The organism is Paractinoplanes brasiliensis (assembly GCF_004362215.1).
Taxonomy (GTDB): Bacteria; Actinomycetota; Actinomycetes; order Mycobacteriales; family Micromonosporaceae; genus Actinoplanes; species Actinoplanes brasiliensis.
The window spans coordinates 3,558,953-3,672,964 of the sequence record NZ_SNWR01000001.1; the positions used below are offsets into that span (position 1 = coordinate 3,558,953).

106 protein-coding genes (2 of these 106 only partly in view) are annotated in these 114,012 nt (G+C 68.9%); 46 read left to right on the forward strand and 60 right to left on the reverse strand.

Features of this window, described 5'->3' with window-relative positions; all coding sequences use genetic code 11:
• From C8E87_RS15895 to C8E87_RS15905, 3 genes are all read left to right on the forward strand, one after another.
• Positions 1–1,092, forward strand: partial view of a transglycosylase domain-containing protein gene (locus tag C8E87_RS15895; protein ID WP_239080231.1) — the end only. The gene continues 1,329 nt to the left of window position 1, outside the view; 1,092 of the gene's 2,421 nt are visible here — the last part of the coding sequence; its start codon lies beyond the left edge, outside the window; the stop codon is at positions 1,090–1,092.
• An 89-nt stretch (positions 1,093–1,181) separates the two neighbouring features.
• Positions 1,182–2,717 (forward strand): glycosyltransferase family 87 protein, encoded by a 1,536-nt coding sequence (locus C8E87_RS15900; RefSeq protein ID WP_133873823.1) that lies wholly within the window; start codon positions 1,182–1,184, stop codon positions 2,715–2,717.
• Between the two features lie 43 nt (positions 2,718–2,760).
• The gene (locus C8E87_RS15905; RefSeq protein ID WP_133873824.1) at positions 2,761–3,267 is read left to right on the forward strand and encodes a hypothetical protein; all 507 of its coding nucleotides are present in this window, start codon (positions 2,761–2,763) and stop codon (positions 3,265–3,267) included.
• 12 nt (positions 3,268–3,279) lie between these two features.
• Here the strand turns inward: C8E87_RS15905 and C8E87_RS15910 are convergent, their stop codons facing one another.
• Together C8E87_RS15910 and C8E87_RS15915 are read right to left on the reverse strand one after the other, a co-directional pair.
• Positions 3,280–5,424: a hypothetical protein gene (locus C8E87_RS15910; protein ID WP_133876852.1), complete on the reverse strand. Its 2,145-nt coding sequence runs from the start codon at positions 5,422–5,424 to the stop codon at positions 3,280–3,282.
• A gap of 130 nt (positions 5,425–5,554) precedes the next feature.
• Entirely contained in the window at positions 5,555–6,331 is a 777-nt protein-coding gene (locus C8E87_RS15915) for a deoxyribonuclease IV (RefSeq protein ID WP_133873825.1), read from the reverse strand.
• A gap of 130 nt (positions 6,332–6,461) precedes the next feature.
• On the opposite strand from C8E87_RS15915, the gene C8E87_RS15920 reads away from it, so the two are divergent.
• From C8E87_RS15920 to rplI, 5 genes are all read left to right on the forward strand, one after another.
• Positions 6,462–7,445, forward strand: coding sequence for a hypothetical protein (locus C8E87_RS15920; RefSeq protein ID WP_133873826.1), 984 nt, complete (start codon positions 6,462–6,464; stop codon positions 7,443–7,445).
• 291 nt (positions 7,446–7,736) lie between these two features.
• Positions 7,737–8,027, forward strand: a complete 291-nt coding sequence (gene rpsF, locus C8E87_RS15925) for a 30S ribosomal protein S6 (protein WP_133873827.1) — start codon at positions 7,737–7,739, stop codon at positions 8,025–8,027.
• A gap of 65 nt (positions 8,028–8,092) precedes the next feature.
• Positions 8,093–8,647, forward strand: coding sequence for a single-stranded DNA-binding protein (locus C8E87_RS15930; protein ID WP_133873828.1), 555 nt, complete (start codon positions 8,093–8,095; stop codon positions 8,645–8,647).
• Positions 8,648–8,682: 35 nt separating this feature from the next.
• The gene (gene rpsR / locus C8E87_RS15935) at positions 8,683–8,922 is read left to right on the forward strand and encodes a 30S ribosomal protein S18 (RefSeq protein ID WP_007073789.1); all 240 of its coding nucleotides are present in this window, start codon (positions 8,683–8,685) and stop codon (positions 8,920–8,922) included.
• 14 nt (positions 8,923–8,936) lie between these two features.
• Positions 8,937–9,386, forward strand: a complete 450-nt coding sequence (gene rplI / locus C8E87_RS15940) for a 50S ribosomal protein L9 (protein ID WP_133873829.1) — start codon at positions 8,937–8,939, stop codon at positions 9,384–9,386.
• A 90-nt stretch (positions 9,387–9,476) separates the two neighbouring features.
• On the opposite strand, the gene C8E87_RS15945 is transcribed toward rplI, so the two are convergent.
• Entirely contained in the window at positions 9,477–13,292 is a 3,816-nt protein-coding gene (locus tag C8E87_RS15945) for a hypothetical protein (protein WP_133873830.1), read from the reverse strand.
• Positions 13,293–13,691: 399 nt separating this feature from the next.
• Between C8E87_RS15945 and dnaB the strand changes: the two genes are divergently transcribed.
• From dnaB to C8E87_RS15985, 8 genes are all read left to right on the forward strand, one after another.
• A complete protein-coding gene (gene dnaB / locus C8E87_RS15950; RefSeq protein ID WP_133873831.1) occupies positions 13,692–15,110 on the forward strand; it encodes a replicative DNA helicase in 1,419 nt (472 codons plus the stop codon).
• Between the two features lie 332 nt (positions 15,111–15,442).
• Positions 15,443–16,111 (forward strand): TnsA-like heteromeric transposase endonuclease subunit, encoded by a 669-nt coding sequence (locus C8E87_RS15955; protein ID WP_203720666.1) that lies wholly within the window; start codon positions 15,443–15,445, stop codon positions 16,109–16,111.
• Entirely contained in the window at positions 16,108–18,315 is a 2,208-nt protein-coding gene (locus C8E87_RS15960; protein ID WP_133873832.1) for a TnsB C-terminal domain-containing protein, read from the forward strand. The genes C8E87_RS15955 and C8E87_RS15960 overlap by 4 nt, the downstream gene beginning before the upstream one ends.
• A complete protein-coding gene (locus C8E87_RS15965; RefSeq protein WP_133873833.1) occupies positions 18,312–19,427 on the forward strand; it encodes a TniB family NTP-binding protein in 1,116 nt (371 codons plus the stop codon). The genes C8E87_RS15960 and C8E87_RS15965 overlap by 4 nt, the downstream gene beginning before the upstream one ends.
• Complete coding sequence (locus C8E87_RS15970; RefSeq protein ID WP_133873834.1) at positions 19,424–21,811, forward strand: TniQ family protein; 2,388 nt, start codon at positions 19,424–19,426, stop codon at positions 21,809–21,811. Before C8E87_RS15965 ends, C8E87_RS15970 begins: the two co-directional genes overlap by 4 nt.
• Positions 21,812–21,961: 150 nt before the next feature.
• Positions 21,962–23,278: a hypothetical protein gene (locus C8E87_RS15975; RefSeq protein ID WP_203720665.1), complete on the forward strand. Its 1,317-nt coding sequence runs from the start codon at positions 21,962–21,964 to the stop codon at positions 23,276–23,278.
• Positions 23,247–24,491 carry a DNA-binding response regulator gene (locus C8E87_RS15980; protein ID WP_133873835.1) on the forward strand — a complete coding sequence of 415 codons (1,245 nt, stop codon included), beginning with the start codon at positions 23,247–23,249 and terminating at the stop codon, positions 24,489–24,491. The genes C8E87_RS15975 and C8E87_RS15980 overlap by 32 nt, the downstream gene beginning before the upstream one ends.
• 130 nt (positions 24,492–24,621) lie before the next feature.
• A complete protein-coding gene (locus tag C8E87_RS15985; protein ID WP_133873836.1) occupies positions 24,622–24,936 on the forward strand; it encodes a hypothetical protein in 315 nt (104 codons plus the stop codon).
• A gap of 269 nt (positions 24,937–25,205) precedes the next feature.
• Here C8E87_RS15985 and C8E87_RS43715 read toward each other — a convergent pair whose 3' ends face one another.
• The gene (locus tag C8E87_RS43715; RefSeq protein WP_166661177.1) at positions 25,206–26,234 is read right to left on the reverse strand and encodes a hypothetical protein; all 1,029 of its coding nucleotides are present in this window, start codon (positions 26,232–26,234) and stop codon (positions 25,206–25,208) included.
• 260 nt (positions 26,235–26,494) lie between these two features.
• Here C8E87_RS43715 and C8E87_RS16000 point away from each other — a divergent pair, with 260 nt between their 5' ends.
• Positions 26,495–27,427: a hypothetical protein gene (locus tag C8E87_RS16000; RefSeq protein ID WP_133873839.1), complete on the forward strand. Its 933-nt coding sequence runs from the start codon at positions 26,495–26,497 to the stop codon at positions 27,425–27,427.
• 856 nt (positions 27,428–28,283) lie between these two features.
• A complete protein-coding gene (locus C8E87_RS16005) occupies positions 28,284–29,771 on the forward strand; it encodes a DUF8370 family protein (protein ID WP_133873840.1) in 1,488 nt (495 codons plus the stop codon).
• Positions 29,772–29,827: 56 nt separating this feature from the next.
• Here C8E87_RS16005 and C8E87_RS16010 read toward each other — a convergent pair whose 3' ends face one another.
• Complete coding sequence (locus C8E87_RS16010) at positions 29,828–30,175, reverse strand: hypothetical protein (RefSeq protein ID WP_133873841.1); 348 nt, start codon at positions 30,173–30,175, stop codon at positions 29,828–29,830.
• Positions 30,176–30,610: 435 nt separating this feature from the next.
• Here C8E87_RS16010 and C8E87_RS16015 point away from each other — a divergent pair, with 435 nt between their 5' ends.
• The 7 genes from C8E87_RS16015 to C8E87_RS16045 all read left to right on the forward strand — a co-directional run bounded on the left by C8E87_RS16015 (position 30,611) and on the right by C8E87_RS16045 (position 35,289).
• Positions 30,611–31,282, forward strand: coding sequence for a hypothetical protein (locus C8E87_RS16015; protein WP_133873842.1), 672 nt, complete (start codon positions 30,611–30,613; stop codon positions 31,280–31,282).
• A gap of 128 nt (positions 31,283–31,410) precedes the next feature.
• The gene (locus tag C8E87_RS16020; protein WP_133873843.1) at positions 31,411–32,088 is read left to right on the forward strand and encodes a hypothetical protein; all 678 of its coding nucleotides are present in this window, start codon (positions 31,411–31,413) and stop codon (positions 32,086–32,088) included.
• A 139-nt stretch (positions 32,089–32,227) separates the two neighbouring features.
• Positions 32,228–33,268: a PIN domain-containing protein gene (locus C8E87_RS16025; protein WP_133873844.1), complete on the forward strand. Its 1,041-nt coding sequence runs from the start codon at positions 32,228–32,230 to the stop codon at positions 33,266–33,268.
• Between the two features lie 301 nt (positions 33,269–33,569).
• Positions 33,570–33,893 (forward strand): hypothetical protein, encoded by a 324-nt coding sequence (locus C8E87_RS16030; protein ID WP_133873845.1) that lies wholly within the window; start codon positions 33,570–33,572, stop codon positions 33,891–33,893.
• Positions 33,893–34,228, forward strand: coding sequence for a WXG100 family type VII secretion target (locus C8E87_RS16035; protein WP_133873846.1), 336 nt, complete (start codon positions 33,893–33,895; stop codon positions 34,226–34,228). The genes C8E87_RS16030 and C8E87_RS16035 overlap by 1 nt, the downstream gene beginning before the upstream one ends.
• A gap of 1 nt (position 34,229) precedes the next feature.
• Positions 34,230–34,958, forward strand: coding sequence for a hypothetical protein (locus C8E87_RS16040; protein WP_133873847.1), 729 nt, complete (start codon positions 34,230–34,232; stop codon positions 34,956–34,958).
• Between the two features lies 1 nt (position 34,959).
• Entirely contained in the window at positions 34,960–35,289 is a 330-nt protein-coding gene (locus tag C8E87_RS16045) for a hypothetical protein (RefSeq protein ID WP_133873848.1), read from the forward strand.
• Positions 35,290–35,431: 142 nt separating this feature from the next.
• Here C8E87_RS16045 and C8E87_RS16050 read toward each other — a convergent pair whose 3' ends face one another.
• From C8E87_RS16050 to C8E87_RS16065, 4 genes are all read right to left on the reverse strand, one after another.
• Positions 35,432–39,211 (reverse strand): hypothetical protein, encoded by a 3,780-nt coding sequence (locus C8E87_RS16050; RefSeq protein ID WP_133873849.1) that lies wholly within the window; start codon positions 39,209–39,211, stop codon positions 35,432–35,434.
• Between the two features lie 204 nt (positions 39,212–39,415).
• Complete coding sequence (locus tag C8E87_RS16055; RefSeq protein ID WP_133873850.1) at positions 39,416–39,640, reverse strand: hypothetical protein; 225 nt, start codon at positions 39,638–39,640, stop codon at positions 39,416–39,418.
• Positions 39,641–39,692: 52 nt separating this feature from the next.
• The gene (locus C8E87_RS16060; protein ID WP_133873851.1) at positions 39,693–41,081 is read right to left on the reverse strand and encodes a hypothetical protein; all 1,389 of its coding nucleotides are present in this window, start codon (positions 41,079–41,081) and stop codon (positions 39,693–39,695) included.
• Complete coding sequence (locus C8E87_RS16065) at positions 41,078–41,893, reverse strand: hypothetical protein (RefSeq protein WP_133873852.1); 816 nt, start codon at positions 41,891–41,893, stop codon at positions 41,078–41,080. The genes C8E87_RS16060 and C8E87_RS16065 overlap by 4 nt, the downstream gene beginning before the upstream one ends.
• Positions 41,894–42,126: 233 nt before the next feature.
• Between C8E87_RS16065 and C8E87_RS16070 the strand changes: the two genes are divergently transcribed.
• The 3 genes from C8E87_RS16070 (at position 42,127) to C8E87_RS16080 (ending at position 44,498) form a co-directional block, all read left to right on the forward strand.
• Positions 42,127–42,441, forward strand: a complete 315-nt coding sequence (locus C8E87_RS16070) for a helix-turn-helix transcriptional regulator (RefSeq protein ID WP_203720664.1) — start codon at positions 42,127–42,129, stop codon at positions 42,439–42,441.
• A gap of 292 nt (positions 42,442–42,733) precedes the next feature.
• Positions 42,734–43,375, forward strand: coding sequence for a hypothetical protein (locus tag C8E87_RS16075; protein ID WP_133873853.1), 642 nt, complete (start codon positions 42,734–42,736; stop codon positions 43,373–43,375).
• Positions 43,353–44,498 carry a helix-turn-helix domain-containing protein gene (locus tag C8E87_RS16080; RefSeq protein ID WP_133873854.1) on the forward strand — a complete coding sequence of 382 codons (1,146 nt, stop codon included), beginning with the start codon at positions 43,353–43,355 and terminating at the stop codon, positions 44,496–44,498. The genes C8E87_RS16075 and C8E87_RS16080 overlap by 23 nt, the downstream gene beginning before the upstream one ends.
• Before the next feature lie 68 nt (positions 44,499–44,566).
• On the opposite strand, the gene C8E87_RS16085 is transcribed toward C8E87_RS16080, so the two are convergent.
• From C8E87_RS16085 to C8E87_RS16095, 3 genes are all read right to left on the reverse strand, one after another.
• On the reverse strand, positions 44,567–45,835 hold the full coding sequence (locus tag C8E87_RS16085) for a hypothetical protein (RefSeq protein ID WP_133873855.1): 1,269 nt from the start codon (positions 45,833–45,835) through the stop codon (positions 44,567–44,569).
• Positions 45,832–46,419, reverse strand: coding sequence for an RNA polymerase sigma factor (locus tag C8E87_RS16090; protein WP_133873856.1), 588 nt, complete (start codon positions 46,417–46,419; stop codon positions 45,832–45,834). Before C8E87_RS16090 ends, C8E87_RS16085 begins: the two co-directional genes overlap by 4 nt.
• Positions 46,420–46,552: 133 nt before the next feature.
• Positions 46,553–46,759: a hypothetical protein gene (locus C8E87_RS16095; RefSeq protein ID WP_133873857.1), complete on the reverse strand. Its 207-nt coding sequence runs from the start codon at positions 46,757–46,759 to the stop codon at positions 46,553–46,555.
• 354 nt (positions 46,760–47,113) lie between these two features.
• Here C8E87_RS16095 and C8E87_RS16100 point away from each other — a divergent pair, with 354 nt between their 5' ends.
• Entirely contained in the window at positions 47,114–48,091 is a 978-nt protein-coding gene (locus tag C8E87_RS16100; RefSeq protein WP_133873858.1) for a hypothetical protein, read from the forward strand.
• 332 nt (positions 48,092–48,423) lie between these two features.
• Here the strand turns inward: C8E87_RS16100 and C8E87_RS16105 are convergent, their stop codons facing one another.
• The 4 genes from C8E87_RS16105 to C8E87_RS16120 are packed head-to-tail and all read right to left on the reverse strand — an operon-like array spanning position 48,424 to position 53,560.
• A complete protein-coding gene (locus tag C8E87_RS16105; protein ID WP_133873859.1) occupies positions 48,424–48,753 on the reverse strand; it encodes a hypothetical protein in 330 nt (109 codons plus the stop codon).
• A complete protein-coding gene (locus tag C8E87_RS46360) occupies positions 48,746–52,828 on the reverse strand; it encodes a toxin glutamine deamidase domain-containing protein (protein WP_133873860.1) in 4,083 nt (1,360 codons plus the stop codon). The genes C8E87_RS16105 and C8E87_RS46360 overlap by 8 nt, the downstream gene beginning before the upstream one ends.
• Positions 52,825–53,142 carry a hypothetical protein gene (locus tag C8E87_RS16115; RefSeq protein WP_133873861.1) on the reverse strand — a complete coding sequence of 106 codons (318 nt, stop codon included), beginning with the start codon at positions 53,140–53,142 and terminating at the stop codon, positions 52,825–52,827. The genes C8E87_RS46360 and C8E87_RS16115 overlap by 4 nt, the downstream gene beginning before the upstream one ends.
• Positions 53,132–53,560 (reverse strand): YbaB/EbfC family nucleoid-associated protein, encoded by a 429-nt coding sequence (locus tag C8E87_RS16120; protein WP_239080229.1) that lies wholly within the window; start codon positions 53,558–53,560, stop codon positions 53,132–53,134. The genes C8E87_RS16115 and C8E87_RS16120 overlap by 11 nt, the downstream gene beginning before the upstream one ends.
• A gap of 106 nt (positions 53,561–53,666) precedes the next feature.
• Here C8E87_RS16120 and C8E87_RS16125 point away from each other — a divergent pair, with 106 nt between their 5' ends.
• Positions 53,667–54,863, forward strand: a complete 1,197-nt coding sequence (locus C8E87_RS16125) for an SUKH-3 domain-containing protein (protein ID WP_133873862.1) — start codon at positions 53,667–53,669, stop codon at positions 54,861–54,863.
• 93 nt (positions 54,864–54,956) lie between these two features.
• On the opposite strand, the gene C8E87_RS16130 is transcribed toward C8E87_RS16125, so the two are convergent.
• The 3 genes from C8E87_RS16130 to C8E87_RS16140 all read right to left on the reverse strand — a co-directional run bounded on the left by C8E87_RS16130 (position 54,957) and on the right by C8E87_RS16140 (position 59,903).
• Positions 54,957–55,358, reverse strand: coding sequence for a TFIIB-type zinc ribbon-containing protein (locus C8E87_RS16130; protein ID WP_438866066.1), 402 nt, complete (start codon positions 55,356–55,358; stop codon positions 54,957–54,959).
• A 1-nt stretch (position 55,359) separates the two neighbouring features.
• Positions 55,360–56,718: a glycosyltransferase 87 family protein gene (locus C8E87_RS16135; protein WP_438866177.1), complete on the reverse strand. Its 1,359-nt coding sequence runs from the start codon at positions 56,716–56,718 to the stop codon at positions 55,360–55,362.
• A 653-nt stretch (positions 56,719–57,371) separates the two neighbouring features.
• Positions 57,372–59,903: an EAL domain-containing protein gene (locus tag C8E87_RS16140; protein WP_133873863.1), complete on the reverse strand. Its 2,532-nt coding sequence runs from the start codon at positions 59,901–59,903 to the stop codon at positions 57,372–57,374.
• A 512-nt stretch (positions 59,904–60,415) separates the two neighbouring features.
• Between C8E87_RS16140 and moaC the strand changes: the two genes are divergently transcribed.
• The 4 genes from moaC to C8E87_RS16160 are packed head-to-tail and all read left to right on the forward strand — an operon-like array spanning position 60,416 to position 63,041.
• On the forward strand, positions 60,416–60,904 hold the full coding sequence (moaC, locus tag C8E87_RS16145) for a cyclic pyranopterin monophosphate synthase MoaC (protein ID WP_133873864.1): 489 nt from the start codon (positions 60,416–60,418) through the stop codon (positions 60,902–60,904).
• Positions 60,901–61,395 (forward strand): MogA/MoaB family molybdenum cofactor biosynthesis protein, encoded by a 495-nt coding sequence (locus tag C8E87_RS16150; protein WP_133873865.1) that lies wholly within the window; start codon positions 60,901–60,903, stop codon positions 61,393–61,395. The genes moaC and C8E87_RS16150 overlap by 4 nt, the downstream gene beginning before the upstream one ends.
• 9 nt (positions 61,396–61,404) lie before the next feature.
• Positions 61,405–62,622, forward strand: coding sequence for a molybdopterin molybdotransferase MoeA (locus C8E87_RS16155; RefSeq protein ID WP_133873866.1), 1,218 nt, complete (start codon positions 61,405–61,407; stop codon positions 62,620–62,622).
• Positions 62,619–63,041, forward strand: coding sequence for a molybdenum cofactor biosynthesis protein MoaE (locus C8E87_RS16160; RefSeq protein ID WP_133873867.1), 423 nt, complete (start codon positions 62,619–62,621; stop codon positions 63,039–63,041). The genes C8E87_RS16155 and C8E87_RS16160 overlap by 4 nt, the downstream gene beginning before the upstream one ends.
• Here the strand turns inward: C8E87_RS16160 and C8E87_RS16165 are convergent.
• From C8E87_RS16165 to C8E87_RS16180, 4 genes are all read right to left on the reverse strand, one after another.
• A complete protein-coding gene (locus tag C8E87_RS16165) occupies positions 63,028–64,320 on the reverse strand; it encodes a glycosyltransferase 87 family protein (RefSeq protein ID WP_239080241.1) in 1,293 nt (430 codons plus the stop codon). The two genes, C8E87_RS16160 and C8E87_RS16165, sit on opposite strands and share 14 nt — an antisense overlap.
• Positions 64,321–64,490: 170 nt before the next feature.
• The gene (locus C8E87_RS16170) at positions 64,491–65,033 is read right to left on the reverse strand and encodes a DoxX family protein (RefSeq protein WP_133873869.1); all 543 of its coding nucleotides are present in this window, start codon (positions 65,031–65,033) and stop codon (positions 64,491–64,493) included.
• 28 nt (positions 65,034–65,061) lie between these two features.
• Complete coding sequence (locus tag C8E87_RS16175) at positions 65,062–66,267, reverse strand: ATP-binding protein (RefSeq protein WP_133873870.1); 1,206 nt, start codon at positions 66,265–66,267, stop codon at positions 65,062–65,064.
• A 108-nt stretch (positions 66,268–66,375) separates the two neighbouring features.
• Positions 66,376–67,041: an LppU/SCO3897 family protein gene (locus C8E87_RS16180; protein ID WP_133873871.1), complete on the reverse strand. Its 666-nt coding sequence runs from the start codon at positions 67,039–67,041 to the stop codon at positions 66,376–66,378.
• Between the two features lie 134 nt (positions 67,042–67,175).
• Here C8E87_RS16180 and C8E87_RS16185 point away from each other — a divergent pair, with 134 nt between their 5' ends.
• A complete protein-coding gene (locus C8E87_RS16185) occupies positions 67,176–67,790 on the forward strand; it encodes a prepilin peptidase (RefSeq protein WP_239080228.1) in 615 nt (204 codons plus the stop codon).
• A 20-nt stretch (positions 67,791–67,810) separates the two neighbouring features.
• Here the strand turns inward: C8E87_RS16185 and C8E87_RS16190 are convergent, their stop codons facing one another.
• The 5 genes from C8E87_RS16190 to C8E87_RS16210 form a co-directional block, all read right to left on the reverse strand.
• A complete protein-coding gene (locus C8E87_RS16190) occupies positions 67,811–70,954 on the reverse strand; it encodes a UvrD-helicase domain-containing protein (protein ID WP_133873872.1) in 3,144 nt (1,047 codons plus the stop codon).
• Between the two features lie 67 nt (positions 70,955–71,021).
• A complete protein-coding gene (locus C8E87_RS16195; RefSeq protein ID WP_239080227.1) occupies positions 71,022–72,275 on the reverse strand; it encodes a metallophosphoesterase in 1,254 nt (417 codons plus the stop codon).
• A 905-nt stretch (positions 72,276–73,180) separates the two neighbouring features.
• Positions 73,181–73,516 carry a MoaD/ThiS family protein gene (locus tag C8E87_RS16200; RefSeq protein WP_133876861.1) on the reverse strand — a complete coding sequence of 112 codons (336 nt, stop codon included), beginning with the start codon at positions 73,514–73,516 and terminating at the stop codon, positions 73,181–73,183.
• A 540-nt stretch (positions 73,517–74,056) separates the two neighbouring features.
• On the reverse strand, positions 74,057–75,064 hold the full coding sequence (moaA, locus tag C8E87_RS16205; RefSeq protein WP_133873873.1) for a GTP 3',8-cyclase MoaA: 1,008 nt from the start codon (positions 75,062–75,064) through the stop codon (positions 74,057–74,059).
• 95 nt (positions 75,065–75,159) lie between these two features.
• Positions 75,160–76,053: a fructosamine kinase family protein gene (locus tag C8E87_RS16210; protein ID WP_133873874.1), complete on the reverse strand. Its 894-nt coding sequence runs from the start codon at positions 76,051–76,053 to the stop codon at positions 75,160–75,162.
• A gap of 56 nt (positions 76,054–76,109) precedes the next feature.
• Here C8E87_RS16210 and C8E87_RS16215 point away from each other — a divergent pair, with 56 nt between their 5' ends.
• The gene (locus C8E87_RS16215; protein ID WP_133873875.1) at positions 76,110–76,613 is read left to right on the forward strand and encodes a GNAT family N-acetyltransferase; all 504 of its coding nucleotides are present in this window, start codon (positions 76,110–76,112) and stop codon (positions 76,611–76,613) included.
• A 79-nt stretch (positions 76,614–76,692) separates the two neighbouring features.
• The gene (locus tag C8E87_RS16220) at positions 76,693–77,709 is read left to right on the forward strand and encodes a DUF4192 domain-containing protein (RefSeq protein WP_133873876.1); all 1,017 of its coding nucleotides are present in this window, start codon (positions 76,693–76,695) and stop codon (positions 77,707–77,709) included.
• Here C8E87_RS16220 and fdhD read toward each other — a convergent pair.
• A complete protein-coding gene (gene fdhD, locus C8E87_RS16225) occupies positions 77,670–78,542 on the reverse strand; it encodes a formate dehydrogenase accessory sulfurtransferase FdhD (RefSeq protein WP_133873877.1) in 873 nt (290 codons plus the stop codon). The two genes, C8E87_RS16220 and fdhD, sit on opposite strands and share 40 nt — an antisense overlap.
• Positions 78,543–78,656: 114 nt before the next feature.
• On the opposite strand from fdhD, the gene mobA reads away from it, so the two are divergent.
• Genes mobA through C8E87_RS16240 form a run of 3 tightly spaced genes read left to right on the forward strand, consistent with a single transcriptional unit; the run spans position 78,657 to position 80,683 of the window.
• Positions 78,657–79,256 carry a molybdenum cofactor guanylyltransferase gene (gene mobA, locus C8E87_RS16230; protein ID WP_239080225.1) on the forward strand — a complete coding sequence of 200 codons (600 nt, stop codon included), beginning with the start codon at positions 78,657–78,659 and terminating at the stop codon, positions 79,254–79,256.
• 5 nt (positions 79,257–79,261) lie between these two features.
• Positions 79,262–79,534, forward strand: coding sequence for a DUF6457 domain-containing protein (locus C8E87_RS16235; protein ID WP_133873878.1), 273 nt, complete (start codon positions 79,262–79,264; stop codon positions 79,532–79,534).
• 60 nt (positions 79,535–79,594) lie between these two features.
• Complete coding sequence (locus C8E87_RS16240; RefSeq protein WP_133873879.1) at positions 79,595–80,683, forward strand: T3SS (YopN, CesT) and YbjN peptide-binding chaperone 1; 1,089 nt, start codon at positions 79,595–79,597, stop codon at positions 80,681–80,683.
• 122 nt (positions 80,684–80,805) lie between these two features.
• Here the strand turns inward: C8E87_RS16240 and C8E87_RS16245 are convergent, their stop codons facing one another.
• Together C8E87_RS16245 and C8E87_RS16250 are read right to left on the reverse strand one after the other, a co-directional pair.
• Positions 80,806–82,641: a beta-propeller domain-containing protein gene (locus C8E87_RS16245; RefSeq protein WP_133873880.1), complete on the reverse strand. Its 1,836-nt coding sequence runs from the start codon at positions 82,639–82,641 to the stop codon at positions 80,806–80,808.
• Between the two features lie 154 nt (positions 82,642–82,795).
• Positions 82,796–83,254, reverse strand: a complete 459-nt coding sequence (locus tag C8E87_RS16250) for an Lrp/AsnC family transcriptional regulator (protein WP_133873881.1) — start codon at positions 83,252–83,254, stop codon at positions 82,796–82,798.
• A gap of 67 nt (positions 83,255–83,321) precedes the next feature.
• On the opposite strand from C8E87_RS16250, the gene ddaH reads away from it, so the two are divergent.
• Together ddaH and C8E87_RS16260 are read left to right on the forward strand one after the other, a co-directional pair.
• Positions 83,322–84,149, forward strand: a complete 828-nt coding sequence (gene ddaH, locus C8E87_RS16255; protein WP_438866067.1) for a dimethylargininase — start codon at positions 83,322–83,324, stop codon at positions 84,147–84,149.
• A 146-nt stretch (positions 84,150–84,295) separates the two neighbouring features.
• Positions 84,296–84,862, forward strand: coding sequence for a bacterial proteasome activator family protein (locus C8E87_RS16260; protein WP_133873882.1), 567 nt, complete (start codon positions 84,296–84,298; stop codon positions 84,860–84,862).
• Here the strand turns inward: C8E87_RS16260 and C8E87_RS16265 are convergent.
• The 4 genes from C8E87_RS16265 to C8E87_RS16280 form a co-directional block, all read right to left on the reverse strand.
• A complete protein-coding gene (locus tag C8E87_RS16265; RefSeq protein ID WP_133873883.1) occupies positions 84,859–85,659 on the reverse strand; it encodes an HAD family hydrolase in 801 nt (266 codons plus the stop codon). The genes C8E87_RS16260 and C8E87_RS16265 overlap by 4 nt on opposite strands.
• Entirely contained in the window at positions 85,659–86,471 is an 813-nt protein-coding gene (locus C8E87_RS16270) for a Cof-type HAD-IIB family hydrolase (protein ID WP_133873884.1), read from the reverse strand. Before C8E87_RS16270 ends, C8E87_RS16265 begins: the two co-directional genes overlap by 1 nt.
• A 108-nt stretch (positions 86,472–86,579) precedes the next feature.
• Positions 86,580–87,842 (reverse strand): serine--tRNA ligase, encoded by a 1,263-nt coding sequence (gene serS, locus C8E87_RS16275; protein ID WP_133873885.1) that lies wholly within the window; start codon positions 87,840–87,842, stop codon positions 86,580–86,582.
• A 121-nt stretch (positions 87,843–87,963) separates the two neighbouring features.
• A complete protein-coding gene (locus C8E87_RS16280) occupies positions 87,964–88,740 on the reverse strand; it encodes a hypothetical protein (protein ID WP_133873886.1) in 777 nt (258 codons plus the stop codon).
• Positions 88,741–88,805: 65 nt separating this feature from the next.
• On the opposite strand from C8E87_RS16280, the gene C8E87_RS16285 reads away from it, so the two are divergent.
• From C8E87_RS16285 to C8E87_RS16295, 3 genes are all read left to right on the forward strand, one after another.
• Entirely contained in the window at positions 88,806–89,234 is a 429-nt protein-coding gene (locus C8E87_RS16285; RefSeq protein WP_133873887.1) for an OsmC family protein, read from the forward strand.
• Positions 89,235–89,303: 69 nt separating this feature from the next.
• On the forward strand, positions 89,304–89,642 hold the full coding sequence (locus C8E87_RS16290) for a metallopeptidase family protein (protein ID WP_133876864.1): 339 nt from the start codon (positions 89,304–89,306) through the stop codon (positions 89,640–89,642).
• Between the two features lie 80 nt (positions 89,643–89,722).
• A complete protein-coding gene (locus C8E87_RS16295; RefSeq protein WP_133873888.1) occupies positions 89,723–90,460 on the forward strand; it encodes an AIM24 family protein in 738 nt (245 codons plus the stop codon).
• 79 nt (positions 90,461–90,539) lie between these two features.
• Here the strand turns inward: C8E87_RS16295 and pheA are convergent, their stop codons facing one another.
• The 5 genes from pheA to C8E87_RS16320 all read right to left on the reverse strand — a co-directional run bounded on the left by pheA (position 90,540) and on the right by C8E87_RS16320 (position 94,133).
• Positions 90,540–91,487 carry a prephenate dehydratase gene (gene pheA / locus C8E87_RS16300; protein ID WP_133873889.1) on the reverse strand — a complete coding sequence of 316 codons (948 nt, stop codon included), beginning with the start codon at positions 91,485–91,487 and terminating at the stop codon, positions 90,540–90,542.
• 114 nt (positions 91,488–91,601) lie between these two features.
• Positions 91,602–92,213 carry a hypothetical protein gene (locus C8E87_RS16305; RefSeq protein ID WP_133873890.1) on the reverse strand — a complete coding sequence of 204 codons (612 nt, stop codon included), beginning with the start codon at positions 92,211–92,213 and terminating at the stop codon, positions 91,602–91,604.
• A 40-nt stretch (positions 92,214–92,253) separates the two neighbouring features.
• Positions 92,254–92,643 (reverse strand): ACT domain-containing protein, encoded by a 390-nt coding sequence (locus tag C8E87_RS16310; RefSeq protein ID WP_133873891.1) that lies wholly within the window; start codon positions 92,641–92,643, stop codon positions 92,254–92,256.
• A gap of 177 nt (positions 92,644–92,820) precedes the next feature.
• Positions 92,821–93,282, reverse strand: coding sequence for a PAS domain-containing protein (locus tag C8E87_RS16315; protein WP_133876865.1), 462 nt, complete (start codon positions 93,280–93,282; stop codon positions 92,821–92,823).
• Positions 93,283–93,395: 113 nt separating this feature from the next.
• Positions 93,396–94,133, reverse strand: a complete 738-nt coding sequence (locus tag C8E87_RS16320; protein ID WP_133873892.1) for a hypothetical protein — start codon at positions 94,131–94,133, stop codon at positions 93,396–93,398.
• A gap of 312 nt (positions 94,134–94,445) precedes the next feature.
• On the opposite strand from C8E87_RS16320, the gene C8E87_RS16325 reads away from it, so the two are divergent.
• Positions 94,446–95,660 carry an arginine deiminase gene (locus C8E87_RS16325; RefSeq protein ID WP_133873893.1) on the forward strand — a complete coding sequence of 405 codons (1,215 nt, stop codon included), beginning with the start codon at positions 94,446–94,448 and terminating at the stop codon, positions 95,658–95,660.
• On the opposite strand, the gene C8E87_RS16330 is transcribed toward C8E87_RS16325, so the two are convergent.
• From C8E87_RS16330 to C8E87_RS16425, 20 genes are all read right to left on the reverse strand, one after another.
• Positions 95,631–96,374 carry a glycoside hydrolase family 16 protein gene (locus C8E87_RS16330; protein WP_133873894.1) on the reverse strand — a complete coding sequence of 248 codons (744 nt, stop codon included), beginning with the start codon at positions 96,372–96,374 and terminating at the stop codon, positions 95,631–95,633. The genes C8E87_RS16325 and C8E87_RS16330 overlap by 30 nt on opposite strands.
• 10 nt (positions 96,375–96,384) lie before the next feature.
• Positions 96,385–97,263, reverse strand: coding sequence for a DUF5926 family protein (locus C8E87_RS16335; RefSeq protein WP_133873895.1), 879 nt, complete (start codon positions 97,261–97,263; stop codon positions 96,385–96,387).
• 50 nt (positions 97,264–97,313) lie between these two features.
• Positions 97,314–98,507: a sensor histidine kinase gene (locus tag C8E87_RS16340; protein WP_133873896.1), complete on the reverse strand. Its 1,194-nt coding sequence runs from the start codon at positions 98,505–98,507 to the stop codon at positions 97,314–97,316.
• 46 nt (positions 98,508–98,553) lie between these two features.
• A complete protein-coding gene (locus C8E87_RS16345; protein WP_133873897.1) occupies positions 98,554–99,345 on the reverse strand; it encodes a glycerophosphodiester phosphodiesterase in 792 nt (263 codons plus the stop codon).
• Positions 99,342–99,677, reverse strand: a complete 336-nt coding sequence (locus tag C8E87_RS16350; protein ID WP_133873898.1) for a rhodanese-like domain-containing protein — start codon at positions 99,675–99,677, stop codon at positions 99,342–99,344. The genes C8E87_RS16345 and C8E87_RS16350 overlap by 4 nt, the downstream gene beginning before the upstream one ends.
• A 19-nt stretch (positions 99,678–99,696) precedes the next feature.
• The gene (locus C8E87_RS16355) at positions 99,697–100,926 is read right to left on the reverse strand and encodes an LCP family protein (protein ID WP_133873899.1); all 1,230 of its coding nucleotides are present in this window, start codon (positions 100,924–100,926) and stop codon (positions 99,697–99,699) included.
• A gap of 131 nt (positions 100,927–101,057) precedes the next feature.
• A complete protein-coding gene (locus C8E87_RS16360; protein ID WP_133873900.1) occupies positions 101,058–102,731 on the reverse strand; it encodes a monocarboxylic acid transporter in 1,674 nt (557 codons plus the stop codon).
• Positions 102,731–103,099: a DUF485 domain-containing protein gene (locus C8E87_RS16365; RefSeq protein WP_133873901.1), complete on the reverse strand. Its 369-nt coding sequence runs from the start codon at positions 103,097–103,099 to the stop codon at positions 102,731–102,733. The genes C8E87_RS16360 and C8E87_RS16365 overlap by 1 nt, the downstream gene beginning before the upstream one ends.
• A 127-nt stretch (positions 103,100–103,226) precedes the next feature.
• Entirely contained in the window at positions 103,227–103,742 is a 516-nt protein-coding gene (locus C8E87_RS16370; RefSeq protein WP_133873902.1) for a flavin reductase family protein, read from the reverse strand.
• Between the two features lie 16 nt (positions 103,743–103,758).
• Positions 103,759–105,294, reverse strand: a complete 1,536-nt coding sequence (locus C8E87_RS16375) for an ABC transporter permease (RefSeq protein WP_239080239.1) — start codon at positions 105,292–105,294, stop codon at positions 103,759–103,761.
• A gap of 47 nt (positions 105,295–105,341) precedes the next feature.
• Positions 105,342–106,121, reverse strand: a complete 780-nt coding sequence (locus C8E87_RS16380) for an ABC transporter ATP-binding protein (RefSeq protein ID WP_133873904.1) — start codon at positions 106,119–106,121, stop codon at positions 105,342–105,344.
• 42 nt (positions 106,122–106,163) lie between these two features.
• Complete coding sequence (locus C8E87_RS16385; protein WP_438866068.1) at positions 106,164–107,786, reverse strand: sodium/solute symporter; 1,623 nt, start codon at positions 107,784–107,786, stop codon at positions 106,164–106,166.
• Positions 107,786–108,202, reverse strand: coding sequence for a DUF485 domain-containing protein (locus tag C8E87_RS16390; RefSeq protein WP_133873906.1), 417 nt, complete (start codon positions 108,200–108,202; stop codon positions 107,786–107,788). Before C8E87_RS16390 ends, C8E87_RS16385 begins: the two co-directional genes overlap by 1 nt.
• 30 nt (positions 108,203–108,232) lie before the next feature.
• Complete coding sequence (locus tag C8E87_RS16395; RefSeq protein ID WP_239080223.1) at positions 108,233–109,660, reverse strand: DUF4153 domain-containing protein; 1,428 nt, start codon at positions 109,658–109,660, stop codon at positions 108,233–108,235.
• A gap of 327 nt (positions 109,661–109,987) precedes the next feature.
• Positions 109,988–111,022, reverse strand: coding sequence for a HAMP domain-containing sensor histidine kinase (locus C8E87_RS16400; protein ID WP_133876866.1), 1,035 nt, complete (start codon positions 111,020–111,022; stop codon positions 109,988–109,990).
• Between the two features lie 38 nt (positions 111,023–111,060).
• A complete protein-coding gene (locus C8E87_RS16405) occupies positions 111,061–111,747 on the reverse strand; it encodes a response regulator transcription factor (protein ID WP_133873908.1) in 687 nt (228 codons plus the stop codon).
• Between the two features lie 132 nt (positions 111,748–111,879).
• Positions 111,880–112,299, reverse strand: coding sequence for a PIN-like domain-containing protein (locus tag C8E87_RS16410; protein WP_133873909.1), 420 nt, complete (start codon positions 112,297–112,299; stop codon positions 111,880–111,882).
• Positions 112,289–112,966 (reverse strand): DUF433 domain-containing protein, encoded by a 678-nt coding sequence (locus tag C8E87_RS16415; RefSeq protein WP_133873910.1) that lies wholly within the window; start codon positions 112,964–112,966, stop codon positions 112,289–112,291. Before C8E87_RS16415 ends, C8E87_RS16410 begins: the two co-directional genes overlap by 11 nt.
• A gap of 122 nt (positions 112,967–113,088) precedes the next feature.
• A complete protein-coding gene (locus tag C8E87_RS16420; RefSeq protein ID WP_133873911.1) occupies positions 113,089–113,838 on the reverse strand; it encodes a LytR/AlgR family response regulator transcription factor in 750 nt (249 codons plus the stop codon).
• Positions 113,835–114,012, reverse strand: the final stretch of a protein-coding gene (locus C8E87_RS16425; protein WP_133876867.1) for a sensor histidine kinase. 1,028 nt of this gene lie beyond the right edge of the window; 178 of the gene's 1,206 nt are visible here — the last part of the coding sequence; its start codon lies beyond the right edge, outside the window — the gene reads right to left on this strand; it ends in the stop codon at positions 113,835–113,837. The genes C8E87_RS16420 and C8E87_RS16425 overlap by 4 nt, the downstream gene beginning before the upstream one ends.

Here is a 114,012-nt window from a genome sequence, read left to right on the forward strand (position 1 = left end):
CCCAACGGCACGAAGATCAGCAACGCCGGCGCGGACCCGGGAACCGTCTGTAAGGGCAAGATCAAGTTCTGCGACCTCGAGACGGCAACGATCAAGTCCTACAACTTCCCGTTCTACTGGATCGCCGACGCCATCGGCCGGGACAAGGTCATCGCGGCCGCCCGCGACGCCGGTCTGCGGCACATGTTCACCGACGACGGCAAGATGGTCGACCTCACCAAGACCGACAAGTCGACGTGGGAGAAGACGGGCTACTTCGACAACGAGGTCGCCTTCGGCCAGTACCGTGTCGTCCCGCTCGAACACGCCGAAGGTGTCGCCACGATCGTCGGCAACGGCGTGCACCACAAGGCGCACTTCATCAAGTCGGTGACCCGTCTCGACCCCGAGACCGGCAAGAAGACGATCGTCGGCAGCGAGAAGGTCGCCGGCAAGCCGGTGTTCGACCCCGACCAGATGTCGAACATGCAGTCGGTGCTGCGCGAGATCGTCCGCGTCGACGACCGTGACCTGCGCGGCGGCCAGCAAGGCATCGCCAAGTCCGGCACCTGGGAGTTCAAGGAGGGCAGTGGCGACACCTGGTTCGTCGGTGGCATGCCGCAGCTCGCCGCGACGGTCTGGGTCGGCGGCGCCAAGAACAAGGTCGAGCTGAAGGAGTCCAACGGCCGCGACATGTTCGGCGCCGGCACGCCGTCCAGGATCTGGAAGAAGTTCCTGGACGCCGTGATCAAGGCGAAGGACCTGCCGAACGAGGACTTCCCGAAGCGCGTCGAGACCGGTAACCCGGACAGCCCCTTCGCCAACGGCCAGGAACCGCCTCCGCCGCCGCAGAACGAGGACGACAACGACGGCGGGGACTGTGTCCTCGGCTTCATCGGCCCCGACTGCAACCAGAACAACGGTGGCAACAACGGCGGCGGCAACAACAACGGCGGCGGGGACAACAACGGCGGGAACAACGACAACGGCGGCGGCAACAACGACGGCGGCGGCAACGGGAACGACGACGGTGGCGGGGACGACGGCGGCGGCAACGAGAACGCCCCCGAGACACAACCGACGTTCGACCCCACGTTCCAGCCACAGAACTGACTCCGGCCCTGCGGGGTAGGTCCGATGGTTGGGATCTCCCCGCAGGGCGTTCCGGAGGCCGGGTGCGAAGTACGGCATGATGCCATGTCATGAGCACGCAACCGTCCGAGGACATCGACCGCCCTGACAAGCCGAGCGCGCCGGCGACGTCGGACGGCTTCGTGCGCGGCATCTCCGAGGCGATCGGGGGGCCGCTCGGGTCGCACGCGGTCAAGCCCGAGGCCCGGCGCGGACGGTTCTGGACGGCGACACGCATCATCCTCGCCCTGGCCTGCCTGACCCTCGCGTTCTCGTGGGTGCAGAAATCGCCCTGCCAGAGCGGCGACTGGCAGCAGAACGTGCAGTACACCCGGTTCTGCTACACCGACGTGCTGGCCCTCTACTACGCCGAGCATCTCAACGAGGGCGCGGTTCCGTACAAGGACTGGGCAGTCGAGTACCCGGTGGTGACCGGCTACTTCATGGGCGCCCTGGGGCTGCCGGTGCACGCGTACGGGCAGAACCACCCCGAGATCAACCAGGGCACGTGGTTCTACAACGCCAACGCGATCGTCCTGTCGGCCCTGGCCGTGGCGACCGCGGCGGTCATCCTGGCGTTGCGCCGGCGCAGGCCCTGGGACGCGGCGATCTTCGCGCTCTCGCCGATCATCTTCTTCACCGCCACGGTCAACTGGGACTTCCTGGCGATCGGGCTGGCGGCCGCCGGCCTCTACCTGTGGGCCAAGAAGCATCCAGCCTGGGCGGGGTTGTTCCTGGGGCTCGGCGGGGCGGCCAAACTGTGGCCGCTGTTCATCCTGGGGCCGTTGCTCGTGCTGGCCATGAGATCGAAAGCCCTGCGCTCGTGGACGGCCGCGGCGGCGACGGCGGCGGTGGCGTGGGCCGCCGTGAACTTCCCGGTCTTCTACCTCTATCACGAGAGCTGGCTGCGGTTCTTCCGGCTCAACAGCGAGCGGCCGATCGACTGGGGCACGCTCTGGTACATCGGCCGCTACCTCGACGGCAAGTGGAACTCGGGCACACCAGGCGATCAGGGCCCCTTCCAATGGCTGAGCGACCACATTCCCCAGCTCAACCTTCTCTCGTACGCCCTGTTCGGGCTGGCCTGCGCGGGAATCGGTCTGCTGGCCTGGCTGGCGCCCCGCCGCCCACGAGTTGCCCAGCTGTCGTTCCTGGTTGTGGCGGCGTTCCTGATCACCAGCAAGGTCTGGTCGCAGCAGTACGTCCTGTGGCTGCTCCCCCTGATCGTGCTCGCCCGCCCTCGCTGGGGCGCGATCATCGCCTGGACCGTGGCCGAGTTCGGCTACTTCACCGCGTTCTACGCCGAGCTGATGGGCGCGGGCGGCAAACCGGTCATCCCCGAGGGCACGTTCGTGCTGGCCTCAAGCCTGCGCCTGATCACCGTGGCGGTGCTGTGCGGCCTGGTGGTGCGCGAGATCTGGCGGCCCGAGCTCGACCCGGTCCGCGAGTCGTACGACGACGACCCCGACGGCGGCCCGCTCAACCGGCCCGACGCCGCGTGGATCGCCGGGCTGCGACGCGCGTTCGGAGTGGACCGCTCCCCCAAGGCCACGCCCGCCGACCTGCCACGGCCACCCAACGGTTCGGATCTTGCGCAAAGCCGATAGGAGCGGGTTCCAACACGTCGGCGGCCGGGTGCTGGTATCGCCCGTGGATGATCGCCTTCTTCGCCGGCTCCGGGTCGAACAGGCCCGGGCGCTCCTCCACGACGCCGACCCTCGTCACACGGTGATGCTGGCCTGCGACCTGATGGTGGCCGGGGTCAACGGCGACGCCGTGGTGGCGCTCGCGGCGGAGTCGGCCCGGACGCTGCCGGCGCCTGACGCGAGCCGGCACCTGGCGGCGGTCACGGCTGAACTCGGACTCGCAGAGCCGGACCTGGCGACGGCGGTGGAGCTGGTCGCGGCCGACACCTGCGAGCGGATCCTCGACCGGAGCATCCCCGCCGAAGCGGGAACCCACCAGCTCTACGTTGTGGGACACGAGGGCAGCCCGCTGGACGACCTGCTGCCGACGGTCGCCGCACTGGCCGAGCGTCTCGAGGACGACCTCGGTGGACGTGCCGACGAGGACCTGCGAATCCGGCTCAACGTGCTGGCTCGGACGATCCTGAACCGCGCACCCCAACCGACCCGGCGCCGTGGGCCGGCCGGGTGATGCCGGTTGTGGTCAGCGGAGGTGGAAGAGGACGGCGTCGTCGAGGTCTTCGCGGCGGATGTTGAGGGCGTCGACCGGGATGTCGCCGGCGCGTTCCCAAGGGGTGCCGGCCGACTGCGAGCGCAACAGCAGGACACGGTCGACGTTGAGGGAGCGGAGGTATTCGATGCTGGTGGCGTCGGGGAAGGTTTCGACGTTGCGGCGCAGCTCCGCCTGGCGGGCCGCGCCGAAGCCGCCTGAGCCGTTGAGCATCGGTTGGAAGCGGGTGGTCGACCACAGCATGACGGTCTGGTCGGTCAGGGCGGCCGTGGGCAGCACCAGCATCGGGCCGCTGACCGTGCGCATGGCTGCCGGCTGGGCGGGGACGACCGGGTGGGCCGTGGCGTTCCAGCCTTCGACCAGCACGAGCATCAGCGGCACGAAGGTCGCGAGCCGCAGCCACGGGCCGGGCCACGGCGGGATGCGCTGCTCGGAAAGGTGCTCGGCGCGACGGACGAACTCGGCCACGGCTCCGGCGGCCAGGATGGCCAGCAGCAGGGTGGCCCAGAGCATGAGCCGGCCGGGGATGCGCAGACCCAGCGAGGCGGGGAGGTGGCCGAAGACCGGAAGGTACGTCCAGCGGCCCTCGTAGAAGTTCGTGCCGAGGGTCATGACGATCGTCACGGCCAGGGCGAGGAGCAGCAGGAGCCGCTGCCGCAGCGTCCAGATCGAGAAAGCCAGGCCGGCGAGCGCGAGCGCGTAGAGGACGAATCCCGGCAACAGGCCCATCTCGGCAGGCCAGCCGAGCGACGAGCGCGGCACCTCGTGCGGTGCTCCCCAGATGCGGGACTCGGCGGGACCGATGAGCAGGCTGCGTAGCGGTGGGGAGAAGAAGGCGATCTCGGTGGCCGCGGGGCCGGAGTCGGGAACGCGGAAATACGGAATCGCGATCAGGCCGCTGACCCCGGCCAGGAGCAGCGGGCCGAACGTGTCGGTGAGCATCAGCCGCCACCCGAGAACCGGCCGCTCGGCGGGGCGGCGCAGGCGGCGGATCGGCACCCCGACCAGGAGCACGACCAGGATGAGGCCGAGCACGATCAGGAACGGGCCGCCCAGGGAGAACCCCAGGCTGACCTGCCAGACCGCGACCAGCCAGCCGGCCGCGGCCCACTTGGCGCTGCGGCGCTCGGGGCGCAGGCCGCGTCGCAGCGACCAGCCGTGTCCGCGGGCCAGCATGGCCAGGGCGAGCGGAATGCCGCCGGCCGAGATGATGTCGAGGTGACCCTCCTGCGCGAGCCGCCAGGGTGCGTACGCGATGGCCACGGCGGCCAGGGCGGACCCCGTACGGCCGGCGCCGAGCTGGCGGACCAGGGCGTAGCCGCCGATCGCGAGCAGGGCGTGGGCCAGGACGAAGAGCACGTTGTAGCGCAGGATGGCGGCCGACGGACCCTCGCCGATCATGCCGAACGGGGCGTAACCGAGCAGGCTGCTGCCGTACGCGAAGCTGTCGGTCAACGGGAAGAAGGCGTTGGACTGCCAGAGGCGCGCCGGGTCGGTGAGCAGGATGTGCCCGGCCCAGGCGACCTGCCAGGCCTGCCGGGACGGGTCCCAGACGTCCTGCGGCAACGTGTACATCGGATAGCGCAGCGTCGGCCAGGTCAGGGCGACGGCCAGGAGCACGCCGGCGTAGATCACGAAGGCGTATTCGTGGACGAGCGACCGGAAGAACCGGCGCAGGCCACGGCGGATCCGGCCGGGCGGGCGCTCGGAGGTGGCGGCGAACGCCTTCCACGGGTCGGGCGGGGTGCCGGGTGGGCGCTCGGACGGCAGCGGCTCGACGGGCTTCTTGACGGTCTTCAGTGGACCGTCGTCGGCCTTGGGCAGGTCGGCCTTCGTCTGAGCCGGCGCGGGCGTGGCTGATTTCTGACGCGCGGCTGGACCGGCCGGTTTCTGCGCCGAGGCCAGCGTGGCCGGCTTGTCAGCTGCGGTGTGCGTGGCCGCTTTGCCCGCTGCGGCGGGTGTTGCCGGTCTGTCAGCTGCGGTGGGTGTTGCCGGCTTGTGGGCTGCGGCGGGTGTGGACGGCGCCGGCGGCGCCGGGATGGCCGGTTTTGAGGTTGTGGCCGGCGTGGGTGGTTTGAGCGGCGCGGAGGGTGGGGGTGGCGTCGCCGGGCCCGCCATCGTGGGCGGCGGCGACGGGTGGGGCGTCGGCGCGGCGCCGCCGGGCACGGCTGGGCGTAGCGGCTCGAAGGGTGGGGCGGCGGGTTGTTTCGGCTGCTCGGCGGTCATCAGCGTCTCTCCGTGCGGCGCGTCAGCGTCCCGTTCGCTCCCGGAGGAGCGCGATGTCGGCGGTCTGTCCCTCGGCGCCACCCGGCGTCTCGACGACGGCCGGCGCGCCGGCGGCCCGGATCGCGGCCACGATCAGATCCGGGTCGATCTTGCCACTGCCGAGGTTGTCGTGCCTGTCCTGGCCGGAGTCGAACCCGCCCTTGGAATCGTTGGCGTGGATCAGATCGATGCGTCCCGTGATCGCCTTGACGCGGTCGACGATGCCGACGAGGTCTTCCCCACCGGCGTACGCATGGCAGGTGTCCAGGCAGAAGCCGGCGCCGAACGAGCCCACAGCGTCCCACAGGCGGGCCAGGTCGTCGAAGCGCCGGGCGCACGCGTTGTCTCCGCCGGCGGTGTTCTCGATCAGGATCGGCAACGGCAGGCCGCCGTCGTTCTCCGCGTACTCGAAAGCCTTGCGCCAGTTGTCGAAACCGGCGGCCAGGTCTGCGCCCTTGCCCACGTGGCCGCCGTGCACGATCAGGCCTTTCGCCCCCAGCTCGGCGGCGGCCTTGGCGTGCGCCACCAGCAGCTTGCGACTCGGGATGCGAATGCGGTTGTTGGGGGAGGCGACGTTCACGATGTAGGGCGCGTGAATGTAGACGTCCACCTCGGACGCGCGCAGCGCCTCGGCGTCCTCCCGCGGTTTGGGGCTTTTGTAACCCTGCGGGTCGGTCAGGAAGAACTGCACCGCCTCGGCGCCGCGGGCGGTGGCCTCCTCGAGCGGGGCGGCGGGATCGACGTGGGCTCCGATGCGCATGGGACGAGACTACGACGACCGTCCGACAGTTTCCGCCACGCGTCACCGCCACTTGCCGGGTCTCGTTAGCTCCATTGATCACGTTTGACCGATATTGGCCAGTTGGCCGGTGCGAAGTGGGAGATGGTGCATGTCACGGCAGGTCCGACAACGGGTGACGGCGATCGTGCTGGGCGGTCTCATCTTCGGCGCGCCGATGCTGGCGAACGGGACGGCCAGCGCGGACCCGGTGCCCGAGGGCGTGCGCCAGGTGACCTTCACGGGCGGCGGCATGTTCGGCATCGCTTGCCGCTCGCGGCCGAGCGTCGAGTCGATGACCGTGCCCGCGCAGAGCACGATCCGCGTCGTCAACGAGACCGGGCACGCCGCTGACCTGCTGCTCGGCGGCGAATCGAAGGGCACGCTGCCGGACGACGGCTCCACCGAGGTGATTTTCCGGCGGGGGACGACGTCGGTGACGGTCAAGCCGAGCTGCGCGATCGGCGACGAGGCGGAGCCGGTGATGATCACGGCCTCCCCGTCCGCCGCGGCGACGACCATGCCCGACCCGGCGCCGGCTGCCCCTTCGGACGACGCCAAGCCGATGTCGCTCGCGCCGAGCGGGCCCGGTGACTCTTCCGGCGTCCCGTCGGGATCCAAGGCCGCGGCCGTCGAGCGTCCCGACCGGGACAAGACCGCGACCACCCGTCCGAGCACCCGCAAGCCGGCGGTTCTGCGGCACAGCGCCGTGTCGCAGGCGGCCACCGCGGCGGCTCAGGCCATGCCGCACGGGGGTGCCGCTCCGGAGACCAAGACCAAGACCGGCGCCGGTACGCCGGACAGCGTGACCCCCGCGTTTGCCGGTATGCCGGTCGGGAATGAGAGGAAGCTGCTCCCTGGCGTGCCGCAACTGGATGTGGAGCCCGTGACGATCGACCCCGTACCGGTGGCGCCGCCTGCTCCGCCGGTCCAGATCGCCGCGGCGGAGCCCGTGTCCGCGCTCCAGCCGCTGCCCGAGGGCGGCAACCCCTTCGGCCTGCTGGCGCTGATCGCCGCCGTGTGTGTGGTGGGGGTAACAGTTGCCGCAATTCGGTCAATCGTGTCGCAACGTGCAAATCGGGCTAGATTGGCATAGTCTCTCGTCACAAGCTCCGCGGGGCGGCCGTCCAACCTCATCGGTGTGGTCGTTCCTCCCCAGGTCCCACCCAGCGAATGCGGATCGGGCGCCCCGCGGCTCCACGAAGTAAGGACCCTGCCGGACAGGCGGGGTCCTTCTTTTTGGCGCCACGAACGTCGCGGGTATGCTTGGTCGGTTCGCAGTGTGGCCGCCGTGGGTCAAGCTCCCACGGCTTTCTCATGCGGACGACACAAGACCTCCTGCCACGGAGAGACCGTGGCCGTCAAGCCCACAGGAGGTGAGAACGTCTTGCGTCATTACGAACTCATGGTGATCCTCGACCCTTCGCTCGAGGAACGCCTCGTCGGTCCGTCGCTCGATCAGTACCTGAACGTCATCAGGACCGCGGGTGGCTCGGTGGAGAAGCTCGACGTCTGGGGCCGTCGCCGGCTCTCGTTCGAGATCAACAAGAAGGCGGAAGGCATCTACGCGGTCGTCGACCTGCAGGCGACGCCCGAGGCCGTGGCCGAGCTGGACCGTCAGCTCCGGCTCAACGAGTCCATCCTGCGTACCAAGGTCATCCGGCCCGAGACCCGCTGACCCTCGTTTTTGTCAGGGGGTGATGAGAGCCTCCTACGAACGAGCGAAGCGGCGAGGAGAAGATCATGGCAGGAGAAACCGTTATCACGGTCGTCGGTAACCTCACCGACGATCCGGAGCTGCGCTTCACCCCTTCGGGTGCGGCGGTGGCCAAGTTCCGCATCGCGTCCACGCCGCGCACCATGGACCGGCAGTCGGGCGAGTGGAAAGACGGCGAGCCACTGTTCCTTGCGTGCAACATCTGGCGTGACGCCGCCGAGCACGTCGCCGAGTCGCTGCAGCGCGGCTCCCGGGTGATCGTGCAGGGCCGGTTGCGCCAGCGGTCTTACGAGACCCGCGAGGGAGAGAAGCGCACCGTCTACGAGCTCGAGGTCGACGAGATCGGTCCGTCGCTGCGGTACGCCACGGCGAAGGTGCAGCGTATGAACCGCTCCGGCGGTGGCGGGGGTGGCGGCTTCGGCGCCTCCGGTGGCGGCGGCGGCAACCGTCCGCAGCCCAGCAACGGTGGCGGCGGAGGCAACAACTTCGACGACCCGTGGGCGACGGCGGCTCCGGCCTCCAGCAGCGGCGGCCGCTCCGGCGGTGGCAACTCCTCGTTCGACGACGAGCCTCCCTTCTAACCCGTACGGGTTTACTGAGTTCAGGAGTAAGAGCAATGGCTAAGGCTGCGGCGCTTCGCAAGCCGAAGAAGAAGGTGAACCCGCTCGACAAGGACGGGATCACCTACATCGACTACAAGGACACCGCCCTGCTGCGGAAGTTCATCTCCGACCGGGGCAAGATCCGTGCCCGCCGTGTCACCGGGGTGACCTCGCAGCAGCAGCGGCAGATCGCCCGCGCGGTCAAGAACGCCCGCGAGATGGCGCTCCTGCCGTACACGGCGACGGCGCGCTGAGGGGGATCACCACTATGAAGATCATCCTCACCCAGGAGGTGTCGGGTCTCGGCACCCCCGGCGACATCGTCGAGGTCAAGAACGGCTACGGCCGCAACTACCTGCTGCCGCAGGGGTTCGCGATCCAGTGGACCAAGGGCGCCGAGAAGCAGGTCGCGGTCATCAAGCGGGCGCGCGACGCCCGTGAGATCCGTGACCTGGGCCAGGCCAACGAGGTCAAGGCCCAGCTCTCCAGCCTCAAGGTGACGCTGACGGCCCGCTCCGGCAGCGGCGGCCGACTGTTCGGCTCGATCACCCCGGCCGAGATCGTCGACGCGGTCAAGACCGCCGGCGGTCCGTCCCTCGACCGGCGCCGCCTCGAGCTGCCCGGCCACATCAAGACCACGGGCGCGTACAACGTCCAGGTCAAGCTCCACCCCGAGGTGACCGCGACGTTCCCGGTGAACGTCGTCGCCGCCAAGTAACACCCGCTCCGCACGACGGCGCGTCGCGATCCGAGGATCGTGGCGCGCCGTTCGTTTTTCTCAGGCCCGCGTTCGTTGTTGTCCGGCCCGTCAGCTGAGGCTGTTGCCGGTGATGGCCGAGGTCAGCACGGTGGCCAGCCCCCCGCCGACGACGGCAGCGGCCAGGCCGACGCTGATGGCCTTCCACGAGTGGCTGACAAAACGCAGGCCGATCGCCACGACGACGCTCAGCACCAGCGAGATCAGGAACTGCGGTGCGGCCTTGGCCAGCGTGGAGAACGCGTGGCCCTGAGCGCCGGCGCCGACGACCAGCATGTACGCGACGAACAAGACGACCGGGACGCCGTACCAGATCACGGTGTAACCGACCGCGGCGAGAGGGCCGCCGGACTCCTGTTCACCCTCCTCGTCGTCCGGGTCGAGCAGGTCGCTCTTCCGGCCGGTCGGATAGGCGCCGGTGACCGGGCGACGCTCATAGGCCCCGGACGGTCCGTTCCAGCTCGCGCCGCCCCGTGCCGCCGGCGTCGGTGAGACGTCCCGCGCGACCGGCGAGATCAGGGACGTCGACGTGGTGGATAAGTTTGATTGTCCCTGGACCGCGGCTGAGCCGCCGGACCGAAAGGGCACGTAATCCGCGGTGCCGAATCGTCGGGACTCGCCCTCGGCCAGATCGCTCTGATCGGCCAGGTCCCGTCGCCAATCCCCGCCGCCGCCCTCGCGGTAGACGGCGGAGCCACGGGCCCGTTCGCGTCGCTCCTCCAAAGCCCAGGAGGGCTGGTCGGGAGGCTCGTCACCGGCTGCGACGGGGTCGCGAAGCGTCCACGGCGCGACCTCGTCGGAACGCCCCGACCGGGGTCCGGGCTGCCATACCTCGGGGCTGACGGGCTCCGCGCCGTACGGCGAAGGATCGACGGCGCCGCGACGACCGGGGGAGCTGACCGGGGCCGACGACGACCAACTGCTGATCGGGCCACCGGGGACGCCACTGGCCGGGGCCGCCGGGTAAACCGTCGTCGCGTCATCGCCGTAGCCGGGCGCGCTGCGGGGGGCGCTCGGAAGAGCCGGGCGGCCACCGTACGGGGGTGCGGACGCGCTGCCGTAGGCGGTGCCGCTGCGCGGGGCGTTGGCGGGCTCGTCACGATAGCCCCGGCCGGCGGGCTGTTCCCCATAGCCACGGCCGGACGACGGCTCGTCATACCCGCGCCCGGTCGGCGGCTCCGCGTATCCACGGCCGGTTGGTGGTTCCTCGCCGCGGCCGGGCGGGAGTTCCCGGAAACCGCGTGGCGAGGGCTCCTGATAGACGCGACCGGTCGGCTCGTCGAAGCCGTTGCCCGTGGGCTCGCCGTAAGCACGACCGCCGGAACGGGACGCGCCGTAGCTGCCGCCCAGGGGCGGGTCATAACGGTCATCATCGCGTCCGCGGCCGGGGACTGAGCTGGTCGGCGTCGCGCCGTAGCCGGGTGCCGAGCCGTACGGGTCGCGGTTGGGGACGGAGCTCGACGGCGCTGTGCCGAAGTCGCGTGGTGAGCCGTACGGGTCGTTGTCCCGGGAACCGCGGCCGGGAACTGAGCTCGTCGGGGCTGCGCTGTAGCCGCGCGGGGCGTCGTACGGGTCGTCATCGCGTCCGCGGCCGGGGACGGAGCTGGTCGGCGTCGCGCCGTAGCCGGGTGCCGAGTCGTACGGGTCGCGGTTGGGAACGGAGCTTGACGGCGTCACGCCGTACGGGTTGGCGTCCTCAACACCACGGCCGGGGATCGCGCTGCGCGGGGCGGGCCCGGGCAGCGAGCTGGTGGGCGCCGGACCGTACGAAGTGCCGGAATACGGCGTCGCGCTGCGGGGCGCGGGCCCGGGCGGCAGCGGCGGCGGAGGCGTGTTGCGCCAGCCCCCGGTGGTCGGCTCCGGGCGAGGCTCGGGCTGCTCGGGGGCGGCGGGCGCGGCCGGAAGAGCGCGCGGACCCTCACCCATCGCCTCGCGGCGCTCGGCTTCGCGACGCCACGCCAGGATGCGCGGATCGTCCTCGGCGCGGCTCCACTGGCCTGTGTCAGGGTCACGGACCCAGCTGCTGGTGTCGGGTTCCGCCTCCCACGAGCCAGTCTGCTCGCGCCAGTCGGCGTTTCCGCCGCCGTAACGGGCACGGCCCTTCGGGGCCCCGGCCGGGCCACTGCGCGGTGCGGCGGCGGGGGCGCTGCGGGGGGCGATCGGGGGCGCGCTGCGGGGTGCGGCGGGGGCACTACGCGGAGCGATGGGGGGCGCGCTGCGGGGCTCGGCGGCCGGGGCACTGCGCGGAGCGGCCGGAGGGGCGCTGCGCTGGGCGGGCGGCGGGGCCGGCATCGGGACGGCGCTGAACGTGGCCGTCTCGTCCGACCCGGAACGGGCCCGGCGCGATGCCCGGGGCTCGGCTGCCGGAGGTGGATAGGCGGCGGCCGAGCTGGTCGGATAGCCCGAATCGGCGCCGGTCGAGTAGTCGGAGGCGGCACCCGTGGAGTAGCCCTGCGGGGCGCCGGTCGAATAGCCGGGACCGGTGTCGGCCGAGTAGGCGGTCGGGTAACCAGGGGAGCCGGCGGGGTAGCCGGGCTCGTCGTCGGCGTAACGGCGCGCGCGCTGGCGACGGCCGCTCGGAGCTTCGTCCTCGGAGGCGAACCGCGGGCGGGGGGCCTCGTCGTATCCGGTCGGCACAGCGCGGGCGGCCGACGTGTCGTCACGGCGTGGCGGGCGCGGCGGCGGCTCGTACGGCGTGGCGGGCGGCATTTCGTAGCCCGGCGCATCCCCGTACGGGGAAGGGGTTGTCCGCCGCTCGTCGTCGCGCCGGTTCACGTTGCGGGAGCCGAAGCCCGTGCCCGATCCCCAGCTCGCCGAGGCCGACGGTGGGGCGGGCGTGTCCCCGTACAGCTGAATGCTGCCGGTGTCGGTGTGTCGGGCCCAATTGCCCGTGTCCTCCCAGTTGTCCGGATCGGAGCGGTCGCCCGACCACCCCGTACCGCCGGAAGGAGCGGAACCCGGCTCAGGAGCGCGACGCCGCCCCACCGAGGGTGACTCACCGCCCGTGTCGCGTCGCCAGGCGGCCCGATCATCCTCGCGCACCAGGTGGCGGCCGTCGTCGCGCGGCTCCTCGGAGCGCAGCCAACTCGTGCCGGTGTCCTCGGGGGAGCGCGAACGCTGATCGGTCAGGTCGGTCCACGTCGCCGAGCCCTCGATCGCGTTACGTTGCCACGACGGACGCGAGTTCCACGACGGCTGCTGCTTGGGCTCGACCAGTTCCTGCCACGAAGGGGAGCTTTCCGCAGGCGTACGGGGGGAGGGTTGTTGCCATGAAGGCGTGGTGGTCTCGCCCGAGCGCTGCCGGCTGGGAGTGCCCGGCTCGTTCGCCGAGTCGGTGAACTGCTGCCAGGCCGGACGCGAATCGTCGCGTGAGTCGTCCGACCAGGCCGTGCTCGAGAGCGCGGGCTGAGCCATCGGGGTCTCGTCGGCAGGCGGATAAGAGCTGTTGCCGCCGGTCTGCCACGCCTCGGTGGTGGAACGCCAGACGTGGGTGCCGGTGGTCGAACGCCACTCGGTCGTCTGCCGCCAGCGAGCACCGGTCGCGCGCCACTCGGCCGTCTCGGTACGCCAGCCCACGCCGTCGGCCGGGAAGGTCGGGCGGCCCGTCTCGGCCACGTCCGACCAGCGGTTCGCCGGCTCGACGGCCTGATGCGGGTCGGATTCCGACTGCTGCGCCCACGCGTCGGCCCGGCGCTGCCAGTCGAGCGCCTCGGCGCTCGGCTGCAGGCTGCCGGTGTCCGTGAGCGACGACCATTTCGGCTCAGGGTCGGCGAAATCGGGTGAATCCGGGCTACGGGAGGAACGCGACTCGGCCGCTCGCCGCTCGCGCGACATGCGGGCACCGTAGTCCCACTCCCGTTGGTCCACCTGAAAAGCGTGCCTTCCGCGCGTCGGAACCGCAACGCCTCGGCGCGACGGCTTGCTCACGCCGGGCAGCTTTTCGCACTTGTGCAGGTCTTTTTCCCCCTCCACAGGCGGGAACTGCGAAATGCCTGCTCGGCAAGGCAGAACCTTAGCCGCCCCGGCGAGTTGTACACAGGCTGTGCACAGGGCTACCCACAGGATCGGGCGGGATGTCCACAGGTTGTCCCGAGGCTCGTCCACCGGTGCGGTTGGGCAGGTCGGGGGCCGGTTCGTAGAGTGGGTCGGCCGCGAGCGCGGGGCTTGATCGGGAGATTTTCCTGATCATGATCGGAGTCAGCCGAAAGTGTCATACCCGGGTTGTTTGATCTGGGGTGCGCGAACGGCGAGCTGAGGAGGTCCGGGGTGTCGATCACCGACGAGACGCGGCCGCCGGCCACACCGTCCGGAGGATCCGGTGGCGGGCCGGGCGGTGGCGCGCCCTCGGGTGGCGCCTTTGACAAGTCGCCGCCCCAAGACGTCGCGGCTGAGCAGGGCGTTCTCGGCGGCATGCTGCTCTCCAAGGACGCGATCGCCGACGTCGTGGAAATCCTCAAGACGCAGGACTTCTACCGTCCGGTCCACGCCACGATCTTCGACGTCATCCTCGACCTGTACGGGCGCGGGGAGCCCGCCGACGCGCTGACGGTGGCCGCCGCCCTGGCCGACTCGGGTGATCTGCAACGCATCGGCGGCGTGCCGTACCTGCACACCCTGATCGAGAGCGTGCCCACCGCCGCCAACGCCGCCTACTACGCCCGCATCGTCGGCGAACGGGCCATCCTGCGCCGCGTCGTCGAGGCCGGCACCAAGATCGTCCAGCTGGGTTACGGCGCCAACGGCAACGGCGGCCGTGATGTGGACGACATCGTCGACCTGGCCCAGCAGGCGATCTATGACGTCACCGAGAAACGGGTCAGCGAGGATTACGCCGCCCTCGGCGACATGCTGCAGCCCACACTCGACGAGATCGAGGCGGTGGGCGCGGCCGGCGGCGTGATGAGCGGCGTGCCGACCGGCTTTTCCGACCTTGACCGCCTGCTCAACGGCCTGCACCCCGGTCAGCTGATCATCGTGGCCGGTCGCCCCGGTCTCGGCAAGTCGACCGCCAGCATGGACTTCGCCCGCAACGCGGCCATCCGGCACAACTGCGCCAGCGCGATCTTCTCCCTGGAAATGAGCAAGATCGAGATGGTGATGCGACTGCTCTCGGCCGAGGCCCGCGTCCCGCTGCACGTGCTGCGTTCGGGCCAGCTCACCGACGACGACTGGAGCAAACTGGCCCGCCGCATGGGCGAGATCAGCGAAGCCCCGATCTTCGTCGACGACACCCCGAACATGAACCTCATGGAGATCCGGGCCAAGGCGCGCCGGCTCAAACAGCGCAACAACCTCAAGCTCCTGGTGATCGACTACCTCCAGCTGATGTCCTCGCCGAAACGCACCGAGAGCCGGCAGCAAGAGGTCTCCGAGCTGTCCCGTGGTCTCAAGCTGCTGGCCAAAGAGATCGAGTGCCCGGTGATCGGCGTCTCCCAGCTGAACCGTGGCCCCGAGCAGCGCACCGACAAGCGGCCCCAGCTGTCCGACCTGCGTGAGTCCGGCTCCATCGAGCAGGACGCCGACGTGGTCATCCTGCTGCACCGCGACGACTACTACGACAAGGAAAGCCCGCGGGCCGGCGAGGCCGATTTCATCGTGGCCAAACACCGGAACGGCCCCACCGACACGGTGACCGTGGCCGCCCAGCTGCACTTGTCCCGCTTCGTAGACATGGCCATCGTTTAGCGAGGTTGTAGGTTCTCACGAACCGTGCGACATTCTCAGACCTGATGCGACATGGATGCGACATGTCGCATCTTGGTGAGATTAGCAGGAATCCTGCTTATCCTCTTCCGATAGAAAAGCATTCGGGAGCTATGTCTCGTATGGCCTATATGGAGTAGGTGACTGATATGTGCGATACATCCATCGCTCAATAGGCTATAAGCGGATTCAGGTCTTAGCTGCCCAGTCACTTCGCGTGCTCGACTTGAGCGGTGGGAACTTCCGCCGGCGACGGCCTTCAAGGCGCGAGTGGTCGCTGCGCACTCGTTAGCCTTCGACGTGAAGATGGGAAAGTGGAGTCCGATCTTCCTTGGACTTCCGCTCCCGTTGAAGTGATGGCGTGTGCGGTGCCGTGGCGGGTGTTCCGGTGGTATCGAGGCCAGCGGCACTACTCCGGCTATTACTGGTCGAGTACCCAGAAACAGCACGTCACGTACGAGTCGCGGCTAGAACTGTCGCACCTGATTTCGGCCGATTTCGACCCGTCGGTGCAGGGGATAGTATCCCAGCCCTTCCTACTGGCTTTGCAGACTGACCCTGTACGAAGGCATGTACCGGACTACCTGCTGGTTACCAGCGGAAACCCGATCGTTATCGACGTGAAGCCTGCGCGGTACCTGGATCACCCCAAGATCGCTCCGACGTTGTCCTGGACGCGCGAAATCGTGGAAAGCCGGGGCTGGGAGTACCGCGTCTGCACCGAGCCACCGCCAGCCCGCATGGAAAACGTGCGTTTCCTGGCCGGATACCGGAGATCCTGGCTAATTCCCCAAGAACCTCTGGCGCGGCTGCGAAATGCGGATCTGAACGGGAGAACGCTCGGCGAAGCCTTCACGTGCCTGCCCGATCTCCCGGAACCCTACGTCCGAGCGGCCGTGCTTCACCTGCTCTGGACCGGCCACCTCGTCACTGACCTGGAGCAGCCGTTGGACTCCAGCCAGCAGATCTGGGAGCGGCGGTGACGGCCGCGGGTGTTCGGGTGGGTGTGGGTACCCGCGTCGCCTACGACGGTGAACTCCTTGAGGTGACCGAGGTCTTCAGCACCGTACACGGTGTCGAGGTCCTCCTTCTTGACGGCCGGCGTCGGCCACGCCGCATGGCGGTCCGTGACCTCCTTACTTCTGCTGCAGCCCGCATCCTGGCGCAAGACCCCGAATCAAGCGAGGACGACGGGGTTCCGGCCGCCACCTTGCTCGATCAACTGTCTGAATCCGAACGCAAGCAGGTTCGAGCCAAGGCTGCACATGTCCGGGAGGTGCTAACTGGCTACCGATCCGGCAGCGCTGAATTGGCATTGCCCGGCGAGCCTAGAGCCGGATATGAGGCCACGTCGGCCTTGGAAACCCGATACGCGACCAAATGCGCTGAACTGGGAATCCATCGAAGCACCATCATCCGTTGGGTCAGCGCGTACCGAGCCGGTGGCGAGGCCGCACTTGCGAGCGGCGTGAAGACGAAGAGAAAGGGAACTGACTACTCCACGTGGACCGAGATCGCTCTTGAAATCATGGCGGAGTACACCCCCGACTCTCCGCCGTCAAGGAAGATGGTCATCGCCAGGGCCGACGCACGTCTGAAAAGGCGCTACGGCGAAGACCGGCCGATGCCGAGTCGGGCCACCGGTTTCCGAATTTTGACAGAGCTTGAGGACCGGCTACCGACCTTCGACAAAGCCGCCAAACGCAATCGGGAGATCGCTGAACGACCCCGTGGGGTCTACGGCAAGCTGCGGCCGACTAGACCCGGCGAGTACGTCTTGATGGACACCACCAGGCTGGACGTGTTCGGGCTGGACCCGGTGACGCTGCAATGGTTGCAGGTCGAGCTGACGGTCGCCATGGACTGGTATACCCGGTGCATCGTCGGGCTAAGAGTCACCCCGGTCAGCACCAAGGCGATCGACGCCGCCGCCACTCTCTACCAGGTATTTCGCCCTAAGCCCGCCGGTGCCGGGTGGCCGGCGCACGCCGTGTGGCCGGATCACGGAATCCCCCGCTCCTTGCTGCTCGATCCGGAGGCCATCGATGGCCCGATGGCCTCCGGACGGGCGTCGCCAGCGTTGGCACCCGAGACCATCGTCGTGGACCACGGCAAGATTTATGTCTCCGACCATCTGACCAGCGTTTGTGCCCGATTCGGAATCTCAATTCAGCCGGCCCGGCTGCGCACAGGGCGCGACAAGGGGCCGGTGGAGCGCTTCTTTCGGACCATCCGTGAAGACCTCCTGCAACACCTGCCGGGGTACAAGGGCCCAGATCTTCACAAACGAGGTGAAAACCCGGAAGCAGACGCCTTCTTTTTCCTGAGCGAACTGGACGCCATCATCCGCGAATGGGTGGCCCTAGTCTATCACCACCGCTGCCACCGCGGGCTGGTCGATGCCTTTATCCCAGGGCTGGATCTGTCACCCGCCGCGATGTTCCAGCATGGGGTGGCCCGCGCCGGATACATCGAGGTTCCCCGCGACCGGGACCTTGCCTACCACTTCCTGAAAGTCGAATGGAGAACGATTCAACACTACGGCATCGACTGGGACAATCGCCGCTACAACGGAGAAGGTCTGAACGACTACCGGAACATTCATAGCCCATATGGTGGCAAGTACGCGGATAAGTGGCCTATCTACGTCGATGAAGATGACATCACCAGGGTATATTTCCAAGACTATAAGACAAAGGAATGGTCGACACTGACATGGGAGCACGCCCCGAACAGTGACATGCCTCTGAGTCGGGACGCCATGAGGTTCGGCCGGAAACTGGCAGCATCCAAGTACCGCTATCCAGATGATCAACTGGCCTTAGCCGACCTGCTGGATCGCTGGAAGCTCGGACTCGCAATGACGAAGGTCGAACGGCGTATCGCATTGCGCACGGCCCGGGAGCAGGCCGCTTTCGAGTTACCTGACAACGACGATGCGGTGCCCATGCTGCCGTCGGTCCGTAAGGCTCTGGGGCAGGACGCGCAGCCTGTCGATTCTGGTGAGGGCCAGGCACGGCAGGACGATCACGATGAAGCCGACAACCGCACGGAGCGGCAGCCGATGGCTGTCGTGCCGCCGGCGGACGAGGCGGGCGATGACGACGACGCTGACCTGGAGGGGCTTGTCCAGACGCACGAGGAACCCCTTCACGACTTCTACGACGATGCGCTGGAGGACGTATGAGCACTGCGGCCGTAGCCTCGGGGAAGCTCGCACTGGCAACGAAAGAGGATTGGAAAGCCTACGCGGAAAGCCCTCGCCGCATCCGCCCGGAGAACCTCACCCGGCGGCAGATCGATGCGCTTTCGTCGCATGAACTGGCGCGGTACGACCGGACGCGCCGCGAATGGCATGCGAATTTGGGTCCCATCAGGACTCCGCAACTTGACCGCCTACACGAAGACATGTGGGACATCGTCGACAGCAATCTACAGGATGGAGACAAGGCGCGCGGAGCGATCGCCGTCGAAGCGTTTCCCGGCCTTGGGAAGACCACGGCAGCGCTGTCTTTCGCCCGAACCTTTCACGTTCGTGAGATCAGCGAGTGCGGGGCCTTCACAGATGAGGGAAACGAGCGCATACCGGTCTGCCGGGTTGGACTCAACGGTGATACCGGAATCAAGGACTTCAACCGTTACATGCTGGATTTCTTCGCCCATCCCGGCCGACGTCGCGGCACCGCCGCCGAGTTTGGCAGTCGTGCACTGGAATGCGCCCTCAAATGCGGCGTACGGCTGATGGTGATTGACGACCTGCACTTCCTGCGATGGCAGCGCAAGAACGGCGAAGAGGTACGCAATCATCTCAAATGGATTGCAAACGAGTTTCCCGTCACCCTGCTGATGGTAGGCGTCGGACTGACACAGAAGGGACTGTTCAACGAAGGTGCCTCCCCTGCGGACGTGGTTTTTGCGCAGACCGCGCGACGCACGACCAAGCTGCAAATGGAACCGTTCAGTATCGACAAGGAGGAGGGCCGGCGTGCCTGGCGGAACCTGCTGCTGGCGATCGAGCAGCGGATCGTTCTCGCCGAGAAGCACCAAGGAATGCTCGCCGACGATCTGAGCGACTACCTCTTCGCCCGCAGCACCGGCCACATCGGATCACTGATGAGCCTGATCAATCGTGGATGCCAGCGTGCCATACGAAAGGGCCGCGAACGTCTCGACCAGGGTCTGCTAGACGGGGTGAGGATCGACGAGGCCGCCGAGGCGGCGCGCCGCGAGATCGAAATCGCCATGGCGAATGCCAAGATCACCAGCCGCCCGCGGCAGAGCCGGAAACGCGCGGCATGACGCCCGGGCCGCGAACGCTGCCGATACGCCTGGCACCGGTCGACGGAGAAGCCCTCGACTCCTGGCTCGAAGTCCTGGCCGATCGCTCGTCCAGCCCTCTCGGCAGCCTCATGGAACACCTGATGTTTCCGGTGCGCCAACGTGTCGGTAACACCGCGCGGGACATCCCGTCGGACTGGACGATCATGCTGCGCGATGCCGAGGTCACCAACGTTGCGACGGCAAGCGGGCTCTCCCTGGAGAGGCTTCACGCCATGACGCTCGCCTATTACGACCAGCGCGCTGTGCGCCTGGACCGAATACGGCGGCAGGTGCAGCGACGAGTCCTCTGGGGACGCGCCCGTGGCTCCCGGTACTGCCCCGACTGCCTGCGCGGTCCGGCCGGCCGAGGCCGATGGCAACTGTTCTGGCGGCTCGGCTGGGCTTTCGCCTGCCCGACACATGAACGGCTTCTGGCCGACAGATGCCCTGAGTGCGGCAAAGTCCAGCGACTGCGACCACGCACCGGCAAGGATGTTCCCCAGCTCGCCTACTGCGACACGCCGTTCGACGGATGCGGAGCCGACCTCACCCGGACGGCCACCTTGCGCCTGGTGTCCGAGCACCCGGCTCTGGCCGCCCAGCGCCGGATCACCTCAATGATCGACGCAGGCACCGTCGGCTCTGGTCCTTACCAGGCACAGCCACAGCCGGTCGCCGTCGCTCTCACCGACATCCGTGCCGTGGCGGCCCGCGTCCTCGCAGACCTGCCGCCCGCGCAACTCACCGACCTGCTGCCCGGCGACCTCGTCACCGCCTACGAGTTCACGCTGGCCGGCCACGAGACAGCAACGGCTTCTTCACCCCGGAGGGAACCCGAGGTCCGGCCCGGGTTCATGGCTCCGGTACACGCCGCGAGCGCAGCGGTCGCCGTGACGATCGCCGTACAGGTCATCGACCACGACCTGCCCGGTAGCGGCGCGGCGCTACGGGACCTGCTGGCCCGGATGCGCGAGAACCTCGGCCAGATCAGCGCGACCAGCATCGATCAATGGGGGCGGGGGATCAGCCCGGTTCTCAAAGCCGTCCATCTCGCTGCCGTCGCTGACTCGATGCGGCCCAACGAACACCTGCGCTACCGGACGGCCTCGGATCTGCCCGCCCGTCCGCATGCCGGCCGCCGCACGGTCGAGACCCGAGCGCAGCGCACGCCGAGCGTCCTTTGGCCTGCCTGGCGCATCCGGCTCAGCCCCGTACGCGGCGCGTACCCTCGTACCCTCGGCCCGATCCTGGCCGCTTGCCTGATGATCGTCGGTAACACCGTCCTGCTCGACGCCGCAGCCGGCCTGCTCGACGACGTCACGACTGGCAGCGACATCTCCCGCATTCTCCAAAAACTCCACGACGAGCCCACCTGGCCGGACATCGCCACGGCACTCACCCGGCTCGCCGACTACCTGGACAGCCACCCCACACCCATCAACTACCATCGCCGGCGCACCCTCGACTACAACTACCTGCTCCCGCACGAGTGCTGGCGCGACATATGCCGCAGTCTCGGGGTCCAACCAGGGACAGGCCGGCGCGAACGCCTGGTCCGCGCTCACCTCGTTCACCGCATCAGCGGTCTCCCTGAAGAAGACGCCCCCGGCTACCGCATCGATGACCAGGCCAGATTCCGGGCACAGACCGCCGCCCTGAGCATGTTTGTCCAGACGCCCGAACTCGCCGCCGCGCTGAACGCCGAGGCCACACGATTCCTCGCCACGTACCGCATCTACGGCGAGCCGCTGACCTGGCAACCTCCGATCGGCCTGCTCGACGGCCTCGATCTTCCTGGCCCTGATCCTGCCCGGGTCGACCTGGAGCAACTGCACGATCTCGTGCGCGAGCCGGGCCAGACGCCAGGCTCGGTCGCCGAAACGCTGGGGACCGACATCGAGGTGGTCCGGTTCCTGCTGGCCGAGCACCCGGCGGTCCCCGCGCCACGCTCGCTGACCGCCGATCGGGCTACCGGGCAAATCATGGTGCGCGCCCGCCGGAAGTTGCCGCCCCGTCTCTTCGCCGAGATCTACCTGGAGCAGAACACGTCGCTGCGGCAGATGGCGGACTCCACCGGATGCTCGCGTCAGACCTTGGCCCGGCTCGCCGCGGAGTACGACATCCCGCTGCGCGACGGCGGAGCCCCGGCGCGGCACGACCCCGTCGACCGGGACTGGCTCTACGAGCAGTACGTCAACCAGAAACGCCCCTTTCCCGACCTTGCAAGGGAAAAGGGAATGAGTACGACCCAAATGGAACGATGGGCGCGAGAATACGAAGTTCCGCGACGACCCCGCGGCGGGGCGAGCCACAGCGCCCGCCTGCGTGACCAGGGAACGGCCGCCGGTGAGACCACGAAATGAGGATCTTGTTGGGGTTCCGGTGAGTACGTGACGGGTGCGGAATTGGGCGCTGTAGGTGGGTCAAAAGCGTTCGCGTGCCCGATGCCTGCCCCGGTAGCCTGAACCGTCCAAATACAGAAGATTGTGACCGGTCCAAGGGGGAACTGAGCCATGAACGCGGCGGCCCAGCAGGATCAGGTCAAGCGTCTCGGCCGCGCCGTGGTGTTCGTCCACCAGCACGACCACAAGATCACCGACCCGCTAGTGCGGTCTCAGATCGAGGTCCTGCTGATCACCGGCCGTGCGATGGACCTCGCGGCACGGCTCCGCGGCCATCAGGACTTCGTTCCGCTGACCCATGAACTGGTCGTCGGGTACGCCGGATACGCGAGTATCGGGACGCTGGAGCTGTTCACCATCGTGCTGCCGGCGCTGAAGAACGCGAACCTCATCGACTACCGCGTGGATACCACCGGGCACATCATCGGGCTGGACGAGTACGTCGGGGTGTCTGCGACCCTGACCGAGCAGACCGTCCAGGTCCTCAACGTGCTGAAACCCTCCCGCGCGGGACTCGCGTTCCTGCACTCGGTGGAGGTCGGCGCGATCGCGCCGCTGGCCGAGAGTCAGCACCTGCAGGAGATCGTCAAGCGAGGGTTCACCGACGTCGAGGCGACCGAAGCGCTGCGCCTGACCCGCGCCGCGAAGCTAAACCTGACCACGCCCTCGGCGGATCTCAACGAGAAGGTCGTCTACAGCCCCTATGTGTGGGGCACGAAGCAAATCTCGCTCGCGAAGTTCCTTCAGGGCCTGCCGCCCAACGAACGCGACGCGCTGCTCGGTATGTCCGAGCAGGTGCTGTCCACCCCTGGGCTGCACATGTCGAAACTGGCGGCACCGCCTGGCATCATCCGCAGTGCCCAGAACGTGGGCTTGATCCAGGCCGCGAGCGTGCAGTCCGCGACGGGCGCGAGTTCGACCTACGTCTTCTCGCCCCTGCTGGAGGCCGTCGACGACAACTGCATTACCACTGAGGCTTTCCACTTGCGCAAACTCTTCGTCGCTCACATCCTGTTCGGCCACGAGAAGGCGGTGGCCGGTCGCGGGCGGATCAGTAGCCCCGCCGTTCTGGTCGACCGCCTTATCCGCAGGGGACGCGTCGGCCCGGCCACTAACATCGGGACGGACTACCACCTGCTGGAAGCCGCCGGTGTCGTCTCCGTCGACGATCAGGGCGACCGGCCCTTCCTGCGCCTGGTCAAGCCAGAGATCGCCCAATCGGGACTAGAGTGGATCAAGAGGATCACCGACCCCGCTGGTGACGCGAGCGTCACGTTGAGTCAGCGACCGACCGGCTTCGTCAAGCCCGAGGACTCCCGCACCGGCGGCGGCGAAGACCCCGCCTCGCAGGAGATCCTCGCCGCCTCGATCAACGAACTCCGAAAGGAGACGCAGCGTGCCGCGCGCCGAGACGACCCGTGGTCTTGAACCTGGAACCCTGGCCGAGGTCCGTGTCGCGCAGGCGTGGTTCTGGGACGGCTTCTACGTGCGCCGGGGCATCGACCTGCAGCACCGCTTCGGCCCGGACGTCACGACGGTGACGGACCTGGACATCCTCGGGTACGCGTTCGACACGTCGCTCGGCTTCCGCAAACGCATCGGCGAGGTTAAATCCGGCAAGTCGAGTTCCACCCCCCGCCCACTGGACCGCGCGATCTGGGTCCACGGCCTGCAGGGGCTGGTCGGCGCGGGCAGCGGCGAGGTCACTACCGCGTTCTGGCCCACGGGCACGATCCGCGACGCCTGCCGCACACTGGGCGTCACCGTCCAGCACCTCGACGACCTCGCCGCCCGCGAGCAGCGCTTGCGCATTGGGGCATTCGACGACCTGGGTTCCCAGGGCGTGAGCATCGCGATCCTCCGCAAGGATGTCCAGGCGTTCGTCAAGACCGACAGTGTTCTCGAACGCGGGTTCTGGTTCCTGGCGTCCGAGGTGTGGTTCCTGGAACCACTCGACGCCCTGAAGCGAACCCTCGGACTGATCCGCGAATTGTCGCGGCTCTGGCCGCCGAGCGGGCACCGGCAAGCCGAAGAGGCCGCGCGCTGGTTCTTCGCCGAGGCGATCTCCATCGCCACGCTCAACCTGGCCATCGTCGCGGGCGAGGCCAACACGATGGATGCGGCGACGTTCAAGCAGACCGCTGCGGCCCGTCTCGCCACCGGCGACGTCTCCTATCACGCAATGCAGAAACTCTCCGAGCACGTCGACGAGTATCTCGGCAAGATCCTAACGTCGCTGGACGCACCGGCCGACGTCAGAATCAGCGCCATGGGGGCGTTCGCGCCCTCGCCGCCGGACTACACCGAACCGCTGCTCGAACTGATCTCCCGGCTGGCGGCCAGTGCGGGAGGCACCGCACGCCTGCCGCGGCAGATGGACCTGATCATCTTCGAGCGTCTGGTACGACGCCGTGACGCGCCCGCCAAAGCTCGCCATCGCCTAGGAATCGCGACGGGCACCGAGCGGATGATCACTCTCGTCGGCGCGTTCCTGCGCGGCCAGTTCGACCTTCCGGCACCGGTGAACGACGCGCTGGCAGTCAGCCGGTTCGACCATGCGGACGAGTCCGCCGACGAAACTCAGGGCACCCTGTTCGAGCGCGCTGGCGAGACGGAACCGAACGACTCCACCGGGAACTGACCATCGAAACCTGACACCCCTGACGGCGGTCTGCACCAGCCGCCGGACGTACAGAGGCGATCCGGTCTGGATCGTGTGGACCTCGGCGATCGTTCGTGCGCAAGCCAACGGCGGTTGAGAAAATGAGGATGTGACCCACAACCCAGACGGTGACCCCGCCGCGTTCGATTCCACGGACCTCGACGCAGTGGACGCCTGGCTCGACGACCCGGTCGTAAACGCACTACATGAAGACCTCGGGCGACAGTTTCGTGCGCTCCCACCCGAGCAGCAGTTGGCCGGACTCATTCCGGAGCTGGAGAAAGCGCAGGCACGGTACGACGAACTCGCCGACGTGGTCGCCGATGCGCCCGTCGACGATCCCCGCCGATTCCTGCTCGTTGCGATGGGTGAGCAGTTGGAGAAGTTCCGCGCCCGGATCAACGAACTCGGCGGAAACGCCTAGCCCGGTGGTGAGAAGCACCCAGCCGGCGCTCACCCGTGCAAGGCATCGATCGTGACAATGTCGCGGTTTTCAGATGAGTTGCTCCGGCAGCGGCACTCGACATGGTGAGGGTCACGCCGATGGCGCACCGAACCGTTTGACAGCGCTGCCGGCGGTTCTAGGTGGCATGCGCCCTTCCCTCCCGCCTCTAATCGTGGCCGGCGCGCCAACTGCGTGGTTTTCACCGTGGCGCAGCCCGCCCTGCGGGAGCCAGGACCGCCGGAACCGGATCAGGACTGACTCTTGGCCCACGAGTAGGTGATGAGCAGGGCCAGTACGGCGATGAAGCACCAAATCATCCCCCACCGGAACGAGTGCCACGACCAGCCTCCTTTGGGTACCTGCGTGGCTGCCCGCACCTCCTGCGCCGCGGTCTCCAACGCCCGAGCGGTGTCCGCCATGTCGGCGATGCGGGCCGAGGCGTCGGCCAACTGCCGTACGGATTGGTGGGCCCCTTCGACACGCTGAGCAGCCAGTTGAAGTTCCTCGCTCGCTCCCTCGACGGCCTGCATTCTTGTCACCGTGTCCGACAACTGCGTGTTGACGTCGTCGAATCTGCGCAGCGCCGCGTTGAGTGACTCGACGGAGTAGGGCAGGTCCTGCAGTCCGCTGGACGAGTACATGAGCATCTCGGCGGAGTCCGGCAGCCCGCTCAGATTCTGCGCGGAGTAGCTCAAGATCTCGGCGCTGGTGGGTAGATGCCGTAGGTCTTCGGCGGAGGACCTGAGCGACTCGGCGGTCTCGGCGTCAAGGTACGGCCGGGTGAAGGCGTCGGCGACAAGTTGCTTGAGCAGCCCCAGGGTCTCGGCCCCGATGCCGTGAACCTTGGTCAGGGCGGTGGTCAGGTCGGCGTGCGTGTCGTCGATCGCGTCGGCCAGGATCGCCGTGAGCCGGTCTTGGGTCAGCCAGTCGATCTCGTCGAGTTCATCCGACAGGTCACCCTCGACCTGCTCCTTCCACTCGGTGAGCAGGTCGACGGTGTATCGGCGCTCGTTGGCCTTGCGGTCGACGACCTTGTGGTGCGGCTCGCAGAGCAGGATCAGGTTGCGGAAGTGATTGCGTTCGGGGTCGGTCATCGTCGCGTCGTACCGGGCACTGGTCCGCTTCAGTCCGCGGATGTGAGCGATCTCGACCTTGACCTCCCACTCTTCGTTCACGAAGCGCATCACCCGGGTCTGGCATTCGGGCATGTAGCAGTGCCCCCGGCTGAGCATGAACAGGGCCTTCTCGCAGCCCGGTGAGTAGTTGCGATCGCCCATCGATACCTCTCTAGCCCTTAGACCCACGACCGCCAGAACCGTAAGCGATGGGTATGACACGAGAGGTGATCTTTGTTGTGCGGCAGAACGGTCGGATGCGCGAGCCGGAACTCGATGAACGCGTGCCTCTAACGACTCGATCGGCATCCAAGAATCGCATCGGAGCAGGCACGACGCCGGCCTTGCAGGGAGTCCAGTCCGGTGGTGGTCCGCGGCTGCCGATACCCCGTGTCATCGAGCCTCTGATGTAAGGACCCGCTATGTCTGAGTTTCAGGATTGTCCCGAACACGTCCAGCCCGCCGGGGACCACGCCGGCGCGCCGGGCGTTGACGGTCTACGGCTGCCGGCGGCGGTGATGGCGCACGTAGCAGAACTGCGTAAGGAGCGCAAAAAGGACGATGAGCCCGAGCCCCACGGTGACTGGGCGATGTTGGTCGACGTCGGGGCGGCCTACCACGACTCCCCGGACAGCCTCCCCCGCACCGATGAGATGCAGGCCCTGCACCGGACGGTGCGATCCGAACTCGCCGACCTGGACCTGGACGAGATCACCGCCCACAACGGGTGGGACTTACGGCCGCTGGAGGCCGTGGCCTGGCGACATGCCCTGCTCAGGTCCCAGCCCGGCTACAACACGCTGCAACCACTCGCGGTACGCGGAACACACGTGCGCGCGATCGCCTCCTGGAAAGCAGCCGGAGCCACGATCACCGATCTCGACCCGTACGACCCCGCGACGGCCTGGCTGCGCGCGGGCGTACCGCTCGACGACATCGCCTTGTGGGAGAACGCCGGCCACGGGAAGTTCCTCGACCGGCCGAACCTGTCCGCGTTCGTGGGCGGATGGGGAACCCTGCAGTACGCCGCCGAACTGGAGACGATCTGGCAGCGTGCCACCGCGGCAGGAGCCGTCCAGGGACCGTGCCGCGCCCTCGAACTGGGCTTCATGATGCTGTTCGTGAACGTCGGCCCACCCGCGCTGGCCCGCTACCTGGACATGTGCGCTCCCCACACGGTCACCGCGCAGGAAGCCACCGCCTACTTCCGGAGTTTCCTGCTCTACCAAAACGACCGGTGGTACGAGTACCGGGACGCCTGCGAACAGGGCCTCACCGTGGACGAGATGCGGATACGCCACGCCCGCGACGTCGCACGCCGCCACCGGTCGAGCACCGTGGAGCCCGCCCGGTAGCGGCCTTCCCGGGTGAGGCCCAGCCCAGCAAACCACTCCTCGCGCGCGGTCCAGGCTGCCACGCGCCTCGGCCAGGCCGCGAGCAGCGGTCTGCCGGGCCCACCCGCCCTGGACATCGACGGCTGCGGCGACGATGCCGTTCACCGGAAACGCCTCTTCACCGACCTTGCCCCGGGAGCCGAGAACCGGCCGTGTGTTCCGCCGGCCCTCGACTGCCGTCCGGCAGCCGGTGCCACGGTCTCCACCTCCACCAACGGCGGCCCGGCACGCCCGATCCGGCGTGCCGGCGACCCCTGTTTCCACTGTCGGCGGTGTGATTCAGCGAACAGGAGCCCGCGTACCGAGGTCATACACCAGACGACACGGCCCACCCGAGTAGACCCTCGTGGCCAGGCCCCGGGGACCCTCCTATAGGCCGGTCCGAGATCGCGAACTTCTGCCCGACCAGGGATTACATACAGTCACCGTCGGCCGGGGTGGGGGAAGGGCCCGGGAGTGTACAGCGAGGGTCCGACAAGAATAACGGCGTTGGAACATGATGTGGTCTGAGCGGTGGATATCCACAACATGGTCCACAGGATGTGGACGTGAGTGAACCCTCGACATGCATGCGCGTCGTTGACTACACAGCGCAGCCGTATTACGGTTCGTGTCGGTCCAAATGCGAAAGACCCCGGCACAGGACGTCGAGGGTCGACATCCCGTCCGGGGTCTCTGCTGCTTGGTAGGCGGCTTGACCTTAACGGACGTCTCACTGCACCCACCAGGGTTTAGTGGACTTTCTCATGGTCGGGTAGAGATCGCGGCGGTCCACCGTGTCCGGGCGAGGGTCCCGGCACGGAGGAAGGTACTCACCGTGCGCTTCGGGGAACACTACGAGATCGTCCGGTCGGAAGCCGACGACTGGTTCGACCCGTACCTGGCGACCGACACCCCCCTGTGTGTAGAGCCCTTCGCCATCTGGGCCGACACCGAGGACCTGTGGTTCGGCGCTCACGACCACGTCCTGGACTTCTTCGCCATGGTCTTCGACCTGGTGCGCGAGTCCGACGGGAACACCGCCTCGCTGGCCTGGAAGAAGGCCCAGGCACTGATGCTGTTCCCCGAGCCGGCCGAGTTCTGCCTCGGCGTCGCCGCCGGGTCCCCCAACGGCAATGGGGCCGGAAAGGTCCTCCAGGAGGGCATGCTGGAAGGCGTGCGCACCGCACTGGGGCTCGGGTTCGACAACGTCCCCCACATGGAGATGCTCGCCCTCTTCCAGGGCGGCATGGGCCTGGACCGCATCAGCGATGCGGTCTGCAACGTCGCCAAGAGCTTCTTCATCACCTACACCCAGCAGGTCGCCCGCCGGCACAACGTGCCGACCGAGACGTTCCGGGTCCGCAACGCGACCTGGGACCCGGCCACCGCCATGTGGCGCGACGCCGAGGTCGACCTGCCCGCCAACCCCTATACCTCCCGCCGCATCCCGGTGCTGCTGGTCCCCAAGCGGTTCCTGCGCGACATCCCGGTAGTGACCGCCGACGGGTTCTGGAAGTTCGCCTGGAACGGGCACGCCGAGGAACTGCGGACCCACTTCAACTACGACATCGCCCGGCACGTCGACCGCCGGGAGAAGGCGAAACTGGCCCGGCAGAACCCCGCCATCGTCGCGGAATACCTGACCTCGCTGGAGCACGAAGACCACCCGCCCTACGACGTCGACCGCGACCCCAACCTGCGTACCTCATGGTGGGAGCGCGGTGGCGCGATCGCCGCGACCGCGAAGACGTCGTTCGTCCCGGAGGACCCGGCACAGTTCCCGGACTTCGTCGGCACCGTCATCGACGTCTTCAAACGCGGTGTCGAGCGCGAGGGCGAGTGGCAGCAGTTGTGGCACAACAACTTCGCGTACGGCGAGAAGAAGGTCCAGATGGTCTTCCGCGCGTGCGTCAAGCACTACTGCAAGGCCAACGACGTCGCGGTCGCCGGCGAAGCGAACGCCGGCCGCGGCCCGGTCGACTTCGAGTTCGGCCGCGGCTGGATGGCCCGCTCCGTCGTCGAGCTGAAGCTGGTCTCCAACACCCGGTTCTGGGACGGCATCCTCGCCCAGACCCCGGAGTACGCCATGGCGGCCGACGTCAACATCGCCTACTTCGTGGCCGTGGCCTTCACCGACGCCGAGATGGCCGACAGCCTGACCGCCAAGGTCGAAAAGGCCGCCCGGATCGCCTCGCAGCGCCACAACGTCGAGGTACGGACCGTCATCGTCGACGCCCGCCAGCGGCCCTCGGCGTCGAAGCTCAAGCCGCCGCAGGAAGTCCGCGACGAACTGCACCGTCCGGACGAAGACGCCGCGGCCTGACCTGTCGCACCGCCGGGCGTTGGGGTGGCGGGTGCGCCCACCGCCCCAACGCCCGATCAAGTCACTTGTTTGCCGAACCTGGTATCAAGTTCTTCTGTATTCCATGTGGTCGATGATTTTGCTGCGATGCGCTCAACGAGTCGCGAACAGAATGCGGGAACGTTTATCAGCGCGACCCGCGGGGTGCGCGTATCGACGGCGTGGGCGGCAGGGTCACCAATGAATCGGACGGTGCGATTTTCGGCCTTTTCGGGGCGCGGTGGCCCGTAACCATGAAGGATGCTATTGCGAACGGCGTAGATGACTCGGGCGTCATGGTCTGGCACTCCATGATTGGTCAATAGTTGCACCCAACGCCGATTCACGTCGTCAGCAGTGGAAGTAAGCGTGTCGAGCACCACCATCCCGAGAGCAAGGCCGATCCACGATTCGGTTCCAGGGGCGACGCCTGTGACAGCATCACGGTGATGAGCAGTCGCATATCACGCAAGGCCAACACGAGCGTTGGGTATAGGCCGCTGTCCGACTCGGGGCACAGCAGCATCGCCGGCCCGGGTTCCGACCCCAGATCATGGTGGGTGGTCACCCGTCGACGCTATCTGCGCCTTGGTCAGCCGGTCGCGGGTTCGGCCACAACGTGGTGGATCTTGATCGACAAACCAGCCGATCGCCCGCCGGCCCAAGTCCGGAGACAAGCGGGGACCATCTGCCACGCCCGGCTTGTGAGCCACAAAGCGGTACCAAAGGATCGTGTGCCAAGACTTCGCCACAGGCAGAGCGGACCGCGGTCTCGACCGAAGCCGGATCGCCAGGCGGGAAGCGCGTGCCATCATCGGGGCATGGACCCTCACGAACTGCGTAAGCAAGTGATGAGAAAGACCCGTTACGGGCTGAACGTAGTAGCACTAGAACGGGACTTGGTGCCGCCTGAGGGGCCGCTCGACGTGGCACTCACCAACGGTCTGGCGGCGATCGTGGCATCGGAATTCCCCGGTGAGGAACGGGACTCGAAGGGCCGGATGTATGCGGCGAGCAAACTTCTCGAAATCCTGGAAGGCAAGGGGAAGAATTTCGATTTCACCACGTTGCGCGAAATATTGGAAATAACGCAGCCTCTCCGGCATGCTCGCGCGGACGACGAGTGGATACCTCTCTATCGCCGCCATTTGAAGGCGTTGACTGATCTCGACGATGAACCCGCCCTTCAGGCATTGTCCCTGGCTCGCCAGGCAAGCGGCGTCGAGAGCCTGCTTCGGCAATTGTATGAGAACGCGGCAATGGACGCGGCGGACCGCCAAGGGCTTCTGCCGGACGAGGATTTCCAGCCGCAAGTCGAGTTTGAATCCTGTGACGAATGCGGTCGTTCGACCTTTCTTCCCTCGGGATTCGATGACTACGGGGGCACGTCAACGGTAGGTCAGTGCTTTGCATGCGGCTACGAAAGGGATGCCGAGACAGCGGGGGAAATGGCCGTAAACACGCTATGGGACCAGCGTTACGAAAAGTCCTAGGCTTCGCTCCTCTCTGGAAGGAGAAGTACACCAACGGCTAAGGGGCCGGGCCGTGGCTGCTCAGGCGACATGCTTCAAGCTTGGCAGCCGTTGAGAAAGTCGCTGGACCGGCTTCGTAGGCTCGGATCATGCTGGTGCCGGGAACTCCGATGTGGAACATCACGCTTGATAACGAGGCGAATGACGCCGCCAGTCTGTTCTCCCATGGTCTTGCGATCACGGCAGGCATCCGCCGCGACTATCACGACGCGGTGGCGGCGATGTCGCTCCTGGCTCTGGGTACGGAGAAACTAGTGAAACTGACGATTGGCATCGCCCGTGTCGATCGTGGCGAGGGGTGGCCGTCGAGGCGCGATATGCGCAACCTCGGGCACGGCATCGTCGCCGCTGATGGTCATGCTCGGGCGACGCTCGATCTCAGCCGCAGCACCGCGCCGGTCCACCTGGACGAGCTGCGCCGGGCTGTCGAGGCGGACCCGGTCGTGACGGTGGTCCTTGCCGCTCTTGAGCGTTTCGGTGAGAACGGCCGCTTCTTCTTCCTCGACTCGCTGGGTGACAGCCCGCAGCAGACAACGTCACCGCACATGCTGTGGGCTGGCATGGTGTCTTCGATCATGCGGGCAGATCCGCAGATGACGGCGCGGATGACGACACCCGAGGAGATGGAGTCCCGGGCCGATCTGAACGAGGTGATCGTGGCCTCGTTGACCGGTTGGTGGGAGTTCTACCGGGCGGCGTGGACCACGGGCGCGATCGGCGAGAACGCCAAGAAGTATTCGCAGACGCTGCGACTGGCGGCGAACTAAACACAGCGCGGCAAGATCCGGCGTCTCAGCGACCCTCGCTCGTCCTGCCTGCCGGCATGTTCCACACCTCCTGGAGGGTGACCAGCACGGGCAGGGATTTCGAGTGCACGCTCTGACGGGGTCGCCGTAAGGTCTTCCGGTGGACACGCTCAGACCAGCGGAAACGCAGACGGCAGCCGCTCCTTTTTTCTCGGGACTGCTGCGTGTCCGTCCTGCGGTGCTTGACACGGGACCGCTGACGACCGATGTGATCGGCTCCGTCAAGCGCGGCGAGCCCTCGCCGCTCTGTCTGGCGATGCAGGCGGGTCTCGTCCGTGGCTACGCGGCGCACCATGTGTGGGCGGAGGTGCCCCGCGTGCTCGCCAAGCGTGCTGGTCAGGCCCGGGTGTCGTTCGAGGAACTGGAGCGGCTCTGGTGGGACGAGTACGTACCGCTCATCCGCGTCGTGGACTGCGCCGGCCTGCCTACGACCCGGCAGTCACGAGTTCTTGCTGGCCGTGACGACTCCGACACGAACACCCTCCTTCTGGCCGGGTTGATCGCGCCGGTGGTCGTCATCGCGGAGGACCGCGACATCGTTTCCAGCGGCCTCGCATACGAGCAGTGGACCCACTTCTACGAGGTGGCGCGGGCGATCGATGCCGGGAAGCGGCACCTGACGTCAGCGGCCTTGCTCGCCTCTCTCGGCGGTCACGGAGCTGCTGCTGCGGGCCGAGGCGTCGTCAGGTTGATGGCCAGCCCGGTGGGGAAAGGCGCGGTCGCGCTAACGATGCTGGCTCTGGCCGTTGCGGCTGTTCGATGGGGGCCTGACCTACGCGCGTCCTGGCGTCGCGGCGACGCGTCCCGCAAGGAGCTGATGACCGAGTTCGGCGTCCACGTCACGGCGTTCTTGCAGCGGCTGGAGCGAGCAGAAGGAGTCTGGAAGGACGCGGAGCGAGGCGAGCCGGGTACATCCGTAACGCACCGAGTCGCGACGGTGCTGGCATCGGCGGAAGCGCCGATGACGCGCACGGAATTGGTTGCGGCGCTGGACATGACAGACTTTCGGCGGGGTATGGATCAACTCGGTCACGTCCTATTCGCAGCCCCGGCCTTTGTCCAGGTGACTGGTTATCGCTGGCAGCTCGGTCGTGACGGGGTTGACTTCGGCCTCAGCGCTGGCCGCGTGCGGCAGGGTTAAGCAGGTGCTTTGCGTCATGGAGCTGGGCACAGAAGATCGTTCCAGTTCGAGCCGCAGACGAATGCGAGCCCGGGGCCGCTGCTGCGCTGGCGGATTGAGGGCCAGGAGATGGCGTGCTTCAAGAACCAGACTACTACCGCCCAGGGCACCGCCGCCTCCGCTGAGAAGGTGAAGCGGCGGCTTCCCTGACGTGCTCTGTGGAGACCTTGTCGGCTGTGTGACAGCCATGCAACTGAACCTCCCGGCATGGATGGGCGTTGATACGGTTGGCGGACCTTGCTGGGTGTGACTAGGGAGTAACGTGAACAGCGGTGTCGAGGAAGCCAAGCTGACTCTTCGGAGAGTGGTGGGCAAGTTCGCGTTGCTCTTCGCCTTCATCTATCTCTTGGCGCTTCTCGCTGTCTTCATCACGGCTTATCAGGGCGATGAGGTGCCCGTCAGCACGTGGCTCCTGCTCGTGCCGGCTGGTGTGGCGTTCGTCCCTGCCGTAGTAGATGCCGTCAACCTGCACCGAACCGAAGATCCCGTCAGGCTCAGCAAGCTCTGGAAGAGGTGCGGGCTCTTGGCGGTGAGTGGGATGGTCCTCCTGGTGGCCTCATCCTTTATTACGGATTGGATCAACTGATGACGTTCCGTGTGGAACCGGGCTCGCTGAGGTTGTACGCGGCCGAGCTTGCGGACGCATCCGGCGTAGCCGAGGCAACCCAGAACTATGCCAACAAGTGGGGATCGCTCACGCCGCATCAACTGGGCATCTTGGGGCAGGTGACCCAGAGGCATGAGAACTTCATGGAGGACTTGAACGAGACCCTGCTCAAGTTGGCGAAGGTCCTAGACACGTCGTCGGTGAATCTGCGGAGCGTGGCTGCTACCTACGAGCGCACCGACTCTGAGTCCGCTGCCCAGATCGATTCGAGCTACCCGACAGTGCAGAGGCCCATCACGTCGGCTGGGAGCTGAGATGGTCGATCCCACTGCTGCTTTGGTTGCTCCAGGTGAGCCCGATGCTTCGGCTGCCAACGGCTTCCCCGACCCTGGGGCACTCTTCAACTACGTGTCGCCTACGGCGTGGATCAACGCGGTGATCGATGGCCTGACGGGCTTTAACGCCATCGAATACTGCACACAGTGGGTGGGCGGGGACTGGGGAGCCATCTACAAGTTCGGCGACGCGCTGATCAGCATGGGCCAGTGCGCTGACCAGCTCGCTGTGAACCTTCAGCAGGGCATGTTGAAACTTGATTCAGGCTGGGATGGGAACGCCAACGACTCGGCGTACAACTACTTCACGTCGCTGTCGGCATCGGTGAGCGAGCTTCGTTTCAAGTTGACTGACCTCGGCGAGGAGTATCACAAGGCCGCGAATGGGGCCTGGGGTCTGGCGAATCAGCTCGGCAACCTGATCCAGGCGCTGGCGGACAGCGCCATCTTGGCCGGGATCATCGCGGGTGGTAGCACGGCGCTGATGTCCACCGGGGTGGGGGCGGTCGTAGGAGGCCCCGGATACGTGGCGGTGACGCTGATCGTCGCGGACATGTTGGTGATCGTCAACAAGATCTCGGTGATCATCCAGACGGGCATGATGGCCATCTTTGGGTCCTTCGGCCTGGCGATGGACATCGCCTACCAGGGTGGCAGCCTCGACTCCATCCCGCTGCCGTCGGCGGCGTACGCCGCTCCGGGAGCCTGACGTGCAAGAGCGTGGAGGAGAGGCAATTGACCGCGAGTTGGAGACGATGGCAGGCCGCTCGGGGATTGCCGAGGAGGTCAAGGAGAGCCTTCGGCGGATGAAGGATGGCTCGGCCGGTCCCGAGATGGCCGAGGTGGCGAGAGATTTGCTTGAGGGGCGTATCCGTCTGCGGGATCTCTCCATGACCGACGTGTACTCCGGCCCGCTCATGGACGCCATCGACAGGTACAAGCGGTGGGAGTCGGAACTGACGCCGGAACAACGGGACGCTCTGGCGGAGCAGGTGCGCGAGCGCTTCGGAGTTGACGTGAACGAGCTGCGTCGTTCGTGAAACCTCACCGGCCGAGCTCGCAGATCGAAGTGGATAATCGCTGAGTGGCGTGATGTCCGTGGCCCGGGGGGTCGGGTTTACCGGACGTGAGGCCGATGAACCCACAACCCTTGATCGTCGTTGTCTCAGACAGGCTCAGCCGTCAGCCACGTAATCCACGGCGTGCGCGCTCGGCTTCAACGTCAAATCCACGTGCGTCGCGTTCATACGACTCTGCCAGCGACGTGAGGAGTTTCCGGGTTCGTGGCCAGGCCGCCGCAGCGCTGGCTTGGCGCTGATAGTCCGTGGCCAGCTGCCGCTCCTGGTCACCACCGTCGTAGACGCCCCGAGTAGTGACGCCTCGCCGGTTGTAGATGCCGACGTGTAGGCCATTCTCCAGCGGATGGCTGCGAAGATCTTCTAGTAGGTCACGCACCGGCCTGGGCGGGAAGACGCCGTCAGGGTCCGGTGGGGCATAGGCCAGAATTTGCCCGATCTGGCTGTCCCCGACTCGCTGGCGACCAAGCGTGCCCAACCGGGCGCGGGCGTCGTCGACCCACTGACGCAACCGATCCGCGTCAAGGGTTCCATCCGCGCGAACGCCGGGGCATCTACGCCAGTCGTGGAGAACCTCGTAAGCACGTAGGGCACGGTCCTGCCGTGCCGGCTCTGGCTCGTCGCCCTCGGATTCGTTCTCGTCCAGCTCGATGCCTTCACCTTTGAATGCGTACCGAACAAGTTCGACGAAGAGCGCTGGGTCTTCGGCGAGCGCGCCGTGCAGTGCTGGGGCATCGGCTTCAAAGCCGAGGACCGGGAAGAGCTGCCATTCGATGGTGAGCAGGCGCTGCGCGCCGATCGTGTCACGATGGTCGGCCAAGAGGGCGATCACTTCCCGGAAGTCATGATCGCGCAGGGTTGCGAACTCCGGATCTTCACGGCCGCTGGCTATCAGTACGTCTAGGGCGTCCGCGGCGATCTCGGCGGCTTCGGCCGTGTTGCAGCGGTTGCGGTACAGAACGAGAAGGTGAAGAGCGGCTGCTGGCCGGCCGACAGCCGTCAGTGACCGGGCCGCTTCGAGCACGAACTCAAAGTCATGGCCTAGTCCGTAGAAGACGAATTCTCGCCAGTAACGGTCCGCGACCGCCGGGTCCAACTCGGTTAGCTTCGTCCAAGCGGCGCGCGGCTCGCGGGTGGCTCGGAGTATGCGGGCCTGCGCCGAGGTGTTTGTTGTGGCATGGAGCAGGCGGTCGCGCGCCTCCGTGCCGCCGTCGCGGAGTCGTTCGGCTAGGTAGGCAAACGCTACTTCGGGGCGGAACCCGTTGTCTTCGGTGAGCCAGACCAGCATGACGTCATCCCAGTTGCCCCCGACCCCTGCCAGCCCGTCACCGACTAGGTGCGGGTAGTTGGTGTTCGTAGCCAATTCGGCCAAGGCTTCTTCACCGCCAGAGCGGCATATTTCTTCGATAGCCTGGCTCCGGAGTTGACGTATCGTCCGTTGGTAGGCCGCGATGTCGTCCCGGCGGGAGTGGTCGCCGAGGGTGATCCAGTCGGAGGCGAACAGCCAGGCGTTACGGCGTACCGGGTCATGTGGTCGCACCGCTTCCGCGGCAACCTCTAGCGGAAGCAGTCGTTCTTCGGGCAGGGCCCATCCGGCGTCGCTGTATTCCCGGTGACGTGCTACGAACTCGCGTACCGCGTCGAATACACGCTCCCGTTGTACGTCGTCGGTGAGGACCGCGCCGAGTTCGTTCAGACGGTCTGCGAACACGGCGCGGTGCGCTGGTGAGAGCTGGTCGAAGTGGGAGATCATGCGAATGAAGCGGTCAGGCTCATCGCTCAAGTTGTCGAGCAGCATCTCGACGACGGCGTCCGTCTGCGTGTCGACGTCCGCCCGTGTGACCTTCTGGGTTTGCTTCCAATCCCGGAATCGAGGCCCGGGCTGGACGATCTGAAGCCGGTGCGAATGCGGCAGAAGATCGTGGAGAACCGGGAGAGCCACCTCGGGCTGTTGGCGCAGCAACCGTGCGGTCATGCGAATCCGGTGGTCCAGGTCTGCCGTCGTGTTGGGTGCCCAGCAACTCAGAATGCTCACGAGGCTGTTGGCCGGCCGGTTGGACCAGGTACCGCCAGGGTCGATCGCCGCGAGCTGGCCGAGGATTTCCACAACTTCGTCAACGTAATCCGTTGACCAGGCCACCACGCTCAGGGCGGCCAGCACGGCGAGATGTGGAGACGGCACGCCGCTGCCGAACTGGTTCCGATCTTTGTCCTGGAACATGTGCCGATGCAGGCGCGGCCCGTGCGGCAAGTCCCGGCTGAGAGCCGCAAGAACCTCTTGAGGCGCGGCCTCGGCCAGCAAAGGCAGTACATCGCCGAGAGAGGTCCACAGCGCATAGGTGTCGTCTGCGTCGGCGGCCCGGAGAACATCCCGTACCACCAGGCGTGCCCACTCAGCTCCCGTGGTGTTTCGGGGTGCGCGTAGCGAGGTGTCGCCGCCCAGCAGAGCGAGGGTCTGGGCCAGCCCCATGCGCAGAGCACCGGAAAACTTGCGGCGAACGTCGCTCGTCATCTCCTGGAACGGATCGGCTTCACGGGTGGCGATGTTTGGGTCTACCTCGGAGAACACCTCAAGGGCGGCTGATCGGAACGCATGCAGATCATCTGGCGTCAGCTGCGGGCCGAGCAGGGTCCACGCGTCCTCCGGGGAAAGCAGGTGCCAATGGTCGTCGACTTCGGCGACGAACGGGATCTCCGGGACAGCAGCGAGTTTTAGCGCGGTCTCGTGCACTAGTTCATACGGTCGGCCGACGCAACGCGCGACGAGTGTCCGGTCGTGCTCGCCTGCGCCGAACCAGCCGCCGATCAGCAACAACCGTCGGCGGATCACATCGGGCTCAGACACCCAGGATGGGGTCAAGGGCGTCGGATTCTTGGCGAGACTTCGCCGTAGCGCCAGCAGGCTTCGCCGGGCAAGCGCGCCGAGCGACCAGGTCCGCTCATGGTCCAGCCCGTCCGCCTGCATCTTGGTGGCTACGGCTTGGCCGTCGACACGTGGCACCGGGATGGTACCGACGGCCCCGGGCTCCGCGAGCAGGAGAATTTGATGCTGGTGACGAGGCAGGTCGGCGGCGAGGCTGCGATCCGGGAGGAAGAGAATCAGTGGCTGGGGCTGCTGGATCAGCTGGGCCAAACTGTTGGGGTCGGTGACGAACAACGCCCGGGTGTTGTGCCGCTCCAACGGCTCTAACGTTGCGGCTACGAAGGCTCGTGCTTCGTCCGGCCTCATGTCACCACCGAGCGAGATCATCTCCTGACCCGCGTTGAGTGTTTCCCGCAACGACTCGGCTGCCTGTTCGCGCCCGGCCAGGACAACGCGGGCGTCGAGTTCGATCGTCGTTGACGGCAGCCAGGTGCCGGACCACCACTCAGCGGCTGGACGGACACCGGGCATCGCTTTGCCGAGTTGCTCGGCAAGCCATGCGGTAGTTGCGGGGGCAGCGTCCAGCCAGAGGTGGATCTTGTCCAAGTTGTAGGCCCGGACGTCCTTCCATCGACCCTCGCCCCTCCGCTGTTCGGCCCAGCCAGCCGACTTGGTCCATGGCGCAAGAATTGCCTGGACGTAGGTGACCTCACCGAGAGCCTGACCGTTCGGGCCGGTCTGACGTTTTCCGTAATCGTCGTTGGCCTTGTCCTGCCCGCCGCCGACCGACAGCTCCCATACCGATGTTCCGGACGGAACGAACGCTGTCTCTCCGGTTGCGGTCACTACACCATCGAAACCACCAGTGGCCACGCCGGACCCGCCGGGCATATCCAACTCGGTCAAGCCCTTGCCGGTCTCGGCGATCAGTCGACGGACCAGTAGGGGAAAGACCATGTCGAAGCCGGCCGAGCCGGCAGCATGTCGCAGATCATCGCGGGTGATCGGGGGCCACGTTGCCATGGTTGCAAAGTACCGGCAGGGTCCGACACAAATGCTGGAGCGCAGGCGAATCGGAGGAGCCTAGATGCCGGGACCGCGCCGGTGTCTGTGCCGGGTGTCCATGGGGCCTTACGCTTTCAAAGACGTCGACCTGTCGGGTCGGCACTGCCGGGCCCGCATTCACCAACGTCCCGACGCATCGGTGGTGCTGTGGCATCGTCGGCCTCAGGCTTGATCGTCAACTTTAGTCTCGGCGGTCTCGGCGGTCTCGGCGGTCTCGGCGGTCTCGGCGGTCTCGGGTGCGGCTTGCTGCCGTTTCTTTCGGTTCATGTACTGCTCAGTAGCGACGGCGAGGTACGTCTCCGGGCTGATGTCCATTCTTCGGGCGGCGACCTCCACCTCGCGGTACAGCGAGTCGTCGATGTCGATCATCATGATCGTTCTGGCCATGAGAGATTCCTTTCAAGGTAAGTACGGGTTCAGCCGTGGCCATGGCCACGGTTCAGGATTTGTGGTTGAGGGCTTTTAGGAGAGCAAGCCTTCGGTCATGGTCTACGGGATCGTCGCGCAGGATTCGGTAGAGGCTGGGTGCGTCGCCGGGGCGGACCCCCGTTTCCGCGCTCTGCGCCCGGTAGCGGTCGCGGATTAGCCAAGGAATGTGGCGCACCTCGGGGCGCGTCCACCCTTCTATCGCCCGCTGTGTCAGCCCGGTCGCGATGACGTCCAGCGATGAGCGAGGACGCCGGCGTGCCCAAGCTCCCGCGTCCAGCGGGTCGACGTTGCGGATGGCGAGTGGATCAACGAGGTCCTGCCAGAAGCGTTCGTTGGCGTAGAGCCGTCGGCCCATGGCATCAGCCCAGCGGTAGGCAGCGACGGGCGTGATGTCACTGTTGCGCAAGGTCATGAGGCTCGCGATCCGGTCTCGGGTGTCGCTCAGACCGAGCCGGGTGAGGACGGTGCGCCACGGAGTCGCCTGTTTCAAGGCAAGGTTGTGCGCTAGCCAAATCGGTTCGCTGGTTGCCTTCCGGTGCCGGCGCTTGCCGCTGCCGGAGGACGTGCTCCTGAGTTCTTCCCAGCCGCGTCCTGATGCTCTCCAGTCATCGAGAAGCCCTACTCGGGCGGGGTATGCCATCTGGCATATATCACGGGCGAGGCGGCCGGGGAACGCGTCGTACAGGCCGCCATGGGCCAGGGTGTCCAGATGCCAGGAGGCGGCAGCGATCTGGGCCGCGGTCATGCTCGCGCGTAAGCCTGGACGGTTCTTGATCGCAGCTGAGTACAGCGGATCGGGCTGTCGGTAGCGGGTGTCGAACACGTCCGCATCGGGAGTGATCGCCCACCAGGCGGCGGCCTCGGCGCGGGTGGCGGCGTCCCCACCAGGTTGGGATGCGCTCCGTAGGGCCTCGGCGGCCCGGCCTGCAAGCCGGCGAGCCGCACGGTGCGGGACATCGAACGTGTCCCAGCAGGGCTCCATGGTCCAGTACGCCGGGTGGGCAGGGCTCGCCGGCCGCTCGGCCAACCGCGGAATCACACAGTCGTAGTCGCGATGGAACACGTTGAAGTAAGAGTTCCACGTGTCGATCAGCGACCCAGGGCCGTTCAGGCTGGCTAGCGCCTGCATCGAGCGGATCAGTTCTGCCTGGCCGCAAACTACGATGCGGACGGACCTGATCACCAGAGTGACGCCGGGGATCGTCGCGTCACTCAGCAAACTGATCCCCCACCCGCTGGCGAGGCCGACGTTGCGATGTTCTAGACGAAATCGCTGATCAGTTCGCCCTTCGGAGACTGCTGCGATTCGGCGTAAAAGATCCGGTGCACGCCAGCAGCGGTCGTCCGTGACGGGCTCCGCGTCCCAGGTCAGGATGTCGTGTGCCGCCACCATCGTCATCCGGTTGTCAGCCGTGCGTCGGGGGCATCGTCGGTGGTGGTCTGTGCCGGGGGTCTGGGATGGCGTTGCCGCAGGTCAGCGAGCAGACACTCGGCGTGGTACCAGCGGCGGCGGCCGATACGCCGGCCGGCGCTGACGAGATCTCCCAGATTCAGCGGTGAAGTGCAACGCGCGCACGTTCCGCCGCGCTGGGCGTTGATCGATTGGCGGGCAAGCCGATATGACGCGAGGAGCCGCGGGGCGTCGGCCCGGCAGGTCTTGTCGCGGGTGTGACCGCTGTGGCCGCAGACAAGACGGTCTGCCTGGCTGTTGTTCTCTACATCAACGAGACCACAGGTCTCACATGCGGTCCACTGGCACGAGTCGCCGCTGATGGTGTACATCACGTGGTGAACGACGGATCGCGGCCCGGTGGCGCACATGTCCTCGGGCGCGGGTATGCCACCGATGCTGAACAGCACGCTGCGGGCCTGCCAGTCCTCGGACAGCGGGCCGGCGGTGTGACTTACGGGAAACCCGCAGCCCACCTCGGGAGCGGACAGTCCCGGGCCCTCATCGGCTGTGGTGGTGGCAATGAAGGCGAACTCTTGCCACCGCCGGAAGTCCTCGGTGCCGGTGCCGTCACCGATCTGGACCCACAGCGCCTGGCGTGGCAGCCAGAAGTCCGGCTCGTACTCCACGCCACTGCCCAGGATCAGTTTCCGGCTGCGGAACTGCCAGGGGACGAATAGGTCCTCAAAGCACAAAGCCCATTGGGCATGCACCAGCGTTGGGAATCGAACGCCCGCGAAGTGAACATCGTTCGCGCTCATGGTGAGGGCTTTCTGTCTCGGTAGCAGAAGCGCCGTACCCCCGGCTGGGGAGATGCCATCCCTTGGTGGCGGAGACAGTAAGCCGCCATCGTCGCGGTCCAGGTCGAAACGGGGGTCGTCGGTAGTTCCACCGCGCGGCGAGATCACACCAAGGACGGCTGTTTCGCAATCTAGCTCAGAAAGTGCAGTTTCCTGCACTGACATGCCGGAGTGAGGCAAGTTGCCTTGATTTCGTGATCGAGCCACCACCGCCGTACGACGAGGTGGCTCTCGGGGTGGCAATCAGCAGGCTCCGCATGGAAGAAGGGCTGACCCTTGAGCAGCTCGCCGAGCGCAGCGGCGTCTCCCGCCGTCAGTTGATCAACATCGAGCAGGCGAAGCACGCCCCGACGGTCACCACCCTGCATGCCATCGCGTATGGCCTGAACGTGGCAGTCGGAGACCTGGCGAACGTCGGCTCTGCACGTTCGGCATCAGGTCCGAGCGCCGTCGCCCCCGTGTCGCCAGGGGGAACGAAGCCCTTCGACGAACGGCAAGCCGCCTCCTGATGTCCGCTGGCCCCGCCAAGGCGGGGAACCATATGTCTGACGACTTGCGGCCCCCGGTCCCCGGCGTGTTCTGAACCCGACCACCCGTCCACTGCGCCGGCTCGCCGAGGTTCTACAAGGCGTCCAGGGCGGGCGGCGGACGAGAGGCTCGGTCGCGGCGCGGCGGCGCTGGCAGGCGGCCTCCGGCCTGGCTGCCAGTCGGCCGGATCGCGAGGCTCTGCTCGGCCGGCCCGAAACCGCCACGCCGCGTACAACCTCGCGCGTTAACAATCGCGGTGATAATATATCGCGCATGTTTAACGATGACGTCGAGCGGATTCGGACGGCACTGCTTCCGTTGTGTGAACCGCTGCACGGCGTCTTCACCTGGGCGGATCAACGTCGCCGCGAGGTGTTGAGTGACCTCGACGGTGAGGCGGTCTACCGCTGGCACGCGACCCACACCGTCCGGGCCTACGCCCACCTCCAGCTGGGTAAGACCGTGATCGCCCCTTGGCAGTTGACGGGCAACCATGCCCGCAACGGCGAGTTGTGGCTGTCCGACGGTGACTACCGCATCCGGTTCCTGCACGCCGTCCGCGACAGCGACGTCCCGCCTCCTGGGTTCAACGACGCCCGGCAGGCGTACTATCGCAACCCGCCGTTGTTCGATCTGCCGGTACCGCGCCTGCTGGGCCCACCGGATGACCGGCTGCTGTTCGTCTGGCGCATCGACGCCAAGACCGGCGTGCCGATCTTCCGCGTCGTCAGGCCGATCGGTACCTGGAAGTGGGGCGATCATGCAGCGACGGACATCGACTTCATTCTGCCGGAGACCGCGGAGGATCTTGCTGCTCTAGAGTTCGAGCCGTCGGATGAAGGTATGGAACTAGACATCCCGGACGAGGATGGTCTGGAAGGCGGGGCCGAAGATGCTGGCGGAAGCGCCGGGTGAGCGTCTCAAGACGCTCCGCGACATCCTCGGGCTGACTCAGGCTCAGCTGGCCGAGGTTTCCGGCGTCACACAGCCTTGGATCTCCGATGTCGAAACCGGGAGCCGCGACGCCACCGACGACAAGCTGACGCAGATCGCCACCGCCACCGGTACGCCGTTGACCTTCTTCAAGGTTCAACCGACGTCGGTCCCGCTGGACAGCTTGCGATTCCGCAAGAACTCACGGGCCCGCAAGACGATGACCCGGCGCGTCCATGCTGTCTACGGCGAGAGTTTCCGGGTCGCTGAAACCCTATTCGATGCGGAGCGCTACCCGACCCCGTCACTGCCGTTCGCCGCCGGAGATGAGAACCTCGACGACAAACAGATCGAGCAGTTGGCGGCGGAGACCCGCGAATCCCTGCGGCTCGCGCCCACCGCGCCGATCCCTCATCTGACCCGCGCGCTGGAACGTGCCGGCATCGCGGTAGCGCCGCTGGTCCTGCCGGATGTCGAGGGCGAGGAAAACATCCCGGTCGGGCATTTCGGCGTCTCCCACTGGGCGGGTATCGGCGCGGCGGCCCTGGTCGGGTACTTCCCCGGTCAGCAGGGCGACCGCGACCGGTTCACCCTCGCCCATGAGGTGGGTCACCTGGTGCTGCACACATTCCGGCCCCGCACCCAACAGGCCGTGGCCGAGGACGAGGCCAACCGCTTCGCCACCGCGCTGTTGGTACCGGTGGAACGGGCCACGGCGATGATGTCCGAGGCTCTCACCCTGTCGGACTATGCCCGGCTCAAAGCGACGTGGGGTGTGTCGATCCAGGCCCTCATCATGCGCGCCCACACCGTCGGGGCCATCGGCGACACCCGCAAGAACTCGCTGTACGTGCAGTTGTCGGCGAAAGGCTGGCGTAAGCAGGAGCCGGTGACCGTCGGCCACGAGGCCCCGAAACTGCTGTGGACGCTGCTCTCGCGCCGATACGGCCCTCGGCCCTACCTTCCCGGTTCCGAGGACCTCGCCATCCATCCCACGCTGCTACGTTCGATCGCCCCCACCGAGCCCTCCGCGGCGGCGGCACGGCCCGCTCCGGCAGCGACCGCCGAGCCGGCGCTGAAGGTTTACAACTTCCGGCGTCGCTGACGGCCGCAGGGCAGAACGGTCCGAGAACCCCCAGCACGGGTGTGAAGGGCAGCTGGCCCGGTGTGTTATCAGTCCTGTACGCCGGCGTGCACGGCCTCGTCGTCATCGCTGTTCGGTAAGTCCTCTGGACCCTTCGGCGCTTCCCATCCGAGGGACAGAACACGCACGTCCGGCGTGGATGGCAATGATATTTGCGTCACGGCAGGTGAATTAGCCATCAAAGAAAGCGTTTTCCGAATCATTTCACCATGCGCTTCCCAAATACCCGGTTGGGCGGTGAGCGCTTGCAGGAGGGGCCACACTTCAAAAGGACCACCATCGTGGCACACCTGAGAATGACGAGCGGATGGACTTAGCTCATCATCCTGAAAATGCGCGACGCGTTCGATATCGTCGAATCGGAATGACAGGATGTGGCGCGGTGCCGAGCGAGAAGCGTCCGTTGCCGTTTCCTCGTTCGCCTCCTCCGGTTGAGCACGTCGCAGCCAGTCGCGGAGCCTTCCGCCCAGACGCCTCTTAGCTGGAGGTTCAGCAGCTTCAGCCTCCCCGTCACCCTTCCAGAGATCGGCACCGGCGGCCACGTCGCCGTAGCGCCGGAATCTCCCAGCGGCCTGACGCAATTCCGAGAGCGGGGTTCCTACGCTCCAAGTGCCAAAGCAAAACTCCACCTCCTCGTCGTGTTCTTCCTGATTCTGGGCGCGCGCTGCCAACAGCCACAAAGCCTCAGTCTTCCCCGAATCATGAATACCGGTCAGATAAGTGAGATGATCCCGGGATCTGTCGATTTCCTCAGCTTTCAGTCGCGCCTCGGCGATCATAGCGTCCGCGTCGGCGCGCGCCTTGTCGAGAATCTCTTGCGCCCGGTCGAGCGCCGTGTTCACGTAGGCGTCCAAGCCCTCCTCCGCGCTGTGGGCCCGGGCCTGCGCTTCGGCCGCGATTTCTTCCGCAGCGGCGGCGGTAACGGTAGCGGCGTGCAGCCGGGACAGTTCGGTGTCACGGCGCTGACGTGCGACGAGGGCCTCGGCATCGAGGCGGGCGATTTCGGCCCGAAGCGTTCGGCGACGGCATTCGAGATCGGGTAGCTCTGTCGCGCCGGCCAGGTCCGCCAGGCTGAACTGCCCCAGTTCGTCGATCCGTAGGCCGACGGGACCGCCCGTCAGATCCGCGGCGTCGGGCTCTGAGTCGAAGCCCTCCAGCATCAAGAGCGCATTGAGGTGCACGTCGATGTCTTCGTCGGTGATGTCGTCGACGGTCTGGTCGATGAGGTCGAAGACCTCCCGGAACTCGTCGCCGGACGGCTCCTCGCGTCGTGGGTACGAGGTCGGGTCGATGGTCATCGGGCCTCCTCTCCCAAAGGGTTGGCGTCGTGGTCCGCCGCCTGGTCTTTCTTGATCGTTTTCCTGAGCCGGATACGCGCCTCATACAGGCTCTGCCGCACGGCGTCCGGGCTGCGGCCGAGCATCGCGGCGATCTCGTGCGGCGCGAAGCCGTCCACCACGAATGCCATGACCTTGCCTTGTTCCGGCGGCAACGACCGCAGTAACTGCATGACCCACTGGGTGTCCTCCCAGAGGTTCAGGCTCGCGTCCTGCTGGGACGGGGCGGTGGCCGCACCGTAGCGGACCTGCTGTGCCCGGACTCGGTCGAGGGTGTTCGTCTTGGCCTTGATGAAGTTGTTGATCACCGCCTTCCGTCCGTAGGCCCGATGATCGCCGATGTCCGCCCATCGGCGGAGTACCTCCGCCATTGACATCTGGGCGGCCTCGATGGCCTCTTCCCGCGTCGCGCCTGAGTACATCGCGGTCCTGACCAGCGTCTTGAACTCGTCGCGGTAGAACGCGGCGAAGCCGGCGGGCGGATGCGGCCGAGACGTGGCGAGCGGCGCGGCAGTGGCCTGCGCTACGGCGTTGTCGGCATCCACTCGGGCCTGCCTCCGATCATCGTGGTCGGGCGGCCAGTCCGGATGGCCGCGTCATGGAGATAGGTCCGGGAGGAGGCCGGTGTGTGAGGTCGGCCGGGCAACTTTCTCAACATTTCTTTCTGTAACTTCACAGCTACTCGATGTGACGCTTTGTGGTCAGGGTGATCACGCCGACCGCGACGCCGGCGATGATGGCGGTCACGGCAATCGACCCGGTGGTGAGGAAGGCCCCGGCGATAGCCGCGCAACTGCCTTGTACCAGGAGCAAGACCTGCGTCCCGTCGGGCCGCTGTTGCGGCTGCCGTTCGGGCGACGAATCAGTTCCGGTCGTACCGGCCATGAGAGATCCTCCTACGTGCTGGATGACGCTTACGTAGGGCAAGGTCCTTGAGGGACTCTGTGTGTGAGGCCGGCAGCCGAGATCGTGGCGTTCGTCGCGATTTGGCCCGCGTGTCTCACGCGGAGCCGATGGGCTTCACGGCAGGTCGTGGTCTCAGGCGGCGCGCCCGACGCCTAGCCGGAGTCGGCGGCGAGAGCGCGGCGCGAGGTGCTTCGGATGCTCCCGGTTCTGACTCCCGGCCGGCCATGCACGCGAGACCGCGAAGGTCGGCGATCCGATCCGGGCCGAGCAGACCGCCAAATCTGAGCCTGGATCAGGCTGGGCGAGCGGCCGGGCGAGCCATAAGGTCGGGCCATGGGAACGGCGACGCCTCGCAAATTGCGAGAAGCGATCGGTCAGGCGTTGCGCGAGGCGATGAGCGCCCCGAAGGTCGAGCAGTTCTGCACCGGAATCGGGCTCGCCCCGCCCCACCCGCCCGACGACGTCGCCATGATCAGCAAAGCGGCCTATGTCGAGCGCCGCCTGGGCGGCAAAACGCAACCTGAACTGCTCCAGCTCGCGCTCCAGGTACTCGACGAGTGCGACGGCGGAGACGCCGCAGCCAGGCTCGCGGATCTGGTGGCCGGCCGCGGCACCGGCGTTGCCGGAGAGATGAAGAACCTCATCTTCGCCGCGGATGGCCCGAAGCCGGAGTTCGTCTTCCGCGACGCCCTCAACAACGACCTAGAAGCGATCAAGAACGCGGAATACTGTCTCATCTACGACCGGCCTCTGGGCGACGACGGTCTCACCTGGCGGCAACTCGGCGACTGGTGGACCATCCACGCGGGCCTGGCGCACCTGCCGGAGCGCGAGATCTGGAACAACCTGCACGACCGGCTGAAACGCTCGCTGGGCGACAACGTCGGCGAACGCAACATCTTAGATGCGTACAAACGACGCTACCGGCGACTCGGACCTGACATCCCGGCCCTGATTCCGCAGGTCTACCTGCACTACGACCCTTACCCGCAGGCCCGCTACGGCCGGAGTGCGCCGCCGCTGGTCCGTCAGCGGATGGACTTCCTCCTGCTGCTGCCCCACCGAGTTCGAGTGGTGATCGAGTGGGACGGCGTGCAGCACTACGCCGACGACGAGGTGCTCGCCAACCTGCGTCGGTACGCCAACCCGAGCCGCTACGCCGCGATGATGGCCGAAGACCGGACACTGCGCCTTCGCGGCTACGAGGTCTACCGGTTCGGCGGCCACGAACTAGACGAGCCCGGCATCGAGCAGCGCCTCGATCGGTTCTTCGACGACCTCGAACGGCGTTACGCGCCCCCGGCCGGCTAAGCAACCCACGCTCGTTCGCGACACCACTTAACCCGGCCAACGAGAGCGACCCTACGGCTGCGTCGGTAGTCAGCGCCGTCCCGTGGAACCTGACCTTGCGAACGCCCGGCATCGTTCACCGTGCCGGGCCAGCCGACCGCCCGAGGGCTGGCACGCACGTCCCCACACGCCGTCTGCCGATGACAACAGAGACAGGACGGGACGGCCGACGACCTGCAGATATTTCGTGAGAATCACTCAAAATTATCTCACTCTTACTGAGACTGATCATGTCTCACATGACTGAGACTCTCCACGTTTCCGCAGTTCAGAACCGTGTCCTGTCTCATGCTTCATGAGAACCTACAAGGAGGTCCATAGCCCCAACCGTTGCGTTCGCCCTCCTCGCACAGGGCAAGAAGGGCCACCTCGGACGGAAGTTCATGGTGCAAGACGTCGCGGGCCAGTTGCTCCGCCGTTGCGCGATCGATGGCCTCGGTCTGCGGGTCGTCGTCATAGAGTGCATCAGCGGCGATGGCCGGTGCGAAGATCCATTGCTGTCGGGGGATGCTCCAGATGACGGCTCGGAACGGCGATCCAGCGCGCTCCTGGTAGGCGATGATGCTGGTCGTTGTGCCGTCGGCGGACCTCAGAACGTCATAGGCAAACTCGCGGTCATTCATCGAACAGTCCCAACTCGGCGGCACCAGGGATGTCCTCGCGGTCGAGGCCGTGACGGCGCAGAACGTCTTCGAAAGAAGTACCGCTTGAGAGTAGGTGTTCACGATAGGCGAGGAGCACCACTCGCTTTTTCCCCAGCCAGCCGGCCAGCGTCGTGTCGGTCGGAGGCTCCGGCATGAACGGATTGAGCAGATCCAAGCTCCGTGGTGGGTTTGAGTAGATTCCGTGGATCTTGTTGATCTGCAGGATCTTCAAGAAGGCCTCGACCCTCCGCTCGGGTGGGAGTTTCTCTTGGCGGACGTCCTCGTAGTGAATGTGTGTCTGACGCCCGACCTCCGATGAGGACGGAGTCGGAAACTGGATCTCCAGGACAAATCCGTCGGGAGTGGTCAGGTTGACGTTCAAGCCGTTGTGCCGGCCGTGATCTGCCCAGAAGCTCTCCACCACGATGTCGCGATAGCCCAGCTCTGTCATCCGATTCAGCACCGAGAGGACCGATTCTCCGTACCTCTCCGGCGGCATCTCGATGGAGAACCGCACCCGATCCTTGATCGTCCGAAGGGCGGCCTCCGTGGTGAGGCCCTTCAACTCGACGCGGACCAGTACTTTTCGGGCCAGGGACTCGAGTTCCTTCACCCGATGGTCCTCACCGACCAGCGCGGGCCGTTCCCCCGGGTTGAAGCCCGGCAGATTCGACGTGACCCGGCGCAGATCCGCGGAAACCTCGGCTGCTGTGAGCTCGGCCTCCGCCACCGACTGAACCAACAGCTCTCGTTGATCAACGGGGAACGACTGAAGGACCTGGTCGTCGGCGCTGCCGGTGGGAGGGGTGGCGGACCAGGCGCCGGGGCCGTGGTGGGGCAACGGGGCGGGGGTGGCGTTGGCGTTTACTACCAGGGCTTCGAGGGAGACGACGTTGATCGGGGTGGGGACGCCGTGGTGGCGGTACATGGGGGTTTGCTCGGAGATGCGGCCGATTTGGGGGTCGACGTAAAGGACTGTGCCGTTCTGGTTCAGGGCGGCCCAGGAATGTGAACCGCCGCCTTCGAGGTCGGTGACTATGAAGGCGAAGGCCCCGTGGCCGGTGTTGAGCAGGTGGTTGGTCAGGTTCTGCACTGCCTGGTCGATGGCGGGCTTGGCCTGGGCGGGGTCGGCGTCCGCGACGTACGGGCAAAGGCTTTGGAAGTCGCCGCCGGTGGCCTGGCGGATGCGGTTGATGCCGTTGGTCTCGCCGCCGAGGGGGCGGTCGGGGTCGCCGTTGGCGTAGACGTCGAAGGTTCGGGGGGCGGCTACGCGGGGACGGCCGTGAATGTAGGTGTCGAAGAGTGAGAGGACGCCGTCGACGCAGTTCAGGCCTCGGGTGGGGTCGGCCGCGGGTCCGCCGTCGTTGGCCAGGCGGAACCAGGTGCCGGTGCGGGGGTCGGGCAGGCGGGAGACACGGCCGTCGCTGTCGCGGGGAACGGCGTTCTCGAGGTCGACCTGGTGGACGGCCAAGGGCGGGCGCAAACCGCCGGTGATGTTGTAGTGGCGGGTGCGGTCGATGGGTGGGCGGCCGGCGAAACCGTCCAGCGCGGAGACGTCGCCGGTGCGGACGCCGCCGGGGGCCAAGTTGCCGACGTCGCTGTTGATGCGGGCCCAGTCGGGCGGGTCTACCTCGACACGGTCGGGGGCCAGCTCGCCGGAACGGACCCGAGTGATCTGGTCGTCCAGTTCGGCCACGATCTCGCTCAGCTCGACGGCGTGGCGACGGTGTTCGCCGGCGCGCAGGGTCAGACCGGCGCGTTCGGCCTCGTCGGCTCGGCGGCCCAGATCGACGATCTTGCCGCGGTTGTCCTCGGCGATCGAGTCCAGGTAGGCGGCGTACTCGTCGCGGCGGTTGCGTTCGTGGGTCTGGCGGGCGTGCTCCACGTAACCGAAGTAGGCCTGCTCGTCGCGGATCTCCGGTGGCGGCGGGGTGGTGCGTGCGGGGGTGGTGGGCAGCGGGCGCGGGAGGGGGGAGTCGATCGGGGGCCGCGGCCGGGGGGCGGCGGCGCGGGGGCCGAGAGCGTCGGCGATGCGATCCAGGTCGGAGAGCGGGGCTCGCTGCGGAGTGGGGGAACCGGGCAGCGCCGGGGAGCCGGGAACCGTACGAGAGGCGGGCAGCGTCGGGGAGCCGGAAAACGTTGGGGTGCCGGGCACTGCGGGGGTGCCGGGCAGTGCGGGGGTGCGGGGCAGCGTGGGTGTGCGGGGCAGTGCGGGGGTGCGGGGCAGCGTGGGTGTGCCGGGCTGCGTGGGTGTGCCGGGCACTGCGGGGGCTTCGGACAGGCCGGGGGTTTCGGACAGGGCGGGGATTTCGGGCAGCTTGGGGGTGCCGGGCACGGCGGGGGTGCCGGACAGGGCGGGGGTGCCGGACAGGGCGGGGGTGCCGGACACCGTGGGTGTGTGGGGCGGCGTGGGCGAGTCGGGGAGAGCGGCGGAAAGGGTCGCGTTGTTGAGATCCGCGGAGGGGATGGGCCTGGGTTTGCGGTGGGCGCCGGGGGCTCGGTGGGCGCCCGGTCGGCGGTTCAGGTGCGCGCCGGCGGGGGCGAAGAGCGGTCCCAGCACTGGAGAGTTGGGTGTGGTGACCGGCCCCGCCAGGGGGGAGTTGGGGGTCTGCAGCGGCGTAGTGGGGTCGGCGAAACCGAGGGTGGCGGTGGAGGCCAGCACGTTGGAGTTGTCGGGCAGTTGAGGGGACGGTCCCGGCGCGGAGGGCACAGCAGAGGAAGAGGGCGCGGGAGTCGGCTGCGCGTCGGCGGATGGTGACGCGGCGACGGTCGGCGAGGAGGACTGTGACTCGGCGGTGAGGGAAGACGACGAGGGCTGGGTGTTGGGGTCCGCCAGCGGGGACGGCAGGGATGGGGACGGCGGGGATGACGTGGCGGGGTCGGGACCAGAGGAGATGGGAGCGGGCTCGGGGGAGGCGGACGGGGACTGGGAGGAGAGCGATGGGCCCTCGGATGCGGTTGTGGGAGTGGACCCGAGACTCGGATCAGGGCCGGAGAAGAGAACACCGCTCGTCGGATCGAGGGGAGAAGGCGTACCTCTGAAGGGGTTTTCGCCGAACGACGGCAGATCGAGTTTCGTGCCGTCCACGTGGCCGATATTGATCGGGGCTTGCACGCCGTGGATGGCTGAGCCGGCCGCGCCCGAAGTGGCGGATTTTGCCAGCCCTGCGGCATCGGGCAATTCCCCGTACGTGGCGGCGGCGCTGAACTCGGCCAAAACCTCGCCGCCGGCGCCTCGGGCGATGCCGCCGTGGCCGTGGGAGCCGACGTGTGCGGCCGACGCGCCCGCGCCACCGGCGAAACCGGCCAGGGCGGAGCGTCCGAGATTGTCCACGTCGAAGCCGTCCGAGCGACCCGTTGACTGCTGATAGAGCTGGATGCCGCCGTTGGTCGCGGCCTCTTCGCCCGCCTCGTCGAAGCCCTCGCGGAGCGCGCCGCGGCCGAACCGCTGCAGGCCCTCGCGGGTGGAGAGCTGCTTGATCGTGCGGCCCGCGGTCTGCTTGAGCGCCTTCTTGCCGAGCTGCGCGGCCAGGCGTTTGAAGATCTGCTGGATGGCCAGGCGGGTGGCGACTATCAGGCCGCCGGCCGCGGGCGAGGCGGCCCCGAGCGTGAGCGTGACGGCGACCGCCATGCCGACAAGCTCGATGAGGAAGATGCCGATCTCGATCCAGGCCTCGAGTTTGGCCGCCTCGATGTCGGCGCCGGCCCCCTCGACCAGTTTGCCCAGCTCGTCGGAGACCCGCAGAAGATCGTGCAGCGGGGCGTTCTCGTCGCCCGCGACCAGGTGCCAGGCGTCCTCGAAGCCCTCGGCCGTGACGCCCTCGCCGCCGTAGCCGCTCACGAACCGGTTGGCGGCGGCCATCGCTGCCTCGTTGGGAGCGGCCAGTGTCGAGGCCAGCGCGAACCAGCGGTCGGCGACGTCCCAGGTGGCGACCTCGTTCCCGGCCGGCCAGTCGAAACCGACAACCCATTCCAGCGCCTCGTACGCCCAGGCGGGCACGTCGAACGGGCTGAACTCAAGAGGGTGGGGCACGGGGCTGGGCAGCACGCTCATGACCGGAACCGCCTCGCCGCGTCGACGTCGGCGCCGACGTTGTCCCGTACGGACTGCGCCGCGGCGTCACCCAGGCCGGACACGTACGCCGCGAGCCGCTCCCACGCCTCGAGCACTTGCTCCTCGAACGGCCGGTAGTGCACCTCGAACGACCGCCCGTACTCGTCGCGGCCCCACGGCGCGGCGGAACTGGCCGCGGCGATCTCCGTCCCGGTCCGCAGCCGGCGCGCGCCGAGGTCCTCGCCGGCCGCGCTCAGGGCGCGTGAACCCGCGAGAGCCTCGTCGGCGTCGAGCCGCAGCCGGTTACCGGTCATCGCGGCCGGCCGCATCCTGAACGATCTCGTCGGACCGTCCCAGCAGTGAGCCGAAGTCGTTGTCCCGCAGATAGCGAAGAGTGCCGGAATCGTCGGGGAGATAGTCGGCCATCAAAGTCTGAACGCGTTCCGCAGCCTGCGCGGAAGCACTGTGGACGGTGGCCAGGATCGTCCGGGAAACGTATTCGTTGTCCATGTTCCGAGTGGCCCTGCGGATCAACTTCACGTCGATCAACTGGCCCCGCGGACCCACTGTCACCCGGACCAGTCCGTCGGCCGAAACAACCGTGACCCGGACGGCGTCCAGGCGCCTTTGCAGATCGTCCAGATCGGATCGCATACGTGCATAGCGCTTGTGCACTTCCGCGAGCCGAGCGCGCAGTTCCTGGTTCGCCTCGCGATTCGCCGTCACAGCCACCGGGCCACACCCCTCGTCCGTACCGAGACTTTGCGTGTTCGGTTAACTTCAATCTGCGAACGTCGTGTCAGGCGATCGGGTTCAGTTCTCCGGAGGGAGCGAGCGGATGATCACGCGGGAGGAGGCCGAGGCGGTCGCCGCGCGCTGGGCGAGCAACGAGTCCGAGCAGCGCGGATACGGGTGCGAGCCGATGCTGGCGGAGTTCGACCTCGGGTATGTGATCTGGACGCGGCAGCCGTCGACTGTGCTCTCCGTGCCCGGCGACGGAGCACGTACGGTGATCGACCGCGAGACGGGTGTGCTGTCGACCTGGCCCGGCGTGCCGCCCGAGGAGATCGCCGCCATCTATCGCGAACGCCGTCCGACACCGCCCGGCACGGTTGACCCGGCGGTCTCGTTGCTGCGGCTGACACGCCGGCGGCCCACCCCGACCACTGTTGCGCACCTCACCGTGGGTGAGCGGCTGTTCCGGACGCAGGGTGCGAAGGGTGACCAGCACATCAACCACCACCCGCTGGTGATCGACCGGCTCGACATGCTCGGCGCGGAGGCCCACGTGCGCGGCGTCGACCGGCACGCCGAGTTGATCGCCGTCTCCGACGCGCTGCACGACGCCACCCGCGCCCGGGGGCGCGAGATCACTCTCGACGACGCTCGGGCCTGGCTGACCGGGGCGACCTTCGCCGCTTTTCTCGTACGCGATCAGGCCGACCCGATGGCAGGCCAGGAGAACCGTCCGTGCGAGACCTGCATCGGCGTCCTCGTGGACCTGGCCGTGCTGCCGTGGTCGGACAGGGCGTTCGCCTCCGAGTGGCGGCACGGCTCCGATCGCATCCCGGTGACCGGGCGTTTCCCGTACGAGGTGGCGCGCGTGCTGGCCGGGGGCGGGTGGATCGGGCCGTCGAGCGGTGAGGACGCCGTCGAACGGGCCGTCGAGGCGTCCGGCGGGCGGCTGCGGCCGTTCGAGGCGGCTCGGGCGGCGATTGCCGACTTCCCCGGGGTGCGCTGCGCGCGGCGGGGGCCGGGGCTGCGGCGGGCGATCCGGTTGCTGCGTCTCGACCCGGTGCCGGGGGCCTGGTCAGCCGCTGCTCTGCTGGAGTTCGCCGAGGTCATCGGGGTGCCGCTGTTCCCGATCGGCATCGAGGGCGGCGACGCGGTGGTGGCGATCGACGAGCTGGGCAGGGTGTTCGTGCTCGACCAGGCGGGCGAATGGTTCGTCGGGAGCACGCTCGACGAGGCGCTCACCGGGCTGCTGACCGGGGACGGGCCGGCGCGACGGGTACGCGACGACGGCAGCTGGTAGGGGCCTCGGCTGCTGCCGTCGTGAGTCGGGCGCGCGCAGGGGTTTCCGCCGGCTCCCGATGCGGGGAGCCGGCGGATGGCTCTGTCGGCTGTGTCAGTCGAACAGGTTGTGCAGGAAGCTCTTGCGACGGTGGTAGTGGCCGTGGTGGCCGCGCCGGTAGTGGCCGTGATGGCCGCCGTAGGCCCCCGGGACGGCGGCCGGCGGATAGCCGGGAGTGGGCTGGCCGTAACCGGGCGGTGGAGGCGGCGGCGCGTAGCCCCCGGGCTGCGGCTGACCGTAACCCGGCTGAGGGGCGCCGGCCGGGCGCGGCGGGGCGCCGGGTGCGGGAGCCGGTGGAGCCTGACGGGTGTTGAAGTTCGCCTCGGCCTCGAACAGCTTCTCGAGCTCACCGCGATCCAGGAAGATCCCCCGGCACTCGGTGCACTGATCGACTGTGACGCCGCTGCGCTCGTACACCCGCATCTGGCCGTGACACTTCGGACAGGTCATCTGCATCTCACCGACGGTACAAGGCCGTGTCATCGGACGGGGCACTTGTGGCTGTGTGGTTCCTGAGTACCGGGCGCAGAGCGGCTGCCCAGACCAGGAACGCGATCGGGTACAGAAGGTAACCGAAACGGGTGGTCGGCATGAGCAGGATCGCGGCCAGGAGCCCCCACCCGCAGATGGCGGCGGCCGCGCTCGCCGTGCGTGGGGGCCACCAGAGGATGCGTACGGTGATGACGGCCGCGACGACAAGCAGCAAGCCGAGCGCTACCAACCGGCCGCCGGGCACGTTCTGTGCGATCAGGTAACCGGGGAACGGGGACTGGGCCGGGCTGGTGACCAAGCCGTGGCCCAGCGGGAAGCGGATCACGTTCTCGAGGAAGGCGTCCTGGTCGACCTGGAACGGCGGGATCAGAACCAGGATGGGCAGGCCCAGGGCGCCCGGCAGGAGCTTGCCACCCCGGGCCACGGCCATCGCGAGCACGGCCAGAACGGCCACGACGGGGAGCGCGAAGAGTTTGCATGCCGCGGCCGCGCCGACGGCCACACCGGCCCAGCCATAACGATCCGTAGCGGCGAAGACCAGAGCCAGGAGGCAGAGCGCGAGGACGGGGATGTCATCGCCGCCGGTGGCCAGGGTCAGGGCACAGACCGGGAGGACTGTCACTGCCTGTAGAGCTCGGACGGTGGCGAACGAGCGCCAGAGATCGGCCCGGCTGCCGCGGACGGTGGCGTTGTCGTCGGCAGGGGCGGGCCGGGGGCGCAGCAGCAGCACCGCGGTGATCAGGATCAACGCGGTGAACAGAGCGAACCAGATGCGGGCGTCCGTCCACCAGGCGTCGCCGGCCAGGGCGCGGGGCAGGCCGAAGACCGACATGCCGGGCTGGTACGGGCTGTAGGCGCCCAGGCGCTCGTCGGCGGGCAGGGCGGCGATGGCCTCACGGGACAGGTACGGGGTGCCGTCGTTGAGAAGGCGCTCGCCCATGCGTTCGACGACCAGCACCTCCTCCTGCGCACGGTCGGTGCGGCCGTTGGCCCGCTGCACCGACTGGATGACCAGCGGGAGCAGCGCGGCGCCGGCCCAGGTGAGCCAGGTCAGGGTGGTGCGGGCGCCGTTGCCGACGAGCAGCCGGAGCAGGCGCCAGGGACGGGTGGTGGCCTCGAGACGGTCGCGGACCAGGCGGTAGCCGAGGAACTGCAGGAAGACGAGCAAGAACGCGTCGGCGTAGGCCCAGACGGCAACGGATCCCCAGGCGCGGTGGGGTAGCAGCGTCGATGACAGTGCGGTGACCAGGGCGAAGGCCGCGGACAGCGCGTAAAGGGCGAGATCGGCCGCGTAACCACCGGCTGCCTGATCGACCCGGGCCAGCAGCCGTCCCGCCCGAGTTCTGGGAACGAGCTTGTTGGGGGCGAGTCGGGGCTTCGCGGGTGCCGGCTCCGGCGCGAGGGCGGGCTCAGCGTCGGCGGCCGGCCCGGATTCGGTGGGTGCCGGTTCGGCAGGCGGAGCGGCGGTTGGGGCTTTGTCGGTGTCTGCCGTATTCGAATGTGGTTTGTCGGGTTCTTCGCTGGTCGCGTTGTCGTCGGGCTCGCGCGCTGCGTTGGCGGACCCGCTCGACTCCGCACCAGAACCGCCACGCTCGGCGGCAGTCGAGGCGGGCGCGTCAGGTTTCGCGGTGACCGCGTCAGGCTGCGCGGCGGGCGTTGCGGCGGCTCCGTCAGGCCGGGAGGCAGGCGCGTCCGGCTCTGTGGATGGCGCGTCCGGCTCTGTGGGGGAATCACCGGGATTTGTGGGGGAGCTGCCTGGCTTGCCGGCCGGTGTGGGAGCGGGCCCACCGGGCGAGGCAGGCGCGTGTTCGTCCGTGGGCGCCGAGGACTCGGTCGCTTCGGCGATGGCGTCCTTTTCGGAGGCCGGGGAAGTGCCATTGGGCGTACGGGGGGAAGGGTCTTCGGCGGAATCTGTCCGGCTTGCGCCCTCGGCGGGCCCCTCAACTGCGGATTTGCTCGCCGTCCGGCCGGAGTCTGTCACGCGGGCAAGTGTGGCAGAGCCGATCGCCCGGAACCGCCGGACCGGCGCCGCGACATGCGGACCACCGCGCCGCCCTCGTGCAGCGAGGTGGCCAGCACACCAGGCCGGCCTGCCGTGCCGCGTTGCAGCGTCGCCAGCAGACGGGCTGCCGACATGGGACGCGCGAACAGGTGACCCTGGCCGGCCAGGCAGCCCAGACTCCAGAGCGCCTGCCTCTGCGGCTCGCTTTCCACACCCTCGGCGATCACCGTGAGGTGCAGGCTGCGCGCGAGGTCGACCGTCGACCGGATCACGGCCGAGGCCTCGGACGACGTCTGCACGGCGCCGACGAACTCACGGTCGATCTTGAGCTGGTGGACCGGGATGTGTGACAGCACCGACAGCGGTGTCACGCCCGTGCCGAAGTCGTCGAGGGCCAGCCGCACGCCCGCCTCGCTCAGCCCGGTCAGCGCCTTGCCCACCACGTCGAGCTGGCTCAGCGTCAACGTCTCGGCGAGCTCGAAGATCAGCCGGTCGGCGGGCACGGCGTGGCGGCGCAGCCGGGCCAGCACCGTCTCGGGGAAGCGTGGGTCGAGCAGGCTGCGCGGCGAGACGTTCACCGCCACGGGCAGGTCGAAGCCGGCCTCACGCCACAGGTCGGACGCGTCGAGCGCCTGATCGAGGACGGCGTCGGCGAAGGCTTGAAGCCGCCCGGACCGCTCGACCGTCTGCAGGAACTCGATCGGCGTGAGGTAGCCGTGTTCGGGGTGGTGCCAGCGGGCCAGGGCCTCGGCCGAGACCACTTCGCCGCTGCCGAGGTCGACGATGGGCTGGAAGTCGACCACGAACTCGTGTTCGGCGACCGCGCGGTTCAGCTCGCCGCCGAGGGCGAGCCGGCCGATGTCGGCCGGGTCCTGGGCGTGCACGTACGTGGCTGTCTGCTGGCCGGCCCGCTTGGCCTGGTACATCGCGACGTCGGCCCGGCGCATGAGCTCGTTGACGCCGCCGCTGCCGGCCGCCAGCGCGATGCCGCCGGCCGCCTCGACAGTGATCTGCATGCCCTCGACCGAGACGCTCCCCTCGAGCGTCGCCAGCATCGTCTTGGCCCGGTGAGTCGCCAGGGCGGGCGTCGGCAGGTTGACCAGCAGCACCGCGAACTCGTCACCGCCGAGCCGGGCCACCAGGTCGCCGGGCGCCGCCGCGTCGGCCAGCCGCCGGGCCACCTCGCGCAGAACGGCGTCACCGGCGGCGTGCCCGAGCGTGTCGTTGACCTCTTTGAAGTGGTTGAGGTCGATCAGCAGCAGCGCGACCACGCCGTCCTCGGTGTTGCCCTGGAAGTGCAGGGCCGCGTGCTCGTACAGCTCCCGGCGGTTGGCCAGGCCGGTCAGCGGGTCGTGCGCGGCGTCGTACGCGTTCTGTTCGTTCAGCCTCTGCAGTTCCGCGTACGCCGTGGCGTTGCGGATCGCCGTGCACAGCGCGGCCGCGAAAGTCTTCAGCTTGTACTGCTCGAACTCGTTGAGCTTGACCCGGCCGTGGAAGCCCAGCACCAGCTCGCCGGCCTGATAGCTGCGGTCGCTGGTCTCCAGTTCGGCGGTGATCGCGCCGACGCCGGCGAACTTGCGCGGCCCTGGCCCGTCGTAGACCACCTCGCTGCCGTGCGCCCGGACCACCCGGTCGATGCCGCTCGCCGTCAGGTCGATCTCGACCACGTCGGAGGAGAAGACACGGGCTCCCTGGGTCGCGGCGACGTGCAGCACCTGGGTGAGCTCGACCGAGCTGAGCTCTTCGGTGGTGGTGGCCAGATCGCGCCAGGAGCGCCGTTCCTCTTTGGTGCGCAGTTGCTGCGAGTGCCACAGGTGCAGGCAGGCGATCAGCAGCGGCACGAAGCCGAGCAGCAGCGGGCTGGCCCCGGAGGCGAGGACCTCGACGACGTACAGGACGGTGGCGAGCCGGACGGCGTGGGCGATCATGCGGTCGCCCAGGTCTTTGCGGAAGACCTGGATCAGCGTCGAGCGGGAGGCGACGGCGATGACAGGGGTGAAGACGAGGTCGTCGACCAGCGAGATCGCCGCGTAGCCGAGCGCGACGGGGATGATCGTGGCGGCGAGTGTGCCGGGCTCGAGCATCGAGCCGGCCACCGTGATGGCAAGGCTGGCGGCGCTGGCGGTCAGCACCTCTTTGGCCACGGAGAAGACCGCGCGATGCAGCGCGGTGCCCGCGATGATCTTCACGATGGCCACGCCGATGGCGGCGCCCAGGATGACCCAGACGTGCGGCAGGAAGACCAACCCGATCAGGACCGGGATCTCGCCCCAGGTGGTGCCGTTTCGGCTGGAGCGTGTTCGGACATAGACCTTTACCCGGTTGGCCACGCCCGCACCGATCACCACGAGCGCGAGCAGCCCCGGGTGAGGGATCGGCCGGGGGTGATCAATGGCATGCCACAGGTCAGCCGCTGCGACGCCCGACGCCAGAACGACGACGAGACCGATGAGCAGCAGAAGCTGCCGATCGGTCGCGTCGTCGTTGGAGCTATGGGCCTTTCGCAAAGCATCTGTCCGTTCGCTGAGCACATCGGACACGCGTCCGGGCTCCAGCGTAGGCAAGCGCGTCGTTTCGCGCACCGGGTCAGTCCCAGTCGTGCTGGCTCATGGTTCTTCTCCTCGCGGTAAGAGGTGCCCGGGGAACTCCGGTCCCTCGTGGGGTTCGAAGGCGTCGCGACGAGAAAAACCATATGCGAAGTCGAACGGCTTTGGGGGGGATTTGTGTCGTATTGCGCAGTTGACGATAACCGAAGCGGATTCGATTACGGGGAGTCTCGGGAACAAAACTCTGAGCGACGTGAATAGCCGTTTTGGCCGCAGTGTCCGCATCGCTGAACGTGCTGTTTGACTAACGCTCCGAAATGTCAATGCCCGCTCGTCGGTACCCGTTGTTTCCGCCCCGCTATATGGTCGCTGACCTGCGCATAGATCGCCACACAGAACGTCTGGGAAATCGTGAGGGCCGAACCACTATTACGCGAACGAGATTCCCGGTGAAGCTTCTATAAACTCCCGGTATGCCCGACGAATCCCTGACTCATGTCGACAAGACCGGCGCTGCGCGCATGGTCGACGTCTCGGCCAAGGCGGTGTCGGCCCGGCGTGCCGTGGCCGCCGGGCGTGTGGTGACCACACCCGAAGTGATCGTTCTGCTACGCGGCGACGACCTTCCGAAGGGCGATGCCCTCGCGGTCGCCCGGCTCGCCGGCATCATGGGCGCGAAACGGACGCCGGATCTGATCCCGCTCTGTCACCCGATCGGTCTGCACGGCGTCACCGTCGATCTCGAACTCACCACGACCACGATCGAGATCACGGCGACCACCAAGACCGCCGATCGCACCGGGGTCGAGATGGAGGCGCTCACGGCGGTCGCCACCGCCGGCCTCACGGTGATCGACATGATCAAGGCGGTCGACCCGGCCGCGAGCATCGAGTCGGTGCGGGTGCTGCGCAAAGAGGGTGGCAAGACCGGTCTCTGGGTACGGCCGGAGGACCGCCCATGAGCATTACCGCGCGCGTCATCGTGGCCAGCAACCGGGCGGCGGCCGGGGTCTACGCCGACACGAGCGGCCCACGCCTGGTCGCCGGTCTGCGCGAGCTCGGCTGCACGGTCGGCGACCCGGTCGTGGTGCCCGACGGCGAACCGGTGGTCGACGCCCTGCGCCTCGCGGTCGCCGACGCCGTCGACGTCGTGGTGACCAGCGGCGGCACCGGCGTCACCCCGACCGACCGCACTCCCGAGGCGACCCGGGGCCTGCTCGACTTCGAGATCCCGGGCATCGCCGAGGCGATTCGCGCCTACAGCCGCGACAAGGTGCCCGCCGCCGCGCTCTCGCGGGGCCTCGCCGGGGTGGCCGGGCGCACGCTGATCGTCAACCTGCCCGGCTCGACCGGCGGCGCCAAGGACGGCCTGGCCGTGCTCGGGCCCCTGCTGCGGCACACGGTCGACCAGATTCGCGGTGGTGATCACCCGTCCTCGGGCACGGCTGGATAGGCTCGGCCGGTGACCGTCGACTGGCAAGAGGCTCGCGAACTGGCCTATGCGGCAGGTCGTGCGGCGGCCGGCGGGGCCGAGCCGGTCGCGCTGCCCGCCGCCGACGGCCGCACGCTGGCCGAGCCGCTGCGCGCGCTGACCGATCTGCCCGCCTTCCCGACCTCGAGCATCGACGGCTGGGCCGTGCGCGGTCCGAAGCCCTGGCGGCCCGTCGGCCGGGTGCTGGCCGGGCAGGTCGCGCCGCCCCTGACCGAGGACGGCACCTGTTTCGAGATCGCCACCGGCGCCATGGTCCCGTCCGGCGCCGAGGCGCTGGTGCGTATCGAGGCGTCCACTCGCGACGGTGACGGACGGGTCAGCGGTGAGCCCCGCAACGGGTTCGTGCCCGAGTGGCGGCGCCCCGGCGAGGAGGCACACAAGGACGAGGTGCTGCTGCCGGCCGGCACGGCGATCGACCCGGCCGTGATCGGCATCGCCGCCACCTGCGGTTACGAGTCGCTGAACGTGTACCCGCGGCCCCGGGCCGGCCTGCTTGTCTTCGGCGACGAGCTGCTCACCGGCGGCACGCCGGGCGCGGGACGGGTGCGTGACTCGCTCGGTCCCCAGGTGCCCGGCTGGCTGCGGCGCTACGGCGCGACCGTCGACCCGGCCGCTGTCACGGGCCCGGTTCAGGACACGCTCGAGGCGCACCTGACCGCCGTACGGGAAGCGCTCTTGACCTGCGATCTTGTCTGCACGACCGGTGGCACGATGCACGGCCCGGTCGACCACCTGCACCCCACGCTGAGCGAGCTGGACGCCGAGTACATCGTCAACACCGTCGCGGTTCGTCCCGGCTTCCCGATGCTGCTGGCGCGCGTACCCGGGCCGGGCGGGCGGCCTCGTTTCCTGGCCGGTCTGCCGGGCAATCCCCAGTCGGCCGTGATCGCGCTCATCACCCTGGTCGCGCCGCTGCTGGCCGGTCTGCAGGGCCGGCCAGCGCCGCAGTTGCCCGCCGTCGAGGTCACCGAGGCGGTGCGCGGGCGTGGCGGCGACACACACCTCGCGCTGGCCCGGCTGAGCCACGATGGACGGTCGGCCACCCCGGTCGGCCATGTCGGCTCGGCGATGCTGCGCGGCCTGTCCAACGCGCACGGTTTCGCCGTCGTCCGCCCGGGCACCGAGGCCGCTGCCGGTGACCTGGTGCCGTTCCTGCCACTGCCGCTAGTCACAGGGGAGCGTCCATGACCACCGTTGCCGTCGCCGAGGTGCTCGACACCCCGCTCGACCTGGCCGCGCACGAAAAGGCCGTGGCCGACGTACGGGCCGGGGCCGTCGTCTCGTTCCAGGGCGTGGTGCGCGACCACGACCACGGACGTGGCGTGACCCTGCTGGAGTACGAGGGTCACCCGAGCGCGGCCGCCGTGCTGCGCGAGGTCGCCGAGGAGATCGCGGCCGACCCCGACGTCTATGCGGTGGCCGTCTCGCACCGGGTCGGCACACTGGCGATCGGGGACGTCGCGCTGGTGGCCGCGGTCAGCACGGCCCACCGGGCGGCCGCCTTCGCCGCCTGTGCCCGGCTGGTCGACGAGACCAAGGCACGGTTGCCGATCTGGAAGCGGCAGGTCTTCACCGACGGCAGCGACGAGTGGGTCAACTGCCCCTAGGCCCCGGGATGGCGGGCACCCGGGCCGGGGCGACAGGCCTGCGTACGGGTGGTGTCGCCGGCGCCGCGCCGGGCCGCCACGGCAGTGCGTTCATCAGCGCGAGCACCGCGAAGGCGTACGCGTTCCAGCCTTCCGCCCACTGCGGGGGCAGGACGAACACCAGGTACGTCACGACCGCCGCCGACGCGTAGCCCAGACCCGCGAACCGCCGGGGACGGCCGGGCCGCCGCGCACCGGACCGGGACCGGGCCGCCGCGTCGAGGAGAATCAGGACGGCCGGCAGCACCCACACCAGCTTGTGGCTCGTGCTCACCGGGGCCGCCGCGGCACCCGCGAGCCCGACCAGCGTGAACGCGGCGATCTCGTCGCCGTCGGTGTGCGCGGCCCGCGCCCTGATCAGGCCCACCGCGAGCAGCAGCACGGCGAACGACAACCACACCAGCACGGGCGTGCTCGACGAGTCGTAGAGGCGGGCCAGCAGCCCGGCGAGCGACTGGTTGGCCGGATCGCCGATCGGCCCGGCCCGGTCCACCTGGAACAGCACGGTGGAGAACCATGCGCCGGTGGCGCCGGGCGCGATCAGCAGGCCGCCGAGCATCAGCGTGACCGCCGTGCCGGTGGCGGTGATCGCCGCCCGCCACTGCCGGGTGACGCCGAGATAGACGATGAACAGCGCCGGGCCGAGAGCCAGGGCTGTCGCGATGCCGATGCCGACGCCGGCCCAGGAACCGGTCGACCAGACCCGCCGAAGCTGCTCGGGGCGTGCGCCCGGGGTCCGGGAGGCGGGCGCGCCCGGCCACCAGGCGGCTCGGCGGCGGGCCCAGGCCGAGCGGCGCAACGCCACCACATCGGCGGTGATCAGGCACAGGAGCAGCAGGTCGAGGTGGCCGAGGCCGAGCACGGCTCGAACCGGCTCGGAGACCAGGGCCAGCGCGGCTGCCGCCGGCACCGCCACGAGCCGGGAGCGCCCGTAGCGGCGGGCCACCGGGCCGGCCAGCGCCACCAGGGCCAGCACCAGGGCGGCCAGGCCGGCCAGGGCCAGCAACCAGGCCGTGACCGTCAGGGGCAGCAACGCGGCGGGCGCCATCAGGAGCGCGGCGACGGGCGGACGGCCGGTGCCGTGCGAGTACAGGTCGGCGCCGGCGAGCCAGTCCCGGACCGCCGCGTGGTCGACGGCGAGGTCGAGGACCCCGTACGCCTCAAGGAAGAGACCGACCGCCCAGAGTGCAGCAAGGCACCCGAGCCCGACCATCACGGACCTCGTCCGCACGTGTTGCATCGCCGGCATGGCGCGACCCCCGTCGCTCTCGTCACCCGGGCACGGCGGCGCCATGCCGGCCACGAAGCCACTAAGGGCGTCATGGCGGAGCCGAGCGAAGCGAGCATAGAAGGCGCGGACCTACCGCGCGGCCCCTCGTCCGCTTTAACGCAAAGATCGCGCAGAGGTTGTTAGCCGGGCAATTTACGCGCGGCCGCCGCGCTCATCGCGGCGATCTTGGCCTCGCGCTTGGCGGTGCGGACGGCCCGCTTGACCGAGCGCTGGGACCGGCTGGCGGCATGGCTGGTGCGATAGCCGAGACCGGGGCGGCCCTCGGTGTCGACCGCGGCGAGCAGCAGGCCGCCGAACAGACCCAGATTCTTGAGGAACTGGATCTGCTGCACCTTCGCGTCCGGCCGGGAACGATCCCAGACCGGGTGGCCGGCGATCGTCGTCGGCACCAGACCGGCGGCCAGCACGACCGCGGCGGGACGGGTGAAGTGGCCGGTGGCCAGCGCCAGGCCGGCGATCACGTCGCTCGCGCCCTTGAGGCGGACAAGGGTGGTGGCGTCGGTCGGGATGCGCGGGTCGGCCTTCTCGAGCAGCGGCTTGAGCCGGTCGGTGACACCGGCGGCCGTCTCGGCCTTGGCGTCGGGTTTCAGAAACGACTGAACGCCCTGGATGACGAAGATCGACGCGAGCATCGCGCGGGCGGCCGTGCGTACGGGCTTCATGAATCTGGTTATACCCGCCCGGCGCGCTTCACACCGGCTGCGTGCGCAGGTAACGGCCGAAATGCGGCACGGTGAAGGCGACCGTGCCCCGTTCGCCCGAATAGATCAGCCCCTTCTTGATCAGCGCGTCGCGCGCCGGGGAGAGGCTGGCCGGCTTGCGGCCCAGGGCGGTGGCGATCTCGGAGGTCGGCACGGCCGCGTCCATGTCGTTGTCGGGCTCGCCGGAGAGCGCGGCCATCGCCCGCATGTAGTCGCGCTCGGCCGGGGTGGCCCGTTCGAAACGGGAGCCGAAGAAGCCGACCGCCAGCTCGGCCTCGGCCTCGGGGGCGGCCACCCGCACGTCGGCATCGGTCACCGGGGACTGCGGCGCATGGTCCCACGTCGCTTTCCCGTACGCCTGCACGAAGTAGGGATATCCACCCGACTTCTCGTAGAGCAGGTCGAGCGCCTTCGCCTCGTACTCGACGTCCTCTCGCGCAGCCGGGGCGCACAGCGCGAAATCGGCCGCCACCCGGTCGAGCCGGTCGATGCGCTGATAACGGAAGAGCCGCTCGGAATACGACTTCGCCGCCGAGAGCACGGCCGGCAGGTGGGGAAGACCCGCCCCGACAACGATCAGCGGCGCGCCCAGCTGGGACAGCTCGTGGCAGGCGGCGCAGAGCGCGGAGACGTCGGCCGGCCCGAGATCCTGCATCTCGTCGATGAACAGGGCGATGCCCGTCCCGACATCGGTGGCGAGCGAGGCGGCGTCGGTGAACAGCTCGACCAGGTCGATCTCGATGTCGCCCGAGTCGGCCCGGCCGCGGGCGGGTGGCACGTCGATGCCGGGGGACCAGCGGTCGCGCAGCTTGGCCGAGCCGTCGTTGGCCCGCAGCGCGAACGCCTTGAGCACGGCCAGCACGTCGTCGACCCGCTCGGGGTCGCGGTGGTGGGGGGCGAGCTCGCGGATCGCCATGTGCAGCGCGGCCGAGACCGGGCGGCGCAGCGACTGGTCGGGCCGGGCCTCGATCTTGCCGGTGCCCCAGAGCCGGCCGATCGCCGCCGAGCGGAGCGTGTTGAGCAGCACGGTCTTGCCGACGCCGCGCAGGCCGGTCAGCACGAGACTGCGCTCGGGGCGGCCCCGGGCGATCCGCTCGAGCACCACGTCGAAGGCGTCGAGCTCACGGTCGCGACCGGCCAGCTCGGGCGGACGCTGACCGGCGCCGGGGGCGTACGGGTTCCTCACCGGATCCACGCATTGCACCGTATCGGGTCGTCTAGGGAAATAGCTAGAGTGGCCTAGCGATCCTTCGAGGCGTGTCTAACGGTATCTAGCTTCGGCGCTAGAGAGGCCTAGAGCAGGCTAGCCGTTGGTCTGGTGCTCCTTGAGGCAGAGCACGAAGTCGAGATCGTCGAGCGCGCTGTCGTAGAAGAACCACTTCGTGTACCCGGTGACCTTGGCGCACTTGCGCTCGGCGTCCTTCTCACCCGTGGCCTTGCCGGTGAAGCGGGCAAGCACCTCATAAGTGCCTGTCACGCAGGCAGTGGCGCGCATGTTGGGCTCCTCGTCGGTGCCCTCGTTGACGACGCAGTCGCCCTTCTTGACGTTGAACCGAGCGTCCTCGCTGCCCTGCGGGGCCGGGCCGGCCACGGGTTCGGTGACCGAGGCTGTCGGCGCGGCCTGCTTCTGCTGCTGGTTGTTGCGCTGGTTGAGCAGCCACGCCGTCGTCCCCAGGCCGATGACGATCAGCACGCCGAGGGTCGCCACCAGGGCGATGATCGGGGTGTTGCGCTTGGGCTGCGGCGGGTTCCTGTCCCACGAGGGCCCGCCGCCGCTCACCGGGCTCATCGGGGCGGAGTGGAAGCTGACCGGCTGCTGCTGGATCGACGGCGGGTGGCCGCCCCAGGAGCTCTGCTCCGGAACCTGGGCCGCGCCGTGATCACCCCACGGGTCGGCGGGCTCCGCATACGGCTCGTCGGAGCTCCCGTGCGACCACGGCGGGCCGGAATACGGGCCGTTCTGCGACATCAGGATTTCCTCCGGAAGCGGGCTGCGCTGCTGCCACCGTAGCGTGCGGCCCCGACGCAAACCCGGACGGAATCGCCGCCGGTGTCAACAACACGACCCGCGACCCGTCCGTCCGGCCATTACGGTGCCGAACCGTGTCCTCACCACTCGTGATCTGCGCAGCCGTTTTCGGCGCCTCCGTCGGCGCGCTGCTTCCGCGGGCCGCGCGCCGGTTCCCCACGCGGGTATCCCCATACGCCGCTTTCATCCCGGTCGTCGCTTCAGCGTCCACCGGTGCGATTGTGTGCGTGCTGCTGGCCGGCGCGCTGGGACCGTCCCCGATGCTGCCGTTCTATCTGCTCGCCACGATCCCTGGCCTGCTGCTGGCCCTCGTCGACCTGCGGTGTCTGCGTCTGCCCGACCCGCTGGTCGCTGTGTTCGCGGCGCTCACCGTGGTGCCCTTGGCCGCGTCGCAGCCACAACGGATCATGCCGGCGCTGGCGGCCGGGGCCGTGGTAGTGACGGCGTACCTGGGAATCGCTCTTCTGCCGGGTCGAGGGCTGGGGCTCGGTGACGTGAAGCTGGCGGGCGTGATCGCGACGATTCTCGGCTTCGCCGGGTGGGAGGCGGTGCTCGTCGGCGTGGTCGTGCCGCACCTGATCGCCGGGCCCGTCGCGCTGGTGATGCTGCTGGCCCGGCGCGGTCGCCCCCTGCCGTTCGGCCCCGCGTTGCTGGTCGGCGCCCTGATCGGCGTTGTCACAGCAGCCTGAGCTGCGCGTCCGGCGCCAGGCTACAGGAGCCTGAGCTGCCGGTCCTTGGGGCGCGAAGGCACGGTGTCGCCCAGCCGCTCGAAGAGGCCGGAGTCGATCACGTCGAGGAAGGGGCTCGGGTTCTGCTCGCGCTCGCTGCCGTGCCGGAACCGGCGGGCCGCGTGACTCACGTACAGCCTGTCCTGGGCCCGGGTCAGGCCGACGAAGAACAGCCGGCGCTCCTCGGCGATCTCGTCCGCCTGGGGCGTGCCGCCCGGCCAGCGCAGCGGCAGCAGGCCGTCCTCGCAGCCGACCAGGAACACCACAGGGAACTCGAGGCCCTTGGCGGCGTGCAGGGTGAGCAGGTTGACCGCCTCGGCCCGCGGGTCGAGCGCGTCCACCTCGGCCCCGGTCGCGATCTCCTGCAGGAAACGCGGCAGGTCGTCGCCGATCCGCTGGGCGAGCGGGCGCAGCAGGTCGGCCGCGGTCCAGATGTCCTCGGGGGCGAGTTGCTCGCCGTCCAAAGTGGGCGCGGCGAACCGCTGGGCCAGCACCTCGGCGGTCAGCTTGACGCGGGCGGGCAGCGAGCCGCCGGGGCCGCCGGCGTGCCGCAGCTCGCGGGCGATGGCCTGAACGCCGGGCCGGTCGCGGAGCCGGTTGTGCGAGCGCTTCTGCACCGGCACCCCGGCCCGCGACAGCGCCTCGACGATCGGGCCTGACTGCGAGTCGGTGCGGTAGAGCACGGCGATGTCCGAGAAGGAGAGGTTGCCCGCCGCGATCGAGCGGGAGTCGACCCGGCCCGAGTCGAGCGAGCGGTGCGACAGCCCCCCGACCAGGTCGTCGATCGTGCGCACGACGAAGTCCGCCTCGTCGGCGACGCTTCCCGCCGGGTAACGGCCGACCAGCGGCGCCTCCGGGTCGAGCCGGGCCGGATCGAGCCGGCGGCCGTTGACCAACGAGGAGGGGGCGATCGCCTGCACGGCGGCGGCCAGGATCGGCGCGGAGGAGCGGTAGTTGCGGGTCAGGCGAACGAGCCGGGCGTCGACGAAATCCTCGTTGAACCGCAGGAAGTACTTGACGTCGGCGCCGCGGAACGAATAGATCGCCTGGTCAGGGTCGCCGATCGCGCAGAGGTTGCCGTCCGCCGGGCTGAGCAGGCGCAACAGCTCGTACTGGGTCTCGTCGACGTCCTGGTACTCGTCGACAAAGATCCACTGCCAGAGCTTGCGGTACTTCTCGACCAGAGCCGGCTCGTCGCGCAGCAGGGCGACCGGCAGGCTGATCAGATCATCGAGGTCGACCAGATCCTGCTGGCGCAGCAGTTTCGCGTACGCGTGGTCGTCGTCCCCGGCCTGCTCCCGCGCCTCGGCCCGCTCCGCCTCGTCGGCGATCCGCCAGTTCGGGCCCAGGCCCGCGGCCCGCGCGTTGTCCTTGAGGATGGTCAGCCCGACCGAGTGGAACGTGCCGACCGTGATGTCCTCGGCCACGTCACCCAGCAGCGAATCGAGGCGTTCGCGCAGCTCACCGGCGGCGCGGCGGGTGAACGTGATGGCCAGGCAGCGATGTGGGAAGACGCCCAGCTCGGCGCAGAGGTAGGCGATCCGGTGGGTCAGCGTGCGGGTCTTGCCGGTGCCGGGGCCGGCCACGATCAGCAGCGGGCCGCCCGGGGCCGAGGCCGCCACCCGCTGCATGGCGTCAAGCCGGTCGAGCAGGCCGGTGCCGACCTCCTCCATGCCCGCCAGCATGGGCTCGAACGGCTCGTGCGGGCTTGCCGGTGCCGCGATCGGTGGCGGGGCCGGCTTTTTCGTTTCTTTGGGCGATTTAGTCGATTTGGGTCGTGATGGCACCGGCTCGGGCTTGCGCTGCTGCGGAACGTCGAACAGGGTCTCCATCTGCGGGGCGCTGGCCCGATTGCGCAGCTCACCGCGGTCGAAGAGGGTGATCACCCCGTACTCGCCGTCGTAACCCGCGACCCGCCGCACGTCACCGCGCCGCAGCCGGGAGATGCCCTCGCGCAACTCGTCGCCGCCGGCCTGACCGATCGCGTCGAGCGGGACCCGGCGCAGGATGTCGAGCTCGGAGCCGAGCGTCGCCACCAGGTGGTTGAGCTGGCTCTCGACCGTCTTCGACTTCGGGCCGACGCCGTTGATCTCGCCCAGGATCTCGTGCAGCTGGATCAGATGCTCGACGTGGACGCCTCTCTGGAAGCCGAGCGGCCGGTCCGCCAGATCCTCGACCCGGCTCAGCACGCCGACAGTGAGCGGCTTGCCACACTCGGGGCAGCGGCCGCCGTGCTCGCGAGTGCGCTGCGGTTCCCAGTTCACGCCGCAGGCCCGATGCCCGTCGGCGTGATACTTACCCTCCTCGGGGAAGAACTCGAGCGTGCCGGCCAGCCCCACACCGTTCTTGACCGCCTCGTAGTCGGGCGCACCGGTGAACAGCGTCGCCTCGCGGGCCAGCGCGGCCGGCGAGTGCGCGTCCGAGTTCGAGACCAGCCGATAACGGTCGAGGCTGGAGACCCGCCAGTTCATCTCGGGGTCGGAGGACAAGCCGGTCTCGACCGCGGTGACATGCTCGGCCAGGTCGGCGTAACAGTCGGCGATCGCGTCGAAACCCGACTTGGAGCCCAGGGCCGAGAACCACGGCGTCCAGATGTGCGCGGGCACGAGATAGCCGCCCGCCTCCAGCGTGATCTCGAGCAGATCGCGCGAGTCGAGTCCGAGGATGGGCCGGCCGTCGGCGGTGAGGTTGCCGATGCGGCCCAGTGCCGTGTTGAACTTCGCCGCCTGCGCGAAACCGGGCATGTAGATCAGGTGGTGCACCTTACGGGTGCGGTCGTCCCGCTTGTAGATCGTCGAGATCTCGACGCTGAGCATGAACGTCGCGTGCGGCGCGGCCTGCAGCGAACCGGGCAGCCGCTTGGTGACCTCGGGCTCGTCGGCGTAACCGAAGAGCCCCGGCCCCTTGTCCACCAGGCTCTCGCGCAGGTGGTCGAACCACGCCGGGTGCGTGAAGTCGCCCGTGCCGAGCAGGGCAATCCCCTTGCGCCGGGCCCACCACGCCAGGTTGGGCAGCGTCAGGTCACGGCTGCAGGCACGCGAGAAGCGCGAGTGGATGTGAAGATCCGCGACGTATGCGTCCGCGGCGACCGAGGACCCTGCGATGTCCGAGGGCACGCGCTGCATCCTGTCACGCCCCCCATCGCTAGCACGAATCGCCACGCCTTGACGAAATTACGGATCTTGATGTTCGCTACCGGGCGCGTAATTCGATCACGCTGACCTGCGGCGGCGCTCCCACCCGGACAGGCGGTCCCCAGAACCCGGCGCCGTTGGTGACGTAGACCGGAACGCCGTCGACACTCCCCAAACCGGACACCACCGGTTGTTCCAGGCCGACCAGCAGGTTGAACGGTGCCATCTGCCCGCCGTGCGTGTGACCGGAAACCTGAAGATCGACCCCGTACGGGGCTGCGTCGTGCACGGCGGCCGGCTGGTGGGCCATCAGCACGACGGGCCGGGTGGTGTCCCGATCGCCGAGCGCCTTCGCGAAATCCGGCGGGTCGCCCGCGTCGGCGCCCCCGAGATCGTTGACCCCGGCCAGGTCGAGACCGCCCAGCTCCAGGCGTTCGTTGCGCAGCGGCCGGATGTTCAGGCGCGCGACCTCGTCGACCCACTCCTGGAAGCCCGAGTAGTACTCATGGTTCCCGGTCACGAAATACGCCCCCTGCCGCGACTGGATCTCGGCCAGCGGCGCCGCGAACCGCCCCAGCTCCGCCACGCTGCCGTCCACGAGGTCACCGACGACGCACACGATGTCCGCCTGCACCGAATTGATCACGTCAACGATGCGGCGGGCGTGGTTCATGCCGGTCAGCGGCCCGAGGTGAATGTCGGAAACCACCGCGAGCCGGGTGCCGTCCATGGCCCGCGGCAGCTTGGCCAGCGGCACCTGCACCCGTGCGATCCGCGGGCCGCCCAGCGCCGTCTTGACGCCGTAGCCCGTCACGCCGACAGCGGTCAGTCCCGCAAAGATCGCCGCGCCACGCGCAAGCAGGACCCGCCGCTCAACACCCTCCTCGCTCCGGATGCTCTCCGGCCTTTCGCCGCTGCCGGATTTATCACCACTTACCGAGTCTTCGACCGCGACGAGCAGTGCGGCAGCCTGGGTTTCGCCTGCGGCGGGCTCCGCCGTGCCACTCAAGGCGGCGACGCTTGCGCTCTCTCCCCCCGTACGCCTCCGAGAGCGCCACCAAAGCACCACCGCGAGCCGGGGAATCTCGAGCACAGCCAACGTGACCAGCAGATAGAACATGACCGCGATCCACAGGTACCCCGGCCAGGCCAGCCACGGCAAAGCCCCCGACCGCACCCCCACCAGGGTCGCCGGCGCCGAAACACCCAGCACGATCGCAACCCCGGTCCCGACGCGGCGCGCCCGCCCCGGCGGCAGCGGATCCTTGACCAGCCGCTTCCACAGGTAAAAGTGGATCAGGCCGATGACCACCAGGATCAGCCCGACAAAGACCACCAAGACGCCCTCCCCAGCTTTACGACTCGCACAGTGTCCAGGCTTTTCCTGAGAGCAGACTGACGAGCCCGTACGGGGTGTCCCCCCTCACCGATTCCAGCCGCCACTTCGTCGGCGGTGCGGCCGGCGCCGGTGGGTCCGCAGCTCGCGCTTGCCCTTGGGGGGCAGCGGACGCAGCTGACGCCAGGACGCGACGTGCCGGGTGCCGCCGCTCGTGCGGGAGCCGGCGTAGACGCAGATCCGTGACTCCCGGCATCTCGGACATCTGTACGGCAGTCGCACGCTTCTCCCCAGGGCTCGACCGCCCGAGTCATCAGAGCCGGGACACTCGTCACACGGCGACGTCCGCAGCCGCTCGGCGGGCCCCACCACCCGAACCAACTCTCGTACGCCGGCGCCGCTCGCGGCGCTCATTCTCAAAACCGCCACCGGCCCGGCAGCCTTGGTGACCCGGCTGGCCATTCCGCTGTCCCCACAACACCCGCCGAAACCGCCCGCACTTCCACCGGGCAGGTCGGACGGCGAAACGGGCGGTAACGGGTGCGGTGCTCAGGTTTCGGCTCGGGGGCGTTTCATCGGGCTCAGGTAGGCCCAGGGAAGTGGTCGAGCGGCGCGGTGTGGCTGATCTTTGGGCTGGAAGGTTTTCGCCGAGCGGCGCGGTGCGGCTGATCTTCGGGCTGGAAGGCTTTCGCCGAGAGAGCGCGGAGCGGCTGATTTCGGGCCGGAAGGTTTTCGCCGAGCAGGCCCGACCGGGGCACGGGTGGACACGGCGCGGTGCGCTGGGCTGACCGACGGGTCCAGGTCAGGCCGCCGTGCCGTCTGGGTTCGGAGGACGACTGTTCTGCCGAGCGGTGCGGTGGGTCGGCCGGACCCGGACCTGTTCAGCCGCCTGCGAAGGGTGGGAGGACGTCGATCGTGGCGTCGGCGGGGAGCGGTGCGGTCTGGTCGTGGCAGGTCAGGCCGTCGACCAAGAAGCTGGCTGCCTTCAACACGACGCCGAGGCGTTCGCCGTGGCGGTTGGTCAGTTGTTGCTTCAGGTGTTCCAGCGTCTCGGCCTCGACGGTTTCGCTTCGTGTGCCACCGGCTGCGGCGCGCGCCCCGGCGAAGTAGCGGATGGTCAGCGTCGCCACGGGCGCCTCCGGTCGGGAGAGTCGGATACCTCGGCCCGAGGATAAGCGGTCAGGATGGTCACGACCGACCGCCGATCCGCCCGGCATCTCGTCGAGCAGGCCGGCGGCCGGGCACTGGGCGGCCACGTCGGCGCCAAGCAAACGCGCGTAGAGGTCGCCGGCACAGCCGCGATCCGCGGGCGAACAGCCGTGTGTGGTTTTCCTGTGCGGGATGCCGCGAGCTCAACCCCTCGGAGGACCCGCGCTGGATCCTGCGGCTGGCCGGGAGATTGAGGCCGTTGTGCACGGGAAGCGCCGCCGTTGCGAAGGCGGACGTCATGGGGGTGAACCGGCGAGACGCGCGCATGGCGCGGACTCCGTGCGGGGCCCGGGTCGATGACATCGGTGCGGTGCCTCGATCAGACAGGCGAGGCCGAGCTGACGGCTCGTGGGAGCCCCGGACCAACTCAATCCCCCCGGCAAAGGGCGTGGGTGTCGTGGAGGGCGCGCGTGTCGGCTGTGGCGGGCGCGGCCTGGGTGCCGTGAAGGGCGCGCGTGTCAGCTCCCGCCGGGGCGGGCTGACTGTCGGGGACGCGGGGCACGTCAGGCAATGCGGGAACGGCCTGAGTGCCGGCGACGACGGGCATGTCAGCCGCCGATGGCGGACATGGGGCGGGCGGGCTGGAGGAAAGCCGGGTCGTCGATGCCGTGGCCTGCCCGTTTGCGGCTCATGGCCACCCGCCACGCCTCGGCCAGTTCGGCGTCCGTGGCGTTGTTCCGGAGCAGTTTGCGCAGATCACTTTCCTCGGTGGCGAACAGGCAGTCACGGACCTGGCCGTCGGCGGTCAGCCGCGTGCGGTCGCAATCCCCGCAGAAAGGCCTGGTCACGCTGCCGATGATGCCGACCCGGGCCGGTTCGCCGGCGGCGTCGACGTGGCCGGGCACCAACCAGGTCTCGGCGGGCGCCGTTCCACGTGAAACCGAATCCGGCTGGAGCCCGTACGGCGAAAGCGACTCCAGGATCTCGTCGGCCGTGACCATCGCGTGCCTGTCCCACTGATGCTGGGCGTCGAGCGGCATCTGCTCGATGAAGCGCAGCTGATAACCATGATCGAGGGCGAACCGCAGCAGCGCGGGCGCGTCGTCGTCGTTGATGCCGCGCATGAGCACCGTATTGATCTTGACCGGAGTGAGCCCGGCCGCCGCTGCCGCTTTCAACCCGCGAAGCACGTCGGGGAGCCGGTCGCGCCGGGTCAGGGCCTGGAAGCGTGCGGGGTCGAGCGTGTCGAGCGAGACGTTGACCCGGTCGAGCCCGGCATCGCGCAGGGGTTCGGCGAGACGTTCGAGTCCGATGCCGTTCGTGGTGAGCATCAGCTTGGGGCGCGGCGACAGCGAGGCCGCGGCTCGTACGATGCCGACCAGCCCACGCCGCAGCAACGGCTCGCCGCCGGTGAAGCGCACATCCCGGATGCCCAACGTCTCGACCGAGATGCGGATCAGCCGGCTCACCTCGTCGTCGGTGAGCTGCTGTTCACGCGGCATCCAGGCCAGACCCTCCTCGGGCATGCAATAGGTGCAGCGCAGATTGCAGCGGTCGGTCAGCGACACGCGCAGATCGGTAGCCACTCGCCCGAACCTGTCGGCGAGCGGGATCATCGAGGCCGATCTCCTACGCGTGTTCACAAGAAGAATCTAGCCGCTCGTATGTCTGGCGGCGGTGGACGAGATCGCCCTGTGGACAACCGACTCGGTCACATCCAGCGCAGTGTGGACAACGCGGCCGCGCGCACATCGGCGCGGTACCCTCCGCCGAATGCCGCCGTGTGGACGAGCAGCAGATGCAGCTGGTGCAACGGCACACGCTCCTGCCAGCCGTCGGCCAGAGGACAACTTTCCCCGTACGCGGACAGGATTGTCGACAGGTAGGGCACGCCGCCGAACAGGGCCAGTTCCGCCAAATCGGTCTCGCGGTGCCCACCCTGCGCGGCTGGATCGACGAGCCGGGCCCGTCCGTCGGCGGCCCACAGCACATTCCCGGGCCACAGGTCGCCGTGCGTGCGGCTGGGGGCCTCCGTGTCGGCGTACGAGGGAAGGATCTTCAGGATGCGCTCGACGAGCGTGATCTCCGCGCTGGTCAGAGCCCCGCGATCGGCCGAGATCTTGAGGTACGGCAGCAGTCGGCGCTCGGCGAACCACTGGCCCCAGGGTCCCGGCGACGGGGTGTTGTCGAGTTCGAGGGGGCCGATGTAGCCGTTCCACGCCGCGCCGAACGTCTCCGCGCCCGAGCGGTGCAACTCGGCCAGGTCGCGTCCCAGCTGCTCGGCGGCCGCCCGGGTGGGCTCGCCGGGCTCGATCCACTCGGTCGCGATCATCGTGGGCAGCGTGACGATCACCTCGGGCACCGGCGCCCCGGCCTCCCGCAACCAGGTCAAACCAGACGACTCGGCGGCGAAGAACCCGGGCGGTGGTTTCTCGGACCCGCCTGAGCCCCGCCACGACTTGGCGAAAACCGAAGTCCCGTCGTCGAGCGTGAGCCGGCTGGCCGACGACACGCTTCCGCCGCCCACCGGGGTCTCCCGGATGCGCTGGTGGGTGAGAAATGTCGGGAGGTGCTCGGGGTGCGCGCGCAAGTACGCCTGGTCCACCGCCTTATCTTGCGCTTCGGCTTACGGATGCCCGAAATCGGAGTCAAAATGTCGGCATGAGCCCTGTGACTGTGCGTTCGTACCGTCCGAGTGATCACGCCGCGGGCCGCCGCCTGTGGTCCGAGCTGACGAACCAGCACAACCGCATGTACGGGGTGCCCGAACAGGACGGGGGCGAGGGCTTCGAGGAGTACCTGACCCGGCTCGACCTGGGTGGCCTGTGGGTCGCCGACCATGCCGACGACGGGGTGATCGGCCTGGTCGGGCTGGTGATCCGCGGTCGTGGCGGCGTGGTCGAGCCGGTGGTCGTCACGATCTCGCACAGGCACAAGGGCGTGGGCCGCAAGCTGCTGCGGCACGTCGCCAACGAGGCACGGCGCCGCAACATGACGTCGCTGACGATCTCGCCCGAGTCGCGCAACGTGGAGGCGATCCGCAGCCTGCACGCCGCCGGGTACGACGTGGTCTCGTCGATCGAGCTGACCCTCGACCTGAAGAGCTCGGCCGCCGAGCGCGAACACGACAGCCTGGAGCTGCACGAGTTGCAGTTCCGGTCGTAACACCGGTCGGACCGTCCGGACCTGCGGCTACGTGAATCGGGGCGGTGGATAACCCGCGTGTCGTCCACAGGTGGGGGCGATGGCACTCGCGGGAGCGGCCCGAGCGGCCAGGCTGCCCGGCATGAACCCCGACTGCCGCATCACCGTCCGCAACACCTCCGACCTCATCGCCGTCACGCCCTATCTGCTGGGCTTCCATCCCTCCGACAGCATCGTCGTGATCGGCACGATCGGCCCGACGGTCAGCTTCGCCGCCCGGCACGACCTGCTGGCACCCGGTGCTGACGGCACTGAGGCGATAGCACCGCTGGTCGCCGCGCAGGAGCCGGAGTCGGTGTCGGTCCTCGGGTTCGGGCCGCCCGGCCAGGTCGACCACAACGTCCGGGCGCTCGTTCAAGACCTGCAGACCCACGGCGTACGGGTTCTGCAGCGCGTGCGCATCACCGGTGGGCGCTGGTGGTCGTACGACTGCGCCAACTCCGGGTGCTGCCCACCCGAAGGTAACCCGGTCCCCTCGCCGCACACCGAGATCGCCGCCGCCGCCGTTCTTCAGGGGCAGGTCGCGCTGCCCAACCGCCAGGCCCTGGTGGCACAGATCGCCGCCATCGACGGCCCGCAGCGCGACGAGATGAGGCAGTTGACCGCGCAGGTCTGCGCGCGGGCCCGGGTCTCCTCCGACGCTCGCCGGCGGGCCGGTCGCCGGCTGGTGCGGGTGGCCGAGGAACGGTACGCGTCGGGCCGGACGCTGACCTTGCGGGAGACCGCCGAGTTGGGCGTCCTACTGGCCGATCCGTGGGTCTTCAACCATGCCGTCGAGCGCACCCGCGACGAGGACTGGCGGATCGGCCTGTGGACGGAGGTGACCCGCCGGGTGGAGCCCGCCTGGACAGCTCCGGCGGCAGCCCTGCTGTCCTACTCGGCGTGGCGGGCCGGGCTGGGCTCACTGGCCCGGGTCGCGGTCGACCGGGCGCTGCTGCACGACCCGGGCCACCGCTTCTCGGGTGCGCTCGACCGCCTGCTCGCGGCAGGTATCAGCCACGAATTCGTCGATGGCCTCTACGAGACCGTCGACGCGCTCTCCGGGAGGCCGATGTGAGCATCTCGGACGGTCACCCGCTCCGGCGCGGTATAGACGTTCATGCCGCGGCCGCGGAGGAAGCCGACCAGCGTCATGCCCGCCTCCTCGGCCAGATCGGCGGCCAGCGTGCTCGGCGCCGACACGGCCGCGAGCAGGGGAATGCCGGCCATCCAGGCCTTCTGGGTGAGCTCGAAACTGGCCCGCCCCGAGACGAGCAGCAGATGCCCGGTCAGCGGCAGACGACCCTCGCGCAGCGCCCACCCGATCACCTTGTCGACCGCGTTGTGCCGTCCCACGTCCTCCCGCAGCACCAGCAGCTCACCGTCCGCGGTGAACAAGCCGGCCGCGTGCAACCCGCCCGTACGGTCGAAGGTGTGCTGGGCCGCCCGCAGCCGGTCGGGCAGATCGGCCAGGGTGGTCGCCGGTACGCGCAGCGGATCGCCCGAGATGTCGAAGCGAGAACGGGTGCGGACGGCGTCGATGCTCGCCTTGCCGCACACCCCGCACGAACTCGTCGTGTAGAAGTTGCGGCTCGGGTCGGTGACTGGCGGCGGCACGTCCGCGCCGAGCACGACGTCGACCACGTTGTAGGTGTTGGGGGTGTCCGTGCCCGCGCAGAGCTGCGCCGTGACCACGTCGCCGGCGTCGCCGATCACGCCTTCGGTCAGCAGGAACCCCATGGCCAGGTCGATGTCCTGTCCCGGGGTGCGCATGGTGACCGCCAGCGGCGCTTTCCGCACCCGGATCTCCAGCGGCTCCTCGGCCGCGAGGGTGTCCGGCCCCCGGCGGGGTTCGCCGGACGCGTCGAGGTTGATCTTCACAACCGGCCGCCGGGTCATCGTCCTCGCCATGGATCGAGCGTAGGCCGGTTCGCGGCGGTTGGGGCGGCTGGGACGGGGAGTGATCCGCGACCGGTTACTGAGCGCGCGGTCACGCTCGACACGCGGTCGGGATACGGTACGTACGTGGGGGGATTTGCGGCGGTGGTGCTGGCCGGCGGAGCTGCGCGGCGGATGGGTGGTGCGGACAAGCCGACGCTGCCCGTGGCCGGTCAGTCCATGCTGACCCGCGTGCTCGCCGCGGTGCACGACGCAGACCCCCGGATCGTGGTCGGCCGGGTGCCGCCCGACCTGCCGGTGCCGGTGCACTCCACCAGGGAAGATCCGCCCGGCGGCGGCCCGGTGGCGGCCACCGCGGCGGGTCTCGCGCTGGTGCCCGACGACGTCACCTACACGGCCCTGCTGGCCGCCGACCTGCCGCTGCTCACCGGTGAGGCGATCGACGTGTTGCGGCTGACCGCGGAGTCCGCGCCGATGCAGGGTGCGGTCTATCGCGATGCCGAGGGCCGGCGGCAGATGCTCTGCGGCGTCTGGCGGACGGCGGCCCTGCGCCAGGCGATCGATCAGCTGGCCGAGGAAAGGGGCAAGCTCGACGGCGCCTCGGTTCGTGAGCTGATGGACCACCTGCGGGTGGCCGAGGTGTCGTGGCGGCGGCCCGGCCCGCCCCCGTGGTTCGACTGCGACACCGACGACGACCTACGCACTGCCGAGCAGTGGGCGCGTTGACGACAATGAACGAACTTGACGCCTGGCTCGCAGCAGCCGCCAGGGAGGCGGGGATCGATCCCGCTGATATCCCGGTCAAGACCGTGCTCGATCTGGCTCGCGACATCGCCCACGGGGTGGTGCGGCCTGGCGCGCCGGTGACGGCGTACGTGCTGGGACTGGCTGTGGGCCGTGGGGCGGATCCGTCCGTGCTGGCCGAGAAGCTGACTGAACTGGCTTTCCAGTGGCCGCCGACCGCTCCGGCTTCCGTGGAGGGGGACGAATCGCCCACCCCCTGAGAGAGGGCGGAAGTGGGCGGACGCCTCTCGATAGGGTGGCGGGGAGCGGAGGTAACGATCATGACGGCACAGAGCGCCGAGGGTGGCGAATCCAACGAGGGTGTGATCCTCGACGAGCCGACCACGGCCGATCTACGCGCCAAGGTCGGCGAGGCGTGGCGGGAGTTCGCACGGGCCCTGGCCGGTCTGCTGCCGACGCTTGCGCCCGGGGCCCATGTCGACCTGACCCTCGATCCGACCGCCTCCGGCACCGGCACAGCCGTCTATTCGGTGAGCATCCGGGTACTCGAGGGCGGCGTGGTCGAGGCGCTCGCCATCGGTAACGCCGGGCTGCCCGAGGGCTACCGGATGGATCGTGCCTCGATCGCCGATCTGGTCGCGCTCGGCTGGTCGCCGCCCGGCGTGCTGGCCGGCTCCGGTGACTCGTTCGGTCTCAGCTCCACACAGGACAACGCCAACCGGCTCGCCACCGTGGTCGCGCGCACGATGCGTGACGTCTACGGCGCTCCGCACCCGGCCTTCCTCGTCTATCTCGTGCACGACGAGAACGACGAGCCGATCGCCACCGCGCCGCTGGCCACCGCCCGGCACGAGCCGAGCATCGACGGCGACCTCAGCCTTGACGACCTCGACGACGACGGCGCGCTGGCGGCGGCCCTGGCCGACGCGGCCGACGAGGTCGTCCCGCTCGACGAGCGGGTTCGCACGGTGGTCGCGACCATGTCGAAGACCACCACCGACCAGCTGCAGGTGGACGCGGACGGCGACATCGGCATCCGCGCGGGGTCGGCGATGGTTTTCGTCCGGGTGCGGGACAACCCGCCGCTGGTGGACGTGTTCTCGCCGATCCTGACCGAGGTCGAGCCGACCGAGCAGCTCTATGTGAAGCTTTCCGAGCTGACCAACCGGATGCCGATCGGCCGGCTCTACTGTGCGCAGGACACCGTGTGGGCGTCGATCCCGGTCTTCGGGCGCAACTTCCAGGCCACCCACCTGATGCTGGCCGTGCAGGTGATGACTGGTCTGGCCGACGAGCTCGACGATCGGCTGCACGGCGAGTTCGGGGGCAAGCGGTTCTTCGGCGAGGGCGACAAGCCGTCCCCCGGCAAGGCCCCCGCCGACGAGCACCGCCCGGGCATGTACCTGTAGGAAAGCCACAGCCGCCCGGGCCGTCGGGGCGGACGGGGCCGGGCGGCTCGGCAGGGTTGCCGCGCCGGCCACGCGGGGCTGTGGCGGACCGGCGACGACAGGCCCTGTTACGGCGTCATGGACTACCTCATATCCACCCAGGCGACGCGGTCCAGGGTGGACGTATCGGTGGCGAGCAGACCCTCGCCCGTGATCGACCAGAGCACGTCCTCGACCACCACGGCCCGCCGCATGGGTCCGGCCGACGCGACGGCCGGAGCGAGCCGGGTGACGTCCCGCAGGCGGTCGCCGGTCACCCGCAGCGCGAGGGCGCCGTCGGCCTTGGCGTCGGCGACCGGCATGACCAGCAGGTTCGTCGCCGGCCACCACAGGATCGCGTGCGGGTCGGCCTCGGCCTCGGACTGCCCGCCGGCCACGACGTGCTGGTCGAGCCGCTTCGGCGCGGCCGGATCGGACACGTCGAACAGCGACACCTGCACACCCTGAGGCCGGCCCTGGGCGTCCGCCTCCTGCCCGATGCCGATCAGCCGGTTCTCCCCGGCCGCCTGCAGGTGCGACGAATAACCGGTGATCTTCAGTTCGCCGGTGACCCGGGGCTTCTCGGGGTCGGACAGGTCGAGGCTGTACAACGGGTCGGTCTGGCGGAACGTCACCACGTACCCGCGGGGGCCGATGAAGCGTACGGAGTAAATGCGCTCACCCTTGCCCAGCCCTTCGGCCACGCCCACCTCGGTCAGCTTGCCGTTGCGTTCCCGCAGCACCCGCACCGCCGAAGCGTCGTCGGCCCAGCTTGTGGTGGCCACCCGCAGGTGACCCTCCCATTCGGACATCGAGTACTGGTTGAGCAGCCGGCCGGGGACCTTGCCCGAGGCCACGTACGCGGGCTTGCCGACCGGCGGCAGGCTGAAGCGGTAGATGTTCGTGCCGTCGGGCGGGGCGATGCGTGACGTGCCGGAGGCCGCCGTGTTGAAGCGCCAGGTCTCGTTGTTCGCGATGTAGAGGCTGTCGTCGGTGCCGTAGACCGTGTCCCCGTCGGCGACCATCGCGACGGGATCTCCGGCGCCGAGCTCGGCCGCGTTCAGGTCGAAGGTGAGCACCCGCAGCATCCGCAGGCCCGAGAACGAGTCGGGACGGCTCACTGCCGCGCAGTCGAGCTGTCCCTTGGTCGTACGGCCGCCCGTGGTGATCTCCCAGTCGGGCAGCCACGCGTCGAGCGGCGTGGCCTTGATGGTGTTCCGGTCGTCCTGCATCACGTTCTCGGGGACGGTGTCGCCGCGGAACGGCCGCTGGAAGTCGGGGCCGCTGCCGATCACGACGTGGGCCGTGCTGCCCTGCTGCCGCGCGTCGATGATCCGGCCATCACCGCGATAACGGCTGATCAGCCGCGGTTGGACGCTCGACAGATCGATCAGCAGCAGCTCGGAGCGGCCCTCGGCGGGACGAATGATCCGGGTGTCCTCGCGCAGCATCGGGCCGCCACCGCCGTCGGCCAGCACCAGCGCGCGATTCCCGGCCAAGAGCAAAGTCGGTTCCCCGTACGCCTTGAGCCCGAGAGCGAGTTTGCCGGTCTGCGCCCGCGAGGCGGTGTCGACCACGCGCAGCACGCCGCCCGTGATGGTGACGATTCGCCGGCCGTCGGTCTTCACGATGTCCGGTTCGTCGACCCCGGCCTCGTGCACGTTGGTGCTCGAGTGGGCCGGGGCGGCCTGACCGGGAGCGGCCCCGGCGTCGGCGGCGCGCGCGTTGTCGGGCACCGCGAGCCGAGCTCCACCCTGCTCGGCGGTGCTGCTCAGCTCGGCGGCCGCCCGCAGTTCCTTCTCGAGCTGGGCACACGAGTCGAAGGCGACGAGCCTGAGAGGTGGGGCGGGAGACGACGGTGGCGACGCGGGTGTGGACGCCGTGCACCCCGCCAGCGGCAGGACGGCGAGCGCGGACCAGAGCCAGGATCGACGCGACATGTCCGGTTGGACGCGCCGGCCCGCGACCCGGTTCCCGAGGCGCGGTGGTCAGCCGGGTTGAGGGGTGCCGGGGGCGGTGCGGTGGTTTGCCGCCCTCCGAGGTGCCGGCGGGTGCGGTTGACCAGCTGCGTGTTGGCGTACGGGGAACGCTTTTTCACTCTGAGGCGGGGACCGGCGTGGGCGTCTCGACCAACCGGGACAGGACGATCATGCTGCGGGTCGAGGTGACGAACGGCTCGGCACGCAGCCGCTCCAGGGCCTGTTCGAGGTGACCGATGTCGGCGGCCCGCAGATGTACGAGCGCGTCGGCCTCACCCGAGACCGTGTACGCCGCGACCACCTCGGGATGCCGGCGGGTGGCCACGGTGATCTGGGCCGGTGTGGTTCGGCCGGTGCAGAACAGCTCGACGAAGGCCTCAGTCGTCCACCCCACGGCTGCCGGGTCGACAACGGTGGTGAATCCCTTGATCACCCCGCTGGATCGAAGACGGTCGACCCGGCGCTTTACCGCTGGAGCGGACAGGGAGACCTTCGCGCCTATTTCCGCGTACGAGGATCGTGCGTCGGCGATGAGCAACGCAACGATTCGCTGATCCACGGCGTCCAGTTGCAACGATTCGCTCCCCATGAACAAGATTTCTGGCTGTTTCGTGCACCGAAGCCTACCTACGCTCTATCACGTGAACGACATTGAGCGCCTGCCGCGAAACCGGACATATCTCATGTGTCCCCCGAAGCATTTCACGGTCGAGTACGCGATCAACCCGTGGATGGACACGACCCTGCCGGTCGACGCCACCCTGGCGCTCAAGCAGTGGGAGATCCTGCGGGACACGCTCGGCGATCTTGGCCACCGGGTGCACCTGCTCGACGCCGTGGCCGGGCTCCCCGACATGGTGTACGCCGCCAACGGCGCGTTCTCGGTCGACGGCATGGTCTACGGCGCGCGGTTCCGCCACCCCGAGCGCAGTGCCGAGGCCGACGCGCACCGCGAGTTCTACGAACTGCAGGGCTGGAGCTTCGCCGGGCCGCAGCACGTGAACGAGGGCGAGGGTGATTTCGCGTACCTGCCCGCGGCGTACGGGGGAATGGTTTTGGCCGGCTACGGCTTCCGCACCGATCCGGCCGCGCACGCGGAGGCCCAGGACGTGCTGGGTCGCCCGGTGGTCTCGCTGCGTCTGGTCGACCCGGCCTTCTATCACCTGGACACGGCGCTGGCCGCCCTGGACGACCGCAACATCACCTATTACCCCGGCGCGTTCTCGCCCGCCTCGCAGCGCGTGCTGGCCCAACTCTTCCCGGACGCGGTCCTGGCCGACCGGGAGGACGCTGAGGCGTTCGGGCTCAACCTGGTCAGCGACGGCCGCCACGTGATCCTCAACACCGAGGCCACGGCCATGGGCGACAAGGTGCGCGCGGCCGGCTACCTGCCGGTCCATGTCGACCTGTCGGAACTCAAGCGCGGCGGCGGCAGCGTGAAGTGCGCGGTCGCTGAGCTGCGCCCGTAAAGAAGGCGCGGAGATGTGGGCGCGGAGGAGAAGGCGCGAAAGGCTCAAGGAGACGGCGGCGGCCCCGAACAGTCGTGACGGCAGACACGCGTACAACGGCATGGGCGGCGGCGAATGGCCGGGCGTCGTGCGGGAAGATGGGTCGCATGACCGATGAACAGCGCACCGCGGAGAAGAAGGAAGACGGCTCCGTCATGGTGGTCGGCCCGGACGGGCGGCCGATGGGCACGATCGACGCCGACGGGACGGTCAACCCGGAGGAGCCCGGCAACCTGATCGAGCAGCCGGCCAAGGTCATGCGGATCGGCAGCATGATCAAGCAGCTTCTTGAGGAGGTGCGCGCGGCGCCGCTCGACGAGGCCAGCCGGGGCCGGCTCCGTGAGATCCACCAGCGTTCCATCACCGAGCTCGAGGACGGTCTGGCCCCAGAGCTGCGTGAGGAGCTGGAACGTCTCTCGCTGCCGTTCGAGGGTGAGACCCCGCCCAGCGAGGCCGAACTGCGGATCGCGCAGGCTCAGCTCGTCGGCTGGCTCGAGGGTCTGTTCCACGGCATCCAGGCCGCGCTGGTCGCCCAGCAGATGGCCGCCCGCCTGCAGCTCGAGCAGATGCGCGGCGGCAACCCGGGCCGCCCGGCCCTGCCGATGGGCGCCATCCCCGGCATGCCCGCCCCGCGTGACGGCGGCGAGGGCGGCCGCACCGGGCAATACCTCTAAAGGCCGTACAGGTCTGCGAGGTAAAGCGCGACCCCGTCCTCGTCGTTGGTGGGACCGACCTCGTCGGCCACCTCCTTGAGGGCGGGGTGGGCGTTGCCCATCGCCACCGAGTGCCCGGCCCAGGTCAGCATGGGAATGTCGTTGGGCATGTCGCCGAACGCCACCACCTCGGACTTGTCGATGCCGTAGCGCTCGCAGTGCCAGGCCAGACCGGCCGCCTTGGTCACCCCGGCCGCGCTGATCTCGACGAGCGCGCTCGACGACGAGTGCGTGGTCGTCGCGATGTCGCCCAGCGTGCTGCTCACCAGCTCGAGGAACTCGTCGGGCCCGTGGTGGGCCGAACGGGCGAGCAGCTTGACGGCCGGCACCGAGGTCAGTTCCTCGGGGGTGGCCAGCATCCGTACGACCTTGGTGTCAGCCTCCCAGCGCACCGGCCACGCCTCCTCGTACCAGAAGGAGCGGCCGTCCTCGACCTCCACGGCCAGCGCGATGTCGGGCACCGCCTCGCGCAGCCGCTTGCTCACGTCGAGCAGCAGGTCGACCGAGAGCGGGTCGGCGCGCAGCACCTCGTCGCGCTCGGCGTCGTAGATCACGGCCCCGTTGGCGCAGATCGCGGGCACCGGCGCGGCCATCTGCTCGAAGAGCTGGTGGAGCCAGCGCACCGGCCGGCCGGTCACGACGACGAACGGGACCGGAAGAGCGTCGATCACCTCGATGGCGCGTTTGCTCAGGCTGCCGTCGGTGCGGATCAGGGTGCCGTCGATATCGCTGGCGACCAGCTTGTAAGGGGCAGACATCACCTCGACAGTAGCCGGTCGAGGTACACGGCGACTCCGTCCTCGTCGTTGGTGAGCGTCACGTCGTCGGCGACCGCTCGCAGTTCGGCGTGCGCGTTGCCGACGGCCACCCTGCCCCACCCCGCCCAGGCGAACATCGGCAGGTCATTGGGCATGTCGCCGAAGACCAGGACGTCGGCCGGGTCGACGCCCACGGCCTCCGCTACCACGGCCAGACCGGTGCCTTTGTCCACGTTCGCCGGGCAGATCTCGATGTAGTTGAGGCCGGCCTGGGTGACGGAAGCCACGTGCGGCGGGACGATCCGGCGGGCCACGGCGAGGAGGTCGTCGACGTCGTAGGCGAACGAGCGCGCGAACGCCTTGATCACGTCGCCGCGGCAGCACTCGGCCCTGTCCCGGTTCTCGACAACCACCGGGTAACGCCAGGTGGGGTCGTAGTCGCCCCAGAGCGGCGAGTCGTCGTGCTCCAGTGCCTCGACCATGACCGACAGCTCGCCGACCTCGGCCTCCAGATCGCCGAGCACACCGGCGAGCGTGGGCCCGGCCAGCCGGGAACGCAGCAGGAAGGTGGACTCGGCCTGGTCGAGCACCCAGCCGCCCTGCGCCATCACCAGGTAGTCGGCGTCGCGGATGTCCTTGCGGGTCAGCGAGGTCAACCGCGGACCGCGGCCGGTGGCGCCGACGACCCGGATCCCGGCGGCGCGGACCCGGTCGAGCACCTCGTGAGTGTAGGCGGACACGGTGTCGTCGTTGCGCACCAGCGTGCCGTCGAGGTCGGTCGCGATGAGCTTGGGCAGGCCAGGCTTGACCATGAAAGCCTCCGAGGGTCGCACAACCCCCGCGGAGGGCGGAAGGAAAACGGTACACCCGCCCGACTACCAGCGGCTATAACTTTTGGTAGCCGGCGGATGTATGGACCGTCAGCGTGCGGGTTCGAGGATGTCGCGGCCGCCCAGGTACGGCTGCAGCGCCTTCGGCACCCGCACCGAGCCGTCGGGCTGCTGGTGGTTCTCGAGGATCGGAATCAGCCAGCGGGTCGTCGCGAGCGTGCCGTTCAGGGTGGCGGCGGTCTGCGGCTTGCCGTCGGCGTCGCGGTAACGGATGTTGAGCCGCCGCGCCTGGAACGTCGTGCAGTTCGACGTCGAGGTGACCTCGCGGTAGCGGCCCTGCGACGGCACCCACGCCTCGCAGTCGTACTTGCGCGAGGCGCTCGAGCCCAGGTCGCCGCCGGCCACGTCGATCACCCGGTACGGGATCTCGACCTTGGCCAGCATCTCCTCTTCCATCGCGAGCAGACGCAGGTGTTCCTCGGCCGCGTCCTCCGGCTTGCAGAACGAGAACATCTCGACCTTGTCGAACTGGTGCACCCGCAGGATGCCGCGCACGTCCTTGCCGTACGAGCCGGCCTCGCGCCGATAGCAGGACGACCACCCGGCGAAGCGCTGCGGCCCGCCCTCGAGGTCGATGATCTCGTTCGAGTGGTACGCCGCGAGCGGCACCTCCGACGTGCCGACCAGATAGAGGTCGTCGGCCTCGAGCCGGTAGACCTCGCTCGCGTGGGCGCCGAGGAAGCCGGTGCCCTCCATCGACTCGGGCTTGACCAGCGACGGCGTGATCGACGGGGTGAAGCCGTGCTCGACCGCCTGGGCGATCGCCATCTGCAGCAGGCCCAGTTGGAGCAGCGCACCGACACCGGTCAGGAAGTAGAACCGCGAGCCCGACACCTTCGCGCCGCGCTCGGTGTCGATCGCCCGCAGCGCCTCGCCGATCTCGAGGTGGTCCTTCGGGTTGTCGATCTGCGGGATGTCGCCGACCTCGCGCAGCACGACGAAGTCGTCCTCGCCGCCGGGCGGCACGCCGTCCTGCACCACGTTCGACACCGCGAGATGCGCCGTACGCAGCGCCTCACCGGCGGCCGTCGTCTCGGCCTCGGCCGCCTTGACCTCGGCCGCCAGTTCCTTGGTGCGCGCGAGCAGGGCGGCCCGCTCGTCGCCGGAGGCCTTGGGAACCCGCTTGCTCAGCGATTTCTGCTCGGCCCGGAGCGCCTCGAACCGCTGGGTGGCCGATCGGCGGGCCTCGTCGGCACGCAGCAACTCGTCCACCGCCTCGGTGGACTCGCCACGCAGTTGCTGGCTGGCGCGGATCCGGTCGGGGTCTTCACGAAGCAGACGCAGGTCAATCACGAGTATCGAGCCTACCGGCGGCCGAGTCCGGTCAGCACCCGGATATCCCCGAAGTCCGGCCCGGGACAGCGAAGGGCAGGCGAAGTGCGGGCGAAGGGACCCGGAAGGGCGCCGGGATTGATCAGCTCGGCCGGTCGCGATCGTCGTGCAGGGACGTGAACGGCTGCGACGGCGAGACGGTGAGGTCGAGCGCCTCACCCTCGGGCAGGTCGTCGCGTCCCGCCGACGGGCGCCGCCACGACCACGTCGCCTCCGGCGGGACCTCGGCCGTGGTTTCCTGGGGCGCGCCCTCCGCCGCCGGGCTGCCCGGCAGATGCCGTCCGGCCAGGTAAAGCGAGGCCGAGGCGAACAGCACCGCCGCGAGGGCGCACCACAACCCCCGCCCGTACGCCAGGGTGGTCTCGGCGTCGTCGAGGGCGATGCGATAAACCGGGTCGATCACGTAGCTCTGCGAGCTCGCCCGGGCCGCGGCCGCCAGCACGACGCCGAACACTGTGCCCGCCACGCTCAGCCCGGCCAGCCGGAACGTACGGCGGGAGGACGGCGGGCCGAAGAGCGTGAGCACGACGGACGGCACGATCAAAAACAGCCCGAGCACATAGCCGACGCCCAGGGCGCCGAGGTCGTCGATGCCGCTGGCCAACAGCCGCTCGCCCGAATCGCTGCCGATCGTGCCGGCGTCGATCGTGGTGACTTGCCACTCCGAGAGCATCGAGACCAAAGCGGCCAGCGCGGCCAGCGCCGCGGCCACGGGCACCGTCCGGCGGTCGGCCAGCAGCTCGCGGCCCAGAGCGGAGAAGTCCCACCGCCGGTGCCGGTCCGGCTGTTCCGGACCGAACTCCACCACCGTCCCGGACGGAGTCACGTCGATGTCGACGGGCTGCTGCTGCGAGGGCATGGCAACCATGGTGCCCTGTGCCAGGTCGAGCGGCCAGCAGCCGCCGCATGGACTAGCGTTTGGTCATGCCTATTCGTTCTGCTTCCGCCCGCTGGCAGGGGAACCTCACCGAGGGTTCCGGCACGATCAAGACCGGCAAGGGTGGCATCCAGGGGAACTACTCGTTCAAGTCACGTTTCGAGGAGGGCGAGGGGACGAACCCCGAGGAGCTGATCGGCGCCGCGCACGCCGGCTGCTTCTCGATGGCCTTCTCCAAGGCGCTGTCCGACGCCGGCTTCACGCCGACCTCGGTCGAGACCGTCGCCAAGGTCCACATGGACAAGACCGACGCCGGGTTCAGCGTCACCCGCATCGACCTCGAGACCGTCGGCGACGTGCCCGGTGTCGACGAGGGGACGTTCCAGAAGATCGCCGAGGATGCCAAGGCGAACTGCCCGATCTCTCGCCTGCTCTCGCCGGGCGCCGAGATCAGCCTGAGCGCCAAGCTTTCCTGAGCCCGCACGTCCCACGTGCACCGGCCGCTCTCAGGTGGCCGGTGCACAATTGCTCGTGTGCCGGTCGAGATGAGTCGGGAACGCTTCGAGGACCTGGTCGGCGAGGCCCTCGACGAGGTGCCCGCCGAGCTCCTGAAGGTCATGGACAACGTGGTCATCGTCGTCGAGGACGACCCGCCGGACGGCGAGGACCTGCTCGGCCTCTATGAGGGCACGGCGCTGACCGAGCGCGGCTGGGACTACGCGGGTGTGCTGCCCGACCGCATCACGATCTATCGCAACCCCACGCTGCGGGTCTGCGACACCGAGACCGACGTCATCGACGAGGTCGCCATCACGGTGGTGCACGAGATCGCCCACCACTTCGGCATCGACGACCACCGCCTGCACGAGCTGGGTTGGGGCTGAGAAAAAGCTGAAAAGCTGACAGCGCGCTTGTCGAGCGCTCCTACCCTGAGGCAAACAGCCGAAGCAGGAGGACGTGCAGGATGCGTAGCGAGCTTTTCTCCGCCGAGAACCTCGAGAAGGAATCGAGTCAGCCCGGGCTTCGGCTCCAGAACTCCAAACTGCTCAAGGCTGAGTTGAACGGCGAGTTCATGGCGCGCGTCGGTTCGATGGTGGCCTACCAGGGGCAGGTGCAGTTCGAGGCCCTGGGCTCGGGCGGCATCGGCAAGTTCCTCAAGCAGAAGCTCACCGGCGAGGGCGTGCCGTTGATGCGCGTACGGGGGAACGGTGACGTCTTCCTGGCCGACAACGCGGCTGACATCCACCTGATCGACCTCGAGCCGGGCGACGCGCTCTCGATCAACGGGGCGAACGTGCTGGCCTTCGACTCGTCGCTCAACTACGACATCAAGATGGTGCAGGGCGCCGGCATGTTGTCGAACGCCGGCCTGTTCAACTGCGTCTTCAGCGGCCACGGGCGGATCGCGGTCACCACCAAGGGCACCCCGGTCGTGCTCACCGTCGACCAGCCGACCTATGTCGACCCGCAGGCCGCCATCTGCTGGTCGGCGAGCCTGCAGACCGGCTATCACCGCGCCGAGCAACTCGGCTTGGGCACGCTGCTGGGCCGCACCACCGGCGAGCGGTTCACGATGAGCTTCGCCGGTCAGGGCTTCGTGGTCGTTCAGCCCTCCGAGGAGCCCCCGGCGGGCCTGGCGGGCACGGGCGGCGGCGGCAACCAGCAGGAAGGCGGCATCCTCGGCAACATCTTCGGCAACTGAGCTTGCCGGCCTTCGCTCCCCGCTCGGCGGGCATTACGCCCCGGGAGGTCGGAATGCGGGCTTTGGCTGCGGCCGTCGGTCAGGCGATATCTCCCTTGCGCAGCTGGGCGAGCCAGACTGACGAGTCGGCGAAGTCGGTGTTCGAGAGCCCTCGTGGGGGCGCCACGGGGGTCTCGGGGGTCAGCCGGTGGCGGGGATAGCTGCCCAGGAAGCGGACGTCGGCGCAGATCCGGCGCAGGCCCTGCAGCGCCTCGCCCAGGCGGGCCTCGGCCACGTGACCGGTGCAGTCGAGAAAGAAGACGTACGTCCCCAGCTGCACGCCGGTCGGACGGGACTCGATGCGGGACAGATTGATTCCCCGTACGGCCAGCTCGGTGAGCACCGCGAGCAGCGCGCCCACCTGGTCGTGCCGGATGGACACGGCCAGCGACGTGACGTCGTCGCCGCTCGGCTCGCCGGGCGGGCCGGGCCGGGTCAGCAACGCGAACCGGGTCACCGCGTCGGCGTGGTCGGCCACCTTGTCGGCCAGGACGGTCAGCCCGTTACGGGGGACCCCGATCGGCGCGCACAGGGCCGCGTCGTGTTCGCCCGAGGCGGCGCTGATGGCCGCGGCCGCGTTGGAGAGCACGTCGACGATCACGGCGTCGGGCACGTTGGCGAGCAGCCAGTTGCGGCACTGGGCCGACGCCTGCGGGTGGGCCGCGATCGACCGGATCTGGCCCAGCGGGGTCCGACTCCGGGCGGCCAGCACGAACTCGACCGGGATCACCACCTCGCGGGTGATCACGAGCGGGCTGCCGGTGACCAGCTCGTCGAGCGTGACCGGGACGGCGCCGCCGACCGAGTTCTCCAGCGGGACCAGCGCGGCGTCTGCGTCACCCGCGCGCACCGCCTCGAGCGCCTCGGGCACGCTGCGCGCGGGAGTGCGCACGCCGCGCTCGGCGGCCGGAATGGTGCGAAGGGCGGCCTCGGTGAAGGTGCCCTCCGGACCGAGGTAGACGAAGCGCGTCGGCGGCGTTCCCGGCATGACCGGAAGTCTAGGCCCAGCCGCCTCAGTGACCGCCGGAAGTCCGGGTCCGACCCACAGGTGCATGCCGCGCTCGCAGCGATGCACGCCGACCCCGCCCGAGGCTCGGCGGCGTCAGGAGCCGCAGGCCAGCACGCGGATGCCGGGCGGGGCGGTGGTCTCGACGCGGTTGACGCAGACGTCCGAGCCCGCGGCGACCAGCGTCAACGTTTCGCCGGCCCCGGTCGCGACCACCATCAGCGGCTCGCCGGCGCTCGCGGTGGCCGCCTCCACCGTGGTGAACGACCACGTGCCTGAGCAGTACGGACCCCCGTCCACCCGCATCGGCTTGTCGGGGATGCCCGGTTGCCCCTTGATCAGGGCGAGGATCTGCGCGCCGGTGGGCTGCGTCGTGCACTTGGGCGCGGGCGACGGCAGCGGCGTGGCCCGGGTGGCTTCGGGCGGGATGGTGGGAGGTGGCGTCGTCCGCGTCGCGACCCCGGTGGTCGGGTAGGCCGGGCCGGTGGGATAGGCGGTGCCGGTCGGGTAAGCGCCGGTCGGCAGCGGCAGCCCGGTCGGCAGCCCGGTCGGCAGGCCCAGGTCGGAGGCGCCGAGCGAGATCGCGCCCGCGCTCGGCGTCGAATAGGGCGGCGAGGTCGGCAACGGCTCCGGGGGTTTGCCGCACGCGCCCAGCAGGACGCCCGCGCCGGCGAGCGCGGTGAGGATCAGGGATGTGCGGGGGGACACGCGGACATGGTAAAGCCCGGAACGCCCGATGTGACCAGGGTCAGGACGCTATCCGGTGTCCGGCGGCGAGCAGCGTGTCGACTGCCTCGGTGAGCCGCACGGTCGGCACCAGCAGATAGTCGGTGGAATACGTCGAGAACGTGACGATATTGACCCGGGCCTCGGCCAGCGGCCCGATCAGCGAGGCCAGCACGCCGGTCAACGCCAGGTCAAGCGGGCCGACCACACGCAGGCAGCGCCAGGCGGTGTCGGCCTCGGCGCCGGCGGGCACCCGGTCGGCCGGGCAGATGATCGAGAACTCGTCGGCGTCCCAGCTGAGCGAGATCACACTTTTCTCGTCCGGACCTCCGCTCAGCGAAGCAGGGATCGGTGAACCGGCCGGAAGCCGGCACACCGCGTACTCCGCCGGTAGCAGATCTAGATCGAGCATGAGGGCAGACTACGTTTCGCATCAGGCTTGCCCAATGCCCACCGGGTGCGGCGAAGACCACAAACCCGAAACCTGCTCGTAACGCCGCCCACTGCCGGGCAGCGCGGAGAGAGCCGGGCGGTGGGACGAGTGCCGGGGCGGCGGGAGGAATGCCGGACGGCTGCGGAAGGGCGCCGCTCAGTATCGGACGGCCGAGAAGAACGTCATCGAGCCGGCCACGCGCTCGTTGTCGAACAGCGGGGTGGCGATCGCGTCGACCGTGAGCGGGGCCTCGCCCGGACCGGGCAGCACACGCAGCAGGCCGCGCGCGAGCCGTTCGCTACGCAGGGCCAGCAACGGCGGGATCTTGTCGGCGTCCGACTCCTCGAGCTCGCCGGCGGTCGCGGTGAAGTCGATCAGGTGGAGCACCGAGCCCAGCGGCTTGCCGATCACCTCGGGCGCCTTGCCCATGCCGAGCAGCTCACCGCAGGACGGCGAGGCCGCAATGATCGCCGTGGTCGTGTCGATGATGAGGCATGGCTCGGGAGCGGCGGCCACGGTCGCCGTCCACCTTTCCAGGCTCGGGACGAACTCGGCCTCGGACGGCGTGCGCGCCTGCGGTACGAACGCTCCCGAGAGTGAGAGTTCGACGTGCGCCACACGGTCCTCCTCGCTCGTGCCGCTCGACGGGCGGCGCCGTGACAGCGCCGGGGCCTGCGTGAGGCCCGGCGCCGTCGCGGCGGCCAAGCCGTCGACTACAACCGGAAGGAACGTTACCGGCGCGCTGTCCGCTTGTCAGCGGCCGTTTGTCCGTCAGCGTGCCAGCGATAGTCGCCGGCCGGGCGATAAGGAGCGTTTGCCCACGTCGCGGGGTGGCTGGCCACGGCCGAAAGCTTGCCCGCGGTGGCCGGCGAGATGCGGGCCCCGCCCGCGATCAACAGCCGATCGAGTTCCTTGTCGGTGGCGACCAGCACCTCTTTGGGGAGGCCGTGCACGCTGATCACGCCAGATCCGACGAAGGTGAGCACGGGGGTCACCGGCACGGAGAGGCCGACGGCGGCGGAGAGCGCCTTGCTCGCCCGGCGGGCCTCGCGGCGGGCCTCGGCGATGTACTGCGGTCGCTTTCCGTTGATCTGCACCACGTCACCCGCGATCAGCACCCGGGCGCGACCGTGGTCGGCGACGGTCACCGCATAGACGCCGCCCGGGCCGATCGCCAGGAAACCGGCGCGGTCGTCGGCGGGGTCGGGCTCGTAGTAGCTCAGCGCGTCGGTGCGCGGCCAGTCCACGATGTGCCAGTTGGGTCCGAGCCGATCGAGGCGGGTCAGCGCGCGGGCGCCGGCGGCCTCGAGGCGACGGGCGTCACGCTCGGCGCGGCGGCGGCGTGCCCAGTCGGCGGGCGACTGGCGCGTCGGGCCCTCGAGCGCCTGCGTCTCGCTCAAGCGTCGATCGATGACCCGCTGACTGTTCGGCGGGACAGGTAGTGCAGGGCGGGCTGGGAAGACAGTCACTGCGACCTCCGGCAAAAGGTCCTTCGGGCTCTCTTTTCACTACCGTAAGTGCTCGACCCCATACGGAAGCAAGACGTAGGCGTGTCAAGAAAGTGGAATGAGGGGATGAATGCCGCATTCACGCATCGCGAGTTCTTGCGGATGGTGCATCTCGGCGCCTGATCCCCCGGTCGAAGAGTTTTCAAGACCAAAGTTAGTCGGCGAGCCGCCTTCGTGCACAGATGTCTCATGATCTAGGCAGAACGTCATCGTCCGGTAGCACCGCGTGCCCGAGTGGATGCCGGAGATCGCCGAGTGGGCTACCGTCGGCTCGTGGCGCATTACGTCGACAGCGAGGTGGGCCGGCTGCGAACGGTGCTGCTGCACCGCCCCGGGCCGGAACTGGCCCGGCTGACCCCGCGGAACAACGACAGTCTGCTGTTCGACGGTATCCCGTGGGTGAGCCGGGCCCAAGAGGAACACGATGCCTTTGCGGCCGCCCTGCGCGAACGCGACGTCGAAGTCCTCTATCTGGGTGACCTGCTGGCCGAGACGCTGGCCGTGGACGCCGCCCGGGCCGAGCTGACCGAGGGCGTGCTGGCCGATCGCCGCCTCGGTGACACCCTGCGCGACAGCGTGGGCCGCTGTCTGGCCGATCAGGATCCGCGCCGGCTGGCCGGGATCCTGATGGCCGGGCTCGCCCACGAGGAGCTCAAGCCCGGACCGGGCGGCCTGGTCTACGAGATGATGGACCGGCTCGACTTCGTCATCGACCCGCTGCCCAACCTGCTGTTCACGCGGGACTCCTCGGTCTGGGTGCGGGACCGGGTGGCCGTGACCAGCCTGGCCATGCCGGCCCGCAGCCGCGAGACGACCCTGACCCGGGCGATCTATCGTTACCACCCGCGGTTCGCCGGCACCGACCTGCTCTACGATCCCTCGCTCGAGCTGCTCGAGGGCGGCGACGTGCTGCTGCTCGCGCCCGGGGTGCTGGCCATCGGGGTCGGCGAGCGCACCACCCCGGCGGGGGCCGAGCGGCTGGCCCGCCGGGTCTTCACGGCCGGGCTGGCCGGCACCATCCTGGCCGTGCCGATCGCCCAGGAACGCGCCACCATGCACCTCGACACGGTGTGCACGATGGTCGACGTCGACGCGGTGGTGATGTACCCCAACATCGCGGACGCATTGCGGGCGTACACGGTGACCGCGGACGCCGACGGGGAACCGCACGCCACCGGGCCGCGGCCCTTCCTGGAAGCGGCGGCCGAGGCGATGGGCATCGATCGGCTCCGGATCATCGACACCGGCCTCGACCCGGTCACCGCCGAGCGGGAGCAGTGGGACGACGGGAACAACACCCTGGCCATCGCGCCGCGCCTCTGTGTCGCGTACGAGCGGAACGTCGAGACGAACGCCCAGCTGGAACGGGCCGGCATCGAGGTGGTGCGGATCAGCGGCTCGGAACTCGGCAGCGGCCGGGGCGGCCCGCGGTGCATGAGCTGCCCGATCGAGCGCGAATCACTGGGCGGGGCGACCCCGGACGTGTGACACGACCAGCTCAGGCTCCGGAACGGACCCCTCGACCAGATGCGCCCGGCCGGGGAAGTCGAAGACGGCGATCTCGAGCTGCACCGGATAATCGGGGGCCTGGCCGACCCGCTTGACGACCTCGCCGTCCACCGAGAACGCCAGCGAACCGGGGCGCCAGCTCACCCCGTACGTGTGAAAGTCCGAGACGTCGATCGGCAGGGTGGTCGTCGCCCACTCCTCGGTCAGGCGTGGATCGCGGAAGCGGTGCAGCCCCATGCCGACGGCCTGCGGGTCGGTGCCGAAGACCTCCATCACGCAGATCTCGCCCGACATCTCGGGGGCGGTCTCGATGCCGGAGAGCCAGAACGCGATCATCGAACGCGGCGTGATCGTGCCCCGCATGCGGATCTCGATGTCGCCGTAGAGCGGTGTGTAGCCCCAGAACTCGCCCTGTTCCTCGCGCACCCGCTGGCCGGGGAGGAACGGCTGGCCGCCGAGGGTGCTGCCGACCGGACCGGACCAGTTGGCGCTCTGGATGCCCGACACCCGCAGCGGCGTCTCGTGCACGCCCTCGGCCCACAGCGGCTGGCCTGCCGGGATGCTCAGGCGCAACTGCCCGCCGCCGGTCTCGTACGTCGCCGCCGAGGCCTCGCGGGAGCTCCAATGCGGCAAATACCACGGAACCCAGACAGAGCGGTCCAACTCGTCGGAATCGAACCGCTCGTCCAGCACTTGCTCGTCCTTACCGCAACGTGAGCTGCCGGCCGATCAGGCCCTGCTTTGCGCGCCGGGCGTCCGCGTCGAGCGGGCCGGTCTCGGCGAGCGTGTCGGCGTACCGCTTGGCGAAATCGGCCAGCGGCGCCTCCCAGTCCGCGCCCTCGGGCTCGCCCGGGATGTCCCACACCGGCACCAGCAGGCCGTGCGCCCGGAACATGCCGGCGAACTTGGTCTGCTCACCGAGCAGCAGGTCACCCGAGGCGGACAGGCGGGCCAGCGTGTCGAGCGCGCGGTCCTCGGCGTCGGGCAGCACCCAGCGCACGTGACCCTTGTCGGGCGCCACCCGGCACCAGTACGCCGCCCGCGCCGCTGACAGCCGCACGGTCGGATAGATCGAGGCGTTCGCCCGTTCGAGGGACGCCTTCACGTTCGGGTCCTCGGCCTGCTCGGCGTCGAGCCAGTACTCGAAGCTGTCGTGCATGGTGATCTCGAGCGGGCCGTCGACGAGGATGTCCTGCAGGCGGGGACCCTGACCGGGCAGGGCCGGCACCGAGACCGTGTCGCCCGGCTGCGTCTGCAGGGCGCTCAGGATCGCCACCGAGAGGTCGCGCGAGACGTCACCCGACTGCACGTGACGCTGCAGGCCGATGAAGACCCGCCCGTCCTGCCGCGTCATCGCCGGCCAGGCCATGGGCAGCACCGTGGACAGGGTGATCGAACGGTCCCCGTACTCCTCGATGATCTCGGGCCGGAGGGTGAGCGGCGCCGAGGCGGCGGGCACCAGCTCGCGCAGCGCGATCCACTCCGGTTCGTCGGCCAGCCCTTCGAAGGGTCGGGCCACGAAGATGTCCCGCACCTTCTCGCGCTTGGGTGCGGACTGGCGTTGGTTTCGACGCTTGCTCACGGCGAGACAGCCTAGGCCAGGCACGCGCGAAAAGGACACTCCGCCCCGCGCTACGCCCGCGGCAGGCGGACCTCCGCCGTGGTGCCGCCGCCCTCACGGGGACGCAGCGAGACCCAGCCGTGCTGGCGTTCGACCAGACGGCGTACGAGGTAAAGCCCCAGCCCCGCCCCCGGATGGTGCCGCCGGTCGCCGCCCTCGGCCTGCCAGTAACGCTCGAACGCCCGCTCGACGTGCTCGGGGCGGATGCCCGCGCCCCGGTCGGAGAGGCGGAAACGCAACGTCTCCTCGTCGGCGCCCGCGCACAGCTCGACGGTCGAGCCCGGAGGCGAGTGCTTCTCGGCATTGGTGGCCAGCTCGGTCAGGATCGTCGCGATCGAATCCCTTTCCCCGTACGCCTTGGGCAGCTCGGCGGGCAGGTTGTCGAGCACGATCCGGCGGCGCAGGTCGGCCGGCAGTTCCTCGACGGCGCTGCGCAACGCCTCGGGCAGGTCGAACGGACCGGCGGGGGAGGCGCCGACGTCCCCGTCCTCGCTGGCCGCCGAGAGCAGCCGGTCGACCAGCCGGGCCAGCTCACCGGCGCGCGTGTTGATGATGCGTACCGCTTCCTGCCGGCCGATGTCGCCCAGCGTGTCCCAGTGGTTCGACAACGTGTCGGCGTACCCCTTGATCACCGTGACCGGGGTGCGCAGCTCATGGCTGGTCACCGCCACCCAGAGATCGCGGTTCTCCTGGCGGCGGGCCTGTTCGCTGCTGTGCACGGGCAGGCCGTCGCGGGCCGCGTAGAGCCGGCCGACGTAACCCGCCAGCAGTTCCAGGACGGCGTGATGCTCGGGGCCGGGTTCGTCGTCGCTCTCGCCGAAGTACACGTGCAGCGAGCCCACGATCGTGTCGCCGACCTCGCAACGTGCGCCCAGCATGCGCTTGACGTCGCCGCCCTCCACCTGCTTGGCGAACTCGTCGTTGAGCGAGCCGAGCGGGATGAGCAGTGTGCGGCCGTCGCGCAGGCGGGTGTCGGCGCGGTCGACCCGGCGGCCGATCGCGGGGGTGCACGCGCCGGTGGCGGCGACGATGCGGCCGTGGTCGGCCGCGTACTCCGCGAAGCCGGCTCCGCGGCCGCCCAGCGTCTCTTGGGCCAGGCGGACGATCTGCTGCAGCACGGGGAGTCCCGCCTCGCCGGCGTTGATCCGGTCGAGGACCGCGATCTGGCCACGCGTCAGCGCGGTGTAGTCGGGACGCTCCGGCATGACTGCGAGTCTGCCTCGCTTCTTGGCGACGGGATAGTGTCACACGTCACAAAGCATTGATCCGGTCGAGCACGAAGCGGGGCCGGTCGGTGATCACCCCGTCGACCCGGTGCTCTAGGACCATGTCGAGGTCCGCATCGTCGTTGACCGTCCACACGTACGCCTGATGCCCCGCGGCCCGGATCGCCGGCACCAACCCCGGCCGCGACCGTACGAGGCCCACCCCCGGCCCGGCGATCCGCGCGCCGAACGGCAGGCGGCCCCGGCCGATCCCGGGCGGCAAAATCTCGAGCAGGTAGACCGTGGGCACCCGCGGGGCCTGCGCCCGCACCCGTCGCAGGGCCAGCGCCGCGAACGACATCACGGTCACCTGGACGCGATCGTCCGGTTTCGGCTCGGCGAGGTCGTACCGGCGCAGCAGCTTCACCAGCCGGCGCTCGACCTCGGCTCCGTAGCGTGACGGGTGCTTGGTCTCGATGAGTAGCTTGACGTCGCGGCCGCTGTCACGCACCGCAGCCAGCAGCCGGTCGAGCGTCAGCAGGCGGGAGAACTCGGGCAGCGGCTCCTCGTCGACCGGGTAGCCCGGGTGCCAGGAGCCGAAGTCGAGCGAGTCGAGCTCGGCCAGCGTCTTGGCGCTGACCCGGCCGCGGCCGTTGCTGGTGCGGCCGAGCCGGCCGTCGTGCACGCAGACCAGATGGCCGTCCCGGGTGAGCCGGACGTCACATTCCAGCCCGTCCACGCCCTCGTCGAGAGCGCGCATGTACGCCGCGAGCGTGTGCTCGGGCAGAGCGTCGGCGCCTCCGCGGTGCGCGAAGACGAGCGGGCGGTAGTCACTCACAGAACTTGAGCTTGCTGCCCGTTCTCGCTGATGACCTCGCGGCCGGCGGACGCCCAGGACTGCATGCCGCCGTCCAGGTTGCGCACGTTGTCCCAGCCGTTGCCCATCAGATAGGAGACGACCTGGCCGGAGCGGCCGCCGGAACGACAGACGACCACCACCTCCCGGTCGGTCGGGACCTCGGCCATGAGGGCCGGGATCTCCATCATCGGCAGGTGGTGGGCGCCGGGAGCGTGCCCCGCCGTCCACTCGTCGGGCTCGCGCACGTCGAGCAGATAAGCGTCGTCGCCGACCTCGGCGGGGGTCACGCTGGGCACTTGTGGTCCGAACACGTCGACAAGCGTACGGGGGTCAGCTGCCGGATGTGCCCGCCGACCCCTTCTTGAGGTTGGCCGCCATCCAGGTGTCCATCTCGTCGGCCGCCACCGCCTTGAAGAGCGCGAGCGCCTTCTCCTTGTCGGAGACCACCACGGACTGGCCGTTGATGGTGTCGCTGCCCTTGTTGGGGCTGGTGATGAACGTCAGGTTGCTGCCACGGATGCCGCGCATCTCGGTTGCCATGTCGGTGAGCGAGAAGTCGTTGTCGACCGTGACGGCCGCGGTGACCGCCTTGAGGAACGCGTTGAGCTTGGCCGGGTTGGTGATCGTGCCGCTGCTCGCCGCCTTGTCCATGATCGCCTTCAGGAACTCCTGCTGGTGCTGCATGCGGGCGAAGTCGCCCCGGGCGAACTGCTTGCGCTGCCGCACCCAGTCGAGGGCCTGCGCGCCGTCCATGTGCATGGTGCCCTTCTTGAACACCCGGTACGGCTTGTGGATCGACGTGATGGTCTGCTCCACCTTGAGGTCGACGCCGCCGAGCGCGTCGGTGACCTCCTTGAAGCCGCCGAAGTCGATGGCCATGACGTGATCGATCTTCACGTCGGTCAGGCACTCGACGGTGTGCACGGCGCGGGGCAGCCCACCGAAGGCGAACGCGGCGTTGATCTTGGCGCGGCCGCCGTCGCCGCACGCGGCGTCGTTGCTGCGCGGCACGACCACCCACAGGTCCCGCGGGATCGAGATGAGCTGCGCGGACTTGTGGTCCTCGGGGATGTGCATGAGGATCAGCGTGTCGGCGCGCCACTTGCCGGCGCCGTCGTCCTTGGCGTCCGGGTCGCGCGAGTCGCTGCCGACCAGCAGGATGTTCTGCGCACCCTCGATCGGCTTGGCCGGGCGGTCCGCGCTGATGCCGTTGAAGGCGTCGGTGCGCTTGAGGTCCTTGTCGAGACCCGAGGCGTAGCCGTAGAGCGAGATGCCCGCGATCACCGCGATGATCAGGACCGCCAGGCCGGCCAGCAGGGCGATGCGCCCCCACTTCGGCTTGGGCCGGCGCCCGCGATACGAGGTGCCACGACCGGGGTCCCCCGGAGGGGTGCCACCGCCACCACCGCCGGCGGCGCCACGGGGCGGCCAGTTGTCGCGCTGAGGCGGCGACGCGTTTCCTCGATAGGCACTCGCTGGGCGCGCCGAGGCCCGGCCCGACGACGGGACAGAGGCTCGACCGGAACCGGAACTCCCGTAAGGGGACGTAGGCGCTGACATGAAACCAGATTACGTACCCCGCGCCCGAACGCCTTGCCATCGAACCGACACGGCACGAAGTCGGGAGAAGCCTCAGCAGCAACAACGCGGGGCCGGCAAGAGCCGGCCCCGCGCTGCGACTTAAGAGAGATTTAGTGCGCGCCGTGGCCGGTCAGCGACCGGACCTCGAGCTCGGCGTACTTCGCGGTGTCGTCCTCCTTCGAGATCACCGTGCCGATCCAGCCGCACAGGAAGCCGACCGGGATCGAGATGATGCCGGGGTTGGAGAGCGGGAAGAAGTGCCAGTCGCTGTCCGGGAACATGGCGGTCGCCGAGCCGGAGACAACCGGCGAGAAGAACACCAGGATCACGGCCGCGGCCAGACCGCCGTAGATCGACCACAGCGCGCCCGAGGTGTTGAACCGCTTCCAGAACAGGCTGTAGAGGATGGCCGGCAGGTTGGCCGAGGCCGCCACCGCGAACGCGAGCGCGACCAGGAAGGCCACGTTCAGGCTCTGGGCGAAGATCGACAGGGCGATCGCCACCGCGCCGATGACCAGGGCCGAGATGCGAGCGACCCGCACCTCGTCGCGTTCCGACGCCTCACCACGGCGGATCACGTTCGCATAGAAGTCGTGCGCCAGGCTCGACGACGACGCCAGCGTGAGACCGGCGACCACGGCCAGGATGGTGGCGAACGCGACCGCCGCGATCACGGCGAGCATCACCGCGCCACCGGTCTCGCCGCCCAGATAGTCGATACCGAGCGCCTGGGCCAGCTGCGGCGCGGCCGTGTTGCCCGCCTTGTCCTGCGCGGTGATGTTCCCGCTGCCCACCAGGGCCGCCGCGCCGAAGCCGAGGGCCAGGGTGAACAGGTAGAACGTGCCGATGATGCCGATTGCCCAGAGCACGCTCTTGCGAGCGATCTTGCTGGTCGGCACCGTGTAGAACCGGGTGAGGATGTGCGGCAGACCGGCCGTGCCGAGCACCAGCGCGATGCCCAGCGAGAGCAGGTCCATCTTGCTGTAGAAGGTGGCCGAGGCGCTGGCCGTCTCGACGCCGTAGCGCAGGCCCGGCTGGAGGAAGGCGTCACCCTTGCCGGACTGCTGAGCGGCGTCGCCGAGCAGGGCGGACAGGTTGAACTTGTAGTGCGCGAGCACCAGCAGCGTCATGATCAGGGCGCCGCTCATCAGCATGAACGCCTTGACGATCTGGACGTACGTGGTGCCCTTCATGCCACCGACGATGACGTAGATGATCATCAGGGCGCCGACCAGGATGATCGTGGCGACCTTGGCGGTGTCCGCGTCCATGCCCAGGAAGGTCGTGCCGGGCTTGATTCCCAGCAGCAGCGCCACCAGGGCGCCGGCGCCGACCATCTGCGCGATCAGATAGAAGATCGAGACGACGATGGTGGAGGCGCTGGCCGCCGTACGCACCGGGCGCTGACGCATCCGGAAGGCGAGCACGTCGGCCATCGTGAACCGGCCCGAGTTGCGCAGGTACTCGGCGACCAGCAGCAGCGCGACGAGCCAGGCGACGAGGAACCCGATGGAGTAGAGGAAGCCGTCGTAGCCGTACAGGGCGATCAGGCCGGCGATGCCGAGGAAGGACGCCGCCGACATGTAGTCACCGCCGATGGCCATGCCGTTCTGGAAGCCCGAGAACTGCCGGCCGCCAGCGTAGAAGTCGGTCGCTGTCTTGGTCTGGCGGCTGGCCCAGATCGTGATGGCCAGCGTGATGGCCACGAAGACCAGGAACAGCGTGATCGTGAGGCCGCGCGAGGTGGAGGTGGAAACCTCGGCGGCAAGGAAATGAGGTTCCATCAGTCCTCGCTCTTCTTCTCAGCGGGGGCCTCGGCGCTGTCGGCGGCCGTGATCTCGGCGTGGATCTTGTCGGCCAGCGGGTCGATCTTGCTGGCCGCGTAGCGGGAGTAGTACCAGGCGATCAGGAACGTCGTGGCGAACTGGAGAAGGCCGAAGATCAGGGCAACGTTGATGTTGCCGACGACCTTCGTGCTCATGAAGCCGCGGGCGTATGCGGAAAGCAGGACATAGAGGGCATACCAGAGGAAGAACGCGACCGTCATGGGGAAGACGAAGCTGCGTACGGCGTGACGCAGACGGCCGAATTCCTCAGAGTCCTGGACGGCCCGGTACCTCTCGGTGGAGGACGAGGGCACTTCGGTAGTCACCGGGGTTCACCACCTTCGAAGGTGAGGGCGGACTTTCCGGCAACCTATGAAGAACATCGGCCGCCCGAGACCGATCGGTCAGCTCGTGCGCCGAGTGGCGGTCTGACTGCGGTGAGCGGGGCGGCGGTCAATGCCCCAGCGTGTGATATCGACCTCGGTAATGGATCAGCGGGTCGGCCGCCGGACCCGCCTCGATCATCTCGATCACCGCTTCGACGAGCAACGCCCAGCCCAGAACCCGCGAGGACTCGAGCCGGCAGCCGGCCCAGGTCCGGGCGCCGGCAGGCACGGGGCCGTAGTCGGTGCCCGTCCAGCCGTCGCCGGCGAAAAGGCCGCCCGGCGCGGGCATCAGACCGGCGAACCGGTCGGCGAGCTGCCGGTCGGCCGGGGTCAGCGCGACCATGGCGAACCGGCCGCTGCGCTCGGCAGCGTCCCAGAAGTCACTCTCGTCGTCGATCAGCCCGAGGACCCGCCCGGGGTCACCGTCCGCGACGAGCGTCGACGACACCGTCAGCCCGGCCGGGCCGGCAGTGGTCCAGAGCGTGACCGGAGCCGCCAGCCGCCCCCGCAAACGCCGCACCGCGGACTTCTCGCCCTCAGGGGTGGCGAAAGGGTCGGTCGAGTGAATGGTCACGAGCACCATTCTCGCCGCAGCGGGGTCAGGAGGTCACAGCGGCCAGCAGTTCCGGCGAGCGCCGGTCGAGCCAGTCGCCGGCGATCCCCGAGCCGATCAGGTAAGCCGCCACGCCGAAACCCGCGCCGGTCGGCAGGCCGATCCACAGCCACACGTCACCCAGCAAGAAGGCCAGAATCTGCAGCGGCACGGTCGCGACCAGCGTGCCGACCATGACGGCGATCGTGAGCAGGCCCTTGGCCGTGCCGCCGCCCGACGTGACGGCGAACGGGCTGGTCGACTCGGGCAACGCGTACGCGGCCCGCACCGACATCGGCAGCACCAGCGCCAGCCCCGCGCCGTACGTGGCGACCAGCAGCCCCAGATCGCCGGCGATCCGCTCGGGCCGGCCCGACACCGCGCCCACCACCAGGGCGACCAGGAGCAACAGCGGCAGCACGAAGAGGGCATGGGCCGCCGCCCGGGAGTGGATCTCGACCCGGCCAGGGACCCCGGCGGTGAGGTCGCCCGCGTACGCGCTTCCCTCGTACCCGAACTGGTTGGCCAGCGCGAGCGCGGCGATCGCCCCGACGAGGACAGCCATCGGCCCGGCCGGCCCGCCGCTGACCGAGACCGAGATGGGCAGGAAGAACCCGGCAACCGTGAAGGTGATCAGCGCGGCCCGCCGCCGGGTCTCGCGCCACCAGTAACGGGTCTCGCGGGCGACGAGCGCGCCGAACCGGGTGCGGGGCAGCCGTCGGCCGAGCAGCAGGCCGGTCGGCGAGGCGATGTCCCCCGTACGGCCGGCACGTCCGCGGCTCTCCGCCCCGAGCATCGCGTTCTCCAGCGTCGCGTTCCACCAGGCGAGCAGCCCGGCGATGCTGCCGGCAACGATCAAGAACTTCAGCGGTACGGCCCAGATCCGTCCGTCGGCCACGTCGAGCCCGACAGAATAGGGGGCGGCCAGCGGAGTCCAGCCCAGCACGTCGGCGAGGACGGCGAACGCGTCCCAGTCGGCGCGCTGGGCTCCGGCGAGCAGCGCGAGCTGCAGCGGCCCGAGCAGCGCGGCGAGCACGGCGAGCAGCACCACGGCGAGGTCGCGTGCCCGCCGGGAGCGCAGACCGGTGGCGAACGCGCTGGTCACCGCGCGGCTCAGGGCGACACAGAGGAGCAGTCCGGCCAGGATGCCGGCCAGCTGGACCACGCCCGCGCCGGCCCCGCCCAGTTCGGACGCCGTGCTCACCATGCCGGCCGTGGCGGCCAGCGTGGACAGAGCGGGCAGACCGGTCAGGGCGGCCGCGAACAGGCCGACGATCAGGGTGCGGCGGCTCAGGGGGAACAGCGCGAAGCGGGCCGGGTCGAGCGATTCGTCGACCCCGAAGAAGACCAGCGGCACCAGCAGCCAGCCCGTGACCAGTGCCGACCCGCCCAGTTGGAGCAGCATCGCGGCGGCGCGCTCGTTACCGGCCACCCCCGGGATCGCGAAGATCGCGTATCCGGCGATCGCGAAGAACCCGGCCATCACCGCGCCCAGGACGAACAACACGATCCGGGCCGGGCGGCCGCGCATGCCGTTGACCATCAGCCGGAGCTTCAGCTTGACGAAGGGCCACGCCGAAGTGGGTGGGTTCAGAGCCACGCCAGCTCCGAGCCGGTGCTCACGCGGCCACCGACCACCTGCACGAAGACCTCTTCCAGCGACCTGTCCCCGCGTACGGCGCCGAGCGTGCCGTGCCGGCGCAGCACTCCGTCGGAGAGGATCGCCACGTGCGAGCAGAGCCGCTCGACCACCTCCATCACGTGACTCGAGAAGATCACCGTGCCGCCGCCGGCCACGTACCGCTGGAGGATGTCGCGGATGCGGGCGGCCGAAACCGGGTCGACCGCCTCGAACGGCTCGTCCAGCACGAGCAGCCGCGGCGCGTGCAGCAGCGCGCAGGCGAGCCCGATCTTCTTGCGCATGCCGGCCGAGTAGTCGACCACCAGGGTGCGGTTGCCGGTGCCCAGCTCGAGCACGTCGAGCAGCTCACGGGCCCGCTGGTCGACGGTCGCCGCGTCCATGCCGCGCAGCAGGCCGTGATAGGCCAGCAATTCCGGACCGGTGAGGCGATCGAAGAGGCGTACGCCGTCGGGAAGCACCCCGAGGCGGGCCTTGGCCGCGGCGGGATCGGCCCACACATCCGCTCCGAGCAGGACGGCCTGACCGGCATCGGGCCGCAGCAAGCCGACTGCCATCGAGAGCGTGGTCGTCTTGCCCGCGCCGTTGGGCCCGAGCAGACCGTAGAACGAGCCGGCGGGCACCTCGAGACTGACGTCGGACACCGCTAGCTTGGTGTCGAACCGCTTGACCAGACCGCGTAGCGACATCGCCGACGTCTGGTCCCCCGCGCGTGGAGCCGGCACCGTCATGGTCTGCAACCTATCGGCTGCCCGCCGCCCTGAACAGCACAATCAAACCCGCAGGGACTCCGGGGAATGCAGCCGCAGCATGGTCGCGCCGACGTCGTGCGGGACCCGCCGGCTGGTCAGCAGCGAACCGCCGATCATGACCAGGAAGGCGAGCGGGACGGTCCACGCGGCGGGCTGGCCCACGGCGTCGGCGAACCAGCCGTCCAGCGGCGGTCCGAGCACGGTGATCAGGACGGCTGCCATCGAGGCGCCGCCGCCGGCCAGCACCCCGGCCACCGCGCCGACGTCGGTCAGCCGCCGCCACCAGATGCCGAGCACCAGCAGCGGGCAGAAGCTCGAGGCGGCCACCGCGAAAGCCAGGCCGACCACGCGTGAGACGTCCATGTTGGAGACGTACAGCGACAGCAGCACCGGAACCGAGGCGGCCAGCACCGTGGCCACGCGGAAGTCGCGGATCGAGCCGCCCCGCCCGGCCCGCAGCACGTCGGTGAAGACGACGCCGGCCACGCTGGTCAGCAGGCCCGACGAGGTGGAGAGGAACGCGGCCAGCGCGCCGGCGGTGACCAGGGCGCCGAGCAGCTTGCCGAGGTGGCCGCCGCCGAGCGCGGCCTCGGGCAGCAGCAGCACGACGGCGTCGGTGCGGCCGGTCATCAGCAGCTGCGGGGTATAGATGCGCCCGAGAACCCCGTACAGGGTCGGAAGTAGATAAAAGGTGCCGACCAGGCCGAGCACCACCAACGTGGTGCGGCGGGCCGAGGCGCCGTCGGGGTTGGTGTAGAAGCGGACCAGCACGTGCGGCAGGCCCATCGTGCCCAGGAACGTGGCCAGGATCAGCGAATACGTGGCGAACAGGCTGCTGTCACCGCCGGGGCGCAGCCAGTCGGGGCCGAAATTGGCGTCCACTGTGCTCACCTCGGGCACCGGGGCGCCGGCGTCGTAACTCAGCTGCTGCCCCTTCTCGAGAGGCACGCCGTCGACCAGCGCGTCCTGCTCGAGCACGACCGTGGTGGCCACGGGGAAGGTGGCCCCGGGTTCGGGCGTCACCGCCGGACGGCCGTCGGACTGCCACTGCAGCGCCAGGAAAATCACCGGGACGGCGAGCGCGGTCAGCTTGAGCCAGTACTGGAAGGCCTGCACGAACGTGATCGCGCGCATTCCGCCGAGGGCCACGTTGGCGGTCACCACCACGCCGACGAGGAGGGCGCCCCACGCGTACGAGCCGCCGGCGACCGTGGTGAACGTCAACCCCGCGCCCTGCAGCTGGGGCACCAGGTAGAGACAGCCGATGAACAGCACGAACACGCTGGCCAGGCGGCGCAGCAGGGGCGAGCCGAGGCGTACCTCGCAGAAATCGGGCAGCGTGAAGGCGCCCGACCGGCGCAGCGGCGCCGCCACGAACAGCAGCAACGCCAGGTAACCGGCCGCGAAACCCACCGGGTACCAGAGCACGTCGACGCCGTACCGCAGGATCAGACCGGCGACCCCCAGGAACGAGGCCGCCGAGAGGTATTCGCCGCTGATCGCCGCGGCGTTCCAGGACGGGCTCACCGAGCGCGACGCGACCAGGAAGTCGGACGTGGTGCGGGCGAACCGCAGACCGTACACGCCGATACCCACGGTCACCAGCACCACGGCGATCAGACCCGGGACGAGGTACGGGTTCATCACGGCTCCGGGCGGCGGATCAGCGCGGCGAAGTCGTTCTCGTTGCGTTCGGCCCAGCGCACATAGGCCCAGCCGACACCGATCAGGAACGGGAACGACAACAGGCCGAGCAGCAACCAGGGCAGATACACGCCGAAAACCTTGACCCCGCCCACGCCCGGAGCGACCGCGAACAGCAGCGGCAGGGCGCCCAGACCGGTCACCACCACCAGAGCGAGACGCAGAGCGAGCGCCAACTGGGCCCGCATCAAGCCCCTGACCAGCGCCTCACCGACGGGTGTCTGCTCCGCCAGGTCGGTGCCGGGCCGGTCGGCGGGGCGCCTGCGGGCGGCCGCCTCGCCAAGAACCACACGCGTACGCCGGGGGAGAGCCGGCTCGTCCCCCGGGCCCGGCGTGCTCTGATCGTCGGCGGCCATGCCCGGAGTCTGGCCGCCGACGATCAGATGTCAAGGGGTGCAGTCGACCCGGGGGTTGCCGTGGGTCGCGATCAGGACCCGGGCCCGGGCCTCCCCGAGGTTCCAGTCACGCCAGTCGTCCGTCGTCGCCATCGCACCGGTGTTGAGCCGGCCGAGCACGCAGAGGAGCTGATCGTTGGTCAGCCGGTCGCTCTCGGTGAGCGCCGGGACGGCGTCGGGCGAGAGGTCGCCGAGGTAACCGAGGTCGATCGGGCGGTCGCCGTGCGGCTGCAGGTTGCGCTCGGCGATCATGCCGTCGGGGTTGGCCACGGCCAGGCCGATCAGGGCGGCGACACCGGCCGCGACGGCCACCCGGGGCAGCCACGGCGCCCGGATCCGGCGGCCCGCGATCAGGACCAGCAGCAGCACGAACACGAACCACAACTCGCAGCAGAAAACCAGCACGCGCAGCCGGGTCAGGCCGTACTCGGCGGTGTAGAGCACGATGCGGTGGATCGCGGTCGCGGCGATCACCAGGGTGAGGACGGTCAGCGCGCCGAGGATGACACGGATGAGCAGACGGTCGGTGGCCTGAGCCCGCGGCGCCCAGCGGGCCGCCGCCGCCAGCACGATCAAGGTCAGGCCGACGACCCAGCTGAGCTGCCAGAACCCGCTGCGGGCCTCGTCGGCGTACTCCTGCACGCCGAGGTCGCCACGCAGCAGGCTGACGGCCTGAACGGCGACGAACAGGCCGAAAAGGACGGTCAGCAGGCTGAGCGGGACGGCCCACTCCCAGCGGTGCACCTTGCGGCCCTCGGTGCGGTCGAGCCGGGAGACGTCGGGCGGGGCGACCCGCAGGTAAGCGGCGCCGCCGATGCCCAGGGCCGCGAAACCGCCGAGGAAGATCCAGCGGAAGACGGTGTCGACGCCGAGATCGGGGACAAGACGTTCCAGCGCGTCCGCGAAGGTGCTGTCGGCCGAGGCGAGCAGGGCGCCGAACGCGAGAAGCAGGAACACCGAGACGGCGGCGGTGGCGACGACGCGTACGCGGGTGGTGTTTCCGGAGTCGGGGCGGGACAGGCCGCGAGCCAGCCACGGCAGAGCCCGGAGCGGGGCCAGCAGCGGCATCAGGTAGGCGACGGAGATGCTGCGCATCGAGCGGCCGTCCACCAGCGTCAGGGCCGTGGTCAGGGTGGCGACCACCACGCAGAGGGCGAACAGCCAGCCTGCCGAGCGGAACGTGCCGACGGCGATCAGGGCGATCGTGGCCGCGGCCCAGCCGAACTGCTCGGCTCGCGGCCACGGTATAGGCCGCATGACCAGGGGCGGCGGGCCGGTAGTGATCTTGGCGACGCCGGCTACGGAGACGGCGGCTGTCGCGGCGATCGCGGTGATCAGCCAGCCTATGCCGGGGCTGTCCAGGGGAAGGCTGAGAGCGGCGACGGCGGCGGCCCCCGCGACCGCCGCAATCGTGATCATCGAGGCTGGGCGGCCGGGGCCGGACCAGTACTTGCCCCAGGGAGCCATCGACTGCCAGGGGCCGTGGAGTTGAGGGGCCGGCGGAATCGGGGCTGCCAGGCCCATTCGGCTCTGTGTTCCCGCCGTGGGGCTCTGGGTTGTGGCCGTCTTGCTCTGGGTCGTGACCGTCTTGCTCTGGGCCGTTGTCGTCTGGTTCCGCTCCGCCGGCGCTTGGTCTGCCGTTGTGCGTGCTTGGTGCTCCGTCGAGGGCTTGCGCTCCGGGGGCGTCGGTGGCTGTTTTTGGGCAGGGGGCATCGACACGACGTACCTCAATTCCGATTTTTCGGCTTATTTGCCGGTGAGTGGGAGCTCGACGTTGATCTGACAGCCCGGCCGTTCCGGGTCGACCGCCGCGATCGTGCCGTGATGCAGCTGCACCACCCAGCGGGCGTTCGCCAGCCCCAGACCGGTGCCGCCCCCACCCGGCCGCTCACCCCGGGTGAACCGCTCGAAAACCCGGTCCCGCTCCTCCGGCGGGATGCCCTCGCCCTCGTCGGCCACGGCGATCAGCACGCGATCGTCGTGACGCTCGGCGCGCACCTGCACCGTGCCGCCGGGCGGGCTGTGCCGGGCCGCGTTGTCGAGCAGATTGGCGAAAACCTGGTGCAACCGTTCCCGATCACCCGGCACGACGATCGCGGGCGACGCGACCTTGAAGCGGACGTCGCGTCCCGAGCCGGCCGCGTTCACCTCGGCCTCCCGTACGACACCGTCCAGGAAGGACGCCACGTCGATCGGCTGCCGTTTGAGCGGCGCCACCCCCGCGTCGATGCGGGACAGGTCGAGCAACTCGGTGACCAGGCGGCCCAGGCGCTCGGTCTGGGCCAGCGCGGTCTGCATCATCTCGGGTTCGGCCCGCGCCACCCCGTCGACGATGTTCTCGAGCAGCCCCTGCAGGGCGGTGATGGGCGTACGCAACTCGTGCGAGACGTTCGCGATCAGCTCGCGTCGCTGCCGGTCGGCCGCGGCCAGGTCGGCGGCCATGTGGTTGAACGCGGCGGCCAGCTCGCCCACCTCGTCGGCCGAGGTCGCACGCACCCGCCGGTCGTAGTCGCCCTGCGCCATCGCCCGGGCCGCCGTGGTCATCTCGCGCAGCGGCGAGGTCATGCCGCGGGCCAGGAACTGCACGATCGTGACGCCGATGATGGTCGCGGTCACGCCCGTCCAGATCGGGAACCAGCCCAGCCACAGGTAGAACCAGATGAGACCACTGAGCCCGCCCGCGAGCAGCACCATGATGATCTTCATCTTGATCGACCGGACCGGGTCGAGCGGCCGCGGCAACCAGCTGAGCGCCCGGGTCACCCGCCGGCGCCAGGCCATCGGCGCGGCGGGCGCATACCGTACGGCGTCATCGTCTTTCACCGCTCGACCTCGAGCGCGTAGCCAACCCCGTGCACCGTACGGATGAGGTCCGACCCGAGCTTGCGGCGCAGCCCCTTGATGTGGCTGTCGACGGTGCGGGTCCCCGACGCGTCGGCCCAGCCCCAGACGTCGGCCAGCAGGCGTTCGCGGGGAAGCACCGTACGGGGGTGAGCTGCCAGATGCACGAGCAGGTCGAACTCGGTCGGCGTCAGGTGGGCCTCGACCCCCGCCCGCGAAACCCGCCGCTCCGACTGGTTGATCTCCAGGTCGCCGAACCGCAGGATCTTCGCGTCCTCGGCCGGGGCGAGCCCCTTCTGTGCCCGGCGGAGCAAAGCGTGTACCCGGGCCGCCAACTCCCGCATCGAGAACGGCTTGACCATGTAGTCGTCGGCGCCCACGGCGAGGCCGACCAGCAGATCGGTCTCGTCGTCGCGGGCGGTCAGCATGAGGATCGGAACCGGGCGCTCGGCCTGCAGGCGGCGGCAGACCTCAAGACCGTCGAAGCCGGGCAGCATGACGTCAAGGACAACCACGTCGGGCGGCGTTCGCCGGGCCGCCTCCACCGCGCTCGGACCGTCCCCGGCGACCTCGACCACGAAGCCCTCGGCCCGCAGCCGCGCCGCGACCGCCTCCGCGATGGTCCGCTCGTCCTCGACGACCAGAACGCGCCGTTCAGTCTCCACGCCCGCATCCCCTCCGACCCGGTGGCCGGCGGGCCCCCGTGACCCACCGACCGTACGGCCGTGAGCCTATTGACCACCCGTGCAGCCCCGGCGGTGACTTTGTGAACAACCTGTGGAGATCAGCAACCCGGGTCAAGAGCTGTCGTTCTCCTGGTCGCCGGCCCACAGCAACTCCACCCGACCGTCGCGGTGCACCACCCAGATGCCTCCCCGTTCGGTATCCGCACAAATCCGATGGATAGCCGGCATCGCCGCGAGAAACGCTCCCGCCATCTCGGCGAATCCCAAGTTGGCGTTCGACAACGCAAACAGTGGGACGCGGTGCTCCGCTACGGCCTCTCGTTCTACCGTGACATGACGGATGCGCTTGTCCTTCGTCAAAGCCGCCCAGTTCCGGGAACCCGCGTGAGCAATCCAGGAGTCGTCGTCGACCTGCTGGGAGATCTGCTCGCCGAAGACTTCGGCCAGGGTATGAATCCTCTCGCCGACATCGCGCAGGGCCGTGACCACGCGCCGGCCGATGCTTCGATCGGCCAGGAACTCACGCCGCACGCCTGGCCATGACGCGAAGGACGACCTCAACCTCGGCGGTTGTGAGCCCGTATTCGTCGGCGATGTCGTCAACCGACTCGCCACCGCCGTAGAAGAGGTCGGCTATTGCCTCGACCGGCACCTTGTTGCCGGCGAAGACGGGCTTTCCGAATCCGAACCGCGGGTCGATGATGACCTTCGCGCCCTCGTAAGGCCTCAACGTCAAGCGATCGGCGAAGCCGTCGTCCGCGTACGAGACGAACTTGATGACGGCCTCGACAACCTGGCGGAAGGTTTGCTGACCGTCGCGCGCTCGGACCCACTCGGGCGCCACGTCCGACGCCGCGTTGTACAGCAATTCGCCGCCGTCTGTCGCAATGGTGTTGCGGGCCAGCACGTACTCCTCACCGGTGATGCGGCGAAGGCGCTCCACTCCGGCACGGATGTGCGGCATGGACAGGCCGGTGTTTCGCAACTCGCGCAGGATCTGCGCCTCGGCCAGCGCGATGAAGGGCAGACGCGGGCCATGTGGCGTGGCAGGGGCGACGGAGTGCATGACGGGCGGATGGCCGCCGCCGGCGATCCACTGTTTGATGGTGTTGGCCGGGATGCCGAGATGAACCCCGGCTGCCTGTGCAGTGAAGACTGGCGCGGTGAAGCGTCGGTCGCGCTGTTCTCGCTTCGCCATGAGTGCACGGTAGCGGGTTTGGGTTGGTGCGCGGCGTGCTGTGTATAACCCGAACGGCCTGTGGATAACTCTGTGGAAAAGGCTGTGGGGCTGTGGACAACCGTGTGGACGGGGGTGTGGATTCAGCGCGTCCAGTCGTGTTTTACGGCTCTGATCAGGCGGTCCTTCAGTTCTCGGGTGTGGCGGCGGCTGACCGGCAGTTCGATGCCGTCGACCGAGACCACGTAGCCGGAACCGGTGAGGCGTAGCTCGGCGATCAGGCGGATCTGCACCAAATACGACCGGTGGATGCGGACGAAACCGGCGTCGGCCCAGCGCTCGGCCAGGGTGGCAAGGGAGACGCGGACCAGGTGGGAGGCGTCGGCGGTGTGCAGCCGCGCGTAGTCGCCCTGGGCCTCGACCCAGCGGACCGACGATCGGGGGAGCATGCGGGTCGTCCCGGCCAGCTCGACCGGGATCGTGGGTTCGTCAACCGGCTGGGCGAGGACGGCCGGCGCGGGGACCGGGCGGGTGCCGGCGACCCGGCGCAGCGACTCGCCCAGGCGTTCGGCCCGGACGGGTTTGCGGACGTAATCGGTGACGCCCAGGTCGAAGGCGTCCACGGCGCCGTCGTCGTACGCGGTGACGAAGACTATCGCCGGGGGACGGGCAAAACGGCGCAGGATGCGGGCCAGTTCCATGCCGTCGAGGCCGGGCATGCGGATGTCCAGGAACACCGCGTCGACCTCGGTGTCGCGCAGCACACGCAGGGCCTCGGTGGCGTCGCCGGCGCGGTGCACGTGGGCGACGCGGCCGTCGGCGTTGAGCAGGTAGGCGAGTTCGTCGAGGGCGGGTGGCTCGTCATCGACGGCGAGCACGACGAGGCTACTCATGCGCGGACCCCGGGGTGGAATTTCGGCACTCGCATGCTCACCTTCGTACCGGCTCCGGGCGCGGTCTCGACCACCAGGCCGAAGTGGTCGCCGAAGACCGACCGGAGTCGCTCGTCAACATTGGCCAGGCCGACGTGCTGGCCGTCGTCCGTCTCGGGCATGCCGGCGGCGAAC

Excerpts from the sequence above, each read along its gene's own strand:
- C8E87_RS15900 (WP_133873823.1), top strand. The coding sequence starts at position 1,182 with ATGAGCACGCAACCGTCCGAGGACATCGACCGCCCTGACAAGCCGAGC.
- C8E87_RS15910 (WP_133876852.1), bottom strand. The coding sequence starts at position 5,424 with ATGGCGGGCCCGGCGACGCCACCCCCACCCTCCGCGCCGCTCAAACCA.
- C8E87_RS15915 (WP_133873825.1), bottom strand. The coding sequence starts at position 6,331 with ATGCGCATCGGAGCCCACGTCGATCCCGCCGCCCCGCTCGAGGAGGCC.
- C8E87_RS15920 (WP_133873826.1), top strand. The coding sequence starts at position 6,462 with ATGTCACGGCAGGTCCGACAACGGGTGACGGCGATCGTGCTGGGCGGT.
- C8E87_RS15930 (WP_133873828.1), top strand. The coding sequence starts at position 8,093 with ATGGCAGGAGAAACCGTTATCACGGTCGTCGGTAACCTCACCGACGAT.
- rpsR (WP_007073789.1), top strand. The coding sequence starts at position 8,683 with ATGGCTAAGGCTGCGGCGCTTCGCAAGCCGAAGAAGAAGGTGAACCCG.
- rplI (WP_133873829.1), top strand. The coding sequence starts at position 8,937 with ATGAAGATCATCCTCACCCAGGAGGTGTCGGGTCTCGGCACCCCCGGC.
- C8E87_RS15965 (WP_133873833.1), top strand. The coding sequence starts at position 18,312 with ATGAGCACTGCGGCCGTAGCCTCGGGGAAGCTCGCACTGGCAACGAAA.
- C8E87_RS15970 (WP_133873834.1), top strand. The coding sequence starts at position 19,424 with ATGACGCCCGGGCCGCGAACGCTGCCGATACGCCTGGCACCGGTCGAC.
- C8E87_RS15975 (WP_203720665.1), top strand. The coding sequence starts at position 21,962 with ATGAACGCGGCGGCCCAGCAGGATCAGGTCAAGCGTCTCGGCCGCGCC.
- C8E87_RS43715 (WP_166661177.1), bottom strand. The coding sequence starts at position 26,234 with ATGGGCGATCGCAACTACTCACCGGGCTGCGAGAAGGCCCTGTTCATG.
- C8E87_RS16000 (WP_133873839.1), top strand. The coding sequence starts at position 26,495 with ATGTCTGAGTTTCAGGATTGTCCCGAACACGTCCAGCCCGCCGGGGAC.
- C8E87_RS16010 (WP_133873841.1), bottom strand. The coding sequence starts at position 30,175 with ATGGTGGTGCTCGACACGCTTACTTCCACTGCTGACGACGTGAATCGG.
- C8E87_RS16015 (WP_133873842.1), top strand. The coding sequence starts at position 30,611 with ATGGACCCTCACGAACTGCGTAAGCAAGTGATGAGAAAGACCCGTTAC.
- C8E87_RS16020 (WP_133873843.1), top strand. The coding sequence starts at position 31,411 with ATGCTGGTGCCGGGAACTCCGATGTGGAACATCACGCTTGATAACGAG.
- C8E87_RS16035 (WP_133873846.1), top strand. The coding sequence starts at position 33,893 with ATGACGTTCCGTGTGGAACCGGGCTCGCTGAGGTTGTACGCGGCCGAG.
- C8E87_RS16040 (WP_133873847.1), top strand. The coding sequence starts at position 34,230 with ATGGTCGATCCCACTGCTGCTTTGGTTGCTCCAGGTGAGCCCGATGCT.
- C8E87_RS16050 (WP_133873849.1), bottom strand. The coding sequence starts at position 39,211 with ATGGCAACGTGGCCCCCGATCACCCGCGATGATCTGCGACATGCTGCC.
- C8E87_RS16055 (WP_133873850.1), bottom strand. The coding sequence starts at position 39,640 with ATGGCCAGAACGATCATGATGATCGACATCGACGACTCGCTGTACCGC.
- C8E87_RS16060 (WP_133873851.1), bottom strand. The coding sequence starts at position 41,081 with ATGACGATGGTGGCGGCACACGACATCCTGACCTGGGACGCGGAGCCC.
- C8E87_RS16065 (WP_133873852.1), bottom strand. The coding sequence starts at position 41,893 with ATGAGCGCGAACGATGTTCACTTCGCGGGCGTTCGATTCCCAACGCTG.
- C8E87_RS16075 (WP_133873853.1), top strand. The coding sequence starts at position 42,734 with ATGTTTAACGATGACGTCGAGCGGATTCGGACGGCACTGCTTCCGTTG.
- C8E87_RS16080 (WP_133873854.1), top strand. The coding sequence starts at position 43,353 with ATGCTGGCGGAAGCGCCGGGTGAGCGTCTCAAGACGCTCCGCGACATC.
- C8E87_RS16085 (WP_133873855.1), bottom strand. The coding sequence starts at position 45,835 with ATGACCATCGACCCGACCTCGTACCCACGACGCGAGGAGCCGTCCGGC.
- C8E87_RS16095 (WP_133873857.1), bottom strand. The coding sequence starts at position 46,759 with ATGGCCGGTACGACCGGAACTGATTCGTCGCCCGAACGGCAGCCGCAA.
- C8E87_RS16100 (WP_133873858.1), top strand. The coding sequence starts at position 47,114 with ATGGGAACGGCGACGCCTCGCAAATTGCGAGAAGCGATCGGTCAGGCG.
- C8E87_RS16105 (WP_133873859.1), bottom strand. The coding sequence starts at position 48,753 with ATGAATGACCGCGAGTTTGCCTATGACGTTCTGAGGTCCGCCGACGGC.
- C8E87_RS46360 (WP_133873860.1), bottom strand. The coding sequence starts at position 52,828 with ATGAGCGTGCTGCCCAGCCCCGTGCCCCACCCTCTTGAGTTCAGCCCG.
- C8E87_RS16115 (WP_133873861.1), bottom strand. The coding sequence starts at position 53,142 with ATGACCGGTAACCGGCTGCGGCTCGACGCCGACGAGGCTCTCGCGGGT.
- C8E87_RS16125 (WP_133873862.1), top strand. The coding sequence starts at position 53,667 with ATGATCACGCGGGAGGAGGCCGAGGCGGTCGCCGCGCGCTGGGCGAGC.
- C8E87_RS16130 (WP_438866066.1), bottom strand. The coding sequence starts at position 55,358 with ATGCAGATGACCTGTCCGAAGTGTCACGGCCAGATGCGGGTGTACGAG.
- moaC (WP_133873864.1), top strand. The coding sequence starts at position 60,416 with ATGCCCGACGAATCCCTGACTCATGTCGACAAGACCGGCGCTGCGCGC.
- C8E87_RS16150 (WP_133873865.1), top strand. The coding sequence starts at position 60,901 with ATGAGCATTACCGCGCGCGTCATCGTGGCCAGCAACCGGGCGGCGGCC.
- C8E87_RS16160 (WP_133873867.1), top strand. The coding sequence starts at position 62,619 with ATGACCACCGTTGCCGTCGCCGAGGTGCTCGACACCCCGCTCGACCTG.
- C8E87_RS16165 (WP_239080241.1), bottom strand. The coding sequence starts at position 64,320 with ATGCAACACGTGCGGACGAGGTCCGTGATGGTCGGGCTCGGGTGCCTT.
- C8E87_RS16170 (WP_133873869.1), bottom strand. The coding sequence starts at position 65,033 with ATGAAGCCCGTACGCACGGCCGCCCGCGCGATGCTCGCGTCGATCTTC.
- C8E87_RS16180 (WP_133873871.1), bottom strand. The coding sequence starts at position 67,041 with ATGTCGCAGAACGGCCCGTATTCCGGCCCGCCGTGGTCGCACGGGAGC.
- C8E87_RS16190 (WP_133873872.1), bottom strand. The coding sequence starts at position 70,954 with ATGCAGCGCGTGCCCTCGGACATCGCAGGGTCCTCGGTCGCCGCGGAC.
- C8E87_RS16200 (WP_133876861.1), bottom strand. The coding sequence starts at position 73,516 with ATGCCGGGCGGATCGGCGGTCGGTCGTGACCATCCTGACCGCTTATCC.
- moaA (WP_133873873.1), bottom strand. The coding sequence starts at position 75,064 with ATGATCCCGCTCGCCGACAGGTTCGGGCGAGTGGCTACCGATCTGCGC.
- C8E87_RS16215 (WP_133873875.1), top strand. The coding sequence starts at position 76,110 with ATGAGCCCTGTGACTGTGCGTTCGTACCGTCCGAGTGATCACGCCGCG.
- C8E87_RS16220 (WP_133873876.1), top strand. The coding sequence starts at position 76,693 with ATGGCACTCGCGGGAGCGGCCCGAGCGGCCAGGCTGCCCGGCATGAAC.
- fdhD (WP_133873877.1), bottom strand. The coding sequence starts at position 78,542 with ATGGCGAGGACGATGACCCGGCGGCCGGTTGTGAAGATCAACCTCGAC.
- C8E87_RS16235 (WP_133873878.1), top strand. The coding sequence starts at position 79,262 with ATGAACGAACTTGACGCCTGGCTCGCAGCAGCCGCCAGGGAGGCGGGG.
- C8E87_RS16240 (WP_133873879.1), top strand. The coding sequence starts at position 79,595 with ATGACGGCACAGAGCGCCGAGGGTGGCGAATCCAACGAGGGTGTGATC.
- C8E87_RS16245 (WP_133873880.1), bottom strand. The coding sequence starts at position 82,641 with ATGTCGCGTCGATCCTGGCTCTGGTCCGCGCTCGCCGTCCTGCCGCTG.
- C8E87_RS16260 (WP_133873882.1), top strand. The coding sequence starts at position 84,296 with ATGACCGATGAACAGCGCACCGCGGAGAAGAAGGAAGACGGCTCCGTC.
- C8E87_RS16265 (WP_133873883.1), bottom strand. The coding sequence starts at position 85,659 with ATGTCTGCCCCTTACAAGCTGGTCGCCAGCGATATCGACGGCACCCTG.
- C8E87_RS16270 (WP_133873884.1), bottom strand. The coding sequence starts at position 86,471 with ATGGTCAAGCCTGGCCTGCCCAAGCTCATCGCGACCGACCTCGACGGC.
- C8E87_RS16280 (WP_133873886.1), bottom strand. The coding sequence starts at position 88,740 with ATGCCCTCGCAGCAGCAGCCCGTCGACATCGACGTGACTCCGTCCGGG.
- C8E87_RS16285 (WP_133873887.1), top strand. The coding sequence starts at position 88,806 with ATGCCTATTCGTTCTGCTTCCGCCCGCTGGCAGGGGAACCTCACCGAG.
- C8E87_RS16290 (WP_133876864.1), top strand. The coding sequence starts at position 89,304 with ATGAGTCGGGAACGCTTCGAGGACCTGGTCGGCGAGGCCCTCGACGAG.
- C8E87_RS16295 (WP_133873888.1), top strand. The coding sequence starts at position 89,723 with ATGCGTAGCGAGCTTTTCTCCGCCGAGAACCTCGAGAAGGAATCGAGT.
- pheA (WP_133873889.1), bottom strand. The coding sequence starts at position 91,487 with ATGCCGGGAACGCCGCCGACGCGCTTCGTCTACCTCGGTCCGGAGGGC.
- C8E87_RS16310 (WP_133873891.1), bottom strand. The coding sequence starts at position 92,643 with ATGCTCGATCTAGATCTGCTACCGGCGGAGTACGCGGTGTGCCGGCTT.
- C8E87_RS16340 (WP_133873896.1), bottom strand. The coding sequence starts at position 98,507 with ATGCCGGAGCGTCCCGACTACACCGCGCTGACGCGTGGCCAGATCGCG.
- C8E87_RS16355 (WP_133873899.1), bottom strand. The coding sequence starts at position 100,926 with ATGTCAGCGCCTACGTCCCCTTACGGGAGTTCCGGTTCCGGTCGAGCC.
- C8E87_RS16360 (WP_133873900.1), bottom strand. The coding sequence starts at position 102,731 with ATGGAACCTCATTTCCTTGCCGCCGAGGTTTCCACCTCCACCTCGCGC.
- C8E87_RS16370 (WP_133873902.1), bottom strand. The coding sequence starts at position 103,742 with ATGGTGCTCGTGACCATTCACTCGACCGACCCTTTCGCCACCCCTGAG.
- C8E87_RS16375 (WP_239080239.1), bottom strand. The coding sequence starts at position 105,294 with ATGGTCAACGGCATGCGCGGCCGCCCGGCCCGGATCGTGTTGTTCGTC.
- C8E87_RS16380 (WP_133873904.1), bottom strand. The coding sequence starts at position 106,121 with ATGACGGTGCCGGCTCCACGCGCGGGGGACCAGACGTCGGCGATGTCG.
- C8E87_RS16385 (WP_438866068.1), bottom strand. The coding sequence starts at position 107,786 with ATGAACCCGTACCTCGTCCCGGGTCTGATCGCCGTGGTGCTGGTGACC.
- C8E87_RS16390 (WP_133873906.1), bottom strand. The coding sequence starts at position 108,202 with ATGGCCGCCGACGATCAGAGCACGCCGGGCCCGGGGGACGAGCCGGCT.
- C8E87_RS16395 (WP_239080223.1), bottom strand. The coding sequence starts at position 109,660 with ATGATCACGATTGCGGCGGTCGCGGGGGCCGCCGCCGTCGCCGCTCTC.
- C8E87_RS16400 (WP_133876866.1), bottom strand. The coding sequence starts at position 111,022 with ATGGCCTGGCGCCGGCGGGTGACCCGGGCGCTCAGCTGGTTGCCGCGG.
- C8E87_RS16415 (WP_133873910.1), bottom strand. The coding sequence starts at position 112,966 with ATGGCGAAGCGAGAACAGCGCGACCGACGCTTCACCGCGCCAGTCTTC.
- C8E87_RS16420 (WP_133873911.1), bottom strand. The coding sequence starts at position 113,838 with ATGAGTAGCCTCGTCGTGCTCGCCGTCGATGACGAGCCACCCGCCCTC.